The organism is Swaminathania salitolerans, assembly GCF_007988945.1.
Taxonomy (GTDB): domain Bacteria; phylum Pseudomonadota; class Alphaproteobacteria; order Acetobacterales; family Acetobacteraceae; genus Swaminathania; species Swaminathania salitolerans.
In genome coordinates, this window is sequence record NZ_BJVC01000002.1 from 517,324 (window position 1) to 632,666 (window position 115,343).

99 protein-coding genes, 4 tRNA genes and 3 pseudogenes (2 of these 106 only partly in view) are annotated in these 115,343 nt (G+C 63.2%); 36 read left to right on the plus strand and 70 right to left on the minus strand.

The genetic code is table 11. From position 1 onward, the window contains the following. A protein-coding gene (lipB, locus tag SSA02_RS06325) for a lipoyl(octanoyl) transferase LipB (protein WP_147093199.1) crosses the window boundary here: on the plus strand, positions 1-322 show its final stretch. 419 nt of this gene lie to the left of the window's left edge; the window shows 322 of its 741 coding nt (coding positions 420-741); the start codon falls outside the window, past its left edge; the stop codon is at positions 320-322. Here the strand turns inward: lipB and SSA02_RS06330 are convergent. Beyond that, complete coding sequence (locus tag SSA02_RS06330; RefSeq protein ID WP_147093200.1) at positions 253-870, minus strand: LolA family protein; 618 nt, start codon at positions 868-870, stop codon at positions 253-255. The two genes, lipB and SSA02_RS06330, sit on opposite strands and share 70 nt — an antisense overlap. Further along, positions 867-1,154, minus strand: coding sequence for a BolA family protein (locus tag SSA02_RS06335; RefSeq protein WP_147093201.1), 288 nt, complete (start codon positions 1,152-1,154; stop codon positions 867-869). Before SSA02_RS06335 ends, SSA02_RS06330 begins: the two co-directional genes overlap by 4 nt. Positions 1,155-1,210: 56 nt before the next feature. On the opposite strand from SSA02_RS06335, the gene SSA02_RS06340 reads away from it, so the two are divergent. From SSA02_RS06340 to SSA02_RS06350, 3 genes are all read left to right on the plus strand, one after another. Continuing rightward, entirely contained in the window at positions 1,211-1,798 is a 588-nt protein-coding gene (locus tag SSA02_RS06340) for a J domain-containing protein (protein WP_147093202.1), read from the plus strand. Between the two features lie 98 nt (positions 1,799-1,896). Further along, a complete protein-coding gene (locus SSA02_RS06345; RefSeq protein WP_147093203.1) occupies positions 1,897-2,913 on the plus strand; it encodes an AAA family ATPase in 1,017 nt (338 codons plus the stop codon). Positions 2,914-2,927: 14 nt separating this feature from the next. Then, positions 2,928-4,826 (plus strand): cobaltochelatase CobT-related protein, encoded by a 1,899-nt coding sequence (locus SSA02_RS06350; protein WP_147093204.1) that lies wholly within the window; start codon positions 2,928-2,930, stop codon positions 4,824-4,826. A gap of 52 nt (positions 4,827-4,878) precedes the next feature. Here SSA02_RS06350 and SSA02_RS06355 read toward each other — a convergent pair whose 3' ends face one another. Beyond that, complete coding sequence (locus SSA02_RS06355) at positions 4,879-6,300, minus strand: pyridoxal phosphate-dependent decarboxylase family protein (RefSeq protein WP_147093205.1); 1,422 nt, start codon at positions 6,298-6,300, stop codon at positions 4,879-4,881. A gap of 90 nt (positions 6,301-6,390) precedes the next feature. Here SSA02_RS06355 and SSA02_RS06360 point away from each other — a divergent pair, with 90 nt between their 5' ends. Further along, complete coding sequence (locus SSA02_RS06360; protein WP_147093206.1) at positions 6,391-7,320, plus strand: hypothetical protein; 930 nt, start codon at positions 6,391-6,393, stop codon at positions 7,318-7,320. Between the two features lie 79 nt (positions 7,321-7,399). Here the strand turns inward: SSA02_RS06360 and mfd are convergent, their stop codons facing one another. Beyond that, positions 7,400-10,855: a transcription-repair coupling factor gene (mfd, locus tag SSA02_RS06365; RefSeq protein WP_147093207.1), complete on the minus strand. Its 3,456-nt coding sequence runs from the start codon at positions 10,853-10,855 to the stop codon at positions 7,400-7,402. Between the two features lie 212 nt (positions 10,856-11,067). Between mfd and recG the strand changes: the two genes are divergently transcribed. Both recG and SSA02_RS06375 read left to right on the plus strand, forming a co-directional pair. Then, the gene (recG, locus tag SSA02_RS06370; protein ID WP_147093399.1) at positions 11,068-13,206 is read left to right on the plus strand and encodes an ATP-dependent DNA helicase RecG; all 2,139 of its coding nucleotides are present in this window, start codon (positions 11,068-11,070) and stop codon (positions 13,204-13,206) included. Between the two features lie 142 nt (positions 13,207-13,348). Beyond that, positions 13,349-14,950 (plus strand): bifunctional diguanylate cyclase/phosphodiesterase, encoded by a 1,602-nt coding sequence (locus SSA02_RS06375; RefSeq protein ID WP_186807699.1) that lies wholly within the window; start codon positions 13,349-13,351, stop codon positions 14,948-14,950. A gap of 145 nt (positions 14,951-15,095) precedes the next feature. On the opposite strand, the gene SSA02_RS06380 is transcribed toward SSA02_RS06375, so the two are convergent. Then, positions 15,096-16,046: a lipid A deacylase LpxR family protein gene (locus tag SSA02_RS06380; RefSeq protein ID WP_246103697.1), complete on the minus strand. Its 951-nt coding sequence runs from the start codon at positions 16,044-16,046 to the stop codon at positions 15,096-15,098. 385 nt (positions 16,047-16,431) lie between these two features. On the opposite strand from SSA02_RS06380, the gene SSA02_RS12995 reads away from it, so the two are divergent. Next, positions 16,432-17,100: a cold-shock protein gene (locus SSA02_RS12995; RefSeq protein WP_281287514.1), complete on the plus strand. Its 669-nt coding sequence runs from the start codon at positions 16,432-16,434 to the stop codon at positions 17,098-17,100. Positions 17,101-17,153: 53 nt separating this feature from the next. On the opposite strand, the gene smpB is transcribed toward SSA02_RS12995, so the two are convergent. The 4 genes from smpB to SSA02_RS06405 all read right to left on the minus strand — a co-directional run bounded on the left by smpB (position 17,154) and on the right by SSA02_RS06405 (position 20,196). After that, complete coding sequence (gene smpB, locus SSA02_RS06390; protein ID WP_147093210.1) at positions 17,154-17,645, minus strand: SsrA-binding protein SmpB; 492 nt, start codon at positions 17,643-17,645, stop codon at positions 17,154-17,156. A 3-nt stretch (positions 17,646-17,648) separates the two neighbouring features. Beyond that, complete coding sequence (gene dapA / locus SSA02_RS06395; protein ID WP_246103669.1) at positions 17,649-18,563, minus strand: 4-hydroxy-tetrahydrodipicolinate synthase; 915 nt, start codon at positions 18,561-18,563, stop codon at positions 17,649-17,651. A 65-nt stretch (positions 18,564-18,628) separates the two neighbouring features. Next, the gene (locus SSA02_RS06400; protein WP_147093211.1) at positions 18,629-19,468 is read right to left on the minus strand and encodes a prephenate dehydratase; all 840 of its coding nucleotides are present in this window, start codon (positions 19,466-19,468) and stop codon (positions 18,629-18,631) included. Next, the gene (locus SSA02_RS06405; protein ID WP_147093212.1) at positions 19,465-20,196 is read right to left on the minus strand and encodes a 3-deoxy-manno-octulosonate cytidylyltransferase; all 732 of its coding nucleotides are present in this window, start codon (positions 20,194-20,196) and stop codon (positions 19,465-19,467) included. The genes SSA02_RS06400 and SSA02_RS06405 overlap by 4 nt, the downstream gene beginning before the upstream one ends. 147 nt (positions 20,197-20,343) lie before the next feature. On the opposite strand from SSA02_RS06405, the gene SSA02_RS06410 reads away from it, so the two are divergent. From SSA02_RS06410 to SSA02_RS06420, 3 genes are all read left to right on the plus strand, one after another. Next, positions 20,344-21,204 (plus strand): inositol monophosphatase family protein, encoded by an 861-nt coding sequence (locus SSA02_RS06410; RefSeq protein WP_147093213.1) that lies wholly within the window; start codon positions 20,344-20,346, stop codon positions 21,202-21,204. A gap of 40 nt (positions 21,205-21,244) precedes the next feature. Beyond that, a complete protein-coding gene (serA, locus tag SSA02_RS06415) occupies positions 21,245-22,495 on the plus strand; it encodes a phosphoglycerate dehydrogenase (RefSeq protein ID WP_147093214.1) in 1,251 nt (416 codons plus the stop codon). A gap of 78 nt (positions 22,496-22,573) precedes the next feature. Continuing rightward, the gene (locus SSA02_RS06420) at positions 22,574-24,070 is read left to right on the plus strand and encodes a YifB family Mg chelatase-like AAA ATPase (protein ID WP_147093215.1); all 1,497 of its coding nucleotides are present in this window, start codon (positions 22,574-22,576) and stop codon (positions 24,068-24,070) included. A 120-nt stretch (positions 24,071-24,190) separates the two neighbouring features. Here SSA02_RS06420 and metC read toward each other — a convergent pair whose 3' ends face one another. Continuing rightward, positions 24,191-25,414, minus strand: a complete 1,224-nt coding sequence (metC, locus tag SSA02_RS06425) for a cystathionine beta-lyase (protein ID WP_147093216.1) — start codon at positions 25,412-25,414, stop codon at positions 24,191-24,193. Positions 25,415-25,747: 333 nt separating this feature from the next. Here metC and SSA02_RS06430 point away from each other — a divergent pair, with 333 nt between their 5' ends. Next, on the plus strand, positions 25,748-26,803 hold the full coding sequence (locus SSA02_RS06430) for an AI-2E family transporter (RefSeq protein ID WP_147093217.1): 1,056 nt from the start codon (positions 25,748-25,750) through the stop codon (positions 26,801-26,803). Continuing rightward, complete coding sequence (locus tag SSA02_RS06435; protein WP_147093218.1) at positions 26,800-27,576, plus strand: endonuclease/exonuclease/phosphatase family protein; 777 nt, start codon at positions 26,800-26,802, stop codon at positions 27,574-27,576. The genes SSA02_RS06430 and SSA02_RS06435 overlap by 4 nt, the downstream gene beginning before the upstream one ends. On the opposite strand, the gene SSA02_RS06440 is transcribed toward SSA02_RS06435, so the two are convergent. After that, the gene (locus tag SSA02_RS06440; RefSeq protein ID WP_186807700.1) at positions 27,560-28,978 is read right to left on the minus strand and encodes a phospholipase D-like domain-containing protein; all 1,419 of its coding nucleotides are present in this window, start codon (positions 28,976-28,978) and stop codon (positions 27,560-27,562) included. The two genes, SSA02_RS06435 and SSA02_RS06440, sit on opposite strands and share 17 nt — an antisense overlap. A 192-nt stretch (positions 28,979-29,170) precedes the next feature. Between SSA02_RS06440 and SSA02_RS06445 the strand changes: the two genes are divergently transcribed. Further along, a complete protein-coding gene (locus SSA02_RS06445; protein ID WP_147093219.1) occupies positions 29,171-29,923 on the plus strand; it encodes an arginyltransferase in 753 nt (250 codons plus the stop codon). 83 nt (positions 29,924-30,006) lie between these two features. Here the strand turns inward: SSA02_RS06445 and parC are convergent, their stop codons facing one another. Next, the gene (gene parC, locus SSA02_RS06450) at positions 30,007-32,217 is read right to left on the minus strand and encodes a DNA topoisomerase IV subunit A (RefSeq protein ID WP_147093220.1); all 2,211 of its coding nucleotides are present in this window, start codon (positions 32,215-32,217) and stop codon (positions 30,007-30,009) included. A 302-nt stretch (positions 32,218-32,519) separates the two neighbouring features. Between parC and SSA02_RS06455 the strand changes: the two genes are divergently transcribed. Both SSA02_RS06455 and SSA02_RS12900 read left to right on the plus strand, forming a co-directional pair. Continuing rightward, complete coding sequence (locus SSA02_RS06455; RefSeq protein WP_147093221.1) at positions 32,520-33,230, plus strand: bacteriorhodopsin; 711 nt, start codon at positions 32,520-32,522, stop codon at positions 33,228-33,230. 124 nt (positions 33,231-33,354) lie between these two features. Beyond that, a pseudogene (locus SSA02_RS12900) lies at positions 33,355-34,086 on the plus strand (Brp/Blh family beta-carotene 15,15'-dioxygenase); the annotation flags it as partial. A 24-nt stretch (positions 34,087-34,110) separates the two neighbouring features. Here SSA02_RS12900 and recO read toward each other — a convergent pair. The 6 genes and pseudogenes from recO to SSA02_RS13045 form a co-directional block, all read right to left on the minus strand. Then, positions 34,111-34,866: a DNA repair protein RecO gene (gene recO / locus SSA02_RS06465; RefSeq protein ID WP_147093223.1), complete on the minus strand. Its 756-nt coding sequence runs from the start codon at positions 34,864-34,866 to the stop codon at positions 34,111-34,113. 21 nt (positions 34,867-34,887) lie between these two features. Next, positions 34,888-35,793, minus strand: a complete 906-nt coding sequence (tsf, locus tag SSA02_RS06470) for a translation elongation factor Ts (protein ID WP_147093224.1) — start codon at positions 35,791-35,793, stop codon at positions 34,888-34,890. Between the two features lie 104 nt (positions 35,794-35,897). Next, entirely contained in the window at positions 35,898-36,683 is a 786-nt protein-coding gene (rpsB, locus tag SSA02_RS06475; protein ID WP_147093225.1) for a 30S ribosomal protein S2, read from the minus strand. A gap of 342 nt (positions 36,684-37,025) precedes the next feature. Beyond that, positions 37,026-37,532: a DUF2938 family protein gene (locus SSA02_RS12905; protein ID WP_246103670.1), complete on the minus strand. Its 507-nt coding sequence runs from the start codon at positions 37,530-37,532 to the stop codon at positions 37,026-37,028. Further along, a complete protein-coding gene (locus SSA02_RS12910; RefSeq protein ID WP_306345083.1) occupies positions 37,529-37,969 on the minus strand; it encodes a YbfB/YjiJ family MFS transporter in 441 nt (146 codons plus the stop codon). Before SSA02_RS12910 ends, SSA02_RS12905 begins: the two co-directional genes overlap by 4 nt. Position 37,970: 1 nt before the next feature. Beyond that, positions 37,971-38,816 (minus strand): annotated as a pseudogene (locus SSA02_RS13045) (YbfB/YjiJ family MFS transporter); the annotation flags it as partial. Here SSA02_RS13045 and SSA02_RS13000 point away from each other — a divergent pair. Further along, a complete protein-coding gene (locus SSA02_RS13000) occupies positions 38,776-38,898 on the plus strand; it encodes a hypothetical protein (protein WP_264884064.1) in 123 nt (40 codons plus the stop codon). The pseudogene SSA02_RS13045 and the gene SSA02_RS13000 overlap by 41 nt on opposite strands. Positions 38,899-38,908: 10 nt before the next feature. Here the strand turns inward: SSA02_RS13000 and SSA02_RS06485 are convergent, their stop codons facing one another. Beyond that, positions 38,909-39,553: an ArsR/SmtB family transcription factor gene (locus tag SSA02_RS06485; RefSeq protein WP_186807702.1), complete on the minus strand. Its 645-nt coding sequence runs from the start codon at positions 39,551-39,553 to the stop codon at positions 38,909-38,911. 206 nt (positions 39,554-39,759) lie between these two features. Here SSA02_RS06485 and SSA02_RS06490 point away from each other — a divergent pair, with 206 nt between their 5' ends. Next, positions 39,760-40,875: a zinc-dependent alcohol dehydrogenase family protein gene (locus tag SSA02_RS06490; protein ID WP_246103672.1), complete on the plus strand. Its 1,116-nt coding sequence runs from the start codon at positions 39,760-39,762 to the stop codon at positions 40,873-40,875. Positions 40,876-41,036: 161 nt separating this feature from the next. Here the strand turns inward: SSA02_RS06490 and dnaE are convergent, their stop codons facing one another. The 15 genes from dnaE to SSA02_RS06565 all read right to left on the minus strand — a co-directional run bounded on the left by dnaE (position 41,037) and on the right by SSA02_RS06565 (position 60,063). After that, on the minus strand, positions 41,037-44,456 hold the full coding sequence (dnaE, locus tag SSA02_RS06495; protein ID WP_147093227.1) for a DNA polymerase III subunit alpha: 3,420 nt from the start codon (positions 44,454-44,456) through the stop codon (positions 41,037-41,039). A 174-nt stretch (positions 44,457-44,630) separates the two neighbouring features. Next, positions 44,631-45,314: an ABC transporter ATP-binding protein gene (locus tag SSA02_RS06500; RefSeq protein WP_147093228.1), complete on the minus strand. Its 684-nt coding sequence runs from the start codon at positions 45,312-45,314 to the stop codon at positions 44,631-44,633. After that, positions 45,307-46,554, minus strand: a complete 1,248-nt coding sequence (locus tag SSA02_RS06505; protein ID WP_147093229.1) for a lipoprotein-releasing ABC transporter permease subunit — start codon at positions 46,552-46,554, stop codon at positions 45,307-45,309. The genes SSA02_RS06500 and SSA02_RS06505 overlap by 8 nt, the downstream gene beginning before the upstream one ends. A gap of 2 nt (positions 46,555-46,556) precedes the next feature. Then, positions 46,557-47,897 carry a proline--tRNA ligase gene (gene proS, locus SSA02_RS06510; protein ID WP_147093230.1) on the minus strand — a complete coding sequence of 447 codons (1,341 nt, stop codon included), beginning with the start codon at positions 47,895-47,897 and terminating at the stop codon, positions 46,557-46,559. Between the two features lie 70 nt (positions 47,898-47,967). After that, positions 47,968-49,614 (minus strand): ribonuclease J, encoded by a 1,647-nt coding sequence (locus tag SSA02_RS06515; RefSeq protein WP_147093231.1) that lies wholly within the window; start codon positions 49,612-49,614, stop codon positions 47,968-47,970. A gap of 31 nt (positions 49,615-49,645) precedes the next feature. Continuing rightward, positions 49,646-50,437, minus strand: a complete 792-nt coding sequence (locus SSA02_RS06520; RefSeq protein ID WP_147093232.1) for a type III pantothenate kinase — start codon at positions 50,435-50,437, stop codon at positions 49,646-49,648. 10 nt (positions 50,438-50,447) lie between these two features. After that, positions 50,448-51,176 carry a biotin--[acetyl-CoA-carboxylase] ligase gene (locus SSA02_RS06525; protein ID WP_147093233.1) on the minus strand — a complete coding sequence of 243 codons (729 nt, stop codon included), beginning with the start codon at positions 51,174-51,176 and terminating at the stop codon, positions 50,448-50,450. Between the two features lie 88 nt (positions 51,177-51,264). Beyond that, positions 51,265-51,339, minus strand: a tRNA-Val gene (locus SSA02_RS06530). A gap of 45 nt (positions 51,340-51,384) precedes the next feature. Continuing rightward, positions 51,385-51,675: an HU family DNA-binding protein gene (locus SSA02_RS06535; RefSeq protein WP_371859188.1), complete on the minus strand. Its 291-nt coding sequence runs from the start codon at positions 51,673-51,675 to the stop codon at positions 51,385-51,387. Between the two features lie 388 nt (positions 51,676-52,063). Further along, positions 52,064-54,526 (minus strand): endopeptidase La, encoded by a 2,463-nt coding sequence (gene lon / locus SSA02_RS06540; protein WP_147093235.1) that lies wholly within the window; start codon positions 54,524-54,526, stop codon positions 52,064-52,066. A gap of 154 nt (positions 54,527-54,680) precedes the next feature. After that, positions 54,681-55,949 (minus strand): ATP-dependent Clp protease ATP-binding subunit ClpX, encoded by a 1,269-nt coding sequence (gene clpX, locus SSA02_RS06545; protein ID WP_147093236.1) that lies wholly within the window; start codon positions 55,947-55,949, stop codon positions 54,681-54,683. 208 nt (positions 55,950-56,157) lie between these two features. Beyond that, positions 56,158-56,796: an ATP-dependent Clp protease proteolytic subunit gene (locus SSA02_RS06550; RefSeq protein WP_147093237.1), complete on the minus strand. Its 639-nt coding sequence runs from the start codon at positions 56,794-56,796 to the stop codon at positions 56,158-56,160. Between the two features lie 145 nt (positions 56,797-56,941). Then, complete coding sequence (gene tig, locus SSA02_RS06555) at positions 56,942-58,273, minus strand: trigger factor (protein ID WP_147093238.1); 1,332 nt, start codon at positions 58,271-58,273, stop codon at positions 56,942-56,944. Positions 58,274-58,377: 104 nt separating this feature from the next. Then, positions 58,378-58,462 (minus strand) — tRNA-Leu (locus SSA02_RS06560). 26 nt (positions 58,463-58,488) lie between these two features. Continuing rightward, positions 58,489-60,063 carry an NAD(P)H-hydrate dehydratase gene (locus tag SSA02_RS06565; protein ID WP_371859195.1) on the minus strand — a complete coding sequence of 525 codons (1,575 nt, stop codon included), beginning with the start codon at positions 60,061-60,063 and terminating at the stop codon, positions 58,489-58,491. 108 nt (positions 60,064-60,171) lie between these two features. Between SSA02_RS06565 and SSA02_RS06570 the strand changes: the two genes are divergently transcribed. The 3 genes from SSA02_RS06570 (at position 60,172) to SSA02_RS06580 (ending at position 64,677) form a co-directional block, all read left to right on the plus strand. Beyond that, positions 60,172-60,624: a hypothetical protein gene (locus tag SSA02_RS06570; protein WP_147093240.1), complete on the plus strand. Its 453-nt coding sequence runs from the start codon at positions 60,172-60,174 to the stop codon at positions 60,622-60,624. A 975-nt stretch (positions 60,625-61,599) separates the two neighbouring features. After that, positions 61,600-63,384, plus strand: coding sequence for a DEAD/DEAH box helicase (locus tag SSA02_RS06575; protein WP_246103700.1), 1,785 nt, complete (start codon positions 61,600-61,602; stop codon positions 63,382-63,384). 6 nt (positions 63,385-63,390) lie between these two features. Then, positions 63,391-64,677, plus strand: coding sequence for a class I SAM-dependent RNA methyltransferase (locus tag SSA02_RS06580; protein ID WP_147093241.1), 1,287 nt, complete (start codon positions 63,391-63,393; stop codon positions 64,675-64,677). On the opposite strand, the gene SSA02_RS06585 is transcribed toward SSA02_RS06580, so the two are convergent. The 8 genes from SSA02_RS06585 to SSA02_RS06620 form a co-directional block, all read right to left on the minus strand. Continuing rightward, positions 64,668-65,045 (minus strand): HesB/IscA family protein, encoded by a 378-nt coding sequence (locus SSA02_RS06585; protein WP_147093406.1) that lies wholly within the window; start codon positions 65,043-65,045, stop codon positions 64,668-64,670. The two genes, SSA02_RS06580 and SSA02_RS06585, sit on opposite strands and share 10 nt — an antisense overlap. Before the next feature lie 46 nt (positions 65,046-65,091). After that, entirely contained in the window at positions 65,092-65,472 is a 381-nt protein-coding gene (locus tag SSA02_RS06590) for an SUF system Fe-S cluster assembly protein (protein ID WP_147093242.1), read from the minus strand. 14 nt (positions 65,473-65,486) lie between these two features. After that, positions 65,487-66,725, minus strand: coding sequence for a cysteine desulfurase (locus tag SSA02_RS06595; protein WP_147093243.1), 1,239 nt, complete (start codon positions 66,723-66,725; stop codon positions 65,487-65,489). After that, positions 66,722-67,936, minus strand: a complete 1,215-nt coding sequence (gene sufD, locus SSA02_RS06600) for a Fe-S cluster assembly protein SufD (protein ID WP_147093244.1) — start codon at positions 67,934-67,936, stop codon at positions 66,722-66,724. The genes SSA02_RS06595 and sufD overlap by 4 nt, the downstream gene beginning before the upstream one ends. After that, a complete protein-coding gene (sufC, locus tag SSA02_RS06605; protein ID WP_147093245.1) occupies positions 67,933-68,703 on the minus strand; it encodes a Fe-S cluster assembly ATPase SufC in 771 nt (256 codons plus the stop codon). The genes sufD and sufC overlap by 4 nt, the downstream gene beginning before the upstream one ends. Positions 68,704-68,716: 13 nt before the next feature. Continuing rightward, on the minus strand, positions 68,717-70,204 hold the full coding sequence (sufB, locus tag SSA02_RS06610; RefSeq protein ID WP_147093246.1) for a Fe-S cluster assembly protein SufB: 1,488 nt from the start codon (positions 70,202-70,204) through the stop codon (positions 68,717-68,719). A gap of 1 nt (position 70,205) precedes the next feature. Beyond that, the gene (locus SSA02_RS06615; protein WP_147093247.1) at positions 70,206-70,673 is read right to left on the minus strand and encodes an SUF system Fe-S cluster assembly regulator; all 468 of its coding nucleotides are present in this window, start codon (positions 70,671-70,673) and stop codon (positions 70,206-70,208) included. A gap of 129 nt (positions 70,674-70,802) precedes the next feature. Continuing rightward, positions 70,803-72,125: a DUF445 domain-containing protein gene (locus tag SSA02_RS06620; protein WP_246103673.1), complete on the minus strand. Its 1,323-nt coding sequence runs from the start codon at positions 72,123-72,125 to the stop codon at positions 70,803-70,805. Positions 72,126-72,431: 306 nt separating this feature from the next. Between SSA02_RS06620 and SSA02_RS06625 the strand changes: the two genes are divergently transcribed. From SSA02_RS06625 to SSA02_RS06635, 3 genes are all read left to right on the plus strand, one after another. Then, positions 72,432-75,170: a phosphoenolpyruvate carboxylase gene (locus SSA02_RS06625; RefSeq protein ID WP_147093408.1), complete on the plus strand. Its 2,739-nt coding sequence runs from the start codon at positions 72,432-72,434 to the stop codon at positions 75,168-75,170. A 79-nt stretch (positions 75,171-75,249) separates the two neighbouring features. Continuing rightward, a complete protein-coding gene (locus SSA02_RS06630; protein WP_147093248.1) occupies positions 75,250-75,591 on the plus strand; it encodes a hypothetical protein in 342 nt (113 codons plus the stop codon). A gap of 118 nt (positions 75,592-75,709) precedes the next feature. Beyond that, a complete protein-coding gene (locus SSA02_RS06635; RefSeq protein ID WP_147093249.1) occupies positions 75,710-75,967 on the plus strand; it encodes a GlsB/YeaQ/YmgE family stress response membrane protein in 258 nt (85 codons plus the stop codon). Between the two features lie 114 nt (positions 75,968-76,081). Here the strand turns inward: SSA02_RS06635 and SSA02_RS06640 are convergent, their stop codons facing one another. The 3 genes from SSA02_RS06640 to SSA02_RS06650 all read right to left on the minus strand — a co-directional run bounded on the left by SSA02_RS06640 (position 76,082) and on the right by SSA02_RS06650 (position 79,687). Beyond that, positions 76,082-77,023 (minus strand): ABC transporter substrate-binding protein, encoded by a 942-nt coding sequence (locus tag SSA02_RS06640; RefSeq protein ID WP_147093250.1) that lies wholly within the window; start codon positions 77,021-77,023, stop codon positions 76,082-76,084. A 72-nt stretch (positions 77,024-77,095) separates the two neighbouring features. Beyond that, positions 77,096-78,115, minus strand: coding sequence for an ABC transporter permease subunit (locus SSA02_RS06645; protein WP_147093251.1), 1,020 nt, complete (start codon positions 78,113-78,115; stop codon positions 77,096-77,098). A gap of 12 nt (positions 78,116-78,127) precedes the next feature. Continuing rightward, positions 78,128-79,687, minus strand: a complete 1,560-nt coding sequence (locus SSA02_RS06650) for a sugar ABC transporter ATP-binding protein (protein WP_147093252.1) — start codon at positions 79,685-79,687, stop codon at positions 78,128-78,130. 469 nt (positions 79,688-80,156) lie between these two features. Between SSA02_RS06650 and SSA02_RS06655 the strand changes: the two genes are divergently transcribed. After that, positions 80,157-80,798, plus strand: a complete 642-nt coding sequence (locus SSA02_RS06655) for a hypothetical protein (RefSeq protein WP_147093253.1) — start codon at positions 80,157-80,159, stop codon at positions 80,796-80,798. Between the two features lie 138 nt (positions 80,799-80,936). On the opposite strand, the gene fusA is transcribed toward SSA02_RS06655, so the two are convergent. From fusA to SSA02_RS06675, 4 genes are all read right to left on the minus strand, one after another. Beyond that, positions 80,937-83,042 carry an elongation factor G gene (gene fusA / locus SSA02_RS06660; protein ID WP_147093254.1) on the minus strand — a complete coding sequence of 702 codons (2,106 nt, stop codon included), beginning with the start codon at positions 83,040-83,042 and terminating at the stop codon, positions 80,937-80,939. Between the two features lie 234 nt (positions 83,043-83,276). Further along, on the minus strand, positions 83,277-83,579 hold the full coding sequence (gene rpmB, locus SSA02_RS06665) for a 50S ribosomal protein L28 (protein ID WP_147093255.1): 303 nt from the start codon (positions 83,577-83,579) through the stop codon (positions 83,277-83,279). Positions 83,580-83,699: 120 nt separating this feature from the next. Then, the gene (locus tag SSA02_RS06670) at positions 83,700-84,044 is read right to left on the minus strand and encodes a hypothetical protein (RefSeq protein WP_246103674.1); all 345 of its coding nucleotides are present in this window, start codon (positions 84,042-84,044) and stop codon (positions 83,700-83,702) included. Next, entirely contained in the window at positions 84,028-85,920 is a 1,893-nt protein-coding gene (locus SSA02_RS06675) for an ABCB family ABC transporter ATP-binding protein/permease (protein ID WP_186807703.1), read from the minus strand. The genes SSA02_RS06670 and SSA02_RS06675 overlap by 17 nt, the downstream gene beginning before the upstream one ends. An 89-nt stretch (positions 85,921-86,009) precedes the next feature. On the opposite strand from SSA02_RS06675, the gene SSA02_RS06680 reads away from it, so the two are divergent. From SSA02_RS06680 to SSA02_RS06690, 3 genes are all read left to right on the plus strand, one after another. Beyond that, positions 86,010-86,834: an NUDIX hydrolase gene (locus tag SSA02_RS06680; RefSeq protein WP_147093257.1), complete on the plus strand. Its 825-nt coding sequence runs from the start codon at positions 86,010-86,012 to the stop codon at positions 86,832-86,834. Beyond that, positions 86,831-87,367 (plus strand): DUF3574 domain-containing protein, encoded by a 537-nt coding sequence (locus SSA02_RS06685; RefSeq protein ID WP_147093258.1) that lies wholly within the window; start codon positions 86,831-86,833, stop codon positions 87,365-87,367. Before SSA02_RS06680 ends, SSA02_RS06685 begins: the two co-directional genes overlap by 4 nt. A gap of 389 nt (positions 87,368-87,756) precedes the next feature. Beyond that, positions 87,757-88,845 (plus strand): AI-2E family transporter, encoded by a 1,089-nt coding sequence (locus SSA02_RS06690; protein ID WP_147093410.1) that lies wholly within the window; start codon positions 87,757-87,759, stop codon positions 88,843-88,845. A gap of 14 nt (positions 88,846-88,859) precedes the next feature. Here the strand turns inward: SSA02_RS06690 and SSA02_RS06695 are convergent. From SSA02_RS06695 to SSA02_RS06725, 7 genes and pseudogenes are all read right to left on the minus strand, one after another. Then, positions 88,860-88,933 (minus strand) — tRNA-Pro (locus tag SSA02_RS06695). Positions 88,934-89,886: 953 nt separating this feature from the next. Continuing rightward, positions 89,887-90,115: pseudogene (locus SSA02_RS06700) on the minus strand (MerR family transcriptional regulator); the annotation flags it as partial. Positions 90,116-90,180: 65 nt separating this feature from the next. Next, positions 90,181-90,504, minus strand: a complete 324-nt coding sequence (locus SSA02_RS06705; RefSeq protein WP_147093259.1) for an integration host factor subunit alpha — start codon at positions 90,502-90,504, stop codon at positions 90,181-90,183. 169 nt (positions 90,505-90,673) lie between these two features. Continuing rightward, positions 90,674-91,630: a beta-ketoacyl-ACP synthase III gene (locus tag SSA02_RS06710; protein ID WP_147093260.1), complete on the minus strand. Its 957-nt coding sequence runs from the start codon at positions 91,628-91,630 to the stop codon at positions 90,674-90,676. Positions 91,631-91,699: 69 nt separating this feature from the next. Then, entirely contained in the window at positions 91,700-92,791 is a 1,092-nt protein-coding gene (plsX, locus tag SSA02_RS06715; protein ID WP_147093261.1) for a phosphate acyltransferase PlsX, read from the minus strand. A gap of 64 nt (positions 92,792-92,855) precedes the next feature. After that, positions 92,856-93,059 (minus strand): 50S ribosomal protein L32, encoded by a 204-nt coding sequence (rpmF, locus tag SSA02_RS06720; protein ID WP_147093262.1) that lies wholly within the window; start codon positions 93,057-93,059, stop codon positions 92,856-92,858. Positions 93,060-93,196: 137 nt separating this feature from the next. Next, a complete protein-coding gene (locus SSA02_RS06725) occupies positions 93,197-93,751 on the minus strand; it encodes a YceD family protein (protein ID WP_147093263.1) in 555 nt (184 codons plus the stop codon). A 285-nt stretch (positions 93,752-94,036) separates the two neighbouring features. Between SSA02_RS06725 and SSA02_RS06730 the strand changes: the two genes are divergently transcribed. Beyond that, positions 94,037-94,534, plus strand: a complete 498-nt coding sequence (locus SSA02_RS06730; RefSeq protein ID WP_246103702.1) for an outer membrane protein assembly factor BamE — start codon at positions 94,037-94,039, stop codon at positions 94,532-94,534. 102 nt (positions 94,535-94,636) lie between these two features. Here the strand turns inward: SSA02_RS06730 and SSA02_RS06735 are convergent, their stop codons facing one another. Genes SSA02_RS06735 through def form a run of 4 tightly spaced genes read right to left on the minus strand, consistent with a single transcriptional unit; the run spans position 94,637 to position 97,691 of the window. Further along, on the minus strand, positions 94,637-95,974 hold the full coding sequence (locus tag SSA02_RS06735; RefSeq protein WP_246103676.1) for an ATP-binding protein: 1,338 nt from the start codon (positions 95,972-95,974) through the stop codon (positions 94,637-94,639). Between the two features lie 15 nt (positions 95,975-95,989). Beyond that, positions 95,990-96,679, minus strand: a complete 690-nt coding sequence (locus SSA02_RS06740) for a response regulator (protein WP_147093264.1) — start codon at positions 96,677-96,679, stop codon at positions 95,990-95,992. Next, a complete protein-coding gene (locus tag SSA02_RS06745) occupies positions 96,676-97,158 on the minus strand; it encodes a MarR family winged helix-turn-helix transcriptional regulator (RefSeq protein WP_147093265.1) in 483 nt (160 codons plus the stop codon). The genes SSA02_RS06740 and SSA02_RS06745 overlap by 4 nt, the downstream gene beginning before the upstream one ends. A 2-nt stretch (positions 97,159-97,160) precedes the next feature. Then, a complete protein-coding gene (gene def / locus SSA02_RS06750) occupies positions 97,161-97,691 on the minus strand; it encodes a peptide deformylase (protein WP_147093266.1) in 531 nt (176 codons plus the stop codon). Between the two features lie 221 nt (positions 97,692-97,912). Between def and rpsU the strand changes: the two genes are divergently transcribed. Further along, positions 97,913-98,116, plus strand: a complete 204-nt coding sequence (gene rpsU, locus SSA02_RS06755) for a 30S ribosomal protein S21 (RefSeq protein WP_007283570.1) — start codon at positions 97,913-97,915, stop codon at positions 98,114-98,116. A gap of 237 nt (positions 98,117-98,353) precedes the next feature. Here the strand turns inward: rpsU and SSA02_RS06760 are convergent, their stop codons facing one another. The 4 genes from SSA02_RS06760 to SSA02_RS06775 all read right to left on the minus strand — a co-directional run bounded on the left by SSA02_RS06760 (position 98,354) and on the right by SSA02_RS06775 (position 103,658). Then, entirely contained in the window at positions 98,354-100,513 is a 2,160-nt protein-coding gene (locus tag SSA02_RS06760) for a prolyl oligopeptidase family serine peptidase (protein WP_246103677.1), read from the minus strand. Positions 100,514-100,595: 82 nt separating this feature from the next. Continuing rightward, positions 100,596-102,170 (minus strand): ArnT family glycosyltransferase, encoded by a 1,575-nt coding sequence (locus SSA02_RS06765; protein ID WP_186807704.1) that lies wholly within the window; start codon positions 102,168-102,170, stop codon positions 100,596-100,598. Between the two features lies 1 nt (position 102,171). Next, positions 102,172-103,263: a glycosyltransferase family 2 protein gene (locus tag SSA02_RS06770; RefSeq protein WP_147093268.1), complete on the minus strand. Its 1,092-nt coding sequence runs from the start codon at positions 103,261-103,263 to the stop codon at positions 102,172-102,174. Next, on the minus strand, positions 103,260-103,658 hold the full coding sequence (locus SSA02_RS06775) for an Lrp/AsnC family transcriptional regulator (protein ID WP_246103703.1): 399 nt from the start codon (positions 103,656-103,658) through the stop codon (positions 103,260-103,262). Before SSA02_RS06775 ends, SSA02_RS06770 begins: the two co-directional genes overlap by 4 nt. A gap of 293 nt (positions 103,659-103,951) precedes the next feature. On the opposite strand from SSA02_RS06775, the gene trxB reads away from it, so the two are divergent. Both trxB and SSA02_RS06785 read left to right on the plus strand, forming a co-directional pair. Then, positions 103,952-104,920 (plus strand): thioredoxin-disulfide reductase, encoded by a 969-nt coding sequence (gene trxB / locus SSA02_RS06780; protein WP_186807705.1) that lies wholly within the window; start codon positions 103,952-103,954, stop codon positions 104,918-104,920. Positions 104,921-105,299: 379 nt separating this feature from the next. Then, positions 105,300-106,190 carry a LysR family transcriptional regulator gene (locus tag SSA02_RS06785; RefSeq protein WP_147093270.1) on the plus strand — a complete coding sequence of 297 codons (891 nt, stop codon included), beginning with the start codon at positions 105,300-105,302 and terminating at the stop codon, positions 106,188-106,190. Between the two features lie 95 nt (positions 106,191-106,285). On the opposite strand, the gene SSA02_RS06790 is transcribed toward SSA02_RS06785, so the two are convergent. From SSA02_RS06790 to SSA02_RS06800, 3 genes are all read right to left on the minus strand, one after another. Next, positions 106,286-106,618 (minus strand): integration host factor subunit beta, encoded by a 333-nt coding sequence (locus SSA02_RS06790; RefSeq protein WP_147093271.1) that lies wholly within the window; start codon positions 106,616-106,618, stop codon positions 106,286-106,288. Positions 106,619-106,686: 68 nt separating this feature from the next. Then, entirely contained in the window at positions 106,687-107,661 is a 975-nt protein-coding gene (gene sppA, locus SSA02_RS06795; RefSeq protein ID WP_147093272.1) for a signal peptide peptidase SppA, read from the minus strand. A gap of 88 nt (positions 107,662-107,749) precedes the next feature. Beyond that, a complete protein-coding gene (locus SSA02_RS06800) occupies positions 107,750-108,241 on the minus strand; it encodes a MucR family transcriptional regulator (protein ID WP_147093273.1) in 492 nt (163 codons plus the stop codon). Positions 108,242-109,032: 791 nt separating this feature from the next. Between SSA02_RS06800 and SSA02_RS06805 the strand changes: the two genes are divergently transcribed. Together SSA02_RS06805 and guaD are read left to right on the plus strand one after the other, a co-directional pair. After that, complete coding sequence (locus SSA02_RS06805; RefSeq protein WP_147093274.1) at positions 109,033-111,204, plus strand: FUSC family protein; 2,172 nt, start codon at positions 109,033-109,035, stop codon at positions 111,202-111,204. Next, positions 111,201-112,538 (plus strand): guanine deaminase, encoded by a 1,338-nt coding sequence (gene guaD / locus SSA02_RS06810; protein ID WP_147093275.1) that lies wholly within the window; start codon positions 111,201-111,203, stop codon positions 112,536-112,538. Before SSA02_RS06805 ends, guaD begins: the two co-directional genes overlap by 4 nt. On the opposite strand, the gene SSA02_RS06815 is transcribed toward guaD, so the two are convergent. From SSA02_RS06815 to SSA02_RS06825, 3 genes are all read right to left on the minus strand, one after another. Further along, the gene (locus SSA02_RS06815) at positions 112,502-113,635 is read right to left on the minus strand and encodes an alpha/beta hydrolase (protein WP_147093276.1); all 1,134 of its coding nucleotides are present in this window, start codon (positions 113,633-113,635) and stop codon (positions 112,502-112,504) included. The two genes, guaD and SSA02_RS06815, sit on opposite strands and share 37 nt — an antisense overlap. A 77-nt stretch (positions 113,636-113,712) precedes the next feature. Further along, positions 113,713-114,057 carry a zinc ribbon domain-containing protein YjdM gene (locus SSA02_RS06820; RefSeq protein ID WP_371859190.1) on the minus strand — a complete coding sequence of 115 codons (345 nt, stop codon included), beginning with the start codon at positions 114,055-114,057 and terminating at the stop codon, positions 113,713-113,715. A 269-nt stretch (positions 114,058-114,326) separates the two neighbouring features. Then, positions 114,327-114,416: transfer RNA gene (locus SSA02_RS06825), tRNA-Ser, on the minus strand. 328 nt (positions 114,417-114,744) lie between these two features. On the opposite strand from SSA02_RS06825, the gene rplU reads away from it, so the two are divergent. Continuing rightward, on the plus strand, positions 114,745-115,059 hold the full coding sequence (rplU, locus tag SSA02_RS06830; protein ID WP_147093277.1) for a 50S ribosomal protein L21: 315 nt from the start codon (positions 114,745-114,747) through the stop codon (positions 115,057-115,059). A gap of 28 nt (positions 115,060-115,087) precedes the next feature. Continuing rightward, a protein-coding gene (gene rpmA / locus SSA02_RS06835; protein ID WP_023977546.1) for a 50S ribosomal protein L27 crosses the window boundary here: on the plus strand, positions 115,088-115,343 show its 5' portion. 11 nt of this gene lie beyond the right edge of the window; 256 of the gene's 267 nt are visible here — the first part of the coding sequence; it begins with the start codon at positions 115,088-115,090; the stop codon falls past the right edge of the window.

The following is a 115,343-nucleotide window of genomic DNA, read 5'->3' on the forward strand; positions in this document are numbered from 1 at the left end:
AGAGGGGCGGATCGGCGTATGGGTCGACGATCCGCTGACAGGATGCGAGGCGAAGATCGCGGCGCTCGGCATCCGGGTCAGTCGCTGGGTCTCATGGCACGGTATCTCGATCAATCTCGCGCCCGATTTGGGGGATTTCGACGGGATCGTCCCGTGCGGCATCCGGGAATACGGCGTCACGAGCATTGCGCGTTTTCATCCCGGCATGACGATGGCTGATCTGGACGACGCTCTCCTCGCGAGCTGGCCGGATCATTTCGGAGAGACGCCAGTTCCCTCCCCGGAGAGGCTGCTTGCTGCGGGTGCATCGCGCATATCGTGAAGCGTGATGACCACGCGATGGCGCCGGGCATCCACGCCATCCAGTGCGGCGAGCTGCAACCCGCCCCCCCGATCCGAGAATCGCAGGCTGAGAAGTCCCTGCGACGGATTATTGGCTTCGGCAAGCGAGACCTGCAGCCCGCCATTCCATGTGCTGACATCGCTCACCCGGATGCTTCCGGCAAAGCGCACCGGCACATGGAGCAGCAATCCGAGCGGATTGCGCGCAAGACTCAGCTGCGTCACCGCTCCGTTGGAAAGATCCTCCATCCGGAGATGACCGCCTCTGGCACGCAATCTCATGGGATGGGGACGGATATAGTCGAGCGCGATCTGACCGGGCCGATAGACGAATCGTCCGCTGCCCTCACCGAAGGCCGTACCGCTTTGCTCGAACGTACCGACGACCGCGACGGGACGATTGAGATAGGCCTCTACACGCCTCGCGTTGCGCTTCTGGTCAGGTGTAAGACCGGTCAGGCCGCTCGTCGCACAGCCGGACAACAGTAACGCCGTCGCGATACCGCTCGCATATCGCTGCGCCCTCATTTCTCGCCCGGCGCGGTCAGGGTAAGAGAGAGCGAATGCATGCCACTCTCGAATTCCTTCGCCAGAAGGGCGTTCACCATACGGTGGCGCGCGACAGGCGACAGACCGGAAAACTGTGTGCTGACGATCGTGAGGGTGAAATGGGTCTCGTCGCCTTCGATGCCTTGTCTGCCTGCGTGACGGGCGTGACGCTTGCTGTCGTCCCGCAGCTGGAGCAGCTCGGGCTTCAGTGCTTCTTCCAGACAGGCCGTCATGCGATGCGCCCGTTCCTTGAGTTCCGTCATGATATCTTCCCCATATGCTTGCATCCCGGCGTCTTCCAACGCACATAAGCCCGATCATGCGCCGCAAATCCACCCGACACCGGGCCTTCGATCCCGATCCCGACGCACCGGAAAGGTATTGCGACTGGCCCGATTGCACCAATCAGGCCGGGTATCGTGCTCCCAAAGACAGAACGCAGTTGCGACAGTATTTCTGGTTCTGTCTAGAGCATGTGCGCGAGTATAATGCGCGCTGGGATTTCTATAAGGGCATGACCCCCGGGCAGATCGAGGCCCAGCTTCGTGCGGATGTCTCATGGCAGCGTCCGTCATGGAAACTCGGCACGCGGGGCGGGCAGGATTTCAACGAGGAAGAGATTCTCGATCCGCTCGATCTTCTCAACGCCACACGCGCCCGCAGGGCCCAGGCCGCGCGCCATCGCAGCAAGCGGGAGGCCGAAGCCGCGCCGCCCGGGCTACGCGACCATCTCAGGACCCTCTCTCTCGACTGGCCCCTGACGCTCGATCTTCTCAAGGCGCGATATCGCGAGCTGGCCCGGAAACACCACCCGGACACGAATGCGGGGGATCGAGAGGCCGAGGACCGGTTCAAGACGGTCAATGTCGCCTATGCGACGATTCGCGCCCATCTCTCCAGCCTCTGATATCCGCCTCCTCCCGTTTTTGCCTCTGGCCATCGACGCGATCATGCCCATATTCTGCGGGAGAGAATGACAATGCTGTGTGAAAGACGGATTGAACCATGAGCGACCTCGCTTCTATCGACGCTCCGGAAACGGTCGTGACGGCCGAGCAGAGTGCGGTGCCGACCCATGTGCTCGGTGCGCCGGACCGGCTCGTCTCCGCCCGCGACGTCTTCGGGATCGATTGCGACATGGAGGTTCCGGCCTTCTCCATAAAGACCGAACATGTTCCTGACATCGATCCCAGCTACCAGTTCGATCGCGATACGACCCGCGCCATTCTGGCCGGTTTCGCCTGGAACCGGCGCGTCATGGTGCAGGGTTTCCACGGGACCGGCAAATCGTCCCATATCGAACAGATCGCGGCGCGGCTGAACTGGCCGACCGTGCGTATCAATCTCGACAGCCATATCTCGCGCATCGATCTGATCGGCAAGGATGCGATCGTGCTGCGCGACGGCAAGCAGGTTACGGAATTCCGCGAAGGGCTCCTCCCGTGGTGCCTGCAGCATCCCTGCGCCCTGATATTCGACGAATACGATGCCGGGCGGCCGGACGTCATGTTCGTGATCCAGCGTGTGCTCGAGGCGGAGGGCCATCTCACGCTTCTCGACCAGAACCGGGTCATCCGCCCTCATGGCGGTTTCCGGCTCTTTGCGACGGCGAATACCGTCGGCCTCGGCGATACGACCGGCCTGTATCACGGCACCCAGCAGATCAACCAGGGCCAGATGGACCGGTGGAACATCGTCGCCTCGCTCAACTACCTGCCTCTGGAACAGGAAGTCGGCATCGTCCGGGCCAAACTCGGCCTCGATGACTCCGCCGAGGTAACGAACCGCCTCGAAAGCATGGTGGCCCTCGCCAATCTGACCCGATCCGGTTTCATGGCGGGCGATATTTCCACCGTCATGTCGCCGCGTGCGGTCATCACCTGGGCGGAAAACGAGCGGATCTTCGGCGATCTCGCCTTTGCCTTCCGTCTCACCTTCCTCAACAAATGCGACGAGGCGGAACGCGGTATCGTCGCCGAATATTATCAGCGCTGCTTCAACCAGTCTCCGCTGGATTCCTGAACGGGAGGGTCTCCATGGCCACGCGCCCGAAAACCGCCAATCCGGGGGCGTCAACCCGCGAACGCGCCGATACGCCCCGCCTGCCGGAGGACCTCTCGGACGGTTTCCGTCGCGCAACGAGCGCCGCCCTGCGCGCGATGGCCGATGCGCCGGAAACGGAAATCAGTTTTTCGTCCTCCTCCTCCTCGCACGGCGGAAACGGCGTTCAGCTCCCGCATCTTTCACGTGCGCTTACCGATCAGGATATTCTTCGCGTCCGGGGCGCAGCAGATGCCGCAGCCCTGCGTCTGAAGCATCACGACCCGGCGCTCGTCAGATCTCTGCCCCCGGGAGGGGCGACCGGGGGTTCCGCCACGGGACCCATCGATACCAGGGCGCTGAGCGAATCCCTCGAACAGGTGCGCTGCGAGGTCTATGGCGCGCGTCACATGGCTGGCGTGCGGGCCAATCTGCGTCACAAGCTGGCGCAGGATTGCGTCGATTCCGGATTTGCACGCATGACCGGACGCGACGACATGCCAGCTGCGTCCGCCCTGCCCCTGCTCGTGCGCGAGGCACTCTCCGGAGAGCGGGCACCGTCACAGGCCGGGCCGGCGTTCGAAGCCTGGCGCACATCCCTCTCTCCGGAAGCCCGGGCCGCTCTGGCCGATCTGGCCGTCGCCCAGAGCGATCAGAATCGCTTTGCGGAAGCCTGCAACCGTGTCTTTCGCGCCTTCGATCTGACCGAGGATCCGCAAGAGGACGACCAGACGACCCCGGACGATCCGGACGAGAATGACGATACGCAGGCAGAATCGGAACAATCGGACTCCGAATCGGCCCCTCAGGACCAGGACGATCCCGAGACGCACGGCTTCCAGCCGGAACCGACCGAGCAGACCGACAGTCAGGACACGAGCGAGAGCGATCTTCAGGATGAAGGCGCCGAGCAGCCGGCTGGCACGCTCGAGGATGAGGAGAGCCGGACACCGGAAAGTGGCGCTTCCGGTCCCGCCTACCGGATCTTCACGACGGCCTTCGACGAAGAGGCCGATGCCACGGAGCTGTGCGATCCCGAGGAGCTGGCGCGCCTTCGCCAGCAACTCGATCAGCAGCTCAGCAATCTGCAGGGCGTGGTCTCACGGCTCGCCCATCGCCTGCAGCGCAAGCTCATGGCGCAGCAGCAGCGCAGCTGGGCCTTCGATCAGGAAGAGGGTATTCTCGATGCGGCGCGTCTCGCGCGCGTCGTGGCAAACCCGACCCTCACCCTGTCCTACAAGACGGAGCGCCAGGCTGAATTCCGCGACACCGTGGTCACGCTCCTGATCGACAATTCCGGTTCGATGCGCGGTCGTCCGATTTCGGTCGCGGCCATGTGCGGAGACATTCTCGCCCGGACACTGGAGCGATGCGGCGTCAAGACCGAGGTTCTGGGCTTTACGACCCGGGCATGGAAAGGCGGCATGAGCAGGGAGCGCTGGGTTGCTGCCGGTCGTCCGCCCGATCCCGGACGCCTGAACGATCTGCGTCATATCGTCTATAAAAACGCAGATACGCCTCTCAGGCGCGCCAGAAACAATCTCGGTCTCATGCTGCGCGAGGGATTGCTGAAGGAAAACATCGATGGAGAAGCGTTGCTCTGGGCGTGGAAAAGACTGTCGCGCCGCCCGGAAAAACGACGCATCCTGATGGTGATTTCCGATGGGGCACCTGTCGATGACAGCACGTTCTCGACCAATCCGGCGTCGTTTCTGGAAGATCACCTCCGCTCGGTGATCAACCGCATAGAGGCCTCCACCGATACGGAGCTGCTTGCCATCGGGATCGGGCATGACGTCACGCGCTATTATCGCAACAGCGTCACGCTCAACAACGCGGAGGAACTGGGCGGGACGATGATTCAGAAGCTGTCGGATCTCTTCGTCACGCAATGACCGGATCACGGAACGGGCCAGGCGATCGGCCAGACCCGTTCCCCCCTACCGGCTAGGCCGTGCCGAGCGCGCGCAGGGTCATCCCGTCGATCGCCTCGAGCATGAGGTCGATCGTCCGGCGGGTCGTGCGATGGTTGACGATGGCTGCGCGTATCGCGAGCACCCCGTCGATACGGGTCGTGGAGGGCGCCGCGATACCGCTCTCATGGAGATCCTTCACCAGAGAATCGAGCGCGGCTTCATCAAGCGCGAGAGGCCTGAAACACACGATATTCAGCGTCACCGGCGCCATCAGCGCATAATCCGGCATCGCCTCGACCCGATCCGCGAGGTAACGCGCGACCGCGCAGCAGGAGGCCACCATCTCCCCCATACGCCCGGTTCCGTAATGGGCCAGGGTCATCCAGACCTTGAGCGCCCGGAAACCGCGAGAGAGATCGGGCCCGAAATCGCAGGGCCAGGGGGCATTTCCGGCCAGACCGCGATCGGCACGGGTCAGATAATGCAGCGTCTGGGCAAAGGCTGCCGCATGAAGAGCAGGATCGCGGACGAGCACGCAGCCCGCGTCATAGGGCACCTGCCCCCATTTGTGAAAGTCGAGCGCAAGACTGTCCGCCCGCCCGATTCCGGTCAGGAGCGGCGCCTGCTGCGCAGACAGACAGGCGAAGGCGCCGAACGCGCCATCGACATGAAACCAGCATCGTTCCTCCCGGGCGAGATCGGCGAGGAGGTCGAGCGGATCGATGGCTCCGCAATCGACGCTCCCGGCCGTACCCACGATCAGAAAAGGGTGATACCCCGCCGCGCGATCCTCATGGATGCGACGCTTCAGCGACGCGACATCCATCCGGTGCGCGGCATCGACGGGAATGAGCCGCAGCGAATCGCTTCCGAGCCCGGCAAGATCGAAGGCCCGGCTGACGCAGCCATGAGCGGTCTGCGCCGCATAGCCGACCAGCCGGCTCTTGCCGACTCCCGCATGGCGAATGGCGGATGTTCCGGCCGCACGGCTTGCCGTGATCACACCGATGAAATTTGCGAGCGACGATCCGGTGACGAGACACCCGGATGCGCTGCGCGGCAGACCGACCATTTCGGCGGCCCAGGCAATGACCTGTCTCTCGACCTCGATCGCCGCGTGATCGCGCCCGCCGCAATTGTCGTTCAGACTGGCCGCGAGCAATTCGGCCAGCATGCCGATCGGCGTTCCCGCCCCCTGCACCCACCCCATGAATCCCGGATGGGTATTGCCGTTGGCATAGGGCCGGATATGGGTGAGAAACTGTTCATAGAGCGCTCCGGCATCCTGCCCGTTCCGGGGCAGTTCCTGCCGGAAATGATCGCGCGATTCCTGCGGCATCGGCTGCCAGACCGGCCCCTCCCCCATGGTCATGGCGCGATCGAATGCATCGTCGAGCATCCGGTGACCGAGCGCTCGCAAATCATCCCAGATCTCGGGATCAAGTCCGGCCATTGTTCTTCCCTCTCTCTCGACGATCGATAACCCGATCCGTCTCTCTTACCGCGTGGCGTCCGGACCTCCCAGACCGCGCGCAAAATCCGGTTGCCTCGCCCGGGCGCACGCTTCATCCTCGCGGCCATGAAACGCAATGCCGCTCCGTTCCTCGCCATCCTCCTCCTCGGGGTCTCGTCTCTCCCGGCTCGCGGGGAAACCGTACCGGCCGCCTGCCTCGCCTCGGAATCGGCGCAACGCACCCTGAACAGGGCTGCCTTCGCCGCGACCGGCTACAAGGCCACACTCGTCGGCACGGCCACGCATCTTCAGGTGGGAACCGTGTCGGTCAGGGACAGAAACGGCACTCTGACCCTTCCGTCCCTGCGGGACGCCAACACCCTGGTCTCTCTCGGCCTGCTCTCGATGGTCCATGGATCGACCCCGGCCCCGTGCCGTGCGGTCGAGACCGGCCCGTCCATGAAAGCCCTGCGCGATGCCCTTCACAAAGGCGCCGTGGCGGAACTGACCTGGTCGTCGATCGGGATAGATGACGGATCGGCGCGCTACAAAGCCGATCGGCTGGTCGTAACCCTGCGCGCTGGCCCCACCCCCGGCACGGTTGCGATTGCGGCCGATACGTCCGGCCTCACGGCGCCGGGCGGTTCCGCTCTGCCCGGTCGTGTGAGCACGCGGCTCATCGTGCCCGAACGGAGCCTTTCCACCCCTACGCCCGGGCCCGGGGAAATCACGATCTCCCGCCTCGACGCCTTCTGGACGAAAGGCAGCCTGAGCGGCAAGGGAGCCGTCACGCCCGGGCACGATATCGCGACCACGCGGGGCACGCTGAATGTCACGATCACCGATCTGAGCGATCTTCTCGCCACGATCAAACCCTATGTCCCTGCGGGAACGACGACCGCTCTTTCCGTCGCCCAGTTCATGGGGCACCGGGACGGCAATCGCGTCGCCTGGGATTTCGCGCTCGAAAACGGGCAGCTCAAGGTCAATTCCTTCCCGATCCCGCTATCGATCAACTGAGCGCGGGAAGACGGCGCACAAGCGACACGCATGATCGCGTTTCGTGATGTGCGCCGGGACGGGAGGCGCGACGAACGCCTCAGGCTTCGGCCTTGTCGGCGAGTTTCCTGAGCGCCGTCATGACCTTGCGGGCCATCGAGATACGCTGGGCATTCGTCATCTCGCGCTGGACGGCGAGTTTGTGATCGGGGCGCAGCTTGATCCCCTGATCCTTGTGTCGCTCGACCCATTTCAGCAACCCCATGGGATTGCGGAACTTCCGGTTGCGGAACTGGATGACCATCCCCTTGGGGCCAGCCTCGAGCCTGTCCACCCCGGCCGCGCTGCACAGGCGCTTGATCACCACCACGTCGAGCAGGTTTTCCACTTCCTGAGGCAGCGTGCCGAAGCGGTCGACGAGTTCGGCACGCATGGCCTCCAGCTCGGCTTCGTTCTCGAGCCCTGCAATGCGTCTGTACAAGCCCAGACGCACCGGAAGATCGCGGACATAGGTTTCGGGAATCAGAACGGGGAGACCGAGGATGATGTTCGGGGTCCAGTCCTTGTCCTCCTGTCGCTTCTGATCCTTCTGCAGACGCATCGTGGTCACGGCGTCCTCGAGCATCTGCTGATAGAGCTCGATTCCGACTTCCTTTATATGGCCCGATTGTTCGTCGCCCAGCAGATTTCCCGCCCCGCGCAGATCGAGATCGTGGGACGCCAGCGTGAAGCCCGCTCCCAGCGTATCGAGCGTCTGCATGATCTCGAGCCGTTTCTCGGAAGCCGGAGAGAGACGATGACTCTGCGGCCAGGTGAGATAGGCATAGCCGCGCTGCTTGCCGCGGCCCACCCGGCCACGCAGCTGATAGAGCTGCCCGAGGCCGAACATGTCGGCCCGATGGATGATCAGCGTATTGACCGCCGGCATGTCGAGGCCGCTCTCGACGATATTGGTGGAGAGGAGAATGTCGTACCGGCCGTCGGAAAACTCGGTCATGACCCGCTCGAGTTCCGACGGGGTGAGACGGCCATGTGCCTGCACCGTGCGGGCATCGGGCACGATGTCGCGCAACCGCTCCGCCATGCGATCCATATCCTCGATACGCGGGACCACACAGAAGACCTGCCCGCCCCGAAAGCGCTCGCGCTGGATCGCCTCGCGGATCATCACGCTGTCGAACGGCGTGATGAAGGTGCGCACCGCGAGCCGGTCCGTAGGGGGAGTCGCAATCAGGCTCATTTCCCGCACGCCGGTCAGGGAGAGCTGCAAGGTACGCGGCAGAGGCGTTGCAGACAGCGTAAGGACATGCACATCCTCGCGCAGCGTCTTGAGACGCTCCTTGTGCCCCACGCCGAAATGCTGCTCCTCATCGATGATGAGCAGTCCCAGATTGGCGAAGCCGACCGATTTGGCGATCAGCGCATGGGTCCCGACGACGACGTCGATCGTCCCCTCTTCCAGCCCGCGTCGCGTCTCGGCCGCCTCCTTGGCCGTCACAAGGCGTGAAAGCTGCGCGATCCGGACCGGAAACCCTTCGAACCGCGTGGAGAAGCTGCGGAAATGCTGTCGCGCGAGGAGAGTCGTCGGCACCACCACAGCGACCTGAACGCCGGAAAGCGCGGCCACGAAAGCGGCGCGCAACGCTACCTCCGTCTTGCCGAAGCCGACATCGCCGCAGACGAGGCGATCCATGGGCCGTCCGCAGGTGAGATCCTCGAGCACATCGGCAATGGCGCGTGACTGATCGTCGGTCTCGACGAAGGGAAAACGGGCGCAGAATTCGTCCCACATCCCTTCAGCGGGCATCAGCGCAGGGGCTTCCTTCATCGCGCGGCTTGCCGCCGTGCGGATGAGCTCACCCGCCATGTCGCGGATCCGCTCCTTCATCCTGGCCTTGCGCACCTGCCAGGCCTGACCGCCGAGCTTGTCGAGCGCAACACCCCCCTGCTCGGAGCCGAAACGGCTCAGAAGCTCGATATTCTCCACAGGCAGGAAGAGCTTCTGCGCGCCGTCATAGAGCAGACGCAGACAATCATGCGGTGCCACGCCGTCGCTGACGGTTTCGAGCCCCTCGTAACGCCCGATTCCGTAATCGGCATGCACGACCAGATCGCCTTCGGCGATTTCGGAGGCCTCCGTGATGAACTGCTCGGCCCGGCGTCTGCGCCGCGGCGGACGGGCGATCCGTTCGCCCAGGAGATCCTGCTCCGAGACGAACGCCAGACGCTCGGCCACAAATCCCCGCTCCAGCCCGAGCAGGATCAGCCCGACCACCCCGGGCGCGAGCCCCGCCGCCGAAGCCCAGCTGTCATGCAGCTCGACCTCGAAGCGATGCTCTCGAAGAAGCGCTGCGATTCGCTCGCGCGATCCTTTCGTCCAGGCCGTGACGTAACAGCGCCGCCCCGACCTGGCCCAGGCGGAAAGCTGCTCGGCAAACGCGGTGAAGGCCCCTTCCCGCGTGCCGTCCTTGCCCCTGACGAAAAGCGGGCCGGGCCGCCCGCCTGCGTCGATCCCCTGCGCCAGATCCGCCTTGGCAAAGGGATTGAGCATGACGCAGGGAACGCGCGTCAGCATCGCGTCCCACCCCGTCCGGTTGAGGTAGAGAAGATGAGACGGCAGGGCACGATAGATGGCCTCGCCCTCGCGCGCGGGGGCCTTTCTCGCCTCGTAGTGATCGCCGATCATCTCGAGACGCGCCTTGAGAATGTCCGGAACCTGATGATCCATGCTCACGGAGGCGTCGGGCACATAATCGACGAGCGTCTCCATCTCCTCATGGAAGAGCGGGATATAATGCTCGAGCCCGGGAAAGCGGCGCCCGTCCGATACGTTCTGATAGAGAACGTCCGAGGCCGAGGACGGACCGAAGAGATCGCGCCACGCCGAGCGGAAGCGACTGATCGCCTCGGGAGAAAGCGCGTATTCCGACACCGGACGCAGTTCGAAAGCGGGAAGCGCTTCGGTGGAGCGCTGGCTCGCGACATCGAAGCGGCGGATATTATCCACATCGTCCCCGAAGAGATCGAGACGAACGGGCTCGTTCTCGCCAGCGGGAAAGAGATCGAAAATGCCGCCGCGTGTTGCGAACTCCCCGGCCTCCATGACCGTATCGGTGCGGGTATAGCCGCTCGCGACCAGCAACTCGATCAGCATCGCCTGATCGAGGGATTCTCCCTTGCGGATGGACAGCGACTGGTTTTGGAAGGCGGACCGGGGCGGCACGCGCTGGACGAGTGCATGGACGGTGGTCAGGACGATATACCGGCCCCGCTTTCCGCTCTCGAGCAAACGGGTCAGGGTCGCCGCGCGCTCGGCGGTGATGGCCGGATTGGGGGAAACGCGGTCGTAAGGCAGACAGTCCCAGGCAGGAAAGCGCAGGATCGTCACCTCGGGCTCGACATAGGACAGCATGTCGGCAAGGGCAGCCACCGCGGCATCGTCACGCGCGACATGGATGAGCGCGCCTTCGTGCTCTCCCAGACGGCGGCGAAGAAGAAACGCGGTATAAGCTTCCGGCACACCCCAGATGATGGGCCAATTCACGGTATCGGTCATTCAGAAATCCGGAGCACGCGCGCCATGTCGCAGTCAGACTGCCAGGCAATGGTTTCGTTTTGTTCCATGACGGTTTCGTCCTATAGCGTGAGGCTTTCCCGCTGTCAGCCCATCAATCCCTCAAGGATGAGCCTCAAGCCCTCGTGAAACACCCCACCCTCCCCGATTCCATACAGGCGCTCCCCCCGGAAACGGAACCGGAAACGATCGCCATGCGGAGCCTGACGCCCGTGACGGCGCCGATCGCGAGCCTTCCCGGAATCGGCCCCCGTTATGCCGGTCTGCTCAGAAAAGTGGCGAACGGCCCGCGTATCATCGATCTGCTTTTCGTCCTTCCTTCGGCCCATATCGATCGCAGCGCGGTGCTGAGCCTGAGAGAGGCACGGGCGCGCCTGGACCCGGGCGCCATTCTGACGACCCGCGTCCGTGTCTCCGCCATCCTTCATCCGACCCGGCCGAGACACCCCTTTCGCATCCGCGCATCCGACGACACGGATGACGTCGAGCTGCTCTTCTTCCATCAGGCGTTCCTCCGGGGCATCGCCGTCGGGGACGTTCTGGCGGTATCGGGCAAATTCGAGCGCTACGGTTCGACGCTCACCATGCCGCATCCGGATTATCTCGTCTCCTGGGCACGTCGGGGGACGATACCGAAGATCGATCCCGTATGGCCGCTCACTGCCGGGCTGTTCCCGTCCGTCATGCGACGCGCAATGCACAAGGCACTCGACCGGCTCTCCTCCCCACCGGAATGGATCGCCCCTTCCCTGCTCCGGCGCAGGTCATGGCCCTCTTTCGGCGACGCTCTCGAATGCCTGCACAGACCGGCATCCCGAGAGGGAGAGGGCGAGGGCGAGAAAAAGGAAGAGACAAGCCGGGAGACCTGGTCCCGCCGGATCTACAAGGCGCGCGAACGTCTCGCTTTCGACGAATGTCTGGCAGACCAGATATCGCTCGCGCGCGGTCGGCGTCATGCCCGCTCGCGCCCCGGGCGCAGTCTCTCGGGTGACGGCACCCTCAGGGAAGAAGCTCTCGCGCGTTTCGGACATCGGCTCACCGGCGCCCAGAAACGGGCGATCGCAGAAATCGACGCCGATCTTGCCGCTCCCACCCCCATGATGCGCCTGCTCCAGGGCGATGTCGGCGCAGGCAAGACCCTCGTCGCCCTGCTGGCCATGCTGCGCGCGGTGGAAAGCGGCGCCCAGGCGGCGATGATGGCGCCGACCGAGATCCTCGCAAGCCAGCATTTCGCGACCGTGGCGCGTCTGGCACCCGTGCCTTGCGTCTATCTCTCCGGCAGCGTGAAGGGCAAGGCACGCAAACAGGCACTGGCCGCAATCGCCGGGGGGGAGGCGAAGCTGGTGATCGGCACCCATGCCCTCTTCCAGGAAAAGGTCGCCTTTCACGATCTCGCCCTGGCGGTCATCGACGAGCAGCATCGCTTCGGTGTGCGGCAGCGCGCGATGCTGGGAGCCAAAGGCGAGCGGACCGACATTCTGGTCATGACCGCAACCCCCATTCCCCGCACGTTGCTCCTGACCCAGTGGGGGGACCTTTCGGTGAGCCGGCTCGACGAAAAGCCACCCGGTCGCAAACCCGTCCGGACTTCCCTGCATCCGCTTTCCGGTCTCGACACTGTTCTCGATGGCATCCGGCGCGTGATCCGCTCCGGCGCACAGGTTTTCTGGGTCTGTCCGCTGATCGAGGAGAGCGAAACGCTCGATATCGCAGCCGCGGAAGCGCGCCGGGCCGCGCTTGCAGAGCGTTTCCCCTGTGCGATCGGCCTTGCCCATGGTCGTCAGGATATCGCCGAGCGTGAGCGACAGATCGATGGCTTCAGATCCGGGGCGACACAACTTCTCGTTGCAACGACGGTCATCGAAGTAGGTGTGGATATTCCCAATGCGTCGGTCATGGTCATCGAACATGCGGAACGCTTCGGGCTGGCGCAGCTCCACCAGCTGCGCGGGCGGGTCGGGCGCGGCGCAGCTGCCTCCTATTGTCTCCTGCTCTATGACGACACGATCGGCATGGCCGGAAAGGAACGACTGACCCTGCTTCGTGAAACGGAAGACGGTTTCGTCATAGCCGATCGCGATTTCCGCCTGCGTGGCGGAGGCGATCTGACCGGTAACCGCCAGTCCGGTCATCCCGGGCTGAGGCTCGGAGAAGGGATCGATCTCATGCCGCTCGTGGACGAAGCCCATCGGGAAGCGGAACGCACGGGCAGTGAAAAGAGCGCGAGTGAAGCCGATTCAGCGCCCGATTCCCGCATAAAACGCATCGCCGACGAATCGCTTCTGATACTGTTCGATCGCAACGATATGACGCGTTTGACTCATGCAGGATAGAAAAGTCATTCTTTTCAATCACTCCAATTATTTAATCCTTTGAAATAAACCATGTTATGGGTTAATAACCCGTAATTTGTAATGCTTGCTCATTCAAAGATTGTCTTTCATAAGCGGGAGCTCCCCCTTTATGAGAGGCGTCATGTCAGCGAGTACCGTGCTTCAGCCACAGACAGCGATCGTCGAGATTGCACGCAGGTTACTGAATGCAACCGCGATCTGCATTTGTGGTTTCGACGCCGAGGACGAACTCGTCGAGCTCGCAAACCAGAATATGGGCATCGCGGATATCACCGTCGACTGCATCAAATCCGTCATAGCCGGATCGGACGATCTCTATCTCGATCGGACGCCGACCGGATACGATCTCGGTCTCGCTCTGGATCGCGACCTGACCCTTCTGGCCCGCATTCCGCTTTCGGTAAGCGAAAGCACCATCCGGGAGCTGGCACCGAGTCTTCTCGTATGCGCCCGGAGCCTTCTCGGCAAACAGGGGTATCAGACACGCCGCCCCGACCTTCCCGATCGCGGGCAATGCGGCGCCCATATCCAGCATCTCATCGGGACGGCACCGACCGAAACCCGCAAATCGACCTTCTCCGTGATCGAGATCGATCTCGACCATCTGAACGCGCTGAATCTGCGTCACGGCTGGGAAACCTCGAACCTGGTGATCGACGCCGCGATCAGGCGTGTCCAGGCCATGATCCCGCCCCGCGGATTCCTGGCCTATGCCGGGGGAGGAAACCTCCTCGTGGTGTCTCCTCCCGCCACGTCGCTCGTCACCACGCGCAGTCTCATCGCTGCGATACGGACGGCCCTGACGCGACCGACGCCCATTCACGGACATGTCGTTCATCCGGCCTTCTCCATCGGATGGGCGTTCTATCCCGAGGATGGCGACGATTCGGCAGCGCTTCTCCAGGCCGCGGATGCTGCCATGGCCGATGTCCGGCGCCATGGCGGCGCGCATGAGCGACGCGCGACCACAACCAGCATTGCCGCCCTGATCGGCACTTCGGGTCTGGAGCGCGATCTCGCCAAGGCTCCGGAGCGTCAGGAATTCAGCCTCAACTGGATGCCCATCATCGCACCGGGAACGCAAACGGTCGTGGCACTCGAGGCGCTTCTGCGCTGGGAACGTCCGGAAAGCGGACAGGTCCCCCCCGAAATCTTCATCCGCTGTGCCGAAGAAGCGGGGCTGATCGAGACGATCGATCTCTGGAGCCTGCGCGCCGCCTGCACCGCCGCATCGGGCTGGAGCCATCCGCTCAGGGTCTGCGTCAATATCTCGCCGACCTGGCTGGCCAAACGCAATCTCGCGGTCACGGTGGAAGCCCTGCTCGGGGAAACGGGACTCGCACCGGAGCGTCTGCAGATCGAGCTTTCGGAAAAACGCTCTTTCGGCCCGCGCGACCTCGCCTATCAGGAATTGTCGCGTCTGCGCGCCCTCGGGGTGCATGTCGCGCTGGACGATTTCGGCGCGGGCTATTCCTCTCTCGAGCGTCTCGCGAATTTCCCGGTCGATCAGATCAAGTTCGACCGCTCTTTCATGATGCGGCTCAATGACGACCGACGGGTCAACGAGGTCATGGGACAGACGATCCAGATGGCCCGCCGTCTCGGCATTTCCTGCTGTGCAAAGGGTGTCGAGACCGAGCGGCAGATGGCCTTTCTCGATTCCCATGGCTGTGAGGAAGTACAGGGCTATCTGCTCGGCATACCGACGCCCGATTATCTCTAGGCCAGCGCGCGCCCCTATCCGGCGACCCGCTGGAAGCGGGACAGCCTGGCACCGGGCTTACCCGATGCCTGGTCAGCCCCTGACGCTTCCGCTTTCCGGGGCGGGGAGCGCCCGTTCACGCCATGACGCATGAACGGGATTGTGTTCAGAACTTCACCGAGAGTTTCAGCGAGCCGTAATTGAACAGACCGGCCTTGGCCGTGTTGAACTGGGCTGTCTGCCAGTTCTGGCTGTAGGAGAGACGGACACCGTGCCACATCACCGCAACGCCGGCATGGATGGAGCCGACATCCCAGGTCTTGCTGACATGGGGTGAGTTGTTGCGGAAGGCGTTGCCCTGAAGCGTCGCATCATAGGCAACCGCCTGCCCCTCCACACCGCCATAGACATACCAGGCGACAGGCCGGGTCGCCGCGAACGCGTCCGTGCCATCGAGCCCCGGCCCGATCGTCGCATTGCCGAAATCGCTGTCGAGCCCCTGGCCGATCCTGAACGTCCCGGCGACATCGGCATAGGTCCGGTAATCGCCCGCCGCCCCGGAGACGGCAGGCAACACGTCGGCGCTGATCCCGTAGAGATGAGCGACCGGCAGACGCCAGATCCGCCCGGCCTGGATCTGGAAGATCGGCTGGTTCTGGAGCTGCGTTCTCCAGCCGCGATTCTTCGTGTCACCGATCGCGCCGTGGAAGCCGTTCTGGAGCTGCTCGCCCAGACCCGCCGGTCCCATCACGCCGAACTGGATTCCCGCGACGCTGCGCGACAGATCGGTATCGTTGATGAAATTGACGGTCCCCAGCAACAGACTCGAATAGGGACGATCGCCCGAAGGCGGACGATCCATCTGGGTCGCTCTCGGTGTGAAGATCAGTTGCTGCACGCCGAGACTCACCCTCTGCATCCCCTCGCCCAGAAGAAAGCGGTTCAGATCGGCGAAGGGTTTGGGAAGGTTATCGGTACCGGACGTCCAGTTGAACCGCAGGCCCGAGGTATAATACTGGTCGGAGGTGCCTTTGAGAGTCGAGACGGCGTCGTTCTCGCCCTGAAGGGTCCAGGTCCCGTAAGGGTCCTGCTTCGGCGTCGCATGCGCCACACCCAGACCAGCGAGCGCCGCACCGACAACCGGAAGCGAACATCTTTTGAAATGTCTGGCGCCCTGCCAGCGCGACTTAGTACGGCGCAAATCCGACCCCTTCCCTAATATTTGGCGGTTACCTTACCTCATTCTCCCCTACAGAAAACAGAGCAGGACAGGAACGCCAAGACTATCGCCTCATAAAATCGCGATAAGCCTGCGATCGTGGTAATCGAGCCACGTTTTCCAGTGGCATAGTCCGAAAAAAGCGTGTTAGGGTCCCTGCGAAACCTCTCGTGGACACCGCCCGTACCGTTCCAGCCGGCAGGCCCGTGCACATCGTTTCGACCTACTCCACTGGTGAGACCGATATAAGACGGCTCACCGCACAGATCTCGGGATTAGACCGTTGAGAAGCAACCGTACCGACCGCAGCCCACGTTCCCCGCGCCGCGGCGGATTCGATGACGATTTCATGACCCCCTCCTTCGGCGATCGTGGTGGGATGCAAAATCGTCGTCCCCATTCGGGCGGCCCACAGGTTCTGGCATCAGGCCCGGAAGTGGGAGCCAGCGTAAAATGGTTCAACAGCGAGAAGGGCTTCGGCTTCGTCGAGCTGTCGGACGGATCGGGCGACGTGTTCCTGCACGCCAACGCCCTTTCCAGCGCCGGTCACACGAGCGTCAACCCCGGCACCACGCTGAATGTCCGCATCGGACAGGGCCCCAAGGGCCGGCAGGTTGCTGAAGTGCTGAACGTCGACACGAGCACGGCGGAAGCCCCCCGTCCGCGCGCCGCCTTCGGTGCCAGCCCGCGTCCCGGTTTCGGCGGTGCCCGTCCGGCCCGTCCCGCTCCGGATCTCTCGCAGGCCCAGGATCTGCGCGGCATCGTGAAGTGGTACAATGCCACCAAGGGCTTCGGATTCATCACGCCGGAAAACGGTGGCAAGGACATCTTCATCCATGCCTCCGCTCTCGAGCGCTCGGGTCTGACCGGCCTCGCTGAAGGCCAGGCCGTCGATGTCAAGGTCGTTCAGGGCCAGAAGGGTCCGGAAGCCGCCGATATCAACATCGCCTGATCGCCCTGCGATCGCGGTTACGAAAAACCCGGCCTCGGCCGGGTTTTTTTGTTTCAGTAATCTCTTCCCTTGCTGCGCATCAGTCGCGCCTTGTCTCTCTGCCAGTCATGCTCGGCAATCGCATGACGCTTGTCTTCCTTCTTGCGTCCCTGACCGAGTCCGAGAGTCAGCTTGGCGACACCGCGTGCGTTGAAATGGATGTCGAGAGGAACGAGAGAGGCACCGGCACGGGACACCGCCCCGAGCAGATGTGCGATCTGCTTCTTGTGAAGCAGAAGCTTGCGCGGCGCCCGCGTATCGAAGCGCGACAACACACCGCCCTGATATTCCGGCACATAGGAATTGAAGAGCCAGATTTCCCCGTCCCGTTCTCCGGCATAGGCCTCGTTGATCGCGGCCCTACCCATGCGGAGGCTTTTGACTTCCGGCCCCTTCAGCACGATGCCCGCCTCGACGGTTTCGAGAATGCTGTAATTGAACCGGCCTTTTCTGTTCTGCGCTGCGATACCGTGCGAGATCAGACCGGATTTCTTCTTTTCTGCCACTGTCTATCCTGTCAGGCCGGTTTTCTTCAGAGCCTCGTCGATAAGAGCGCATGAGGCGGGAGAGGGTTCGCAGAGCGGCAGGCGCAGGGTCGCGTTGCAAAGCCCCAGACGGGACGCAGCATATTTGACCGGGCCGGGATTGCTCTCGCAGAAAAGCGCATCGTGCAGCGGCGTCAGACGCTGCTGGATGTCCATGGCGGTTGCGACATCGCCTCTCTGCCAGGCCTCGTGCATGTCGGCGCACAGACGCGGCGCCACGTTTGCGGTCACACTGATGCAGCCGGTTCCGCCCGCCGCGAGAAAGGACACGGCCGTCCCGTCATCGCCGGTCAGCAGCGTGAACGGGCCGTCATGAAGCTGGCGGAACTGGAGCGGTCTCACGAGATTCGCCGTCGCATCCTTCGTCCCGACGATGTTCGGATGCCCGGCGAGCCGCGCCAGCGTCTCGGGAAGCACCTCGACGACGGACCGCCCGGGAACGTTATAGACATAAAGCGGCAGGTCGGTCGCATCGGCCACCATCATGAAGTGCTGATACAGCCCTTCCTGGGTCGGCTTGTTGTAATAGGGCGCGACGACAAGAAGCGCGTCGGCGCCGACCGCCTTCGCATGGCGGGCCATGCCGATCGCCTCATGCGTCGAGTTCGACCCCGCTCCGGCCATCACGGGAACGCGTCCCCCCGAAACCTTCACCGTATGGGCGACGACCAGCGCGTGTTCGTCATGGGTCAGGGTCGGGCTTTCGCCCGTCGTTCCAGCGGGGATGAGACCCGCGGTCCCCTGATCGATCTGCCAGTCGATGAACCGGCCGAGCGCGGCGAGATCGACGGTGCCATCCTCACGAAAAGGGGTCACCAGAGCCGTCAGAGAGCCCCTGAATTCCTTGTTCCGTGCCATGACACTCCACCTGCCGCTCATGAAAAATCTAGGTGCTAAATAGAACTCTCGGTGCCGCTGTCAAATGGATAAGCCCGGCAGGCACCTTACTCCGGATAGCGTGATGGGCTGCCGGGATACACGCCGAGAACCGAGAGATTCCCGCAACATGGCTCGAGAACCTCCATGGCCCGTCTTAGCCCGGGCTGATCGGGATGACCCTCGACATCCAGAAGAAAACCCGTGGCCGTGAGCGTTCCCGGGCTCATATAGCTTTCCAGCCGGGTCATGTTCACCCCTGCCTCGGCAAATCCGCCGAGCGCCCGATAAAGCGCCCCCGGCTGATTCAGAACACGAAAGACGAGAGTCGTGATGACCCGCGCGGAGTCGGACGAAGGCCAGACCGCCTCGCGCGCGACGATATAGAACCGCGTGGTGTTATGCGCCGCATCCTCGACATTCCTGCGCAGTACCGCCAGCCCGTTGAGCGATGCGGCCAGCGCCGAGGCGATCGCAGCATCCTCACGCGACTGCCATTGGAGCACCAGCTCCGCGGCGCCGGCCGTGTCGAAAGCCGAACAGGGCTCGACGCCGAGTTCGCGGATCAGGTTGCGTACCTGCCCCAGAGCCACGGGATGCGTGTGGATGCGTCTTATGTCCTCGATACGCGTCCCCGGCACTCCGACGAGGCAATGCTCGACGCGCTGGAAATGCTCACCGACGATCGGCAATCCGGCCTCGGGCAGCAAGGCGTGGATCTCGGGCACACGTCCGGCAAGGGAGTTCTCGCACGCCAGCATTCCCAGATCTGCGCGACCGTCGCGCACGGCATCGATGGCGGCCTGGAAACTCGGGCAAGGCAGCGTGGTCCATCCGGGACGCGCGATCCGGCAGGCCAGGTCGGAATAGGCCCCGGGCCGCCCCTGGAAGGCGATGATTCCGCTCATGCCGCAAGCGCCTCGCGGACCCGTACGAGATCCTCGGGGGTATCCACACCGAGCGGCGCCACGTCGATGGCGGCGCAGCCGATCGACATTCCGGCCTCGAGCGCGCGAAGCTGCTCCAGCGATTCCCGTCTTTCGAGCGCGGTCTGCGGCAGGGAGACAAAGCGCTCCAGAGCGGCGCGACGCCAGGCATAGACACCGACATGATGCCAGAGCGGTCCCGCACCCCAGGGAATGGCCCGACGCGAGAAATACAGAGCGCGTGCGATGCTCCCGGGCGCTTCGAACGCGCAGGCGGCCTTCACGACGGAGTCGCGATGCGCCTCTTCCTGCGTCTCGACCGGCGCGACCAGGGTTCCCACGTCATAACCGCCCTCGGAAACCGGACGCAGCGCGGAAACGAGACTCGCAGGCGCGATCAGGGGCAGGTCGCCCTGCAGATTGATCACCACATCATGATGCCCCTGCGGGTCGTGCGCGCACAGGGCGGCATGGACCCGGTCGGACCCGCTGGGCAGGTCAGGATCGGTGAGAACGCAGGGAATGTCGTGGGAGAGAAGGACGTCGCATATCGCCGCGTCGGCCGCGGCGACGAGAACCGGGCCGAGGCCGGAGGCACGGGCGCGCAATGCCACCTGAACCACCATCGGCAGGCCTCCGATATCGGCGAGAGGTTTCTCCGGCAGGCGAGTGGAGGCGAGGCGCGAGGGGATGACGATGATCGGGGTCATGGGATAAGAGCTGGATGTCCGCTTGTCTTGTCTTGGCCAGACGGCGTTTCAGACATGCCGCACCCCCCGGGGCGCGTCAATCTGTCGCGTGACCTGCCCCTTCCAGACCGGAGACCGGATCCCGCCAACCGCCCACGGACCCTTCTCATGTCGTCTCTCCCCGTTCCGGAAGCCTGCCTTCAGACCGCCCTGCTCTGTGCCGATGCCGCGCGTGCGGCGATCCGTCCCCTTTTCCGCACCGCTCTCGCCATCGATGACAAGAGCGACGAAAGCCCTGTCACCCAGGCCGACAGGGCGGCCGAGACGGCTCTGCGCAGTCTCATCGCCGGACGCCACGGCGACCATGCCATTCTCGGAGAGGAATACGGACTGAGCGGCGCCAGCTGCGACGGTACCGGAACGGATATAGCCGCGAGCGAATATGTCTGGGTGGTGGACCCGATCGACGGCACGCGTGCCTTCATCACGGGGCGGCCGAGCTTCACGACACTCATCGCCCTGTTCCATCGCGGGCGCCCCGTGCTCGGCATCATCGACCAGCCTTTCACGCAGGAACGCTGGATCGGCGTCAAGGGCAGGACGACTCGCTTCGAGAGCCCCGCCATGCCCGGGCGGGTGGGCACCCGGTCCTGCCCCGCGCTCGACAGGGCGGAGCTCTCCTGCACTTCGCCCGAGATGCTCGTCCCTCCCTGGGGGCAATCCTTCCGTCAGCTCCAGACAGATGTCAGACGCACGAGCTGGGGCGGAGACGCCTATGCCTATGGTTTGCTCGCACTCGGGCAGATCGACCTGATTGCCGAATGCACCATGAAGCCGTGGGACTGGGCGGCGCTCGTCCCGGTCGTCGAAGGCGCGGGAGGGATCGTCACGGACTGGCAGGGCAAGGCCCTGACCCTCGAAAGCGACGGCACCGTGCTCGCCTGCGGCGATCCCGGCCTTCATGCCCGGGCGGTGGAGAGACTGGCCCGTCGGAACCGGGATCTTCCCCCTGACCGGACAATAGGGTAGCACCCCATTTCGGAATTGCGCTGCTGACAGGAGCCAGATTATGGAAACGACGTTTTCCCTCCCTAAAGATCGAATTCGCATCCTTCTTCTCGAGGGCATTCATGAAAGCGCCGCCCAGCATCTGGCCGCTCAGGGCTATCATGAGGTCACGCGGGTCAAGACCGCGCTCGAGGGCGACGCTCTGAAAGAGGCGCTCAAGGGTGTCCATATGGTCGGGATCCGCTCCCGCACCCAGCTCACTGCGCCGGTCATCGAGGCGGCCGACCGGCTCATGGCCATCGGCTGTTTCTGTATCGGCACGAACCAGGTGGATCTGAACGCGGCGCGTATGGCTGGCATTCCCGTTTTCAACGCTCCTTTCAGCAATACGCGCTCCGTGGCCGAACTGGTCATGGGGGAAATCGTGATGCTGCTGCGTCGCATCCCGTCCCGCTCCGAGCAATGCCATCAGGGTGGCTGGGACAAATCGGCAGTCAATTCCTGGGAAGTGCGGGGCAAGACCCTCGGAATCGTGGGATACGGCTCCATCGGCTCGCAGCTCTCCGTTCTCGCGGAAGCCTTCGGCCTGCGGGTGATCTATTACGATACGGTCGACAAGCTGCCCCACGGCAACGCAACCCCCGTGGACAGCCTTCATACCCTGCTCGCGCAATCCGATATCGTGAGCCTGCATGTGCCGCAGACGGAGCAGACGAAGGACATGATCGGCGAGGCGGAAATCCGCGCCATGAAGCCGAACGCGATCCTGCTCAACAATGCGCGCGGCACCGTGGTCGATCTCGACGCCCTGGCCCGCGCATTGAAGGACGGCCATCTGATGGGCGCGGGTGTGGATGTCTTCCCCAAGGAGCCGAAAGGCGCCGGAGAGAGCTTCGTATCTCCGCTGCAGGGCCTGCCCAACGTCATCCTCACCCCGCATATCGGCGGTTCGACGATGGAAGCGCAGGAGCGGATCGGGGTCGAGGTGGCGAAGCGTTTCGTGGAATATTCCGATGTGGGCTCCACGCTCGGAGCGGTCAATTTCCCCCCGGTCCAGCTTCCCGACCGCCCTCGGGGAACCCGCTTCATGCATGTGCATGAAAATCGTCCCGGCATAATGAGACAGATCAACGAGATCTTCTCGAAGGAGGATTGCAACATCGTCTCGCAATATCTCCAGACCGATGGCGAAGTCGGCTATGTCGTCGTCGAAACCGATGCGAGCCCCGATTCCGAGCTGGATACGCGCCTGCTCAACGCGCTGCGCGGCCTGACCGGCACGCTGCGGGCACGACTCATCTACAGAAGATAAGGTAAAAGAGTCGTATTATTGACTCGGCACCAATAATGAGAGGCAATAGAGACCCTGTTCCTCTCTGCAGTTGGTGCCGTGTCCGAAACCTCCGCCTCATCGATTGCCCGGATCCAGACCTTCGCCTTTGCCGGGATCGACGCGATTCCTGTCACGGTCGAGATCCAGATCTCCCAGGGGCTGCCGGCCTTCATCATCGTCGGTCTTCCCGACAAGGCGGTCGGTGAAGCCCGCGAGCGGGTGCGTGCCGCGCTCTCCGCCCTCGGCCTCGCTTTGCCGCCCAAGCGTCTCCTGATCAATCTCGTCCCGGCCGATCTTCCCAAGGAAGGGTCGCATTACGATCTCCCGATCGCCCTCGCCCTGATGACGGCCATGGGCATCCTCTCGCACGAGGCCATCGGCTCCTATGCGGGAATAGGCGAGCTTTCGCTGGATGGGCGCCTCCAGGCGACAGGGGGTGTCCTCTCCGCCGCTCTCGAGGCGGCGCGTATCGGCAGCGGTCTGATCTGCCCCAGGGCGCAGGCGCAGGAAGCGCGCTGGGCGAGCGACATACTCGACATTCTCGCGCCCGAGAGCCTGCACGCGCTTCTTGCCCATTTCAACGGCGACCACGTTCTGGAGCCGCCGGAACTGATGCCCGTTCCGCCCCCTCCCCAGCTTGCGGATCTCGCTGCGGTGCGAGGCCTCGCGATGGGACGACGGGCGCTCGAAATCGCGGCGGCGGGTCAGCACTCCCTCCTGCTGAGCGGGCCGCCCGGCGCTGGCAAATCGATGCTCGCGCAATGTCTCCCCTCCCTGCTCCCGCCTCTCACCCATACCCAGATACTCGAATGCAGCCGGATCCACAGTCTGGGCGGGCAGGCCACGGGCAGCACGCTCGTGACCCATCCCCCGTTCCGTGCGCCCCATCATTCCACGAGTCCCCCCGCTCTTGTGGGAGGCGGAGCGAAAGCCCGTCCGGGCGAGGTCAGCCTGGCCCATAACGGCGTCCTGTTCCTCGACGAGCTGCCCGAATTCAGCAGGGTCTGCCTCGAATCCCTGCGCCAGCCTGTGGAGACGGGAACGATCACGGTGGCGCGCGCGCGCCAGAGCGTGCTCTATCCGTCCCGCTTCCAGCTCGTCGCCGCGATGAATCCCTGTCGGTGCGGCTATCTGGGCGATCCGGCTAGGGCCTGCCGCAAGGCTCCGCAATGCGGTGAGGATTATCTGGCGCGTCTCTCCGGCCCCATGCTCGACCGGATCGACCTGTCGCTGTTCGTCACCCCGGTCTCGCCGGTCGAGATGGTCGCAACGCCGGAGGGCGAGGCGAGCGCGCCGGTCAGGGCGCGGGTGCTCGCCGCACGCACCCGACAGATGGAGAGACAGGGGCGCACGAATGCCACGGTCGATGCCACAACCATTGCCCTGACCGGGGCGGCGCGCGATGTGGTGACCGAAGCGGGGGACCGGCTGCGGCTCTCGGCCCGTGGCCTCACCCGCGTGATGCGGGTATCGCGAACCATCGCGGATCTCGCAGGCGCGTCCGAGGTCGACACCGCTCATATCCGTGAGGCGCTGGGCTTCAGGATGAGGTAATCTCCCCCCGGCCGGCCTCCGCCGGTCTTGTTCGGCAGAGACGTACGGCAGAGACATCCGGCAGGAATATTCGCAGAGCGCGCGGTCGGGAGAGAGAAAACCTCCTGCCGGGCGTCGCTTTTACCCGGCACTCGAGGCGCGCAGCACCTCGAGCCCCCCTTCGAGATCGGCAATGAGGTCGTCCGGGTTTTCAAGGCCTATATGCAGACGGAAACTCGGCCCCTCCGGCATTCCGCCCGGAATGCTGCGCCGCACGCCGCCCGTCGTCGGAAGCACGAGGCTTTCATACCCGCCCCATGAGGCGCCGATCCCGAACATCGCGAGCGCATCGATCATGTCCTGCATCGCGGCGACGGAGATATCGCTGCGCAACTCGACGCCGAAAAGCGAACTCGCCCCCTCGAAATCCCGGAGCCAGAACGCGTGACCGGGGCATTCGTCGAAAGCCGGATGCAGAACCCGCGCGACCTCCGGACGCCCCCGCAGCCAGTGCGCGACGACAAGCGCCGATTCCGCCTGACGCTCGAGCCGGACGGCCATGCTGCGCAAGCCGCGCAGGGTCAGCCAGCACTCATCGGCTCCGGCGAGCTGACCGATCTGGATCGCCGAATCGCGCAGCGTCCGCCACAGGGTCTCGTCATCCACCGTCACCGCACCGGCAATCACGTCCGAATGCCCGGCGGGGTATTTGGTCAGTGCCTGGATGGAGATATCGACTCCATGAAGAAAGGGGCGAAAAATGCCGATGCCCCAGGTATTGTCGAGCATCAGGATCGCGCCATGCGCATGGGCGACGCGGGAGAGCATCGGAACATCCTGCACCTCGAATGTGTGGCTTCCCGGGCTCTCGGCAAAGACCACGCGCGTCCGCTCGCGCATCAGACCCTCCAGCGTTCCGGCATCGGCCAGGGGCGGGTAATAGGTCGTCTCGATCCCGAGACGCGCGAGCATGGTATCGGCAAAGCGCCGCGTGGGACCGTATACCGAATCGGGCAGAAGAAGATGATCGCCCGTATTCAGGAACGCCAGCAGAGGCAGGGTACAGGCGGCCAGACCGGAAGAGACGACCTGACTGTGGGACCCTCCTTCGATCTGGGCGATGACACGCTCGAGCTCGTGCTGGACCGGTGTCCCCATCGCCCCGTAGATCAGCTCGTGTTCGTGGCTGCGCTGACCCTGCGCCTTCATGGCCGCGAGGGACGGAAACAGGACCGTCGAACCGCGGGAGACGGGCGCGTTGACGAACCCTCCCTCGGTCGGGACGATTTCGGGACGCCCCCCCTGCACGAGAAGCGAGGACAGACGCCTCCAGCCCGAGGTTACCTGCGATATGGCGTTTTCCACTGCGTCTGAGCTCCTGCCTCGTGTTTTCCGGACGCGATCCGGCCCGGGATGAAATCGGATGAAAGGTGGGGAAGGTTTCTCCCGGAGGCCGCCTGTTACGGGCCGTCTTCTCCGGTCGGGATGAATCCTGCGGAATGTCTCCCGGGCAAACAATCGCCCGGAGAACCGCAAGCGGGGGAAATCTCTCCTCGCACCGGGAAGACCACTCTCCCGAACGGGGGAGGATTTGGGGCGTTCATGAACTGGCCTTGCAAGAACGGGTCGGGAGCCGCACGATAGCAGGCATCCGGACCGTCTGGTCAACTGGCGCCAGGGGAGGCTACGGGAGATTTCGTGACGACCGAACGTATCATGCTGGGGTTGCTTCTCGTCGGTGTGGCCTATGGCTGCGGCGTCGTGCTCTGGCCCTTTCTTTCGGCCATTCTGTGGGGGGCGATCCTGACCTTCACGACATGGCCGCTGTTCAAGCGGTTGCGTCGGCATATGCGGCCCTCCATCGCCGCCGTCATCATGATGCTCGGCAGTGCCGTGGCCATCGTCATGCCGCTCGCTCTCCTGACCTCCACGGGCATTGCCGATCTGCCGCTCATCATCGGGGGTATCAACAGCGAGATCGAAGCCCTCGGGCGATCTCACCCGCCACCGTCCTGGCTGACCTCCTTGCCTGCCTTCGGCCCGCAGCTTTCCAGTGCCTATCTGCACTGGAGCCACGACGTACGCGGTCTGGGCGAGGCCCTGCATCCCTATGCGGGACAGATCGCGCATTTTGCCCTCAAGGCCCTGATGCAGATGGCAAGCGGCATCGCCGAACTGGTCATGGCGCTTTTCATCGCCCTGTTCTTCTGGATCAGCGGGGATTCCCTCGGGCGGGTGATCATGGCGGTGCTGACCCGGATCACGGGCGGCTACGCCGAGCGTCTCATCACCATCATCGGTGGCGTCATCCGGGGGACCGTTTACGGCATTCTGGGCACCGCGATCGTTCAGGGCGTGCTGACCGCCATCGGATTCTGGATCTCCGGCGTTCCGGCGCCGGTCCTGCTCGGCGGTGTCGCTGCCTTCGTCGCGGTCTTTCCCATCGGGGCGCCGCTGGTATGGGCGCCGGCCGCGATCTGGCTCGCGCTCCATCATCATCTCGGCTGGGGATTGTTCCTCGCCGGATACGGGATCGTGTTCATCTCCGGCGCCGATCACATCATTCGCCCCGCCTTCATTGCGCGCGGCGCCCAGCTTCCCTATCTCCTTACCGTACTCGGCGTTCTCGGGGGCGTGGTCACGCTCGGAGGTCTCGGGATCTTCCTGGGCCCGGTCCTGCTCGGCGTCGGCTATACCCTGACCACGGAATTCGCACGTGGGGCGTATCAGACCGAAAAGAAAATGCTGCCATGAGCCTTCCCTCTGCGGATATTCCCTCTTCCTCCCCCATGCCGGACGCGCCGGTTCCGGGACTGGGCCAGAGCTTCCGGATCCTCAGCTGGAACCTCCTGCGTGTGGTCGGTGCCCCGCTCGACGAGGTGGTCGAGCTGGCCCGCGCCGTACGACCCGATATCTTCCTGATGCAGGAGGCGGTTGGCGCCTTCGATCGTCTCCCTGAGATTCTGGGCGGGCATTACGCCCGCATCCCCCTGCCCGACCGGATCCATGGCACCGCCTGCTGGAGCCGGTTTCCCTTTGCGCGCGCGCCCGTATCCTGCACGCTCCCCTCGGGCCTCATGGTTCGTCGTACGGCGCAGCTGATCGATTTCGGCTCTTTTTCCATCGCGAATGTCCATCTGTCACACGGACAGATCCTCAATCGCAGACAACTTCGCCGGATCGCCCCGATGCTTCGGCCTCATGCGCTCGTCATGGGGGATTTCAACCTCGTCGGCCCGACGATGCTGCCTGGTTTTCGCGATGTCGGCCCGCGTCAGGCGACGCATCGCATGGCGGACATGCTCCCGATCCGTATCGATCGCTGTCTCGTTCGGGGCATGACCCCGCTTGACCGGGCGGTCATGCCGAGCAGGAGCTCGGATCATCATCCCATCAGCGTCACGCTACGGCTCGAAGCGCCGGACAGACATCGCCCCATGTTCCAGAGACTGCGCGACAGGACCCTCAGGAGCGGGTTCCCCCGGAACAGGATGCCCGACGGAGAGAGGATCAGAGATAGGGCATGAACAGGCGCACCGATGCATTGCGCAAGGCACGCCAGGGACGCACGCTGTCGAGATCGTGATGGGTCAGACGGCCCGAACGATGGCGGTCCATGAACGCAGCCAGACGCGAGGCCGTTTCTTCCCCGTAGATCTCGAGATTGATCTCGAAATTCAGCCTCAGGCTGCGGGCATCGATATTGCTGCTTCCGACGAACGACCAGGCATCGTCCACGACAAGCAGCTTCGCATGATTGAAGGGCGGGCTCGCGAGCCAGATCCGGCATCCGGCCGCCAGAAACGGCGCCAGACCCGCGTCGCGCGCCCAGTCGATGAGCCTGTGATTGCTGCTGCCGGGCAGGATGATGTCGATCGAAACCCCTCTGAGGGCAGCCAGACAGAGTTCCGAGACCATCCGCTCGTTGGGCAGGAAATAGGGGGTCATGAGTCTCACGGATCGCCTTGCCAGGGCGATGCTCTGAAGCATCGTGAATTCGATCTTTTCCAGATCGTTATCCGGCCCCGAGGTCACGACGCGGGCCGGGACCTCGCCGCATCGGGACAATGACGGAAAGAAGACCTCCCCATCGAGTTCCTCTCCTGTCGTAAAGGACCAGTCACGCGCGAAAGCCTCGGTCAGCTGATGGACGACGGGCCCCTCGAGCCGGAAATGCGTATCCGCAACCGGATGCTTGATCCGCAGACGCTGGAGATTTTCCTCCCCGATATTCAATCCGCCCATGAAGCCGCATCGCCCGTCGATGACGAGTATCTTGCGATGATTGCGCAGATTGATGAACGGCATCTTCCATGGCAGGAGAGAATGCATGAACCGGCGACACGGAATATCGTGCCGACGCAGCGCTTTCACGATTCCGCTGCGGAAATAGCCGCCCCCTATGCCATCGACGAGCACGCGCACGATGACGCCCCGATCCCTCGCCGCGGACAGGGCCTCGACGAAGGCAAGGCCGATCCTGTCGGCGCGGAAGATATAGGAGCAGAGCAGGATCGAGCTGCGCGCCGTGGCGATCTCCTCGAGCATGCTCGGATAGATGTTATCGCCATCATGAAGGCAGGTCACGACATTGCCCCCGAGCAGCGGGCGCTCGGTCAGGGTGCCGACCATCCGTGCCAGCGGCGCGAACTGCCCCTCGACCTGATGCCGCGCTTGCAGCGCGTGTCCGCGCCCGTTCCATCGGTGGTCGCTGACGAGACGGCGCGCCAGACGTCGAACGCGATTGACGCCGAACATGACATAGACGAGCGCACCGAAGATCGGCATCAGCCAGGCCACACCGATCCACCCTGCGCTCGCCGCCGTATTCTGTTTCGTTCTCAGAACATGAAGCGTGACGGCGAGAGCGAGAGACCCTCTCAGTGCGGCTAGACCGTAATCGGCATAAGTCAGATCGAAAGACATCATCCGGGACGTTAACGTATTCGAAGCCCTTCCGGGCAAAAAACAAACTGCGGCATCTTGTATGCGCGGAAACGATCGTAAAATATGAGAAGCTGGCGATTTGGGCGCGGTGCGATTTCAGCATCATGCGGTCTCGAGGCAGTCTCGGGGCGGTCTCGGGGCAATTTCCGGGCGTGAGGGAGAGAAAGGGTGGTCATGTCGTCACATCGTCCGCAGCTTTTCTACACGACCGATCCCTCGCCCTGCCCGTATCTGCCGGGGCGACTCGAGCGCAAGGTCATGACGGAGCTGCTCGGCAGCGAGGCCGACATGCTGCATGACCGGCTCTCGCGTGCCGGGTTCAGGCGCAGCCACGGCATCGTCTATGCGCCCGTCTGCAGCCACTGCCAGTCCTGCATACCGATCCGGATTCCGGTTGCGGCTTTCCTGCCCGATCGGACCATGCGACGGATCCGGCGCAGCCATGGCGATCTGCGGGTTGCGGAACGTCCCAATATTGCGACCGGGGAACAATATGCCCTGTTCCGGCTCTATCAGGAGAGCCGCCATGGCGATGGCGACATGGCGCTGATGGGACTCGACGATTATCAGACCATGATCGAAACGAGCCCGGTCGAGACGAGCCTGTTCGAATTCCGCAACGAAGAGGGCCGTCTGGTCTGCGTTTCGCTCGTCGATCATCTCTCCGACGGATTATCGGCGGTCTATACGTTCTATTCCCTGTCCGAGCCGAAACGCTCCTACGGAACGGCCTCGATCCTCTGGCTGATCGAGGAGACGAACCGGCGCGGCAGGAACTTCCTCTATCTCGGCTACTGGGTACCGGGCAGTCGCAAGATGGCTTACAAATCCCGCTTCGCTCCGGCCGAGATCCTGCGCAACGGCCTGTGGAAGCGTTTGTCCGAAACGCCCGATCCGGAACGTGCCCCCGACACGCCCCTCATCTGACACCGCGCCGCCCGCCTCCTCCCGCCGGTCCTACGCGGTCAGCTACAGGCGGGCAGCTACAGGCGGCTATCGGCAGATGCCCCTCAGGCTTTCGTGGCAGCCTTGCGCGTCATCCATTGCGGTGCCGCCTTGCCCTGGTCTCCGCGCTTGCCCGTGATCACAGCAAGATCGTTCTGCGCGCGCGGTTTCTGGCCCGTATGCCAGACAAGCCCTTCTTCGGCAGAAAAACACCGCAGATCGAGCAGTCTCGCTCCGACAGGCAGTTTCTGGATCGCAACCCCGAGCCCCCGGGTCATTTCCGGAAGCTGATCGAGCGCGAAGCACAGCGCCTTGCGGTTGCTCCCCAGTGCAAGAACCCGGTCGCCTTCGACCGCCACGCAGAAGGCCGCGCGATCGCCTTCGCGAAGATTGAGCACCTGCTTTCCGGTGCGTTTTTCCGCCGCCATATCCGCATTGCGGACAATCATGCCACGCCCGGCCTCGGTTGCGAGGAGATGACGGCCGTCCTCGTCCAGAACGAGGAACGAGACGATATCCTCGTCCTGCGGAAGATCGGCAAGGATGCGGATCGGCTGACCGAAGCCCCGTCCCCGCGGGAGATCGGCGGCCTTGAGGGTGAAGACCCTGCCACCGCTGGCCATGAGACAGAGCCTGTCGGTGCTCTGGCACTCGAGAGACGTTCCGGCAGCGTCCCCTTCCTTGAAGCGATGCGTCTCCGGATCGAGATTATGTCCCTTGATGGCACGCACCCAGCCTTCCCTCGAGAGAAGCACCGTCAGGGGTTCGCGCTCGATCTGGATGGCCGAGGAGAGATCGACCGGAGAAGGGGGTACCGAGATCTCGGTACGACGCGCGCCGAGCACGCCCTCGCCGAAAGTCTTCGCCGTGGCGTCCAGTTCCTTGCCGATCCGGGTCCAGCGTTTTCTCTCGCTCGCGAGCAGACCCTCCAGACCCGATTTTTCCTTCAGCAACGCGTCGCGTTCCTTGCGGATCTCGATTTCCTCCAGCCTGCGAAGCGAACGCAGGCGCATGTTCAGAACATATTCCGCCTGCAGGTCCGACAGGGAGAAGGCCTGCATGAGCGCGGCCTTCGGTTCGTCGCTCTCCCGGATGATCCGGATGACCTCGTCGAGATTGAGATAGACCGCGAGAAACCCCTCGAGAATCTCGAGCCGCCGCTCGACCGCGCCGAGCCGGTGGCGGGAACGACGGACGAGAACGACCTCGCGGTGATCGAGCCAGGCGCGAATGACCTCGCGCAGCCCCATGACGCGTGGCACGCACTGGGCATCGAGCACGTTCATGTTCAGGCTGAACCGGCTTTCCAGCGCGGTCACCCGGAACAGCGTCTCCATCAGGATCCCGGGCTCGACCGTCTTGTTCTTCGGCTCGATGACGAGCCGGATATCCGTCGTGCTTTCGTCGCGTATATCCGCGAGAAGAGGGAGCTTCTTCTGCTCCATCAGCTCGGCGATCTGCTCGATCAGACGGGATTTCTGAACCTGATAGGGTATCTCGGTGACGATGACGGTCCAGGTGCCGAAACGCCCCTGCTCGACCGTCCAGCGCGCCCGGGTACGGAAACTGCCCCGGCCCGTCTCATAGGCGGCAATGATGGACTGCCGGTCCTCGATCAGAACGCCACCCGTGGGAAAATCCGGCCCGGGAAGGAAGGTGAGAAGCGTCTCGACCGATGCCTCCGGCTCGTCGATCAGATGACGGGCGGCACGGCAGATCTCGGCAGCATTATGCGGCGGGATGCTGGTGGCCATTCCGACGGCGATGCCCGCAGCCCCGTTGGCCAGAAGATTCGGAAAGGCACCGGGCAGCACGACCGGTTCGGAATCCTCGTTATCGTAGGTCGGCCGGAAATCGACCGCGTCATCCTCGATCCCCTCCAGCAACGCTCTGGCGACCGCCGTCAGACGGGATTCGGTATAGCGCATGGCCGCGGCATTATCGCCGTCGATCGACCCGAAATTACCCTGCCCTTCCACCAGAGGATACCGGACCGCGAAATCCTGGGCGAGGCGCACCAGAGCCTCATAGACGGCGGCATCGCCATGCGGATGGAACTTGCCGATCACGTCACCGACCACGCGCGCGCATTTCTTGAATCCGGCACCCGGATCGAGCTTGAGCTGGCGCATCGCATAGAGAATGCGGCGATGCACGGGCTTCATGCCGTCGCGCACATCGGGAAGGGAGCGCGCCATGATCGTGGACATGGCATAGGCAATGTAACGCTCGCTCAATGCATCCGCGAGCCGGGTATCCTCGATATGTCCTGCCATGTCGTGACTCTTCCGATCCCCTTTCGTCTGGGGGCAGATAAAGCGCCCTGCCGGGGCGTGTCCAGTGCGAATACCCCGTTTTTGTTCTTGTCGGAACCGGCCCGGACGATACGCCTCCCATCTCGCACAGGATGGACGCTCAGGCAGAGACAGCCCCAGGCGCCGGCGGGATGATCGCATCGCGAGCGAATGTCGAGGGATGCAAACCGGGTCATAAAATAACGATTATATTACGGCAGATTTACAACTTTTTATGTCAGCTCCCGTTCAGCAGACTCACCTCTACCGAAAAGTGAGCGAAAATGACCGAATCTGTCCTCTGGATCACTGCGCTGATCATGTTTGCCGGTGGTACGGCGCTTCTGTTCATGGGCAAGAGACGCAACGAGACGGAAGGCGTGATGAGTCTGGCGCACGGCATCGTGCCCATCATCGCCGGATGTCTTTATGTCGCCATGGCGACGGGCCAGGGCGCCGTGCTTCTCCCGACCGATGCGACCCTTGCCGGCGCGGCCAACACGACCCGCATCTTCTGGTTCGGACGCTATATCGACTGGGTCTTCACAACGCCCCTGCTGCTGGTCTCGCTCGGCTGCCTCGGCATGTTGCAGGGTCGCAAGAGAGCCGATCTCCTGCTCGGTGCCGTGACGGCGGATGTCCTGATGATCGTGACCGCCTTCGCCTTCAGCGCGTCCGAAAACGTCGTCAGCCGCTGGATCTGGTTCATTCTCTCCTGTGTTGCGTTTCTCGGCGTCTATTACGTTATCTGGGTCTCCCAGATGGAAGCGAACAGAAAGGAGAGCGCCGAAGTCCAGAGCGCCTACAAGCGCAGCGCGACGATCCTTTCCGTCCTGTGGATGGTCTATCCGGTCATTCTCGCCATCTCCCCTGACGGCCTCGGTCTCGTGGCCGATTCCGTAAGCGTGCTGGTGATCGCGATCACCGATGTTCTCGCCAAGGTAGCATTCGGCTTCCTCAGCCTGTCGGATGACAGGAAGCTGGAACGCGCGTGACATGACCCGGTCCGGGACACGGCTCCCCGGCTGGATGGGGTCGGTATCCGGCGCGGAGGCGACCTATTGGGCGGTCGCCTCGGCTTGTGCGTTTTTCAGCATCGCGACGAACGATATCGTCGCGATGCTTGCGACGATCCTCCTGTTCGGCCTGCCTCACGGCGCGCTCGACGGGGAAATGGCGCGAACGCTCATGTTCGGGCGCTATGGGCGGGTCTGGTTTGCGGTCTTCGCCCTGCCCTATCTCGCTCTGGTCGCCGCCGTACTTCTTCTCTTTCATGCCTGGCCGCGGGCGACCCTCTCCGGCTTTCTCGCGATATCCCTCTATCATTTCGGCCGGGAAGCCTGCGGATCGTCTTCACGCCTTGCGCGTGTGTTCCTGTTCGGCGCGGCACCTCTCCTGTTTCCGGCGCTTCTCAGACCGACCGAGACAGCCTCATTGCTGAGCGCCATGATCGCCCCCGTCACACTCGATGCGCCCCCGCTCTGGCTCATATCGCTCGCGCCGTTCTGGCTGGCCTGCTTCGCTCTCGCCTCGTTTTGGGGGAACGATCGCCTCGGAAGACGCGATTTCACCGAGCTTGCGGTCATTTTCCTTGTCTTTCTCGCCTTTCCGCCCCTGCCCGGTTTCATGCTCTACTTCGTCTTCATCCACGCATCGCGTCACATGCACGCGCTTGTGCTGGATCGATGCTGGCCCCGCCTTGGCAGCTTCGGAGCAATCCTCCTCCATGCGCTGCCGCTTACGATCGGCGCCCTTCTGATCGGTGCGGCCATCTGGCCGGAATTTGCAGGAGAGAGGGAGACGCGGCTGATCGCCGTCACGTTTCAGCTGCTGGCGGCGCTTACGCTGCCGCATGTCCTGTTCGATGCGCTGCTTTCATTCCGGCGGATGGATGAGCCCGGCGATGCGCGATCGCAGGCGCGCCCGGGCATCGGGAACCGGACGATGCCGCACGCCGAACAGATCCCGGGAGAGGAAATGTCCGGTCAGATCGAGACCATGGAGCCAGTCTTCGGGCGTCGCCTCTGACAAAAGACTCTCGTCATCTCTCGCCAGAAAGGCCGGAAGAGGCAGAAGCCTGTCTTTCCAGTCGCCTGCCCCGGAGAGACTCACCGCGCGCCCGGTGCGCGGCGAAACGAAGCGGAGATCGCCGGTTTCGCCCGTCACCGCGCAGGAAGAGAGACTGAGCCCATAGCCGAGTGCCGAGAGAAGCGCTGCCTCCCAGCGGATATATTCGCCAACCGGCGGGGGATCGACCAGAACGCAGAACGAGGTCAGATCCCTGATCGTTCTGAGAAAGAAATCGGGATGGGCTTCCCGGTCCGGCAGGGCCGCATCGGCAAGCTCGGTCGCGGCATGCACAAGGGCCAGCTGGAGCGGCCTGTCCAGCACACGCACGGCCGTTTCCTGAACCGGTTCGCCGCTGAGATGGCCGAGCTGATCGGGGAGTCTGGCAGCATGACGGGCCAGAACGATATTGCCGGGTTGCCAGAGTGCGGACTGGCGTCGCGACGAACCGCCACGCACCAGCCCTGCAATCCTGCCGTACTCTTCAGTGAAGAGATGGGCGATCGCCCCTCCCTCGCCATAGCGGCGCGCGGAGAGGACGATCGCGGCGCATTCGAAATTCATGCGCCTGACTTTGTCTGGCGATCAGGCGCCCGCAGCAGCGGCAACCTCGGCAGCAAAGTCGCTGGTTTCCTTCTCGATGCCTTCACCGAGCTGGAAGCGGTCGAAAGCGATGAGCTTCGCACCGGCCTTCTCGACGACCTTCGCAACGCGCGTCTCGCCATCATGCACCCAGACCTGCTCCAGAAGAACGACTTCTTCGTAGAACTTGCGGATACGGCCTTCGATCATCTTTTCGATGATGGCTTCCGGCTTGCCGGATTCGCGGGCCTGCTCGACCAGAACCTGACGCTCGCGCTCGAGCGCTTCCGGATCGACGCTGGCGATCTCGAGCGCTACCGGACGGGTGGCTGCGACATGCATGCCGATCTGGCGACCCAGGGTCAGGAGCGCGTCGGACTCGGAAGGTGCCTCGACCGCTGCGAGCACGCCGATCTTGCCGATGCCCGGACGCAGCGCGCCATGGACATAGCTGGCGACCACGCCCGACGGAACCGTCAGCACCTTGGCGCGACGCAGCGACATGTTCTCGCCGATCGTCGCGATGAGATGGGTCATCTCTTCGGCAACCGTACGACCGCTCGGCAGTTTCGCCTGGGACAGGATCTCGAGATTGTCGCCGGCCTCGAGGGCTGCATGGGCAACGGCTTCGACGAAATTCTGGAACGCCTCGTTACGACCGACGAAATCGGTCTCGGCATTCACTTCCACCATGGCAGCGCGGTTCTTGCCCGAAGCAACGGCCACGAGACCTTCGGCGGTGGTGCGGCCGGATTTCTTGGCAGCCTGGGACAGGCCCTTGGCACGCAGCCAGTCGATCGCCGCATCCATGTCGCCCGCAGATTCCGTGAGGGCCTTTTTGCAGTCCATCATGCCGGCGCCCGTCTTCTCGCGCAGGTCACGAACGAGGGCAGCTGTGATTTCCGCCATGTTCCAAACTCCTTCAGGAACGAAACGGCGCGCCGCGGCCTTTCAGCCGGGCACGCCAGAAAATTTCGAATGCAGGGGAGACCTCACGATCTCCCACCCGCATTTCAGGCTTCAGCCGGAGCTTCCGCCGCGGTCTCTTCCACGACGACGGTCTCGACCGGCAGTTCCTCAGCCGAACCGAAATCGGCGCCAGAAGCCGCCATTTCCGCCGAGATGCCATCCAGAACCGCCTGAGCGACCAGGTCGCAATAGGTGGTGATCGCACGGATCGCGTCGTCATTGCCCGGGATCGGGTAGGTCACGCCAGCCGGGTTCGAGTTGCTGTCGAGCACCGCAACGACCGGAATACCGAGCTTGTTGGCTTCCTCGACCGCCAGCTTCTCCTTGTTCGTGTCGATCACGAACAGGATGTCCGGAAGGCCGCCCATTTCCTTGATGCCGCCGAGCGAACGCTCGAGCTTCTCACGGTCGCGGGTGATGTCGAGGATTTCCTTCTTCGTCAGACCATGCGTGTCGCCGGAGAGCATCTCATCGATCTGGCGCAGACGCTTGATCGAACCCGTGATGGTCTTCCAGTTGGTCAGCATGCCGCCGAGCCAACGATGGTTGACATAGTACTGACCGCAACGGGTCGCGGCTTCGGCCACATGCTCGGCAGCAGCGCGCTTGGTGCCGACGAACAGCACGCGGCCGCCACCGGCCACCGTGTTGCGAACGGCCTGAAGGGCGCGATCGAGCATCGGGACGGTCTGCTGCAGGTCGATGATGTGAACCTGGTTGCGGACACCGAACAGATACGGTGCCATCGCCGGGTTCCAGCGACGCGTGTGGTGACCGAAGTGAACGCCGGCTTCGAGCAGCTGACGCATGGTGAATTCAGGCATCGCCATGATGCAAATTCCTGTTCTTCTGGTTGTGCCTCCGTATGACATTGCGCGCTTTCGCGGGCACCAGAGGGTCTGACGTCATACGTGCGAATTGCCTCCTTCCCTTCCGGGATCGCCTTCAGGGGAAGCAGACCGGCGCGGTATCGCCTTTTTTGGCTCAAAAGGCAAGAAGGAAGCGCAAACGGGACGCTGGCGGCATCGATTGCCACCCTCCCCGCGGGCGTATTCGGGACCCGGGCCCCGGGGCGAGCGAGCTCCCGATAACATTGCGTCGTATGCCCCCTCCGACAGCCGGGTTTTCGGGGGCATGAATCTTCGGGACACCCAGGCAACGACAGAGTCCGGTCACGCACGACACGAAAGGGAGAGGAAAGCGAGCAGCCGCGCCAGCCCGTATTGGGAACAGGCGAAGATACCATGCGCGAGAAGGATCAGGCATATCGACGTCATGGGGGACGCTGTGCGCAGCGCAAGAATGCCGCCTCCCATAGCAGGCATGAGAATGACCAGCCCGAGCACGGTGCTCAGCCCTACGCCGATTATGAGAAAGGGCGGAAATGTCGGCGTCCTGAATACGACATGGCCCCATAGAAGCGCGATGATCAGCGCGTAGGCGATACCGACAGCATAATGGAACCCCCAGCCGCAAACTGCCTCGAGAAGGGAATATGCGGCTTTATCGCTGCGATCCAGAACGAATTGCCCCTCTGCGAGACCCATGAGCCGGCGGCCGACGGCAGGCCATGAGGTTGCCGGGCGCGCGGTGACAGCCTCGACGAGACGAGCCCATAAATCGAGCGCCACTGTCGAGCCGATCCCGACGAACAGTGAAAAGGCCAGAACCGGACTCATGAAACTCTCCCTTCTTCCCGCCTGTGTCGGAGCGCTGCCCGCATCTCGCTGCTCCCCAGTACCGCCTCGACAGGCCAGAGGATGCGAATGAGGACATAGAGCCCTGCGCCAACCAGCAGGGCTCCGCCTGCGATCACGAGAGACAGGACCAGACCGCGGGTCTCGGACGCCATGACATGGACGAGGGTCGAGACAAGAAAAGGACCGCAGATCTGTCCGATGCTGAACAGCGCCGTGAGCAGTCCCATATAGCGCGCCGCGTGGAGCGGGCGCAGGCGGGCCACCTCGCGCATGGCATGGAAATTGATGACGTTGAAAGGCAATCCGGCCAGAGCGCTGCTTATGAGAAAACCGGTCACGGATGGGACAATCAGACCGCCGCATACGCCAGCCCCTTCCATCAGATAGCATACGGCAAGTGCGATACGTGGGTCGATCGTCTCTCACCCGCGCGACCATGACCGATCCGATGACGGCAGCTGCACCGAAACCCGGCCAGAACATGTCGATCCAGCCCGAATCCGCGGGCGGAAGAGTCCGCCCGGCGATAATCGGCAGGAATGTTGCCGTGACGATGTAACCGAACCCGGACAGGCCATACGCAAAAGCGAAAAGCGCCATCTCGCCCGGGCTGTCCCGTCGCGGAGCCGCAAGATCGGGCAGACCGGCCAGATCGTCAACGCGCTGGCGCACCTCTCCATCCCGGCCCACTGCCTCATGACCCTGAAACTGCTGCGAACGGTACTGCGTCCCATGCTGCCCGAGCGGATCCGGACCGGGCTCCTCGAAGCGCCCCCAGACCAGAGCCGTCATCAGAGCGGCTGTCACGCCGAAAACGACCCAACCCTGCTGTGCATCGAGCCCGAGACGGGTCAGGCCCGAAACCGCCAGACCCGAGAGTGCGATCCCGAGTCCCACTCCGGTAAACATGATGCTTCCCTCGCGGGCCCGGCCCATCGGCTCCAGCCGCGCGAGACACCAGCGCGTCGTATGGATCAGAACGACCGCACTGACGATACCGCCGATAAAACGCAGAGCGATCCAGACGATCATGTCGTCCATTGCCATCGCAAGGGTCAGCAGACTGGTCGATACGAGGCCCCAACGGATGATCGGCGCACTGGACCAATGGCGGGGAAGCCCCATGCAGAGCATCGCGCCGAGCAGATATCCGATATAATTGGCACTGGCGAGCGTACTTCCGCCATGAAGACTCAAGCTGCCATCGCGTATCATGATCGGCATGAGTGGCGTAAAAGCGAAGCGTCCGACACCCATCGACATGGCGAGCGAGACGATGCTCGCCGTCAGCACGGAACGCCCGTCCCGCGTCTGGTCCGATCGTATCTGGTCAGAGCGTTTCTGATCTGGCCCCGTCATGACGAAGCCGGAGACGCAAAATGACCGGGAGAGCCGCCGGAATCAGGCGCCAGCCTCCTCGCCCGGAAACCGTAATGCTGCAGGATGAGGACAGCCTGCCGCGAGAGGACGCAATGCGGTCCGCGGCAATAGGCGACGATCTCCCGATTGCCCGGTATGAGAGCGAGGCGCCGACGGAGATCCGCAAGCGGCAGATTCAAGGCCCCTTCGATGTGGCCGATTTCGAATTCCGCCGCCGCACGCACGTCGATCAAGGTCACTTCGCCTTTTCGGAGCCGCGAAAGCAGTTCCTCGCGCGCAATGGGTTCGAGCTTTTCAGGCGCCTGCAGATAATCCGTCTTCAGATCGTCCATCGCGGCATCGAGCTCACCCTGAGCCGCCGCCAGAGCACCAATCAGATTGCCATAGATCGCCCTGTTTCTCAGGGTGTAGATCACGTTCTTTCCCTCGCGAGCGGCATCGACAAGAAAGGCTCTTCTCAGAATCTGCAAGTGCCGCGACGCATTGGCCATGGAAAGCCCGGCATTCGCAGCCAGAGCCTCGACGCTGCAACCGCCGCTCTCCAGCACGTTCAGCAGTTTCAGTCTGTGGGGATGGGACATCGCTGCGGCGCATTGCGCCATGCTCGTGAAATCGATCATGGGCTGTTTTCTACATCCCGGTTTCCGATGAATCAATTGAATGATTGAATGATCGGAAACCGGGGCGAATGCCGCGCGAGGATCCTTGGCTGGACATACCGGGATGCCTCACGGAATGCCCTGTCCCACCGCCCGGGATTTGACGGCTGCCGTGGAAAACGAAGCATCCAGCCAGCCGGCATCCTTCTGACCGGATGATGAACCCGATGAAACGGATCCTCCGTCGGAGCGGTCGCGTTTACGTTCTTGAACCCGGCGGGTCACGTCACTATTTCGACTTTCATCGAAACATCAGGGAGCGAGAGCGTCTCATGGTCAAGGCAATGGTCATCACCCCACCCGGCGGCTTCGGGAATATCCATCTCCGCGAAATCGATGGAAGGGCGCCAGGTCCGGACGAGATACGGATACGGCTTCATGCGTCTTCGCTCAATTATCACGATTATGCCGTCGTGAGCGGGATGTGGGCGCCCACCACGCCGCGGATCCCCATGGCGGATGGCGCCGGGGAAGTCGTGGAAACGGGAAGCGCTGTCACCGAATTCAAGCCGGGCGACCGCGTAGTCAGCACGTTTTTCCCGACATGGCTTTCAGGTCGTCCCGAGGTGATCGGTTTTTCGTCGGTGCCCGGCGACGGTATCGACGGCTATGCGCGCGAGGAAGTGACAGCATCGGCAAACGCCTTCACGCATGCGCCGAAGAACTGGAGCCACGCCGAGGCCGCAACGCTGACCACAGCCGGTCTGACCGCCTGGCGTTCGCTCTTTGTCGATGATCGGGTCTCGCCTTCCAGCACCGTTCTGGTCCAGGGGACCGGCGGCGTGTCCGTCTTTGCCCTGCAATTCGCCAAGATGGCCGGGGCGACCGTGATCGCGACCTCCTCCAGTGACGAAAAACTCGAGCGCCTCGCCCGGCTCGGGGCCGATCATCTGATCAACTACCGAGGCAATCCGGAATGGGGCCGCACGGCCTGGGAGCTGACCGGAGGGCGCGGTGTCGATCATATCGTCGAGGTTGGCGGCCCGGCTTCTCTGGCACAATCCATGGAGGCGGTCCGGGTCGGGGGCCATATCGGCACGATCGGAATCCTGAGCGGCGTATCCGCCTCGCTCGAACTCGTGCCGATGCTGCTCAAACAGTTCCGCCTGCAGGGCGTGCTCGTCGGAAGCCGCGAAAACCAGATCGACATGATCCGCGCCCTCGACGCCCATGGCGAGATGCGCCCGGTAATCGACCGGTCCTTCGCCCTCGACGAGATCGTACCGGCATTCCGCTATCAGGAAAGCAACCGCCATTTCGGCAAGATCTGTCTTTCTTTCTGAGCGAGACAGACGGTGGCAGGGGCTTTGCGGCCCGCCACCTTACCGGGTCGGGAACGGCCCGGTATTTCCGGGACGCGCGATACGACGCGCCCCCCCAGGCCAGAAAACGGGAAACGGGAAACGTAGGGCGATCCGTCCGGATATCCGGATCGCGCAACGCTTCAGATATGATCGATGCGCGAAACGCCTCTGATGGTGCGCAACTGCTCGCCAAGGCGCGGCGTCACCGGGAAATAGCCGCTGAGCGTCACCTCGATCGCCTTGGTTTCATCCACCGCTGGCACGAGCACGATCTTGCCCCGTCCTTTGCCCTGGCTGCTGATAAGGTCGCGCACCCGGGTCACGGCTGAGGCCTCGCTTATCCAGATCCGCATCTCCCCGCTTTCCTGTGCGGCGGCCTTTTCCAGATCGGTCACATCGCTCGCGGTGATTCGCAACGCGTCCCCCTCGAGCTTCAGATCCGCCGTCACCATGACTGCCTGCCCGGCCACGAGGAGATCCCGGCAACGGGACAACACCTCAGAAAACAGCGTGACTTCGCAGCCGCCTGTCGAATCCGAAAGGCGCACCCATGCCATCTTGCTGCCGCTCTTCGTCGGGCGCTCCTTCCTGTCGACCACACAGCCTGCGATGCGCACCCGGTACGAGCCGTTTTCGGCAGCCGTCATGAGGTTCTGGGACGTCAGAACATTGGCGCGCTTGAGCACGGCACGATAGGCATCCAGAGGATGCGCCGACATATGGAAGCCGATGGCCTCCGCCTCGGCCGCGAGGCGTTCGAACTCGGGCCAGTACTCGGCTTCCGCAAGGCGGAGTTCCTCTGGCTCGGCCGAGGCACCGAACAATCCGATCTGGCCCGAGGCGGCTTCCTGCGCCTCGGATTGCGCGCGGCGCATGATGATATCCGCGCTGGCGAAAACGACATGCCTTGGAATATCGAGGGAATCGAAAGCCCCTGCCTTGGCAAGATTCTCGATCTGGATCTTGTTGAGCTGCCGCGCATCGCATCGCGCCGCGAGATCGGCAAGACTCGTGAACGGCCTGTCGCCGCGCGCATCGACAATCGCCTGCATCGCGCTGAATCCGACCCTTTTTACCGCGGCCAGCGCATAGCGTATGGCCCAGCTGCCATCGGCCTGTCGCTCGAGCGTGAAATCGGCCTCGGAGCGATTGATATCCACCGGCAGCACCGCGATCTTCATCCGGCGCGCCTCCTGACAGAGCGAGGCGAGCTTGTCCGTTTTTTCGCGCGCGAGCGACATGCAGCCGGCAAGGAAGGCAACCGGATAATTCGCCTTCATCCAGGCCGTCTGATACGACACGAGCGCATAGGCGGCAGCGTGGGATTTATTGAATCCGTAATCGGCAAAACGCGCCATGAGGTCGAATACCTCGGCGGCTTTCTCGGGGGTGATCCCGCGTCCGGTCGCACCCTTGACGAAGATCTCGCGCTGCGTGTCCATCTCGGCGCGGATCTTCTTGCCCATGGCGCGACGCAGCAGATCGGCGCCACCGAGGCTGTACCCGGCCATTTTCTGCGCGATCTGCATGACCTGCTCCTGATAGACCATGATGCCATAGGTCTCGGACAGGATATCGCGGATCTCCTCATGGGGCGGCTCCCAGGAGGCGCCGTGTTTGCGCGCGCAGTAATCGGGGATATTGGCCATCGGCCCCGGACGATAGAGAGCCACCGCAGCGATCAGATCCTCGAGTCTGGTCGGACGCATCTGCTTGAGCACGTCGCGCATGCCCGCGCCTTCGAACTGGAACACCCCGCCCGCATCGCCGCGCGCGAGCATTTCGTATGTGGCGGCATCGTCCAGAGGCAAGGCGGCGAGATCGACCTCGACACCCTGCTGGGCGATGAAATTGATCCCGCGCTTGAGAATGGTGAGCGTCGTGAGCCCGAGGAAGTCGAATTTGACGAGCCCCGCCTGCTCGACGAACTTCATGTTGTATTGCGTGACCAGCATGTCGCTCTTCGGATCGCGATAGAGCGGAACGAGCTCGACCAGATCGCGATCGCCGATCACCACACCCGCAGCATGGGTGGAGGCGTGCCGGAAAAGCCCTTCGAGCTGGAGCGCGATTTCCATCAGGCGACGCAGCGCCTCGTCATTATCGCGCATCTCCTGCAGGCGCGGCTCGCCGTCGATGGCCTGTTTGAGGGTGACGGGCTTGGCCGGGTTGTTCGGAATCAGTTCCGCCACCCGGTTGACCATACCGAAAGGCAGGCCGAGCACACGGCCCACATCGCGCACGGCGGCGCGGGCCTGCAGCTTGCCGAAGGTGATGATCTGCGCCACGCGCTCGCCGCCATATTCGGTCCGCACATAACGGATGACCTCGTCGCGCCGGTCCTGACAGAAATCGATATCGAAATCGGGCATCGAGACGCGTTCCGGATTGAGAAAACGCTCGAACAGAAGATTGAAGGGCAATGGATCGATATCGGTGATGGTCAGCGCCCAGGCGACGAGAGAGCCTGCCCCCGAGCCGCGTCCCGGCCCGACGGGAATATCGTGTTCCTTCGCCCACTGGATGAAATCGGCCACGATCAGGAAGTAACCGGGAAACCCCATGCGCACGATGATGCCGAGCTCCATCTCGAGGCGCTCTTCATAGCGTTTGCGGGTGTCGGCATCGGCATCCATGCGATCGAGGCGTCGCACGAGCCCCTCTTTCGACATCGAACGGAGGGTTTCCTCCTCGGTCGCGCCCTCATTGACCTTCGGGCAGACCGGCAGGAGAGGCGGCCGGGTAGAGACCTTCACCGCGCAATGCCGCGCGATCGCGAGCGTGTTGTCGCAGGCCTCCGGCAGATCGGCAAAAAGCGCCCGCATGGCGTCCGGGGATTTGAACCAGTGTTCGGGGGTGACGCGCCATCGCTCCTGTTCGGCCATGGTACGTCCCTGCGCGATGCAGAGAAGCGCGTCATGCGCCTCATGCATCGCCGGGCGCGCGAAAAAGCACTCATTCGTGGCGACGAGCGGTATGCCGAGACGGTCCGCCGCTGCAATCATCCCGGGTTCGACCGCGCGTTCCTCCGCAAGTCCATGACGGTGCAGCTCGACGGCAAGGTAATCGCCAAATCCGTCCTGCAATCTCCGGAGCAGCGCCAGAGCCTGATCCTCCTGCCCCTCTGCAAGGCGCCGGAAAAGCGGGCCGCGCGTCCCGCCGGTGAGCAGGAAAAGCCCGTCGGCATGGGAGCAGAGCGTTTCGAGCGCGATGGTCGGGTCCGACGGATCGCCCTTGAGAAAGCCTTCGGAAGAGAGAAACTGCAGATTGGCGAGGCCGGTCTCGTTGCGGGCCAGGGCCACCAGAGGTTCGGCCGGAAGACCGGGCTTGTCGCCATGTGGCGGGAGGGAGAGCTGGCAGCCGATGATCGGCTGGACGCCCTTGCCCGAGCAATATTGCGAGAACTCGAGCGCACCGAACAGATTGCCCGTATCGGTCAAGGCGACCGCGGGCATGGCGCAATCGGCTGCGAGCGCCACGAGATCCGGAATACGGATCGCCCCCTGACTCAGCGAATAGGCAGAATGGTTGCGGAGATGGACGAAGGAGGCATGAGACATGCAGACAGATGTATCAGAGCCGCTCCTGCCCGACATCCCTTTCTTCTCGATACCGCACGAGACAACCGTGTCGAAAGGAAAGCGGAGCCATCATCGGAACCGCGCTCGGGCCGAGTCCGGTCGGGCATCGGCTCCTGCCCCCGGCTGCGCGCGGATCGGGAAGCAGGCTCCGGATCAACGCGCGACGATACGCCCCTCGCTCAGCGTGACCACCCGATCCATCCGCGCGGCGAGAGCCTCGTTATGCGTGGCGATCAGAGCGCCCACCCCCTCGCCCCGCACGGCCAGAAGCAGCTCCTCGAAAACCGCGTCGGAGGTGTGGATATCGAGATTGCCGGTCGGCTCGTCGGCCAGCAGGAGCCTGGGCCGATTGGCCAGAGCCCGGGCGATCGCAACGCGCTGCTTCTCTCCTCCGGACAGCTTGCCCGGCAGATTGCCCAGACGATGCCCGAGACCGAAACGGTGCAGCAGGCCCGTCGCGCGCGCCCTGGCATCCGCTTGTGAGACGCCCGCGACATATTGAGGCAACAGCACGTTTTCCAGCGCCGTGAATTCGGCGAGGAGGTGATGGAACTGATAGACGAAACCGATTTCGTCCCGCCTCAGCGCCGTTCGGGCTGTGTCGGAAAGCGTTCCCGTGTCGTTTCCGGCCACGCGCACCTGCCCCTTCTGGGGAGATTCGAGCAGCCCGGCGATATGCAGGAGGGTCGATTTCCCGGTCCCGCTCGGCGCCACGAGCGCCACGATCTCGCCGGGATGAAGGTCGAGAGAGGCGCCGCGCAGGATCTCGAGCGTTTCCTCGCCGGAGCGATAGGCGCGGGTCACGTCGACCAGGGACAGAACCGGTGTTTCACTCATGACGCAGCGCCTCGATCGGATCGGTCCTGGCCGCTCTCCAGGACGGGTAAAGTGTCGCGACGAAAGACAGAGCGAGCGCCATGACCATCACCTCGATGACCTGCGACCAGACGAGACGGGCCGGCAGATGCTCGAGATAGTAGAATTCCGGATTGAACAGGCTGGTATGGGTCAGATGCTCGACCCCATGCTGGATGCGCTCGATATTGAGGCAGAACACCACGCCGATGACGAAGCCGATCACCGTGCCGGAGACACCGACCGATGCGCCGCACATGAGGAATATCCTCATGATCGCGCCCCGGCTCGCACCGAGGGTACGCAGCACGGCAATGTCGCGCGTCTTGTCCTTGACCATCATGATCATGGACGAGATCACGTTGAACGCGGCCACCAGGATGATCAGGGTGAGGATCAGGAACATGACGTTCTGCTGCACCGTCAGAGCCCCCAGAAACGCGTTATTGCTCTGCGTCCAGTCCATCACGCGCAATCTCGGATCGTCGAGGCGCTCGGCGATGGCGCGGGTGACATCGCGCACCTGAAGGGGATCCCGTGTCGCGACCTGGATCAGAGAGACCGCATCCGGCATCATGAGAAAACGCTGGGCGGCTCCGAGCGGCATCAGGATCACGCTCGTATCGTAATCGTTCACGCCTGCATCGAACACCAGTGCGACGTGATAGGCCCGGATCCGGGGCATCGTTCCGAATGGGGTCGCGCGGCCATTGGGCGAAAGCAGCGTGACCTTGCTGCCGATCCCGAGCCCTGCGCGCGCTGCCAGCGTGGCACCGACGGCAATCGCATCGTCACCCCGGAAATCCTCGAGACGACCATCGGTAATGTTGTCGCTCAGGGCGTGCAGATCGCGCAGATCGCCCGGCAGGATGCCGCGCACCACGCCGCCGGTGGAATAGTTTCCGGCATCGATCAGAACCGTGCCTTCGGCCATGGGCGTCACGCGGGTGACATTCTTCACCCCGCGAATGGCGACGACATCATCCTGATAATTCGGAATGCTGTGGCCAGCACTGAAGATATTGAGATCGCCGTTCAGACCGAGCACGCGCCCCATCAGATCGGCCCTGAACCCGTTCATCACGGCCATGACGATGATCAGCGTCGCGACGCCGAGCGCGATACCGATCAGGGAAAATATCGCGATGATGGAAACGAAACGTTCCCCGCGACGGGCGCGCAGATAGCGCCCCGCCACCGCGCGCTCGAAGCGGTTGAACATGATCAGGCGGCGTCCTTGCCGGCGCCATCGGTGCCGAGCACCTTTGCAAGCGCGTCCTCTGCCGTAAGCTCGAACCGCTCGCCCGTGGCCCGGCGCTTGAGTTCGACCTTGCCTTCCTTCGCGCCGCGCGGACCGACGATCATCTGCCAGGGATGCCCCATCAGATCCGCATCGTTGAACTTCACACCGGCACGCTCGCTGCGATCGTCGTACAGGAATGCGTCCGGAGCAGCCCCGTAAAGCCGCTCGCACAGCGCATCCACGGCTTCGTCGCCGGGCTTGAGGCTCAGAATGGCGGCGCGATAGGGCGCAACCGAATCCGGCCAGATGATCCCGGCCTCGTCATGGCTTGCCTCGATCACGGCCCCGACCAGACGCGATACGCCAATGCCGTAGGAACCCATTTCGGGGAAGAACTGGGCGCCATCGGGCCCGCTCACCGAGATCCCCATGGATTCGGTATATTTGGTGCCGAAATAGAAGATATGACCCACCTCGATTCCGCGGCCTTCGCGGCGACGATCGGCAGGCACGTCTTCCCACGACGTCTCGTCATGCATCTCATCGGTCGCGGCATAGAACCGGGTGACGCCGTTGAAGAACACCTCCAGGCTGGCATGATCGGCGATATCGACATTCTCATGCAGCCAGTCCTGCTCCTCGAGCGCCGCATCGAAAAAGACGCCGCTCTCGCCCGTGGGCGCCAGAACGAGAAATTCGTGGCTCAGATCGCCACCGATCGGCCCGGTATCGGCCTTCATCGGCACAGCGCGCACACCCAGACGCTGGAAGGTACGCAGATAGGCGAGCATCATCCGGCGATAGGTGGCAACCGCATCCTCGTAGGACGCATCGAAGGAATACGCGTCCTTCATGAAGAACTCGCGACCGCGCATCACACCGAAACGCGGGCGCAGCTCGTCGCGGAACTTCCACTGGACGTGATACAGTGCCTGGGGCAACTCACGGTAGGACTTGATCACCTGACCGAAAAGATCGGTGATCATCTCCTCATTCGTCGGCCCGTAGAGCAGCTCGCGATCCTGTCGGTCGCGGATACGCAGCATCTCCGGACCATAGGCGTCGTAGCGCCCCGAACGCTTCCACAGCTCCGAGGACTGGACAGTCGGCATCAGCACTTCCTGCGCGCCGATGGCATTCTGCTCTTCCCGCACGATCTGCTCGATATTGCGCAGCACACGCAGGCCCACAGGCAGCCAGGCATAGATACCGGCCGAGGTCTGACGCACGAGGCCGGCGCGCAGCATCAGGCGATGCGACGCGATCTGGGCCTCGGCAGGCACTTCTTTGAGGGTGGGCAGGAAACCGCGGGACAGACGCATCGTGGGTGACCGTTCTAGAGAGAGACATCACGCGCCTGGCTCGGCGCGTCATCAGGCAGAAGCTGCGGGATCAGACCCGCAGCAGATGGACATCGACCAGGGGGCGCTTCTGCAGCTTGCGCCCGAGGGCGCGGCGCAGGGCCGTCTTGGCGGCATCGCGGAAAGCATCGTCATCCTGACGCAGATCGTCGGGAATCTCGTCGATGGCATCGGCGAATTCCTCCGAAATGCGGGTGCTCTCGGGGTCTTCCGCTTCCAGCAGGCCGGGGGCGCTGATCTTGGGCATGCCGATCACATAGCCCTCGTCATCGACCGCGAAACTCGCGATGACCATGCCGTTGAACAGCATCTTGCGCCGGGCGGCCAGAACGCCGCCGGTCATGGGGAGCAGGCGTCCGCCATCCAGAGCCAGACGTCCGGTGGGCGCCGTATCGACCACCTCGGCCCGATCCGGCCCCAGACGGAGCAGATCGCCATCCTCGAGCAGGATCGCCTCGGCCCCGGTTTCCCGCGCGAGCGCCGCATGGGCCGTCAGATGGCGCCATTCGCCATGGGTCGGCACGCTCAGCCTGGGGCGAACGAGGCTGTAGAGATGACGCAGATCGTCCGACGTCGCATGGCCCGACACATGAACCAGATGGTCCTTGTCGGTCAGCACGGTGGCGCCACGACGGGTCAGATTGTCCTGAACCGCCATTACCGCCTGCTCGTTTCCGGGGATCATGCGGGAGGAATAGATGACCGTATCCCCCTCGCCCAGAGTGATGTTCGGATGAATATCGGCAGCGATGCGCGAGAGTGCGGAACGCGGCTCGCCCTGGCTGCCCGTGATGATCATCAGCAGCCGATCGTCGGGGACAGAGCTCGCCTCGCGCTCATCGAGGAAAGGCGGGATATCCTGCAGATAGCCGCATTCGCGCGCCGCAATCTCGAGATTGCGCAGCGAACGACCGACGACCATGACCTGACGGCCTGCGGCCTTCGCTGCCCGCGCGATCGACTCCACGCGTGCGACATTGCTGGCGAAACAGGTGATCGCGACACGTCCCTTGAGCGTGCGGATGAGCCCGGCCATGGAATCGCGCACCTGTCCCTCGGTGCCGGAAATGCCCTCACGAAAGACGTTCGTGCTGTCGCATACCATGGCGAGGACGCCCTCGTCCCCGACCGCCTTGAACGCGTCGAGATCGGTCAGCGGGCCGACGACCGGGTCGCGGTCGAGCTTCAGATCGCCTGTATGGACGATCGTACCGTAGGCGGTACGAATGACCAGGGACTGGGCTTCGGGCACGGAGTGGGTCACGTTGATGAAGGCGAGATCGAACGGACCGACCTCGAAACGTCCGCCCATGGGAACCGTGTGGATGGTCACCTGCGAGAGCAGATGCGCCTCGCCGAGCTTGCGACGCAGGACGGAGGCCGCAAACGGCGTCGCATAGATCGGGCAGCGCAGCTGGGGCCAGAGATGGGCGACCGCGCCCAGATGATCCTCATGGGCATGGGTGATCACAAGGCCGCAAAGCGCCTTGTTGCGTTCCGCGATGAAGAGCGGATCGGGCATGAGGATCTCGGCCTCGGGGGTATCGTTCCCCGAGAAGCCGATCCCGCAATCGACGGCAAGCCATTTCCCGTCGAGGCAATAGAGGTTGAAATTCATACCGATCTCGCCGGTTCCGCCCAGAGGCAGGAATGCGAGACCTTTTTCGGTCACTGTCATGAAAAAATCCCAGTCGAGAAAAAATGCACCTTCATCCTGGTGCCGGAATAAGTTCGCCCGGGTCGTTGCGTGCAGCGAGCAACCGCAGACCGTCGAGCGTGAGCGTTGGAGCGACGTGCTGGAACAGATCCGTTCCTTCGGAAAAAAGCGGGGCCAGACCGCCCGTGGCGATCACCTTGATCGGGGTCGCCATCTCAAGCGCGATGCGCGAGACGATTCCCTCGACCAGACCGACATACCCCCAGAAAAGACCGGACCGCATGGCAACGGAGGTGTTGCGACCGATTGCCGAAGACGGGCGCCCAACGCTGATGCGCGGCAGGCGCGCCGCCGCCTGATGCAGGGCCTCAAGCGAGAGATTGACCCCCGGAGCGATCGCCCCGCCGCAAAATGCACCCTCTTCATCGACGACATCGAAGGTCGTCGCCGTACCGAAATCGACCACGACGAGCGGACCGCCGAAAAAATGCTGTGCGGCAAGACCGTTGAGACGCCGGTCCACGCCCACTTCGGAAGGTGTATCAACCTTGAGGGGATATCCCCATTCGAGGGCCGTGTTCGCGATCAGCGGTTCGACATCGAGCCACTCGCGGCACAGGCGACGGAGATGATAGAGCGCGGCGGGCACGACGGTGCCGATAATGGCCCGGGTGACGCAGCGGGGCGAAAGACCGGAACGATCGATGAGGGCCAGAAGCCAGGCTGCGTATTCGTCCGAAGTGCGCTGATCGTTGGTCGAGATACGCCAGGCGCCGCGCCATTCGCGCCCGTCATGGACAGCAAAGACGATATTCGTATTACCGGCATCGACGACGAGGAGCACAGACCTTCCTTTATCCTAGCAGTAGAATATCCCCCGAGAGGAATGCCTGAAGGTCGCCCTGGTCGGTCTGGAGAAGTAGCCGACCGCTTGCGTCGAGACCCGCAAAGAAACCCTCTATATAGTTATCCCCCCTTTGCACCGCAAGTCGTGTCCCGAGCGGGTGGGCGCGCTCGAGCCAGGCCGCGCGCAAGGGCTCGAATCCCTCGCGCTCCCAGAGCGACAGGCGGGCTGAGAAAGCGGCAAGAATGCGCTCGGCCGCCTCACGAGGGGCGATCGATCTGCCGAGCGCCTCCAGGCAGATGGTCCGGCGCCCCGGAATTTCCGGAGCGGTGCGCAGATTCGCGCCGATACCGACAACGATCCAGCCCGATCGCCCTGCCCCGCCCCGCTCGATGAGAACGCCGCAGAGCTTCGCACCCTCGCAAACCAGATCGTTGGGCCATTTGAGCTGAAGAACGGCGTCGGGCACGACGGGGGCGAGGGCATCGTGGATCGCAACCGCAACGAGAAAGGGCAGGACCGCGATCAGGGAATCGCTGTCACGGTCGCGACAGATGAAGGAGAAGGAAAGATTGCCTTCGGGCGCCTGCCAGAGCCGGCCGCGCGTTCCGCGACCGGATGTCTGACGATAGGCCAGAACGGCCGTTCCGTCGGCTGCCCCCTTCTCGGCTTCGGATTTACAGAGATCCGATGTCGAGCCCAGGGTTTCGTGGCATGTCAGCGACCAGATGAAAGCCATACGGGTTGCGATCTTGGAGATTGCCGCCGGACCGGCCGGCATGCCTCGTGTCGCTTGCCGTTGCGACGGACAGGAGGCTTCGGGGGAATGGTGGGCGATGACGGGATTGAACCGCCGACCCTCTCGGTGTAAACGAGACGCTCTACCGCTGAGCTAATCGCCCGCAGGACCGGGGTAGAAACCCCGCTGCGTTGCGGCAGTGAATACGTTAACTCACTGCGTCCTTCAAGCCCTTGCCGGGGCGGAAACGTACAGAAACCGATGCGGGGATGTCGATTTCCTCGCCGGTGCGCGGATTGCGTCCCTTGGCCGCCTTGCGCGTGGCCGTGACGAAGGTGCCGAAACCGACAAGGCGTACTTCCTGCTTGCGGGCCAGCGCCTCTTCGATGCTCGAGAAAAGCGCCTCCACGACATCTCCGGCTTTCGCCTTGGGAAGGTCAGCCTTTTCGGCCACCGCTGCGATGAGCTCCTGCTTGTTCAGGGGCTTTTCCATCCTCAATACCTCACAGATCTTGTCACGATGTCGTCCTGCACCGACCGGTCAGTATTCACGGGCCAGCGTTCACAGAACTGGCACTATGAAGCCGTTTGATCGCACGTCAACATCCCATACCCATGCCCGGGCCCGGCTGCAGTGAAGTTTCGAAAAGACTGCGTCTTTCCTGCACGGCCCCGCGCGGACCGCCCTTACCGAACCTCCGTTCCGGCGACCGACGGATCGATCCTTGCGAGCCACCTTCGAAGGCCTCGCCGGAACACCGCACCGGGACGCCCTCCTCCCAAAAAAAAACGCTCTCGGGAAACACCTTAGGAGAGCGCCCGACAGGACATGAAAAAGGCCGCCCCCGAAGGGCGGCCTCCTGTCATGATCCGTTCCGGATGCGCACTCAGTGCGGCAGCTGGTTCGTCAGATTGTCGCCATGCCGGGTCGCGGGAACATCGTCCTCCTCGTCCCATTCGATCGCCTCCGGCGGTCGAACGAGCGCAGAGGCAAGCACCTGATCGACATGAGCCACCGGGATGATCTTGAGCGCATCCTTCACATTGGCGGGGATCTCGGCCAGATCCTTCTCATTGTCCTTGGGAATGAACACGGTCGTTATCCCGGCGCGCATGGCAGCGAGGAGCTTCTCTTTCAGCCCGCCGATTTCAAGAACGCGTCCGCGCAGCGTGATCTCGCCGGTCATCGCAACATCGCGCCGGATGGGAATTCCGGTCATGACGCTCACGATGGAGGTCGCCATCGCGACACCGGCGGACGGTCCGTCCTTGGGGGTTGCGCCCTCGGGAACATGCACATGGATATCGCGCTTCTCGAAGACCGTCGGCTTGATCCCGAAACTCTGCGCACGGGAGCGAACATAGGAAACGGCTGCCGAGACGCTTTCCTGCATGACCTCGCCGAGCTTGCCGGTCGCCTTCACCTGCCCCTTGCCCGGCAGGAGAACGCTCTCGATCGTCAGGATTTCGCCGCCGACCTCGGTCCAGGCAAGTCCGGACACCATACCGACCAGATCTTCCGCCTCGGTCTCTCCATGCCTGAACCGGCGCACACCCGAATACTCACCGAGATTCTCGGGGGTGATCGCGATGGTCTCGATCGAGGAGGTCACGAGCTTCTTCACGACCCGACGCGCAATCTTGGCGATCTCCCGCTCCAGATTACGGACACCGGCTTCACGGGTGTAATGCTGGATCAGGCTGCGCAGGGCGTCATCGCTGATCGAGAACTCGTGCGGCTTCAGATTATGCGCCTCGGCCTGTTTGCCCACCAGGTGACGACGGGCGATCTCGACCTTCTCGTCCTCCGTGTAACCCGACAGGCGAATGATCTCCATCCGGTCCATCAGGGGCTGGGGCATGTTCAAGCTGTTGGCCGTCGTGACGAACATCACATCCGACAGATCGTAATCCACCTCGAGATAATGATCGTTGAACGTGCTGTTCTGCTCCGGGTCCAGAACCTCGAGCAGCGCCGAGGACGGGTCGCCCCGCCAGTCGGAACCGAGCTTGTCGATCTCGTCGAGCAGGAAGAGCGGATTGGACGTCTTGGCCTTCTTCATCCCCTGCACGATCTTGCCGGGCATCGAACCGATATAGGTACGACGATGACCCCGGATTTCCGATTCGTCATGCACGCCGCCGAGGGACATGCGCACATATTGACGCCCGGTGGCCTTCGCGATCGAACGCGCAAGCGACGTCTTGCCGACGCCGGGCGGCCCGACGAGGCAGAGGATCGGCCCCTTGAGCTTCTGGGAGCGGGTCTGGACCGCGAGATATTCGAGAATGCGCTCCTTGACCTTCTCGAGGCCGTAATGCTCGGATTCGAGCACCTGCTCCGCCGAAGCGAAGTCGCGCGACACCTTGGAGCGCTTCTTCCAGGGAATGCTGAGGATCCAGTCGAGATAGTTCCTCACGACCGTGGATTCCGCCGACATCGGGCTCATGCCGCGCAATTTGCGCAGCTCGCCCAGCGCCTTTTCCCGGGCTTCCTTGCTGAGACGGGTCTTGGCGATACGCTCCTCGAGCTCGGCCGTCTCGTCGCGGCCGTCTTCCCCTTCGCCGAGTTCCTTCTGGATCGCCTTGAGCTGCTCGTTCAGATAGTACTCGCGCTGGGTCTTCTCCATCTGCCGCTTGACGCGGTTGCGGATCTTCTTCTCGACCTGCAGAACGCCGATCTCCTGCTCCATATGAGCGAAGACCTGCTCGAGACGCTTGCTGACGGATGCGCCCTCGAGAATTTCCTGCTTCTCGGCGATCTTGAGATTGAGATGGCTCGCAATGGTATCGGCCAGCTTCGAGAGGTCCTCGATCTGGTTGAGCGACACCATGACCTCGGGCGCGATCTTCTTGTTGAGCTTGATATACTGCTCGAACTGGGAGATGGCGGTGCGTCCGAGTGCCTCGGCTTCGCTTCCTGCCTCTTCGGCCTCAGGAACCTCCTCGATCTCGGCCTCGAAATGGCCATCGACGTCGCGGAATTCCTTGATCCGCGCACGGCGCATGCCCTCGACGAGAACCTTGACGGTTCCATCGGGCAGTTTGAGCAGCTGGAGGATCGTGGAGACCGTTCCGAAACGGTAGATATCCTCGGCTGGCGGATCGTCCTGGGACGCGTTTTTCTGTGCAACGAGCAGGATCTGCTTGTTGTCACGCGTCACGGCCTCGAGCGCGCGTACGGATTTCTCACGCCCCACGAAAAGCGGAACGATCATATGCGGGAAGACGACGATGTCGCGCAGGGGCAGGACGGCAACCGTCTCGCTCTTGTGCCCGGTCTCCGGGACATCCTGCCTGGACGCGGGGCTCTGCTTGCTCGCCGCAGTCTTCCTCTTTTTCTCTGTCATGAACTTCTGATCTCCTTGAGGACGATCCTGGCGTGGTCACCCAATCGTGGCGTAAACCTCGCCGCGTCTTTTCTGCCGTGAGAGGCAGAACAAGCCTGATATGTGGTGGAGGAGCGGGCACGGCAAGCCGTTGCCCGCATCGGGAACCCGACGATCAGGCCGATTGCTCCGCAGGCTCGCTCGTCTTGCCCTTGCCGTAGACATAGACGGGGGCCGCACGGTTTTCCGCGACATCCTTGTTGATGACGACCTCTTCCACCCCGTCGAGACCGGGAAGATCGAACATCGTACCGAGCAGGATGTTTTCCATGATCGAGCGCAGACCGCGCGCGCCGGTCTTGCGGGCGATCGCGCGCTGGGCAATCTGAACCAGCGCATCGTCGGTGAAGGTCAGATCGACCCCCTCCATCTGGAAAAGACGCTGGTACTGTTTGACGAGCGCGTTTTTCGGCCTGGAGAGAATGGCGACCAGCGCGTCCTCATCCAGATCCTCGAGCGTCGCAACGACCGGAAGACGTCCGATGAACTCGGGAATCAGACCGAATTTGAGCAGGTCTTCCGGCTCCACGTCATGGAGAACCGCACCGAGACGCCGGTCATCCGGATTCTGGACCTCGGCACCGAACCCGATACCCGACCCCTTGCCGCGCGCCGAGATGATCTTGTCGAGGCCAGCAAACGCACCGCCGCAGATGAACAGCATATTCGTGGTATCCACCTGCAGGAACTCCTGCTGCGGATGCTTGCGCCCGCCCTGTGGCGGCACGGAGGCGACCGTGCCTTCCATGAGCTTGAGCAGCGCCTGCTGGACGCCCTCGCCGCTGACATCGCGCGTGATGGACGGATTGTCCGACTTGCGCGAGATCTTGTCGATCTCGTCGATATAGACGATGCCCCGCTGCGCGCGCTCGACATTGTAATCGGCGGCCTGGAGCAGCTTGAGAATGATGTTCTCGACATCCTCGCCGACATAACCGGCTTCGGTCAGGGTCGTGGCGTCGGCCATGGTGAACGGCACGTCGAGAATACGCGCAAGGGTCTGGGCGAGCAGGGTCTTGCCCGACCCTGTCGGCCCGATGAGCATGATATTGGACTTTGCAATCTCGATATCGTTGCTCTTCTGGGCATGGGCCAGACGCTTGTAATGATTGTGCACCGCGACCGAGAGCGCACGCTTTGCGATGAACTGCCCGATTACGTAATCGTCCAGGACCTTGCAGATTTCCTTGGGGGTCGGAACCCCGTCGCGGGACTTCACGAGATGCGTCTTGTGCTCTTCACGGATGATATCCATGCAAAGCTCGACGCATTCGTCGCAGATGAAGACGGTCGGACCGGCAATCAGCTTGCGCACCTCGTGCTGCGACTTGCCGCAGAACGAGCAATACAGAGTGTTTTTCGAATCGCCGGATTTGTTGTTCATCGCTGCTCCTCCTCCCCGATCGCACTGGCTTCGCGGCCGGAAAACGACAGGGGGAATTCAAAACTTAGGCCAGGCGATGAGAGCCCGGCAAGCCCCTCCGGTAAGGGGCAGGGACCGAATATATGGGGGTCGCATCGCCGGATGACCACCCCCGAACCGTCGCCGATAGCCCGTTTCCGGGTCGGCAGGATCGCAACAGGACTGGAGATCAATCGGCCTCGCCGGTGTTCTTCGGACGCGCCTGCACGACCTCGTCGATCAGACCGAACGCCTTGGCCTCTTCTGCCGAGAGATAGGAATCGCGCTCGAGCTTCTGCTCGATTTCCTCGAGCGAACGACCGGTATGATGGCGGTAGATCTCGTTCAGACGCTGGCGGATGTTCAGGATCTCGCGCGCCTGGATCTCGATATCGGACGCCTGCCCCTGTGCGCCGCCGGAGGGCTGATGCACCATCACCCTGGCATTCGGAAGGCAGAACCGGCGCCCTTTTTCGCCCGCTGCCAGAAGCAGGGATCCCATCGAGGCCGCCTGACCGATACAGACCGTGCTGACGGGACAGCGGATGTACTGCATCGTATCGTACATCGCGAGACCGGCAGAAACGACGCCGCCCGGGCTGTTGATATAGAACGAGATTTCCTTGCTGGGATTGACGCTTTCCAGATAGAGCAGCTGGGCCGAAATGACGGCAGCGACCTGATCGTAGACAGGCCCGGTCAGGAAGATGATCCGCTCCTGGAGCAGACGGGAATAGATATCGAAAGCCCGTTCGCCGCGTGACGTCTGCTCGACGACCATCGGCACAAGCGCGTTGTTGAAGATCTCGACAGGATCGCGATCCCTCATGGCCATTTCCGTTCCTAAACTGGCACCGGCCCTCAAGACGGGCCGGTTCATCACTCACTACAATTTGGTATGGCCACCATGAACGCCTAGAGCCCGTCCGTCAAAAAACGAACGGACTCCGGGAGTCGCGGCGCGAATCAGACGATCAGAGATCGGCCGGCGGAATCTCTGCCAGCTCTTCCGGCGTGACTTCCTTGTCGGTCACCTTCGCCAGTTCGATCAGATAATCGACGACCTTGTTTTCCAGGATCGGACCGCGCAGGCCGTCGGCAGCCTGCGGGTTCTTGCCGAAGAACTCGAATACGGCCTGCTCCTGACCCGGATAGCGCATGGCTTCCTGACGCACTGCCTGCATCAGCTCCTCACGGCTGACCGTGATTTCCTTCGCACGGCCGATTTCCGCCAGAAGAAGTCCGAGCTTGACCCGGCGCTCGGCGATCTTGCGATAGTCGGCGCGCAGGGTCTCTTCGTCCTTGCCTGCATCTTCCTCGTCCATCTCGCCCGAAGCGCGGTCCTGCTCGACGCGCTGCCAGATCTGACCGAACTCGGCATCGACCATGCTCTCGGGCGCCTCGAAATCGGTCTTGTCCGACAGGGCGTCCAGAAGCTCGCGCTTGATGCGCAGACGCGAAAGCTGGGCGTATTCACCCTCGGCCTGCTTGACGATGATCTCACGAACCTGAGCGATGGTCTCGAAGCCGATCTTCTTGGCGAGCTCGTCGTCGAGGGAGGGATCGACCGGGGTCTTCAGCGCGTTCGCCTTGATATCGAACGTCGCTTCCTTTCCGGCGAGCTCCTTGGCCTGGTATTCGGCCGGGAACGTGACCGTGATCACCTTCTCTTCGCCAGCCTTCATGCCCTCGAGCTGCTCGGCAAAACCGGGGATGAAGCCGTCGCCGCCGATCTCGACATTGACGTCCTGTGCGGTGCCGCCATCGAAAGGCGTTCCGTCGAGCTTGCCGACGAAATCGCAATTCACGACATCGCCCGAACGTGCGGGACGGTCCTCTTCGATCGTCTCGAAGCTGCGCTGACGCTTCGCCAGCTCGGCAAGGGCCTTGTCGATCGTCTCGTCGCTCGGCTTTGCCGTCAGGCGGGTCAGTTCCAGTCCGGACAGATCGGGCATCGCGATCTCGGGCAGAACCTCGACATCGATCCTGAACTCGAGATCGCCTTCACCCTCGGCGCCGGAAACCAGCTCGATCTTGGGCTGGGTCGCAGGGCGGAGATTGTTCTCTTCTAGCACCTTGGTGGTGGAGTCGTTGACGACCTGCTCGAGAATCTCACCCGTGAGCGCGGCGCCGTAGCGCTGCTTTACCAGGGATGCGGGCACCTTGCCGGGGCGGAACCCGGGAAGATTGATGGTCCGGCCGAGCTCGGCGAGACGAGCGGCGCGGCGCGCCTCCAGATCGCCAGCCGGCACAGTGATGGTAAAGCCGCGCTTGAGACCTTCGGATTGCGTTTGCGTAACCTGCATCTGTCAGGCGATCCTCTATTGACCGGGTTGCCATCGGGACCCTGCGCCCGGCTTCTTCGCAGCCGGTCGGAGGCAGGACATCCCGACATGGGATTAGAAATGATTGGTACGGGCGGAGGGACTTGAACCCCCACGACTTGCGCCACCAGAACCTAAATCTGGCGTGTCTACCAATTCCACCACGCCCGCACGCACGGCACAGCAGAGCTGCGCCATCAAGCGGGCCGCTTTACAGCAAGATCCTGCGTTTCACAAGCCAGCCCGCCCGCACCCGGTTCCACGGTCGCGGCATCGCGACGGATCGCTTCCGCACGCGCTGCGCCGAGACAGCGATCGAGATCCTCGGCAATCGGCCAGTCCCCGGCATTTCGCCCCGCCTCGCCATGAATCCAGACCCCGGCGCAGGCGGCCTCCCAGCGGGGCATACCCGCAGCGAGCATCGTGCCGATCACCCCGGCAAGCGTGTCGCCGGACCCCGCCGTCGCAAGCGCAGGACTCGCATGGTCGTTCAGCGCAACCCTGCCATCGGGCGCAGCGACGATCGAGACACTGCCCTTGAGCACCACGACAGCGTCGAGCTCTCTGGCTGCCCGACGCGCTGCACAGACACGATCGGCACCGGGCGCGCCGAACAGGCGGGTGAATTCCCCGATATGAGGGGTCACGACCGCAACGCCAGCGAGACGCCCGGGATTCCCTGCCGCCCATCCCAGGGCACCGGCATCGGCCAGAACAATGCGACCGGCATCCAGCAGGAGCGGCAGACTGGCCTCCACCTCCGCGCCCGTCAGACCGGGACCGCACAGCCAGACCTTGCGCCGCACATCCTCGAGCAGGGTCGCGAGCGGCGCGTCGTCGATGACGAGGCCGGGCGCGCCGAGCCGATAGGCGCACGCATTTTCTCCGGCACTGATCCGGACGAGACCGGCACCGCTCGCACGCGCGCCCGCCGCGGCAAGGCGCGTGGCGCCGGGCATGACCGCACCCGCGCACAGACTGACGACGCCACGCGTATATTTGTGATCCTCCGGCGACATGGCAGGAACGTGCCAGAGCCCGGGGGCATTGAGAAAGATATCGGGCCGGGCCGCCTCCAGACATGAAAGAGGCATGCCGATATCGGCACAGACGACCGTGCCGCATTTCCTGCGCCCCGCTGGCAGCACATGCCCGGGTTTCGGACGTACGAACGTCACCGTCAGAGTATAATCGGGCAGGGCATAATCGGGCAGGGCATCACCGGACGGGCCATCGCGGGACGGGCCATCGCCGGATAGCGCATCGTGGGACCCATCGCACAGAACCTCCCCCGTCGTTCCGTCGATGAAACTCGGCATGTCCACGGCAACCAGCATCCGGGATGCCGAGAGGACCTCCATGACATCGGATGAGGGGGCCCGGCTCAGCCCCGCGCCGAAAACGGCATCGACGACCAGATCGGCACGACGCGCGGATTCGGCCGTGAAAGGGACATGCGGACCGCGAAACCGGGATGCGGCGGCGGCCGCCTCGCTTTGCGGTCGGGGCGGGGCGAGCGCCGCAACCGAAACCGGCCAGCCAGCCCGCTCGAGATGCCGGGCCGCGCAATACCCGTCTCCGCCATTATTCCCCGGGCCGCAGAGAACGAGGACACGACATGGCCGGAACTGTTTGCGGATTTCCCGGGCGACCGCCCAGCCCGCCCGTTCCATCAGGGTCCCGATGCCGACCGTCGCGCGGGCCTCGTCATCCATAACGCTGCACTGGGCCGGTGTCGGCAGGGAAAAATCCCGGATCGCGCTCATGGCCATTTCACTCCCCTGTTGATGAATCCATGCATACTGGTAGGGCATACGGATTGGGAACGTGCGAGACACGCCTCGTTTTCCCTCTTCTCGACCCCTGTTTTCGGAGACGATATGTCGAACCCCTTTCTCTGGAGCCTGATTCTCGCGCTTCACCTGCTCAGCATGGCCTACTGGGTCGGCGGGGGAGTCTATGCAGCGCTCGCAAGCCGGAGTGCCGCAGCCCTGCTCGAACCCGCTCCGCGCCAGACCGTCCAGTTGCAGTTGCTCGGACGCTATTTCCGCACGCTGTTGCATGTCGTTCCGACGGCTCTGGTTTCTGGCTGGCTCCTCGTGATCCACATGGGCGGATTCGGCGCCATGAGCCTGCCCGTCAACATCATGCAGGGGCTCGGGCTCATCATGACGCTGTTTTTTCTCAGCATCTATTTCGGCCCCTTCCAGTCGCTCCGCCGCGCCATCCGTCCCCAGCCCGCCCTGTTCGCAACGGTGCGCCGTCGCGTGCTGATCATGGTGGCACTCGGCGTCGTCACGGTCGTTTGCGGCGCCATGAGCGGAAACGTCTGACCCCGGTAACGACCGGTCGCCGCAGAGGCCGGAAATTCTTGCCTTTTGGCGTATTTCCAGATAACGCACAGGCGATCGGTCACAATCCGGACCGGATTTTTCTGAAAACATGCGGCGCAGCTGCGTCACATCATTTCGAGACCTCAACAGTTATCAGAGAGCAGTTTGACCGCAAAATCGAACGCAGGTTCCGCCAAGACCTCCCTCACGCGCAAGAAACGTTCCAACTCCAAGACGGAGCAGGCTGCTGCGGACTCAGAAGCGGGCACGACCGCGACTGAGGCGGCGGGGCCCGCAGACGCGGCGCCTCTCGAAACCCCTCCCGTGAAAACGACCCGCGCCCGCACGCCGCGGGCCGGGCGGCCATCCACGGCGCGCGATGCTGCAGCAGATGCGCCTGCGGCGACGAAGGCGACGGCAAAGGCCGCTGCCAAGCCCGCCCGTGCACGGCGCAAGGCCAGTGTCACGGCCGAATCCGCGCCTGACGAGACCGTCGGGGTCGAGTTCGAACAGGTCGCCACGGATTCCGTCGGGGAAACCCCGACTGCAAAGCGCAAACCCGGTCGCCCCCGCAAAACCGCGAAGGACGCAGGCGGCGCAGCCGATCCGGCGACGGATTCCACTCCGGTGACGGGCCCGGTTGCGGCAGACGCATCCCTGCCCGGGGAAACCGGCGCGACGACATCTGCGGACGCCGCAGAAAAGACCGCTCGCAAACCAGCCAGCGAGTCTGCCCGTCGGTCCGCGCGTCAGTCCGCTCCGGCAAAGACCGGAACGCGCGCGTCAGCCGCCACGAGGAAGTCGGGCAAGGCTGCGCCGGATATCGCCTCCGATGCCGCTGAGTCCGGCATGAAGCGCGAGACCGGCGACGAGTTGGCACCCTCCGGGCCCGGGAAAACGACACCGAAACCGGACACAGCCCCCGCTCGCAAGCGCACTGCCAGAAAAGCCGCCGAGCCGTCCGATGCGACAGACATGCCCGCACAGGACGAAACGACCGCAGCCATTCCGGCAAAGCCGGCGAAACGCCGCGGACGCAAGTCCCAGGCCGACTCTCCGCTTCCCGCCAGGGATGAAACCGCAACAGCGGACGCGCCAGCGATGCCGGACACCGTGCCGACGCCGGTTCCGGTGACGGGGTCCGAAAACCCATCGCAGGAGCGCGCTGCCGAAGACAACGCATCCGAAGCGAAACCCGTATTCGCCGATCTGGGTCTCTCCGAGCCGATCATGCGCGCGATTGCGGAGATGGGATACGAGCATCCCACCCCGATCCAGGCGCGCGCCATCCCGGTGGTGCTCGAAAGACGGGACGTGCTGGGTGTTGCCCAGACCGGAACGGGCAAGACGGCATCCTTCACCCTGCCGATGCTCGAGCGCCTCGCGGGCTCGAGAGCGCGCGCACGGATGCCGCGCTCGCTCATTCTCGAGCCGACGCGCGAACTGGCATTGCAGGTTGCGGAAAATCTGGCGCTTTATGGCAAGCATCTGCGTCTGAACCACGCGCTGCTCATCGGCGGCGAGAGCATGGCGGATCAGCGAGCCGTTCTCAATCAGGGCGTCGATATCCTGATCGCGACCCCTGGTCGTCTGATGGATCTCTTCGACCGGGGCGGGCTGCTGCTCAACCAGACGGGAATCCTCGTCATCGACGAGGCCGATCGCATGCTCGATATGGGCTTCATACCCGATATCCAGCGTATCGTGTCCCTGTTGCCCTCGCAGCGTCAGACCCTGCTGTTCTCGGCGACCATGGCGCCGGAAATCCGGACCCTGGCCGATCAGTTCCTCCATCATCCGGAGGAAATCACGGTCTCGCGTCCGTCTTCGGTTGCGACCACCATCGAAGAGGCGCTTCTCGTGGTCGACGAGCACGACAAGCGTCGCGTGCTGCGAAAGCTCCTGAGGCGCGAGAGCGTCCAGAACGCCATCGTCTTCTGCAATCGCAAGCGCGACGTCGATGTCCTGTACAAATCCCTGCACAAGCATGGATTCGCGGTGGGTCACCTTCATGGCGATCTGGCCCAGTCCCTGCGGTTCAAGACGCTCGAACGGTTCAAGGCCGGTGAGATCCAGATCCTCGTCTGTTCGGATGTCGCGGCGCGCGGGATCGACATCGGGGGGCTCTCGCATGTCTTCAATTTCGATCTGCCCTTCAATGCGGAGGATTATATCCACCGTATCGGTCGGACGGGACGTGCGGGAAAGACCGGCCATGCCTTCAGCCTCGCCTCGCCCCGTCAGCAGCTCCTCGCTGAGGGGATCGAGAAGCTGAAACACGCGCCCATTCCCCTGGCGGAGATCGAGGGAATCGAAACCCTCCCCTGGGCCGATCCGGAGGACAGGAACGCGTCCGCGGATCGTCGTCCCAAGGCGCGGGAGCGCGACAGGGATCAGGATCGCGATCGGGATCGGCGGAAGGATCGCGGCGGTCGTGGCAATCGCCGTTCCGACCGGAGCCGGGAGGCCGACCGGAGCAGAGAGACGGACCGGGACCACGAGGCCGAGCGGGCGATCGAACGTCCCGAAGATGCCCCCGCGCCCACGCGCGAGGAGCGGGCACCCCGCCACGCCTCGCGTGCCGCAAAGCCCGAGCCTCATTCGATCAGCCCGGCGGCCCCTTTCGATCATGACACGCCGAGAACGGGTTTCGGTCACGACACGCCAGCCTTCATGCTGCTCCCACGCAGGAACAGGAAGGCCGAACATGCGGAGCAGGACGAGCATACAGGCCCGATCCAGCATCGCGGCACCGTCTGATCTTCCATGCCCTCATGTCAGGAAGCCACCGTTCTCGGATACGGGACGGATGGCGACGGGCTTGTCTCACTCGGTGACAAGCCCGCTTTCATCCCCTTCGCGGTTCCGGGAGATCGTCTCGAGCTTCTGGTCGGCGACGATCGTCATGTCGAACTCCGCGCCCTTCTTGCCCCGTCTCCCGACCGGGTAGAGTCGCCTTGTGCGCTTTTCGGGGCCTGCGGCGGTTGTGCCATGCAGTCTTCCGCACGCCCCGCATTGCTCGACTGGAAGCGTGGACGGGTCGTATCGGCGCTGGAAAAGGCCGGATTCGCCGCCCTTCCGTCAGCCGATACGTTTCAGGTCGCGCCGGAGACGCGCCGACGGATCGATCTGGCGTTCCGCCGCCTTCCGGGCCGGATCGAACTCGGACTGCACCGACGCCACGGAGACGTGGTGGACATGACCGAGTGTCATGTGATCGAACCCGCTCTCTTCGGACTGCTTGCGCCCCTGCGGGAGGTACTCGCAACCCTTGGCGTCGTGACGGGTACCGGCGATCTGCAGATCAATCTGTACGATTCGGGACCGGATCTTCTCCTTTCGACCGATGCAGCTCTGGCACCGACGGATCGGGTCAAGCTCGCGGCTTTCGGTCGGTCCCATGCGATACCGCGCATGTCCTGGCGCTCGAAGCGACGTCCTCTGGATGGCTGGGAAGTCATCGCGCAGCAGCAGCCGGTCTTTCATGTTTTCGGCGATGTCCGCCTTACCCCCCCGCCGGGCGGCTTTCTTCAGGCAACGCGACAGAGTGAAAAGGCGATTGCCGATGCCGTACTCGGTGCGCTTCCGTCCCTGAACCGGCGCGATCCTGTCTTCGAACTCTATGCGGGACTGGGCACGCTCACCGTGCCGATCTCGACGAAAGCAAGGGTTCTCGCTTTCGAGGGGCACCATGATGCGATCGCCGCCTTGCGCTCCGGAGCGAAGGGGCAAAGGATCGAGGCCATTCACCGTGACCTTACCCGCCAGCCGCTCATCGCGAAGGAACTCGAAAAGGCCCGCGTGATCGTTCTCGATCCGCCGCATGGCGGCGCCATGACACAGATGCCTCATATCGCCCGCTCAGGCGTCGAGGACATCATCTATGTAAGCTGCAATCCGCAGGCATTGCAGAAGGACGCGTCCCTGCTGCGTCAGGCAGGATACGAGATCCTCTCTCTGACGGTCGTCGACCAGTTCCTCTGGTCTACCGAAGTCGAATCGGTCGTCGCCTTCACCAGAAGCCGGAAAAGACTTTCACGTCGTCAGACGTGAAAGCTCTCCCCGCATCCACAACGACCCTTCTCATTCGGATTGCTGAAGGTAAATCCGGATTCGAGATCCTTCACTTCGTAATCCATGACCGAGCCGATCAGGAAAAGCGTGGCCTTCCGGTCGATCAGCAGCTCGAGCCCGTGATCGACGACGCGCTCGTCTCCCGCCGATGGGGCAGTGACGAAGCTCATGTCATAAGCCATGCCAGAGCAGCCCTTGGTGTTGACGCCGATACGCAGGGTCTGCCCCTTGTTGGCGCCTTCGTAGAGCTGGCGCAGCCGGGTCGCTGCACGATCCGTCATCTGCATCAGGGGCGGGAGCGCCCGGGGCGCCGCCTTCTCCTGCAAAGGGGCGCTATCCGCCGCCATGGGGTTTTCCTTCCCGATTTCTGTCTGGCTCATGGGGACCTCCCGTTCAGAACATGTTGAGGGCGAGACGCGCATCGTCACTCATGCGGCTCATATCCCAGGGCGGATCCCAGACGATCTCGACCGTGGCCGCGCTCACACCGGGGAGCGCGGCGACAGCCGCCCTCACCTGCTCGGGCAGCTCCTGTGCGCTCGGACAGTTCGGAGCCGTGAGAGTCATCTCGATATCGACCCGGCCATCGTCATGCAGGTCGATCGCATAGATCAGGCCGAGCTCGTATATGTTGACCGGGATTTCCGGGTCGTACACGGTCGCGATCGCCGAGATCACACTGTCCTCATCGACGTGACCGGGTGCGACCCGGGGGGCGTCCGCCTCGGACGATGCGCCGAGCGGCCGGGTCAGGATATGACCTTCTTCAGACATGTTCGATCTCCCTGTCAGACCAGCATCCGACGCGCCCTTCGGACGCCTGCCACGAGTGCATCGATATCGCCCGTCGTCGTATAGACGCCAAAGCTCGCCCGTGCCGTTGCCGTAAGCCCCAGCCGCCGCAGGAGCGGCTCGGCACAATGCTGCCCGGCCCGGATGGCGATACCCTGCCGATCGAGCAGCACTGCCAGATCATGTGGGTGCGCACCCTCGACCAGAAAAGAGAGCACGCCTCCCTGTTCGCGCGGCGCACCGATCAGGGATACGCCATCCTCCCCACCCAGATGATGCCGTGCATAGGAGACGAGTTCCGCCTCGTGCTCGGCAATGGCGGTCGCGCCGAGCGACTCCATGAACGCGAGCGCGGCACCGAGTCCGACGACTTCGACGATGGGCGGCGTACCGGCTTCGAATTTATGGGGAATATCCGCCCAGCTGGCATGCTCGAAGCTGACGCTGCGGATCATCTCCCCTCCCCCCAGGAAAGGCGGCATCGCCTCCAGGAGCGAGGCCCGTGCCCAGAGCAGGCCAATTCCCGTGGGGCCATAGAGCTTGTGACCGGTGCAGACGAAGAAGTCCGCATCCAGATCCTGCACGTCGATCCGGCGATGCACGGCCGATTGCGATCCGTCGAACAGGATCTTCGCCCCGTAACGATGCGCAAGCCGGGCAAGATCCTTTGCCGGTGTGAGCGTTCCCAGAACGTTGGACATATGGGTGATCGCGACCAGACCGACGCGACCATCTGCCAGAAGCGCCTCATAGGCCTCGGGGTCGATATCCCCATTTCCGTCTATGGGCGCGATGCGCAGCTCGAGCCCTGCACGGTCGCGCAGCATCTGCCAGGGCACGAGATTGGAATGATGCTCCAGCTCCGAGATCAGGATCGCCTGACCGGGCCGGAGCAGCGCCCCGTAGGAATGGGCAACGAGATTGATCGCCTCGGTACTGTTGCGCGTGAAGACGATCTCGCGGCGATCCGGCGCATTCAGAAACGCCGCGCAGCGTGTCCGGACGGATTCATAGGCCTCTGTGGTCCGCTCGCTCATCCAGTGGAGCCCGCGATGGATATTCGCATATTGCGAACGCATCGTGTGGCTCATGGCATCGATCACGCAATCGGGCTTCTGGGCCGAGGCGGCCGAATCGAGGAAGACGAGATCCCGCCCGTAGACCTGCTCGCGCAGGATGGGGAACTGCGACCGGATCGCTTCGAAGCAGGCGCGCGCGTCGTGTGACGACGTCATTCCGGGTCCCTCTTCTGCCACCAGGTTTCGACGCGCCTGTCCAGCAGGGCACTTGCCGTCTCGTCCTGAACCAGAGAAAGCGCATCGAGCAGGAACGCGCGCACGAGCATGGCACGCGCCTCGTCATGAGGGATGCCGCGCGCCCTGAGATAGAAAAGCTGCTCGTCATCCAGCGCACCGACCGTCGCGCCGTGGCTGCATTTCACGTCGTCCGCATAGATCTCGAGCTCGGGTTTGCTGTCGATCTGCGCCCGCTCCGAAAGAAGAAGCGCCTGGTTCATCTGATACCCGTCGGTCTTCTGGGCGATACGATCGACGTGGATCTTTCCCTGAAAGACGCCATGCCCGCCCTCCATGATCACGTTCTTGACCGTCTGGCGGGAGATGCAATCGGGCGCGGCATGTCTGATGACCGATGTCAGATCGGCGTGACGGTTTCCTGCGAGAAGCTGCGCCGCATTCACATGCACGGCAGCGTTGCTGCCGCCGAGATGAGCGAGAACCTCATGACGCGACAGGCGCGCGCCAAGCGTCAGGGTAAAGCTGTCGTACAGCCCGCGGGACGATACATCGGCATTCACGAAGGCCAGATTGACCGCGTCCTGACTGTCCTGCTGAACGCGCAGATGCGTAAGCCGGGCGCCCTCGGCCACCCGAACGCCCAGCACAGGATTGGCGAGATACGGCCCCTCGCCCGACTGGATGTCGAGCAGGGTCAGACGCGCATCCGCCTCGAGCGTGACCTGATGGGCGAGATGGGTCGAAACGGGTGCGTCGCCGGTCACGAGCGCCACCAGAGCGATCTGGCCGGCGTCTGCCCCGGCAGAGACATGAAGACCGAGCCCGGGCTGGGCCAACGCCGTGTTGAGAACGCTGATCGGTCGATCTGCCACGAGCGGCGCATCGGCCGCAACGAGGCGCACGCCCTCCGGCAGACTCGTCAGCTCCGGTACCAGCGCCCCGTTCACGAACACGACGCGATGGCTTGCGTCTGCCTCTGGCGCAAGCCGGGCCAGAAGCGCGCGCGCCTCGTCCGGCGCGACCGGCGCGGGCGCTGCGAAACCGGTCGTTTCGAGCGCGCGCAGCGGTGTATAACGCCACGCCTCGAGACGACGGCCCGGAAGGCCCTGTTGTTCGAGAAGCGTGCGGGCCTGCCCCTCATGGGCGCGCGCCATGAAGGATCCGAGTGCGGAGATCTCCGCCCCGCTCATGCCACCGCCTCGAGATATTGCTGATAGCCCTGGGCCTCCAGCGCGAGCGCCACTTCGGCACCCCCGCTATGGATGATCTGCCCCTTGGCCATCACATGCACCCGGTCCGGCTGGATATAATCCAGAAGACGCTGGTGATGGGTGATGATGAGCGCCGAGAAATCCGGACCGCGCAGGCTGTTGACGCCCTCTGCAACGATACGCAGTGCGTCGATATCGAGGCCGCTATCGGTTTCGTCGAGGATCGCGAATCTGGGACGCAGCATCCGCATCTGAAGCACCTCGTTGCGCTTCTTCTCGCCTCCGGAGAACCCGACATTGACATTGCGCTTGAGCATCTCGTCGGACATGTGCAGGTGCTTCGTCTCGGCCCGCACGGCCTTCAGGAAACCGACCGCGTCCAGCTCCGGCTCCTCGCGCGCGCGCCGCACCGCATTGACGGCCGTGCGGAGGAAATTCGCGTTATTGACCCCGGGCAGTTCGACCGGCGCCTGAAAGGCGAGAAACACGCCGAGAGCGGCGCGCTCCTCAGGCTCGAGCGCCAGAAGATCCGCGCCATCGAACGTGGCGCTTCCACCCGTCACCTCGTAATCGTCGCGGCCTGCGAGCACATAGGACAGGGTGGATTTGCCCGATCCGTTAGGCCCCATGATGGCATGGATCTCGCCTTTGGGAATATCCAGATCCAGTCCGCGCAGGATCTCTTTCGGGGTTCCGTTATCGTCGATCTGCGCACAGAGACCGGAAATTTTCAGAAAATCGTTCATGATGCGGCCTTTGTTACCCGACGCTACCTTCAAGACTGAGCTGCAGAAGCTTCTGCGCCTCTACTGCGAACTCCATGGGAAGTTCCTTGAGAACATCCTTGCAGAATCCGTTGACGATGAGACCCACGGCATCCTCCTCCGAAAGCCCGCGTGACCGGCAATAGAAAAGCTGGTCTTCCGAGATCTTGGAGGTGGTCGCCTCATGCTCCACGCGCGCCGTCATGTTCCTGTTCTCGATATAGGGAACGGTATGAGCGCCGCACTGATCGCCGATCAGGAGACTGTCGCATTGCGTGAAGTTTCGCGCGCCGCTTGCCTTGGGCGTCATGCGAACCAGCCCGCGATAGGTGCTGTCCGAACGGCCCGCAGAGATGGTCTTCGCGATGATCGTCGAGCGGGTATTCGGCGCGAGATGGATCATCTTCGTCCCGGTATCGGCCTGCTGGCGGTTGTTGGTGACCGCGACCGAATAGAACTCGCCGACCGATCCCTCGCCTGCGAGAATGCAGGACGGGTATTTCCAGGTGATGGCCGATCCCGTCTCGACCTGCGTCCAGGAAATCTTCGCGTTGCGACCGCGGCAGGCACCGCGCTTGGTCACGAAATTGTAGATGCCGCCCTGACCGTTCTCGTCGCCCGGATACCAGTTCTGGACCGTGGAGTACTTGATCCGCGCATCGTTCATGGCGACCAGCTCGACCACGGCTGCATGGAGCTGGTTCTCGTCGCGCATGGGGGCCGTGCATCCCTCGAGATACGAAACGGTTGCCCGGTCCTCGCAGATGATGAGCGTGCGCTCGAACTGCCCCGTATTGCGGGCATTGATGCGGAAATAGGTTGACAGCTCCATGGGACAGCTAACGCCCTCGGGCACATAGACGAAAGAGCCGTCCGTGAAGACGGCTGAGTTCAGGGCCGCGAAGAAATTGTCGCTGACCGGCACGACCGAGCCGAGATGACGCTTCACCAGCTCCGGATGCTCGCGAATGGCATCGGAAATCGGGCAGAAGATCACCCCCGCCTCTTCGAGCGTCTTGCGGAACGTCGTCACGACAGAGACGCTGTCGAACACCGCATCGACCGCAACAGGCAACCGGTCGCCGGTCTCGGCTCCCTCGACTCCGGCAAGCAAGGCCTGCTCATGAAGCGGAATGCCCAGTTTCTCATAGGTCCGCAGCAATTCCGGGTCGACTTCCTCGAGCGATTTCGGGCCGGGCTTCTTTTTCGGCTCTGCGAAATAGAACGCGTCCTGATAGTCGATCGCCGGATAATGCGGCTTCTGCCAGCTCGGCTCCTCCATCGCCTGCCAGGCGCGGAAAGCCTGCAGCCGCCAGTCGAGCATCCAGTCCGGCTCCTGCTTGCGCGCCGAGATGAAGCGGATCGTCTCCTCGCTCAGCCCCTTGGGCGCGAACTCCATCTCGATATCAGTTTCGAACCCCCATTTATAGGTCGATTGACCCAGGGTTTCGACGGCTTCGCGTGTTTCCGTTACGGCTGGCATGTCAGCCCTCCCTTTCCGGATGCTGTTCGGCGGGCGCGGCGCGCTCCGCCAGCGCCATATGCCCGGGCGGGCAGGCGCGGCTCATATCGGCGAGATTGATCGATTGCAGGGTGGAGCGGATTGCCTGATTGACCATGTCCCACTGCCCCGAAGACAGACTGCAAAGCGACTTCGCCTCGCAGACGCGGCCTTCCACGCAGGCTGTCAGGGCGATCGGTCCGTCCACCGAGGTGATGACGGCGGCGATCGAGATATCCGAAAGCGACCGGGCCAGCCTGTATCCGCCGCGTGCGCCGCGATGGGATGCGACGAGACCATCCGCAGCCAGCCCCTTGAGAAGCTTGGCGACGGTCGGCTCGGGCACGCCCGTCGCGCCTGCAAGTGCCGCTGCCGTCATCAGCGTGTCGTGATGGCCGAGCTGCACGAGGAGAACGGTTGCGTAATCGGCAAGTTTGGATAACCTGAGCATTCTGCTCCCTCGATCAGTCCCACATGGACATAAATTAAAGACTAAAATCGTGCTATTTGATTAGCAGATGCGCGTCCGAGGGGCCTGCGTCAACCCTTTTGCCGGGTCCGGAGACGAGAAAAACCGAACTCAGCCCAGAGGACCGAAGGTCAGACGCATGACCAGATCGAGCAGGGCGCCCACGACGAACCCGACAAGCGTCCCGTTGATGCGGATATATTGCAGGTCGCGACCGACGCGCTGTTCCAGACGCGCGGAGAGTTCGTTGGGGTCCCAGCGCTCCATGACCGAGGCGATATAGGCCGCGAGCTTGTCGCGCAGAGACGGCAGAAGACGCAGCAAGGTCGTCCGGAGCGTCTGTTCCAGACGCGCGCGCATCGCGGGGTCGTGGTCGAGCTGATCGGCGAGACTGCCCAGCGCCGTCTCGATGACGCTGCGGCTCCAGCCCTCCTCACAGGCGAGATCGCTTTCCGCCAGCCCGCGAAAACGCTGCCATATCTCCGACCACCATACCCGCAGACTGTCATGCCCGAGATAGCCCGAAACGGCATCGCCGAACCGGCTGCGCCGATCGGGATCCTGTTCGAGGCGATCGATCTCCTGCCTGATCCAGGTGGTGAATCCTTCGCGCAATTCGGAATCCTGGGGATCGACACGGTCCAGCTCCAGATAGAGCGCCGTGATGACGCGGCTCGCGACCGAAGGGCCGATGGCCCAGCCGAGAACCCGCCCCCCCTGCTCGCGCACCCGGTCCTCGATGAAGGCGCGCAATACCGGCTCGCGCTTCTGTACTCCCTGCTTGAAACGCTCGAGCAGGGCCGACAGGACCTCCTGATGCGCCTCGTTATCGACCAGGGCCCGCAAGGCCCGCGTAACGACCTTCACGGTTGCCTCGCCACGGACCAGAACCGGAATCGCCCGGCCGATGGCGGCCGAGGCCCGGCCATCCTCGAAACGATCGAGCATGGCCGGAATACTGCGCTGAAGGGCCGAGGCGGTCGCGGCGACCGTTCTCGGCTGACGCAGCAGATCGGCCAGATGCCGGGGAATACCGGCCGCGGCCAGCGCGCGTGTCGCATCCTCTTCCGTAAAGAACTGACTCGAGACGAAACGCCCAAGCGCACGGGCCAGCCGGGGCTGCTGACGGGGCAGGACAGCCGTGTGCGGAATGGGCAGACCGAGCGGATGACGGAAAAGCGCGGTCACGGCGAACCAGTCGGCAATGCCTCCGACCACGCCCGCCCGCGCGCCAGAGCGGAGAATCTCGAGCAGGAAGCGATCCTGCACGAGCCCGGACGCCGGAAGCCCGGCCGACACCACGAGCAGCCCGCCCATGCCGAGGAGCAATCCGCCGGCGAAGCGACGGGCGGAACGCAGGCCCGCGCGCATCTGCGCCTCGGCGGTCGGATCCTCTCCCGCCCTGCCTGCGCCTGCCATGCCTGTGCCCGCCATACCTGCGCGCCGTGCTGAACCTCTGGATGTGTCGGTAGAAGCATTGTGCATGGACAAGCGACTAGCATCTGCGACAAAAAAAGTCCCGGGCTCCTCTATCTTCCATTGCCTTCGTCTTTTTTGCGTGGAACACCGGGCGCAGTCCGTGAACCGATCTCAAGCGAGAGTGCCTTGTCCAATACCGCGCCGCATCACGTCTCTTCCGGAACGCAATCCCAGAGCCATCCCGAACTTCGGACCGCCGATGGTGCCGGAACGACCGTGAAAACCGGGGCGGGCGAAACCGTCTCGCGTCTGACGCATGAAATGCAGGCACTTCTGGATCGCGCCGCACAGGAACGTCACGCAGCCGATCCCATAGAGGCGCTGTCGAGCCAGATCGAGGATGAGCTGATCGACGGCAGCCTCTCGATCGGGCGCCTCGAAGATGTGGTCCGGGTCCTGCGCGACGCCAATCTGCACGATCGTGCGGCACGTCTGCGAAACTATGTCGGGCTGGGCCATGACATGACCCCCGAGGCGCGGCTGGAAGAGACGGCCCGGAGAATCGTCGAGAGCTGCGACACGCCGGAGGCGCTCGCGGAGCGACTGGGGCGCCCCGGCTTTGCGGCTGTCTTCACGGCCCATCCGACATTCGCCCTGGACGATACGGTCTATCGTCACATCGTGGAAATGGCGACCGATCCGTCCCATCCCCTTCCCGCGCTCGAGACCCATCGTCGCGCCGCCCCCCCGACCCTTGCGGACGAGCAGGCGCTCGCCCTCACGGCCATTCTGCGCGGACGCGACGCGCTCGACCTGTTCAATGCGGCCGTCCTGCGTCATGCGTGCCAACGCTGGCCCGATACGGCCCCGGTCGTGCGTTCGCTCATCCTCGCGACATGGGTCGGCTTCGATACGGACGGACGCAGCGACATCCACTGGTGGGACACGCTGCGCATCCGCCTCGCGCTCAAGCGCACGCAGCTCGAGCGTCTTCGCACGCAGCTCGAATCGCTCCTCCCGTGCTGCTCCCGCCTCGTCTCGCGAATCGATGTCGCGCTCGGCGCCGTTCGCGAGCAGGAGCGCGCCTGTCCGACCGGGGCCCGTCACGATGCTGCGTCGATCGCGGCTTTCGCGGGGGCGCTGGTCAGTCGCCGCGAGGCCGCGCTCGTCTCCGGCGCGACGCTCGATCCCCTGTTCGACGAAGCTCTGGCGGAGATCGACGCCGAGGGACGGATCCCGCTCCTTACCGCCCGATCCGGCTTTCTCGCTCACGGCCTCGGTGCCGCGCATATCCACACGCGCCTGAACGCAACCCAGATCTATAACGTGGTCCGTCATCGCCTGGACATCCAGGACGACCCGACGATCCCCTCCAGGCGTCGCCTCGTGCTCGCGCAGATCAACGAGGCGCTCGATGCGCTCAAGGCGCCCCTGCCCGTCGATTTCGGCGCGCTCATGGTGGAGCAGTCCTCCGCCGGTCGCCTGATGATGACGATGGCGCAGATCCTCAAGCATATCGATGCCGACACGCCTATCCGCTTCCTGATCGCCGAAACGGAGAGCGGATATACGCTGCTGGCCACGCTCTGGCTTGCGAGAATGCTCGGCATCCGCGACGAGCAGATCCAGATTTCTCCCCTTTTCGAGACACAGAGCGCACTCGAGCGCGGAGAGGTCATCCTCGAGGAGGCCTTCCGTTCGCCGCACTGGCGCGACTATCTCCGACGCAACGGCCGGCTCTGCCTGCAATTCGGCTATTCCGACTCGGGCCGCTATATCGGGCAGCTCGCTGCCACCAATCTCGTCGAGCGTCTGCGCCTGCGCACCCTGCAGCTCATGCAGAAGCACGATCTCCAGGATCTGGAACTCGTGCTGTTCGACACGCATGGCGAGAGCATCGGCCGCGGCGCGCATCCGTTCAGCCTCTCGGACCGGCTGAGCTATTTCTCGCCGGACCATACGCGCGGCCTTTTCGCCCGGGCCGGCATCCATCTGCGTGAGGAAGCCGCCTTCCAGGGGGGAGACGGCTATACATTGTTCGGAACGGCCCCTCTCGCCACGGCGACCATCGCCAGCCTGGCCGATCATCTGGTGCGTCCGCTCTCGACGACCCGCGACCCCATCTATGACGAGCCGGATTTCTCCGCCGATTTCTTTTCCACCATCGCCCTCGACATGAGCAGTCTGGTGGAAGACCCGGGCTATGCCGGTCTTCTCGGCGCGTTCGGCCCTGCCCTTATCGACAAATCCGGGTCGCGCCCCTCAGCCCGGCAGGGAGACGGGATCAGCGTCACGCGCATCACCCATCCCAGCCAGCTCAGGGCCATTCCGAACAATGCCATTCTCGAGCAGCTCGGCTGGTGGACGAACGTCCTGCAGGGTGTCGGCACGGCCGCGGCTCGTCATCCGGAGACGTTCGAGAAGCTGGCGCGAAGCAGCCGCCGGTTCGGCCTCGCTCTGGATTTTGCCCGTCAGGCAGCCGCGCATTCCGATATCGGTGCCCTGCGCGGCATCGTCCGCCTGCTCGATCCGGGCACATGGCTCGATCGCGCGGCGGCAGCACGGAACGAGGAATTGCGGACGCAGCATCTCAAACTCGCCCAGGGCCTGGAGGGACTGGAATTCTGGCGGAGTCTCCCTGCGATGTTCCGTCGTATCCAAGCCGATCATATCGCGCTGGAGTCGAGCTGGAGCCATACGCTCAAGATGAGCGCGCAGGAGCGGACCCTCCATGCGATCCGCCATGCGCTGATCGGGCAGATATGGCTTCTGGCGACGCGGATCCCCTATTTCAGCCCCCGGAACGACATCAATCGCGAGACCCTGATGCGCCTCGTCCTGCAACTCGAGATTCCGGCAGTTCTGCGCCGCCTTGCGGAGATCTTCCCGCAATCGGCGGGGATCGTGACCGATCTCGATTTCCACGAACCGAGCGGGCCGCGTGACGATCAGGGTTTCACGCGCGAGCATGAAGAGATCTTCAAGCCGATGGCCCGCCTGTTCGCACTCCTGCGCGAGATCAGCGTAGCCATCATGCATGCGAACGGCTCGTTCGGCTGAACGCCCGACCCGGGCCGATCGCAGCGAGGGGCGCGCGCCTGCGGGAAGAAACCTGTAACAGGGAAAAGGATATCAATCGATGAGGCTCTGCGTTCCACCGATCCTCGCCCTGATGCTCGTCCCGCGGATCGCCCTCGGTCAGACAACCGGGAGCATCCTTCCCGAATCGGGGGCCAAATCGCCGTTCAGCCCCCTTGCAGTGCCGACGTCGCTGAAACCCCAGCAGAAATCGCTCGAGCAGTTTCTGGACGCAGGCTATCGGATTCTCGCCACGACGCTCTCGGGCCCGGACCAGATCTTCGTGATGAACCATCGTGACCGAACCGTTCTGTGCGCCCTGACCCCGCCGGATCTCCGGAACGGGCGTAACGTGCCGACATCGCGATGCTGGGCCCTCAACAAGGCCGATCAGGCGGACTGACACGCGAAGAAACCGGGCCGGGATCGAACTGTCGGGCGCCTCATGCGTGAAACATCGAGGCACGGAGTCCGCCTCCCACCACCCTCAACCTGCCCGTGCGGCAATCAGGAATACCATCATGCATCTGATCTGGACTTTGATCGTCGGTTTTTTCGTGGGGCTTATCGCGAAATTCCTGATGCCGGGACGTGATCCCGGTGGTTTCATCATCACGATCTTTCTGGGCATTGCCGGCGCCTTGCTCGCGGGCTGGCTGGGCCAGAAGCTTCACTTCTATCACGAAGGCCAGTCGGCCGGATTCATCGCCTCGGTCATCGGAGCGATGATCCTGCTCTTCATCTACCGTCTGTTCGCCCGCAATCGCGAAGAAGGCTGAACAGGATCGCTCCTGCCAGATCGAGGCAGGAGAAGAGAGCGGAGACGGCAAGGGAGAAATCCGATGCGTCTCCTTCTCCCGGGCAAGATCGGAGTGCGCCCGGTCAGTGCTCGGTCAGTGCTCGGTCCAGCCCTTGTACTGTCCGACATTATCGCGGGTGATCAGTGAGGGGGGCATAAGTTTCACGGCCCCCTTCGCCTGTTTCCCATCCATGATCGCCTGCCCCATGAGCAGACCGTCCTTGCCCATCTGGTAGGGGTCCTGACTCGCCGATGCGATGATCGAGGATTTCGGGTCTTTCAGCGAGGCCACGATATCGGGGGCGCCGTCCACCGAGGTGATCAGGATTCCCTTGCGATGCGCCTGACGGATCGCAAGATCGCCACCGATCGCCTCAGGGTCGTTGATTGCGAACACGCCTTTCAGATTCGGGAAACGCACCAGGAATCCCTGCATGACCTTGAACCCGAGATCGCGCTCCGCGCCTCCGTTCTGATCGTCACTGACGATCCTGATTCCGGGATATCCGGCAAGAACTTCCTTGCACCCCTTCACACGGTCGATGATGGACGAGACCTGAGGCCCGTTCTCGATGGCGACATCGCCCTTACCGTCCAGACGCTTGGCCAGATAATCGCACGCCATCCGCCCGGCGGCGGTATTATCGGTCTGCACGGTGCCATCAACCCCTGCCGCACCGACATCGACGGCAATCACCGTAGCCCCCGCCTTCTGCACGCGTTTGACGGCAGGTAGCACCGCCTGCGGGTCCACACCGTTGAGCAGGATGAGATTGACTCCCGAAGAGACGAAACTGTCCATCTGCGAGAATTGCTTGTTCAGGTCGTAATCCGCCGAGAGCGCGTTGATCCGCACGTCGGGCGCCTGCGCCTTGAGCTGGTCCGAAGCGCCTTTGACGAGCGCCACGAAATAGGGATTGCCGAGCGAGCCGACCGAGACCCCTACCTGTGCGATCGGTGCCGCCCAGACGGGAGCGCTCGCAAGGAACGTCGTGATGCCGAGGGTCCCGAGAAGCGTTTTGAAGCGTGATGACATGACCAGATTTCCGATCGGGAATGACGGGGAGAAGAAGAAAATAGTGGATGGGAGAGCGGGCCGGGCCCGGACTCAGGTCCGGGCGGTCGGCGCACGGAAGCGGTCCAGAGCCACGGCGACGATGATCACCAGTCCCTTGACGATGAATTGCCAGATATCCGACACGCCAACGAGAATGAGACCGTTGCTGAGCACCGCGATCAGCAGCGCGCCGACCAGCGTCCCCCAGATCGAGCCGATCCCGCCGACAAAGGACGTTCCGCCGAGGATGACAGCAGCGATCGCATCGAGTTCGTAGGACTGACCGAGCTGCAGACCGTTGGCGGCGTAGAGCCGGGCAGAGGACATCACGGCACCGAGCCCGGCCAGAACGCCGGACGCGGCATAGACGAACATCAGAACGGCGCCGACCCGGATACCCGACAGACGCGCAGCCGCAGGGTTGCCGCCGATCGCATAGATATGCACGCCGAGCACGGTCCGTCGCAGGATGAACCAGCTTGCGACCACGACCGCCAGCGCGATGACCGCAAGCCACGGGATGGTGAAGGTCGATGTCACCGCAATGCCGTCATTGCCGATCCAGGCGAAGGAAAGATCGGCGTTGAAGATGGTGCGGTCATTCCCCATCAGCCGCGCCAGACCGCGCACTGCGGTCAGGGTTCCGAGCGTGACGATGAAAGGCGGGATCCTGACCCCCGCGATCAGGGCGCCGTTGAAAAGCCCTATGAGGAGACCCGCGCCGAGACAGGCCGGAATGGCGAGCCAGGCCAGACCGGGCATGAGAGAGACGATCAGACCGCACATCGCGGCAAAAGCGAGTATCGAGCCTACCGAGAGATCGATCCCCCCGGTGAGAATGACGAAGGTCATACCCGATGCGAGAACCGTGTTGATCGAGGCCTGCTGGGCGATGATCGAGAGGTTCGCCCCGGTCAGAAACCGGTGGCCACCGAGAAAATGAAAGCCCAGAGCGAGAAGGATCAGGGCCGGAAGCATGCCGGCCGCCTGAAACAGGCTGCGGGCCGAGCTCCGTGCATCGTGTCTGGCGACAGGAGGGACAGAAGCTGTCGAGGTCAGGCTATTGCTCATTATCGTGATATCCTAGGCCGCGAGAGGGGAAGGCGCGGCGGCAAGGCCGACGGCAAGCGACATGATCGCCTCCTGCGTGATCGCGCTACCGGTCAATTCCCCGGTCAGCTGCCCCTCACGCATGACGATGACACGATCGCTGACGCCGATGATCTCGGCCATTTCGCTGGAAATGACCAGTATTCCCAGTCCCTTGGCAGCGAGGTCGTTGATGATGCGATATATTTCGGTCTTGGCGCCGATATCGACGCCCCGGGTCGGCTCGTCGAGTATCAGAACGCGCGGTCCGGTTTCGAGCAGGCGTCCGAGCAGGACTTTCTGCTGATTGCCTCCCGAGAGCCCGCCAACGGTTGTCAGAAGGGTCTGCGCCTTGATCCGGAGCGCCGCGAACGAGCCTGTCGCGCGTTGTTTTCCTCTTGCGCGATCCAGAACGCCGAGCCGCGCATCGGTCTCCACCACGCCCAGATTGATGTTGCCGCTGCACGACATGTCGAGAAACAGCCCGAGCGCCTTGCGGTCTTCCGTCAGATAGGCGATGCCCTCGGCGAGGGCGTCGCGCGGACTGCGTATATCCAGAACGCGCTCACCCAGCCTGACGGTCCCGCCCGTCCGGGGATCGGCTCCGAAAATCAGCCGTGCGAGTTCGGTACGACCGGCGCCGACGAGACCCGCAATGCCGAGCACCTCTCCCGGCTGGAGCACGAAACTCGCGGGCTGGACCCGTCGGCCATCCGTAAGCCCCTCCACCTGGAGCACGGGCGGCAGATCGGCCCGGACGTGACTGCCGTCCTTCTCGTAGAAGCTCGACAGATCGCGTCCGACCATCATGCTCACGATGCGCGCCGAGGAAAGCTCATCCTTTTCGAGCGTCCCGACATGCGCACCGTCACGCAGAACGGAGACACGGTCTGCCAGCTCGTCGATCTCGTCCATACGATGACTGATATAGATAAGCGCGAGTCCCCGGGCGCGCAGCTTGCGGATCAGCAGGAAGAGCCTTTCCGTCTCGCGGGCCGAAAGCGCCGTTGTCGGCTCGTCCAGAACGAGGATACGTGCATCGCGATGCAGGGCACGCGCGATCTCGACAAGCTGCTGCTCCGCCACGGACATTGCGGAAAGCCGGTCATCAGGACCGAAGGGCGCACCGAGCTCCAGCAGGAGCGCACGGCACGCCTCGCTCATGGCGGCACGATCGATCATGCCGTTGCGGCGCAACTCGGATCCCAGATGAATATTCTCGGCGACCGTCAGATTCGGGGCAAGAGCGAGCTCCTGATAGATGATCCCGATACCGAGGGCGCGCGCCGACGCCGGATTGGTGATTTTCTCGATCTGACCGGCGATACGGACTTCTCCTCCGGGATCGGCCGTATAGGCCCCGGACAGGATCTTCATCAGGGTCGATTTTCCCGCCCCGTTTTCTCCCATCAGTGCCAGAATCTCTCCGCCATGCGCCTCGAGAGAGACATCCTTGAGAACCCGCACGCCGGAAAAGGTTTTAGAAATACCCCGAAGCTGCAGAAGCGGCGGTCCGTCCTGCCTGTCGCAAAGTGGGTTTTGGGCCAAAGACATGGGATCGGTCTCCCGGTTTATGGTGCGGGCGGCGGGACCTGGCGCGCTGGTCCCCTCCGCCCTCCGGGAGGAAAGCAGATGTTTTGTTAAAAATATATAATGTTTTGGCAATATGACGTTTAATGACGGAGACGTGATCCTCGCCCCGGAAGAGCGACAGAGCGTGCCGGTTTCGGAAAGGCAGCATCCCGTCTTGCGGGTCCGGTCGCGCGGCTGCATGAAAATCCTGGCTAGGCGCCTGACAAGGGCAATCGAAAGCACAGGCAAAGCTCCGGTAAGTGGATTGAACGGAGGATGGGGCAATTCCGGATTTGGACCGCCGCGATCCGGGATCATGCGCGCGTCTGAAGGAGACCGTATATCCGGGGTCGCTATCCCGGGATCCCGATCAGGGAGGGATTGACGATACAGAAGCGCTTATGCGTATCTTTACGATGTAAACATCAGTCTCTTTCAAGGAAGTTTCCGCATGAGCGCATCTGCTGAGTCCAACGCTTCCCACGACACCCGTTCCTCGTGGCGTGCCCTCATCGGGGAATTCGGAGGACTGGCGGTGATCTGGGGAGGCGAGATGGCGGGGCTTGAGGCGTATGCCCTGCCAGCAAGTATCGTTCTGGCGGGCGGAGATGCGCTGAACCGCTACCGCAAGGGCGCGGGGTTTCCACCCTTCTGGATAGCGGCAAACGGAGGAGCGATCGGCTTCGGGCTGGCGAGTTTGCTGCTCCGGGAGAGGATGGGAGCGGCGCCTTTCGGCGCGCTCTGCGCATCGTCCCTTGCAGGGCTCTTTCTATGGGGCAGTTTCTGGCGTGTGCCTCTGGTGCAGCATCTCGCCGAGCAACGGCAAGGCAGGCGGCTTCATCGATCCGCCGCAGACATAACGAGCGACGTTCCGCATCTGGACGGGTTTTTCAGGGTCTATACCCGGATCTGGGCCGGGTTCTTCGCAGCACGTGCTGCGCTTCTTGTCGATATGGCGCGGATACCGGCGCATGATCCGGTGGGAGGAGTGGTCCTCAGGATCAGCCTGGTCGCCATGATCGCTGCCAGTTTCGCAGGCCCCTCTCTCTTTCGTCTCTATCGTTTCTGCCTCCGTCGGAAAGGAACCGCCTGAGGCTCACCCCCCGATTTCGCACCGGCGGGGAAGCCAAAGCAGGGAAACCGAAGCAGGGAAACCGAGGCAGGGAAACCGAACGAAAAAAGCCGCCCTTGCGGGCGGCTTTTCCGTGTCCAGAGACCGATCCGGGACGGATCAGGCGCTCTTGGCCATGATCTCGTCGGCCACGTTGCGCGGCACCGGATCGTAGTGATGGAACTGCATCGTGAACGACGCGCGGCCCTTGGTGGCCGAACGCAGATGCGAGATGTAGCCGAACATTTCCTTCAGCGGCACCTGAGCGCGGATCATGACGGTCGAACCGGCCGTCTCCTGGCTCTGGATGATGCCGCGACGACGGTTCAGGTCGCCCACCACGTCACCGACATGGTCGTTCGGAGTCGTAATCTCGACATCCATGATCGGCTCGAGGATTACCGGGCCGGCATTCTTCATGCCTTCACGGAAGCAGGCCTTGGCAGCGATTTCGAAGGCGAGAGCCGACGAGTCGACGTCATGGTACTTGCCGTCGAGCAGGGTGAACTTGAAGTCCACCGTCGGGAAGCCAGCCAGCACGCCCGTCGAGGACTGCATACGGATGCCCTTTTCGACAGCCGGGATGTATTCCTTCGGCACCGCACCGCCGACGACCTTGTTCTCGAACGAGATGCCGTCGTTCCGGTCGACCGGGGCGAACTCGATCTTGACTTCGGCGTACTGACCCGAACCACCGGACTGCTTCTTGTGGGTGTAGGTCTCCACATGCGGACGGGAAATCGTCTCGCGATAGGCAACCTGAGGCGCACCGACATTGGCATCGACGCCATATTCGCGACGCAGACGGTCCACGATGATGTCGAGATGCAGCTCGCCCATGCCCGAAAGGATGGTCTGACCGGTTTCCTGGTCGGTCTTCAGCTGCAGCGAGGGATCTTCCGCCGCCAGCTTCTGAAGCGCCAGCGTCATCTTCTCGACCGCATCCTTGGTCTTCGGCTCGACGGAGATGTCGATCACCGGCACCGGGAACTGCATGCGCTCCAGAACGACAGGGTCCGCACCATCGGCCAGGGTATCGCCCGTGACGGTGTCTTTCAGACCGACGAAGGCGGCAATGTCACCGGCACCGACGGACTTCACTTCCTGACGCTTGTCGGCATGCATCTGGAACATGCGGCCAACGCGTTCCTTGTGGCCCTTCGTCGTGTTCATGATGGTGTCGCCCGAGTTCAGGACGCCACGATACACGCGCACGAAGGTCAGCGTGCCGTATTTGTCGGAGATGATCTTGAAGGCGAGACCCGCAAACTTGCCATCCGGATCGACCGGAACGATCGGCAGGAAGTTCTCGTCCACTTCCTCGTCTTCCGGCGGAGCGATACGGATGCCTTCGACCTCGTCCGGCGCCGGCAGATAGTCGATGACCGCATCGAGCAGCGGCTGAACGCCCTTGTTCTTGAAGGCAGTGCCGCAGAGCACGGGGCGGAACTCGCCGGAGATGGCACCCTTCTTGATGCATTTCTTCAGGGTCGCGACATCCACGTCACCCTTCTCGAAATACTCTTCCATGGCCTTCTCGTCGACGCTGAGCGCGGTGTCGAGAAGGTTCTGGCGGGCTTCCTCGGCCTTTTCCTTCAGATCGGCAGGGATCTCCTCGAAGTGGAACTTCGCACCGAGCTCGCCACCTTCCCAGACAATGGCGCGCATCTCGACCAGATCGACCACGCCCACGAAGTTCTCTTCAATTCCGATCGGGAGCTGAAGCGGAATCGCGACGATGTCGAGCTTTTCCTTCAGCGTATCGAAAGCGCGATAGAAATCGGCGCCCGTGCGATCGAGCTTGTTGATGAAGATGATACGCGGAACGTTGTAGCGATCGGCCAGGCGCCAGTTGGTTTCCGACTGCGGCTGAACACCGGCAACGCCTTCGATGATGAAGATGGCGCCGTCGAGCACGCGGAGCGAGCGGTTCACTTCGATGTTGAAGTCGATATGGCCCGGCGTGTCGATGATGTTGATGCGATGGTCGGCCCACTCGCAGGTCACGGCTGCCGAGGTGATCGTGATGCCGCGCTCACGCTCCTGGGCCATGTAATCGGTGGTGGTGTTGCCGTCATGCACTTCGCCGATACGGTGCGACATGCCGGTGTAATAGAGCATACGCTCGGTCGTCGTGGTCTTGCCGGCATCGATATGCGCGGTAATACCGATATTGCGGATCTTCGAGAGAGCCGATTTGGCTTCTGCGACGCTGCTTTCGGACACGGGATACCTCCAGAATGCGATGAAGGTGCTTCAGGCCGCCCCGAAACACCTTTGCCGTGGCCGTCACAGATCGATTCATCTTCCAGAGGGAAGTCGGGAGGACGTCGAAGCCGGATCGACCAAGTCGGGCCTTGTGATCGGGGCTGGAATGAAACAACCAGCATCCCTTTTCAAGGCCAATTTTCGTTAATTCCCGTCTCGACCGCACGAGGCGGGAGACGGGGGGCCTCGGTCTCAGGCGGACTGGGCGGCCTTGCTTTCCTGCGCGCGCAGGATACGGCGCTTGATGACCTGCGCCTCGATGGGGAGCTTGCGGTTCGGCGTACCGATCAGGAAGGCATCCAGACCGCCGTTATGCTCGACCGTACGGATACCCTGGGTGGAGAGGCGCAGACGAACGCCCGTTCCCAGAATGTCGGACAGAAGCGTGATTTCCTGCAGGTTGGGCAGGAAGCGACGACGGGTCTTGTTGTTGGCGTGGCTGACGTTGTTGCCCGTCAGCACACCCTTGCCCGTGATTTGGCAGCGGCGTGACATGGACTTGATCCTCGGTAGTAATATGTTCGCCGAGACCACTCCCGGCATACGACGACGCGTTAAGGCGCGGCTTATGACGGACCCCCCCGCTTCCGTCAAGCCGAAAGCGTCGCCCGGACGTCATTCGCCGTCCGAAAGCGCCTCGTCGCAGACCAGTTCGCCAGCCCGGATTCCCTCTATGGCCGTATGAAGCATACGAATCATGGTCTCCCGGTCCGTCGTTCTGGCGAGAACACCCAGAGATCCGCCGAGCAGGGCCGAGGCGATCAGCTCGACCGGCAGACCCTGCTCGACGAGATAGCCGATTGCCTTGTCGATCACGGCACCGCACTGACGCAGCTCCTCGGGGATCTGCACATCGTCCGGCGTATCGGAAATCGCCTCTGCGGCCTGTGCGCGCACTTCCTCCTCCAGGGCCTGGTCCGGATGAAACGACTCTGCGACGGTTTCAGCGGATCTGGTCATGCGTGCTCTCCTTTGCGTCTGGTTGCGGCGCCTCCTCACGTAGGGCCGCGCCGGCCGGAAAACCAGTGTCATGTGTCGATTGATTGCTCCACATCGCGTGATACACCCCCTTCTGTCGCATCAGCGCATCATGCGTACCGCGCTCCCTGATCCGTCCGCCTTCGATCACGAGAATGCAGCTGGCATGACGGATCGTGGACAGACGATGCGCGATGGCAATGGTCGTCTGACGGGCCGCCACCGTGGCAAGCGCCCGGATGAGGCGTCGCTCCGTGCGTGTATCCAGCGCACTGGTGGCCTCGTCCAGCAACAGCAGACGCGGCTTGCGCAGGACGATCCGGGCGATCGCGATACGCTGCCGTTCGCCGCCCGAGAGCTTCAGCCCGCGCTCGCCGACACGCGTGTCGTATCCCTCGGGAAGAGCCTCGACGAAATCGTGGAGCTGCGCAGCCCTGGCCGCCTCGACGATATCCTCTTCGGTCGCATCGAGGCGGCCATAGGCGATATTATAGCCGATCGTATCGTTGAAGAGCTGCGTCTCCTGAGGCACGACGCCGACCGTGTCGTGCAGGATCTGCGGGGGGATACCGGTGATGTCCTGCCCATCCAGGAATATCCGTCCGCCGGATGGGGGATAGGCCCCCAGTATCAGACGCGCGATCGTGGATTTTCCCGCCCCGGTCGGTCCCACGAGCGCAATCATCTGTCCCGGTTCGGCGTGCAGCGAGATCCCGGCAAGGATCTCGCGCGCATCGTAGCCGAAACGGACGTTCTCGAAGACGAGACTGGCGGGTGCCGCCGCCTGCGTCGCAGGCACAGCCATCCCCCGCGCCGTCTCCGGTTCCGCCCGTGACGCTTCCCCGGTTTCCTTGCGGACCGGCTCGTCCATCAGGGTCAGGAGATGCTCGAGATCGACGCAGGCATTGCGCCATCCGGCATAGACGAGATTGAGGGACACGATCGACATGTAGAGCGTGCGCAGATAGGTGCCGATCATGACGAACGCGGCGACATCGACACGGCCCGCCGCGAGATCGCGCGCCGCCATCAGAAAGAGAATCACCGTAGCCAGAGCGATCATCGCGTTCTGGCTCACGGAGGACAGACCCGCCACAGTCGTCATCTTCAGGCTTGCGCGCTCCTGCTCCCTGCGCGCCCGCGCGTACCGCGCAAACTCATGGGCCTCATTCGCGAAATGACGCACCGTCTCGAAATTGAGCAGGCTGTCGAGCAGGAAATGCTGCGCCTGACCGTTGGCCTCGTTGCGCCGTCTCCGGGCGCCGACCCTGCGGCGTACGAACCATTGCGCGACGAGCATATAGGCCCCGAGGGCGGCAAGGATCACGCAGGCATAGCGCGGCCCGAACAGTTGCGACATCACGACGGTCACGAACACGGTATCGAGCAGAGCCGGGCCGATATTAAAGATCGCCAGACGCAGCAACGTATCCGCCGCCTCCGACCCGCGTTCGATCGAGCGGGTCAGTGCCCCGGTCTGCCGGTCGCGATGAAACCGGAGCGGCAGTGCGAGCAGATGACGGAAGGCCGACTGGGCCGTGAGCGCCTGAACTCTCTGGCCGACGGGCTGATAGGCGCGCTCCTGAAGCGCCGAGAACAGGCTCCTCAGGAGAATGAGCCCTCCATAGGAGAGGATCAGCCCGAGTGGCACGACCAGCCGCAGATCGGTGTCGGAAAAATGACCCACGAGCTTGCCGAAAAGATAGGGCGTCGCAAGAAGACACAGCCTCTCGGCAACCAGAGCCGCCAACGTCACCGCGATGCCGATCCGGAAAAACCCTATGTCATGCGACAGAACGAGACGCCAGGCCCGGAACAGGCTCGAGATCGCAAGTGGAAACCTTGGGGAGAGACGCATTGCGGTACCCTGTCCATTGCAGGGCCGTTTTGCAATCGCACGCACAGACACGATATCCTCGTATCGTGAAGAGGAGAGCAGGATCATCCATGCCAGACGACGCGACAGACCGTTTCCTTGCGCATATCGCGCGCTGCCGTACGGCACATCTTCCGGGCGGCAGAAAACCGATCCGGCTGGGAGACGCCCCCTTCGGCTGGGTCGATCCTCGCCTGTTCGATGCGCTTGCCCCGCTCGCGACCAAAGATGGGAACGGCCTTTGCCTGCCGCCCGATACCGGGCTCGAGCAGCTGGGCGCGCATCTCGCGGCTCTGGGTTTGTACCGATCCCATGGCGAGTTGTTCGATGTGCGGGATGACGAAGACCGCGTGATCGGCCAGATCGATCGCGGCGCCCTTCCCCTTCTCGGCTGTCGCGCGGCGGGCGTTCATCTCAACGGGCTCGTCCGGCGCGACGACGCGCTTTTCCTCTGGGTGGCGCATCGTGCGGCCGACAAGCGTCTCGACCCCGGCAAACTCGATCATCTGGCCGCGGGCGGGCTCTGCGCGGGTCTGACTGCGGCCGAGGCGCTGGTCAAGGAAGCCGGGGAAGAAGCCGGAATCCAGCCGGAACTGCTTCGGGACGCCACAGAGGTCGCGACGATCCGGTACGCCATGGATCGACCCGAGGGCCTGCGACGCGATACGCTCTATTGCTACGATCTGGTCCTGCCTGAGGATTTCATTCCGCAACCCGTCGATGGAGAGGTGGCATTTTTCGAGCTGATGCCCCTCGAGACCGTATTTCGCATCGTCCGCGATACCCGGGACGTGAAATTCAACGTCAATCTGGTTCTGATCGATCTCTTCCTGCGCGAGGGCATGTTCGCTCCCGACGCCGCCTGCCTTCTCCGTGAGGCGCTCGACACGGAATGAGGCAGAGCCCGATGGATGTCTTCCGGTATCCCGCCCTTGCGCTCAAGCCCTCCAGTGCGCTTGCCAACCCGTGGCGCAGAAGCGTGCGCCTCTTCCTTCTCCCGGGCATCGCATGGCTCCCGGCAGCGTTGCTCCCGGGCTGCACCGCACCCGGGGATTCAGCCACGCACACGACCGCCCTGAACGGACAATGTGCGCTGTATGGGGGCAAACCGGCAGTGGCGCTGACCCTGGCCTTCGGTCTCTCACGTCCGAACGGCGCCCCTGTCACGGAGACGGAATGGCATGAGTTTCTCGATCGGGTCGTCGTCCCGGTATTCCCGGACGGACTGACCGTGCTCGACGCGGAAGGACGCTGGCGGGATCCGGACTCCGGTCCGGTCATACGGGAGGCGTCACGTCTCGTCTGGATCGTAGCACCGCGCTCCCCGGATCTGGCAAGGCATGTGCAGGAGATCCGCCGGATCTACGAGGCGCGATTCAACCAGAAGGCGGTTGCCGCGTTCGTGCATCCGGGGTGCGTTTCGTTCTGATCCGCAGCGTCGCCGCTTTTGCCGGGCCCGGAGATGACGGCCTTTTTCCCCAAGCGCGTTCCCGGGACGGAACGCGTCCCCGGGGAGGCTTCAGGAGTGCCCCGGCAATGCCACGGCAATGCCACGGCACTACCCCGAGAGAAGGCGGCCTGTTGACGAACGACCGTAACCTGAAAGAAATGAATACTTATTCCGGTTTCTGATAGTCTTTCGGGCTAGAAGCCTTTTTACCGGAAACCGATCCCGGACAGCGCAGCAGAACAGGGACGCCGTCCCTTTCGAGGACCAGTATGAACAAGCACGACCCCGCCTCAACGATCGATCCGGACCGGGGCGATCCGATGTGCGGACACTCATGTTCCGAAGATGACGCCCGCGGTGAGAGCGGTATGGTCGGTTCGCCGATCCGACGCGCCCAGAGACGCTCACGCGGCCTGCTGGGGCTGTTCTTCGTCATTCTCGCCCTCTACACGCTGAAGAACTTCCTTCCGGCGCTGCTCTGGGGGTGCGTCTTCGCAATCGCCTCCTGGCCGCTCTACAGGCGCACGGAGCGCCGTTTCGGGCGCACGGAATGGCTGCCCATGATCTTCACCGCGGTCATCGCCCTGATCTTCCTGGTGCCGCTCAGCCTCGTCGGCGTGAAGGCGGCGGAAGAGGCACAAAGCGCGCTCCACTGGATCGACACCGTGCGTCACACAGGCATACCCATGCCCGCCTGGCTCAACGAACTGCCGTTCGAGCGCGTTCAGGTTGCGCGCTGGTGGCAGAACAACCTCGTCAATCCCGAGCATCTGAACCGGCTCTTCCATTCGGTCGATGCGGGTCACGGCATGGCATTCACCCGCCAGATCACGTCGCAGGTTGCCCGGCGTGCGACCCTGTTCCTGTTCTCGATCCTGACGCTGTTCTTCCTGCTGCGCGACGGTGCCGACATCATCCACCGGGTGCTCGTCGTGTCGAACCGGACTTTCGGCCAGCGTGGGGAAACCCTCGCCCGGCAGATCATCTCATCGGTGCATGGAACGGTCGCGGGGCTGGTTCTGGTCGGTCTGGGAGAGGGATTCGTGATGGGGATCGCCTATGTCCTGACCGATACGCCACAGCCTCTGCTTTTCGCCCTTCTGACCGGCGTCGCCGCGATGATCCCGTTCCTGGGGCTGCCCACGGTCATACTGGCCGCCCTCCTCATCCTCATGCAGGGCAAGATGATCGCCGCGATCATCGTAATCGCGCTCGGCTCCATCGTCATCTTCGTGGCAGATCACTTCATCCGCCCCGCTCTTATCGGCGGCAGCACGCAGATGCCGTTCCTCTGGGTGCTTCTGGGTATTCTGGGAGGGGTGGAGACCTGGGGTCTTCTGGGACTTTTCCTGGGGCCTGCCATCATGGCGGCGATGCATCTGCTCTGGCGCATATGGAGCGCCGACCGGATCGATTCATCCGATGAAGAGGCTGTGCATAACCGGGAAAAAAGATGAACCGCAGGACGATATCGGGCAGGCGGGATTCGAACCCACGACCCCCAGTCCCCCAGACTGATGCGCTACCAGGCTGCGCTACTGCCCGTCTGTCCTGCGGTAAGCGCCGTTTAGCAGGGGTCAGACCGGACCGCAAGCGCCCCCGGCAAGGTTTTTTGCGCTGACGCCCTTTTCAGGAGGCAGGCAGAAGGGCCCGGAGATTGTCGAGCTCACCGAGAATATCCTCGAGAGCCAGCCGCAACTCCTGACGCTCCCGCAGAAGCTGCGCCCGATGCTCCTGCAATGCGAGAATTTCCGCGCCGAGCGCCTCTTCCACGCGCGATGCCTCTTCGGAGCCCGGAGCCTCGCGTTCCGTTTCCCCGGCACGGTCCTCGCCAACAAAGGCATCCTCGCTTCCGGCTTGGAGCTCTGCGCCCGTCTCCGACAGGGTCCCGCGCACATCCAGGAATATCCGGTCCGATGCGACATCCGCCGGATCTTCCGCATCGCGATTCCTCGCCTCTCCGGACGAATGCAGACCGGACACGGTGTCGCCGGCGGGTGCTGGCGTTTGCGCCTCCGGCAACTCGTCTTCGAAGCTTACCGGGAGCGATGACTCATCCTCGTGAGTCGCTTCGGATCCTGCTTCGGGCGTCGCTGGCGCAGGCTTCGGCTCCGCGCCGGACAGGTCATCAGCTCCCGACGGCGTATAGGCCGGGGTCGAACCGGTAGCAGCCGACTCGCGCCCGTCTTCATGTCCGTGCGGAGAAGAGACACCTGTGAAGGGCGAATCGTCTGCATGTGCGATTTCCGCCGTCTGCTGCCCAGGAGACTCCAGCCCGGGAGACTTCAACCCGGAAGACTCTGGGCCGGAAGACTCCAGTCCTGAAAACTCCGGGCTCCCGGAAGGCTCCGGGATCTCGAGGGGAATCCGCCTTTCCGACCTGTCTCCGACCTCATCTCCCTGTGTGTCCGACATGATTTCCGTATCGTGGATGTCGGGCTGCGCGCGCGATGCGTCTTCGGGTCGGCCGGGATCTGCCAAACGCTCTTCCGCGCCTTCCCTGAGGAGACGCTGCACGCCCTTTATGGTGTAGCCCTGCACATAGAGCAGGTCTGTGATCCGCCGCAGGACCGCAATATCCTCCGGGCTGTAATACCGGCGTCCCCCTCCCCGCTTGAGCGGCTTCACCTCGGAAAAGCGGGTCTCCCAGAAACGCAGGACATGTTGGGGGACGTGGAGTTCATCGGCAACCTCGCTGATGGTCCTGTAGGCGTTCGGCCCCTTTTCGAGTCGATCGAGGGCGGCCCTGTCTTCCGACATGCGCGCAAGATCGGTTCCGGGGGAGATACTGGTCATGACTCGTCGCTTTCTGTGGCAAGCCCCTCGGTGGACTCGCCGTTGACTTCCGCCCTCAGGATCTGGCTCGGTCGAAAGACCAGCACGGAGCGTGGCAGGATAGGGACCTCGATGCCGGTCTTCGGATTGCGTCCGACCCTGCGGCCCTTCTGACGGACGGAAAAGGTCCCGAAGCCGCTCAGCTTGACCGTCTCGCCCTGCTCGAGTCGCGAGACGATCATTTCCAGCACCGATTCGAGCAGATCGGCAGATTCATGCCGGGAGAGCCCGACCTGGCTATAGATATGTTCGACGAGCTGGGCGCGAGTCACCGTGGTCATGACGACACCGTATCATGACGGCAAGGGAGGTCAATCGGATCCACGCCTCCCCTGCCCGTTCGGGCGATGAGCGCGCGAGACTTCAGCCGCGGCGATCATCGCCCCGGCGCGTCAGGGAAGAAGGCGGGTTGACTCAGGGTCGGGCAATCCCTGGCCTCATCCCGACAGATCACATGCGGAAAAGTGCGGATCCCCAGGTCAGACCGCCGCCGAGAGCTTCGAGCAGAACGAGCTCGCCTCTCTTGATCCGGCCGTCACGGACGGCCTCGTTGAGAGCGAGGGGAATCGAGGCCGCGGAGGTATTGGCATGACGATCCACGGTCACGACCACGCGCTCGAGCGGCAGGGCCAGCTTTCTGGCCATGCCTTCGATGATCCGCAGATTGGCCTGATGGGGCACGAGCCATGCGATGTCCTGCCCGCTGAGCCCGTGACGCTCGAGCGCCTCGTCGACCACCGAAGAGAGCTTTGCTACCGCATGACGGAAGACCTCCCGCCCCTGCATATGCAGTACGGGACGCGTCGCGTCCTCGCCACCGACGAACAGGAGATCGCCATGGCGACCGTCGCTGTGCAGATGAGTGGAGAGAATCCCGGCCTCCGCCTCATCCTCGCATCGCTCGAGAACGACGGCACCCGCACCGTCCCCGAACAGGACGCAGGTCGCCCGGTCTTCCCAGTCGAGAATGCGGGAATAGACCTCCGAGCCGATCACGAGCGCCTTTCTGGCCTGACCGCTCCGAATGAATGCCTCAGCCGTGGAGAGCGCATAGACGAAGCCGGAGCAGGCAGCGCTCAGATCGAAGGCGAATCCTCCTGTGATGCCCAGCTCGGCCTGAACACGCGCCGCGACCGCAGGAAAGCTCTGATCGGGCGTCGCCGTCGCAACGATGACCGCGTCGATCCCGGTAGCAGGAACACCGGCATAATCGAGTGCCTGCCGGGCGGCGGCGCTGGCCATGCTGACGGCGGTCTCGCCCTCGCCAGCAATATGGCGCTGGGCTATGCCGGTGCGGGTGCGGATCCACTCATCCGACGTATCGATCCGCTCGGCCAGCTCGGCATTGGTGACGACGTTTTTGGGCAGGTACCCGCCAAATCCGCTCAGACGCGCACGCACGGACATAGAACTTCCTCATGAATTGACGCCCTCAGGGCCCTGAGACCGCTGTCTGCACGGACCTCGCCCCGCCTCTCAGGCGGCGGAGGAGGAAGCCGCAACTTCGCCTTCCGGGGCCGAGGCCATCAGCATTTCGACCTGTGCGAGACGGTCACGGATCTTTTCGTTGATCTGATGCGTCACGGCGTCCATCGCAACATCGACGGCAGCGGCGAATCCTTCGGCATCCGCACCACCGTGGGACTTTACAACGATTCCGTTGAGACCGACGAACACGGCGCCGTTATAGCGGCGCGGGTCGATCCACTCCTTCATGCGCTCGAGCCCCGGGCGCACGAGAAGATAACCGATACGGGTCAGGAGACTGGTCCTGAACACGCGCTGAAGCAGGAGAGAAACGAGCTTGAGCGCGCCTTCTCCCGTCTTCAGGGCGATATTGCCCGAAAACCCGTCCGTCACGACGACATCCGTCGTCCCGGCGGTAATGTCGTGCCCCTCGACGAATCCGTGAAACTGCGAAGCAAGGGCCGAATTCCTGAGGATCTCGGCGGCCACACGGAGGCGCTCATCGCCCTTGAGTTCCTCTGCGCCCACATTCAGCAGGCCGATGCTCGGTGCCGGAAGACCCAGAACCGCCTTGGCGAAGGCCTCGCCCATGACGGCGAATTCGACGAGATTGCGTGCGTCGCAGGCGATGTTCGCGCCCAGATCGAGCATCACGACATCGCCGCGCGCAGACGGATTGACCGCAGCCATCGCCGGACGGGTAATGCCCGGCAACGTCTTGAGAACGATCTTGGCCAGAGCCAGCATCGCCCCGCTATTGCCCGCGGAAACGACGCCCCCGGCCTCACCCGAGGCGACGGCATCGATGGCCATGCGCAGGGACGAATCCCGCAGACGCAGGGCCGCAGTCGGCTTCATTTCCATCGAGATGGAGGAGGGTGCATGGCGGATCTCGCAGATCCGTCTCGCCTTGGGAAACCGGGGAAGCAGGGTTCCCAGAACGGCCTCGTCTCCGACCAGGAGAATTCTGGCAGAGGGATGTCGATCGGCAGCGCGATCCAAACCGGCCAGAACGATGTCGGGAGCATGATCCCCGCCCATCGCATCGATAGCCAAACTATAAGGCGCAGCCTCGTAGGCCGGCGCACTAGAGTCAGTCATGCTCCGCCCCGCGTGTCATTCAAACAAGATGAGCCGGCACCCCGGGCACCGGCTCGATCAAGCCTCAAACGCGAACGGTCGTCTTGAGCGTCTTTCCGGCGGCCACGACTTCGCGCCCGTCATAATGACCGCAATGCGCACAGACGTGATGGGGACGCTTCAGCTCGCCACAATTGCTGCACTCCGCATGAGCCTGAACGCTCAGCGCATGATGGCTGCGACGCATGCCCATGCGGGACGGCGTGGTCTTTCTCTTGGGGACGGCCATGGCTGGAGCCTCTTTCTTCTGAGATCGCACCCGAGCCCGGTCGCCACTCGACCGTTACAGGAAGCGATACTGTTCACTATGATCAGGCGGGCGGCTCTAGCAGACCCCGGGCGAGGTCGCAAGCATCCTGTGCGTTTCTACTCGATATCTGACCTTTTTTTCAGGGCAGAGAGATCGGCCAGCGCACTGAACGGATTGGGCCGCTCGCCCGCCTCCTCCTGCATCTCGCGCGGCGCCTCGTCAACAGCGTTCTCGAGACCGGCGCCCGGCTTTCTGGGATAGGCAGGCAAGGCCAGTGCGAGCTGCTCGGCTGCCACCTCGCCCAGATCCAGATCCCGGCCTTCATAGGGAATCTCATCCACGGCATCGATATCCGAAGCGGTCTCTTCCGAAAAACGATGGGCGGGTACGAGGCGGACCACGAAGGATTCGTTTACGACATCCTCGAAGGGTTCTCCCGTGATGACGCATTCGAGCACGACATGGGCCGTCAGCACGCCCTCGAGTACGAAACGGTCCCCGCTCTCGGGCGTCACGCGAAAACGACACCCGAAGGCATGGATGTCGGGAATACCGAAGCGACGGGCCAGCGCTGTGCATTCGCTCCGGCTCGCCTCGAGCGTCTCGACGATCCCCTCATGTCCGATCCGGTTGATCCTGATCGTACGTACGAATTCCGGCTTGTCCGTCATGACTGCTTTCCTGACACGATATTGGGAAGAAAACCGCGCCTCGCCCCCGAAGCGCCGGGACGGATTTCCTTTTACGAATTGCCTTAACGTCGCACTCCGCAATATAGAAGAGTCGGTTTGCCTCATGTTGTCTTCCGCACGATCGCGCAAGAAGGGAACAGGATGCGCGATCCGAGCCTTACCGATCACTGCAGGACGACACATTCCGCCATGACGAGCGCCTTCGAAAAGACCTCCCCGCGGCAGAAAACGCATGCGGGTCGCGTGCGCGCCCTGCTTTGCATCATGCCCCTGAGCCTCGCCGGGTGCTCGGTTTTCGGCCCGATCCCGCAGAATCGCGGATCCCTGATCGAAAAGGACGATTACGCCCAGCTTCAGCCGGGCACGAGCACGCGCAACGACGTGACCGACATTCTCGGCTCTCCGACCGCGCATGCGACGTTCGACGACAACACCTGGGTCTATGTCTCGCTCGTGACCGTGCCGCAGCCTCTCGGTTTCCCGCGAATCACCAAGCAGAACGTGCTCGTGCTCGCTTTCGACAATACGGGCGTGCTGCGGCGTATGGATACGCTGCACCGCAAGAACGGCTATGATGTCGGCATGGTCGGCGAGACGACCCCGACGCCGGGCACGAAGGTCAACGTGCTGCAACAGCTGCTCGGCAATGTCGGCCGCTACAACCCGATGAGCAATATGGGCAACACCTTCGGCGGCACCCAGGGTCCGCTCGGCGCCGGCGTCGGCACGGGCCACGGTGGAACGGGCAACTCCATCCCCTGATGCCTCGCCGCTGCATCCTGTAGCGGCACCTGCCTTGTCGCGGTTGCGCCTTCCCGGGGGTCGCGCCTCCCAGCGGCCGCCCGCCATGCCTGACCGCCTGCGTCAGCGCGGCAGTTTGAGCACGACACGCAACCCGCCCAGAGGGCTGTTGCGCAGAATCACACTTCCCCCATGTGCCGCCATGATGTCGCGCGCAATGGTCAGGCCGAGCCCGGTGCCCGGGCCGGTGGTGCTGAACGCCCGGAAGACATCCTTCCGCCGGGACTGGGCGATTCCCGGCCCGTCATCGTCGATCGTGATTTCTGCCATACGCGCGGTGCCGCTCAGCGTGAACGCCATGCGTCCGCCGTGTCTGCGCGCATTTTCCGCCAGATTGATCAGGACGCGACGCATCGCGTCCGGACGCACCGGGACGACAAGCGAGTCGTCGGCGTGAATTGCGAGAACCACACCGCCGGCACGGGTCGTTGCCGTTGCGACATCCTCCAGCAGCGCGACGAGATCGGTGGGCACGGGATCTTCCTCCCCCTCACCGCGCGCGAAGGAGAGATAACTGCCGATCAGCCTCTCCATCTCGCCGATATCGGTGATCATGTCCTCGATATCGGGACGCAGCTCCTGCGCGTCGACGCTCCCTTCCACGGGCAGCATCGCAAGGGTCAGACGCAACCGCGTCAGAGGGGTGCGCAGATCGTGCGAGACCCCGGCCAGTACGGCCGTTCGCTGCGCCACGAAACGGTTGACGCGGGCCTGCATGCGATTGAAGGCCAGAGCGGCCTTGCGGATCTCCAGCGCTCCTTGCGGACGGATCGGCCCGTCATCCCGGCCCAGCCCGAAATTCTCTGCCGCGCGGGCAAGACGCCGTATCGCGCGGACCTGCTTTCCGACGAAGAGACTTGCGATCAGGAAGAGGATCAGGGCGCTGCCGACCTCCCAGGCCACGAAAAGCCAGACAGGCCCGACATCGAGGCGCTTGCGGGGAACGATGACATCGAGCACGCCGTCGCGCAGAGGGATCTCGAGCCGGACGCTCTGCCGCGTCGCATTCCAGTCGATATGGCAGGGCGCGCCGAAAATCCGGCGCACCGAATCCGTCAGATCCTCGTCCATCGGTCCCAGAACGAACGGAGCGGGCGTCGCGGGAAGGTGCGCACCGCGCCGGAACGCAATCTCGAGCTGCAACCGCGCGCGGGCGCGCTGGACGATCCAGCCGGTATCCTGCGGCATATGCTCGATCGAATCGAGCGCGATGGCCAGATCCGATACCACACTGTCGGCAAGACGACGGGATACGACATTGAGATAATTGCCGTAAAACAGCTGGAGCGCGACGATCTGCGTCACGAGAAGCGGCATGGAGACGATCAGGAGCGATCGCCCCTGAAACGAGCGCGGCAGAACCCGCCGGATGAGGCGCTCGAAAAAACGGGCCGAATACACCGGATCCCCCCCCCTTCAGAGCCCGGGTTTCAGAACATAGCCCTTGCCGCGAACCGTCTGCAGGAAACGTGGCTCCTTCTGATCGGGCTCGATGCGACGCCTCAGCCGCGTGACCTGTACATCCACCGCGCGCTCACCGATCTCCTCCATGCCCAGAGCTTCGGCGATCGCCTCGCGGGAAAGCACCTCTCCCGGGGTCTGGGTCATGACACCCAGAAGCGCGGCTTCCCCGCTGGTAAGATGAACGGTGCCTTCCGGCCCGCTCAGCAGACCGCGTCCGGTATCGAATTCCAGCCTGCCCAGACGCAGGATACGCGGCTTGCCCGGCGGAGGGGGCGCCTGACGTCGCAGATGCGCCTGCAGTCGGAGCAGCAGCTCCCGGGGTTCGAAAGGCTTGGCCAGATAATCGTCGGCTCCGGATTCCAGACCGATGATCCTGTCCGCCGGTTCGCCACGGGCCGTCAGGAGAACGATGGGCCAGCTCTGACCCTGCTCGCGCAGCCATCGCGTCAGGCTCAGACCGTCCTCGCCCGGCATCGTGATATCGGCGACCATCGCATCGGGATGCGTGATACCGAGAATCCTGCGCGCCTCTTCCGCATTGCCTGCGGTCGTGATCCGGAATCCGTTCTCCGAGAGAAATCTCTGCAGGAGACGAAGCAGACGGGCGTCGTCATCGACGACCAGAACATGCGGCGCAGTCACGATGATGTCTCCTCTCCCTGCAGGGTCGCGAGCACGCGACGGAACCCCTCCACGGCCTGCCCCCCTGCCGCACGATAGGCGGATGTCATGCGATCGCGCAGGGAGGCGAAGAGCTCTTCTTCTATCGCGCCGCCCTGCACCGTCAGATGCAGGCGTTTGAGGCGTCTGTCATGGCGATCGGCCCGCTGCTCGAGCAATCCGCGCGCCATGAGGTCCTGCAACACCCGGTTGAGACTCTGCTTGGTGATGTTGAGGCGCCGCAGAAGGTCGCTCATGGTAAGACCCTGATGGGTGGAAACGAGGAACAGGACACGATGATGCGCCGCGCCGAGCCCGTATTCCCTCTGCAGGGGCTCGCAGGTCGCTCCCAGCTCCCGCCAGGCGAGCAGCATGGCTTCGTAGGTCTGCCGGATCTGCTCTTCGCGAAGATAGAGATGGGCCTGACCCGGCGCATCGCGCGGAACCCGCAATCCCGACATGCTCAGCCCTCGCCCGCTCGCAATACCGGAAATTCGCTCGCATAGCCGAATGTCGTGAAATCGGTCATGCGCATCGGATAGAGAATGCCATCCAGATGATCCTGCTCGTGCTGGAGCACATTGGCATGAAAGCCGCGCGCGATGCCGCTGACCGGCGCACCCTCAAGATCGAATCCGCGAAACGCGATTTCCGCATGACGCGGCACGCTGCCGCGCAGTTCGGGCAACGAAAGACAGCCTTCCTGACACATCATCATGGCGTCTCCGACGGGAGCCAGCTCGGGATTGATCAGAACGCCGGGTGGAATCGGGGCTTCCCCCGGGGCACAGCGCGGCTCCGGCACCTGATAGACGAACAGACGCAAGGATTTGTGAACCTGGGGTGCGGCGAGCCCTGCCCCCCTGGCATCGAGCATGGTCTCGATCATGTCCGAAACCAGCTGCCTTATGGCGGAAGAATGAATATCCTCAACCGGTTGCGCCTTCTGAAGCAGAACCGGATGACCCATACGCGCGATCTTCAACAGCGCCATATTGCGTGCTCGTCCTTACTGGGCAGGAAAGTTCCCGACAATTCGTTCATGGTGACACGAATAATTTTCGGGCGATACTGATCAAACCGTTTGTGTCCGTTCGAAAGATCGTGCTAAGGCGGCGGCCTCTTTGGAACGCATTGCCATCGGTACCGCGTTCTGGACATCGCATTCACAAGCAAGATCATGAATTTCATGATCGGACAGGAGATGGCAGACCCGTGCAGGTTCTGGTTCGTGACAACAATGTTGATCAAGCGCTCAAGGCGCTCAAGAAAAAGATGCAGCGCGAAGGCGTTTTCCGCGAGATGAAGCTGCGTCGCCACTTCGAAAAGCCGTCGGAGCGCCGCGCGCGCGAGGCTGCCGAAGCGGTGCGTCGTGCACGCAAGATGGAGCGCAAGCGTCTGGAGCGTGAAGGGTTCTGATCCCTCGCCCGGACCGGAGCAGAAAAAACCGCCGTTCATCCGGCGGTTTTTTTATGTCCGATCGCCGCATGACTCCGGGATCGCCCTGCGCATGAAGTCCCGCCCTGCGCAATGTTACGACCCTGCCCGGGCCTCTGGTCCGGCCGATGCCCGGACAACGCTGCAAGCCGCACCCTGTGACGGACGGTTGGCCCGCCACAGGGTCGGCATCGCCGGCGCGCGGTGCGCCTTGTGCTTTCAGTGTCTGAAAGACGGATCCTGATCCATCAGGCTCCTGGACAGATAGACGGCCTCGAGCGCCCGTTCATAGGCGATTTCCCTGGCATTGACGGTCCCTGCATGACCGCCTTCCGTATCCTCATAATAGAAGAACGGTTTCCCGAGCGCCTCGAGTCTCGCTGCGAACAATCGGGCATGCACAGGCCCGACACGGTCGTCCCTCGTCGAGGTGAAGATGAACGGTACGGGATAGGACACGCCTTCCTTCAGGTTTTGCAGGGGGGAGATCCTGCGCAGGAACGCGCGTTCGGCAGGGATCGCCATGTGACCGTATTCCGCAGCCCATGACGCGCCTGCCGCCATGGTTTCGAAGTTTTCCATGTCGAGAAGCGGCACGCCGATGATGACGGCCCTCCACAATTCGGGATGCTGCGTGAATTCCACGCCCATCAGAAGGCCGCCATTCGAGCGTCCGCGAATACCGAGATGATCCCTGTCGGCGATATGACGCGCTGCGAGATCGCGCGCGATAGCCGCGAAATCGTCATAGGCGTGCTGACGCCCCGACTTCATGCCCGCCTCGTGCCAGGCTGGCCCGAACTCGCCGCCCCCGCGGATATTTCCAACCACATAGACGCCGCCCCGCTCGAGCCATGTCTTGCCGATATCGGCGTAATAGGTCGGGAGATAGGAGAGATCGAACCCGCCATAGGCCGTGAAAAGCGTCGGGTTCCGGTCGTTCTTCTTCCAGTCCCGGCGATGGGTCACGAAATAGGGGATCCTGACGCCATCGCTGGATGTTGCCCAGAACTGCTCTGTCGTCAGCCCCCTGGCATCGAACAGTGCCGGGGTCGTCTTGACCTTCCGGGACTTGCCCGTGTCGGTATCGAAACTCCAGAGCTCAGGCGGAATGATATAGCCCTCGACCTTGAGATAGGCATAGCTGACAGAGGCTGACGACGATTGCAGGGTCGCCGAGCTCATGCGTGGCAGGACATAGTATTTCTCCTGCCAGCCGCTCTCCTTCACAGAGGGTGTATAGAGCCGCACGGAAGGATGAACATCGCGATAAACCACCGCGATGATACCCTTGGACGTGACGCCGATATCGGTCGTCGTTTCGCCGGCCTCGGGCTTGAAAACCAGTGCTGGTGCCGCGCCGGAAGCCGCAGGGTCGACAGCGACAATGCTGCCACGGGAAAAATGCCCGCCAACGTTCCAGTCCTGATCGAGGCGCACGATCAGCTTGCCTGCATAGAAGCCGAGATAACCGATCTTCTCAGGCAGGGCGATCTGTCGCAGCGTCCCGGCGGCAGGGTCATAGACACGATATTCGCTGCGAAAGAAGTCGAGATTGCGCTGTATCAGAACGAGCTGGCGACCGGTCTCGTCACGCAGCATCTCGGGCGCGACGATCATATCGCCTTTCTGCCCCCGATAGATCTCCTTGGCATCCTCGAGCCGGGTGCCGCGGCGAACCAGACGCACGCTGAGCGGATAGCCCGATTGCGTCATGCTCCCTGCCCCCCAGTCGCGCGCGACCAGAAGCGTGTCGCGATCGACCCAGACGACGCGCTGCTTCGAGCGCGGCAGGATGAATCCGTCATCCACGAAGGTTTTGCTGGCCGGGTCGAACTCCCTGTAGGTCACGGCGTCCTCTCCGGATACCGAAAGCCCCACGAGACAGCGGGACGCCTCCGGAGGCAGGCATTCGGCCTGCTGGAAGACCCAGTCCTTCTTTTCCTTGCGCGCGAGGGCATCGATGTCGAGCATCACCTGCCAAGCGGGATGTGGCGTCGCAAAGGAATTCCGGTCGGTGACCCGCCAGAGTCCCTTGGGATGCGGCGCGTCCTGCCACAGATTCCAGATACGACCGCCCATCTGGTCGGGCAGAGGCAGCCGCCCCGGCGACTGCTCCACCGCGAGCACATCGCGATAGAGCCTTTCGTAGCGGGGATCTGCAGTGAGCAGGTCGGCGCTGCGCTTGTTCTCCTGGCGCACCCAGGCGAGGGCACGGGCGCCATCGACCTGTTCGAGCGCTTCGCGGGGCGGCGCTGCCCCCGCCCGGGAGGAAGGAGTATCTTGCGACGATGGTGAGGAAGACGGCCCGGAAGAGGCCAGGCTGGCAGTGGGCAGAGCGCAGAAAAGCGCTGTCATGACCGGCAGGATACGCCGCACGTTATTCTCCTTGAACGCGATGACAGACATGCGGAAGAAAGGAGCGGAGCCACGCCTGCTCCACCCTGTCGCACCCGCAGTCCTATGGCAGACGATACAAGCCCAGCCGATGCGTGGGTTTCAAGGGCATAACTGCCAGTGGAACGAGGCGATAGCAGACAACCGGCATACCGCGCAGTCTGCGACACACATGACCGGGCAGAGCGGGCTTCAGCCAGAGCGCTGGCAGATCGGCCCGCTCGCCTTCCCGGAGAACGAGCAGCATCGATCGCCCGCCGGTACCGGCACCGGATGGGAGATCGGAGGACATACCGGACGGGATATCGGGCATACGCTCCGGCGCCCTGCCGGAGACCGCGCGCCGCGAAGGGAGAACAGACAGGTCGGAGCGATCCTCCGGAGCCTTTCCCCCGGTGGCGCCATCCAGATAGCGCCATCGGCTGTCATAGCTCAGAACCGGCTGGTCCTTGGCATGATAGCGCAGGATCGAAGCCAGGGCGTAGTCGCCTGCAACCAGAGCGGGCCTGTCCGGCGCCGCCTGCCGGATCTCGCCGATCAGCCCGTCCCAGCCCGCGCTCTGACGTGCGATCACATCGAAATGCGCAGACAGGGGAAGCAGTGCGAAAATACCCTGGAGGGTCACGAGCGATGTCATGAAAAGCCCGAGACAACAGGCCGTCCCGATACGATAGCCGGTAGCGGCAGCGCCGAGCGCCATGACCGGATAGATCACGACCGGCCAGTTCGCCTGAACGCGGGCGCCCAGAGCGTGCTGGACGAAGACGAGCGCAGGAACGAGGCTCATCCAGGCAAGGAGAGACGCGGCCTGGCTGCTGCGCCGGTGTCGCACGCACCATACGACCCCGAGGCAGAACAGCGCGAATATCAGCGGGGTGGCAAGGCCGATCTGCCCGCCGACCAGCTCGAGAAGGAAATTGAGGGCCCGGAGCGGATTCCAGTCTCCGGCCCGGCCGCCCTGCTTGAGAAAACTCGCCCAGTGATGGGTCGCATTCCACCAGAGCACCGGAGAGATCATCGCTGCGCCCAGCACGGCCCCGCTCAGAACGAATGGCCAGGAACGCCTCTGCACCCGGGAGGTAAGAAACCACAGACCGCACCCCGCCGCGGGCAGGACGGCCGTATATTTGCTGTCGAAAGCGAGTGCGAAGCCTGCCCCGATCCCGAGCCACCAGACCGGGTTTCCCGTAGCCAGAAGCCGCCCGCATGCGGCGAGAACGAGCGCCAGAAAGAAGACGAGCGGCGTGTCGGGCGTGGCCGTTGCCGCCCCGAGGCCGAGCATGAGAGTCGCATTGAGAAGCAGGGCTGCGCGATATCCGGCCTCTTGCGTGCCGAAAAGATCCCGCCCGGCCTGGATGAGAAACGCCGATCCCGCGAGTGCCGAAACCGGGCCGAGAACCCGGATACCGAAGCCTCCATCGCCGAAAAGCGTCGTGCCGAGCCGTATCCATAACGCGATCATGGGCGGATGATCGAGATAACCGGACTGGAGGTGCAGCGCCCAGAGACGATAATAGGCTTCATCGGGCGTGACGCCTACGCGGGCCGCCAGCCCGAGACGCAACCCGGTCAGAACGAAAAGGAGCGCCCAGGCCCCGATGCGGGCCTGCCGGGTCTCGAAACGCCAGAACCGCATCATGTCAGCGCCAGACGAGAGTCGAGGCGATCGCATAATTCCAGACCACGCCGATCAGGGCACCGGCGGCGCTGGATCGGCTCCAGTGTCCGTGCGTATCGTAGAGAAGCTGCGCCACCCCGACATTGCCGAACGCGCCGATTGCCGATCCGAGGACGAAGACCAACAGCCCCGGCAGCCAGCGTCGTCCGCGCAGGGGCCGATCGAGATAGGTGATCCGGTTATTGAGCTGGAAATTGGCGAGAATCGCGCAGGCCGTCCCGAGAATCTGGCTGGTCCGGAAATCGGCACCCGCAAGGCGCGCCATCTCGGCGACCAGCAGATTGACCGCGATACCGACAGCACCGATCGACGCGAAAAGAACGAATCGCGTGGGCAGCCATCCCTTGCAGCCCCGCTCTATCAGCATCCCCAGAAACTGGACCATGACGAGCGGGCTCAGTTTGCTCTCGCCGGCAAGGCGCGGACGAAACACGAACGGAACCTCGATCATACGTACCCGACCGGGAACCGAGAGGACGATCTCGAGCAGGATCTTGAATCCTGTTCCCGTGAGACGGGGAATTGCGGCCTCGAATACGGACCGGCGCAAGGCGAAAAAACCGCTCATCGGATCGGAAAGCGGCACGGGGAGAATGGATTGCGCCAGTCTGATTCCGGCCCGGGAGAGCGCGTGTCGCCATCGATTGGCGAGCCCCGCGCTGTCACCGCCATCGATGTGACGGCTCGCCACCGCGATATCCGCGTCTCCGGCCAGAAGCGGTGTCACAAGATCGCGCAGGATGGCTTCGTCATGCTGCAGATCGCCATCCATTACGGCGAGAACGGGCGCGGTCGAGGAAAGCGCTCCTTCGATGACGGCAGAAGAAAGCCCCCTGCGCCCGACCCGCCTGATCAGCCTGATCCGCGGATCGTCTTGCGCTTCGCGGACCACTTCGGATGACGTGCCGTCCGGAGAATCGTCATCGACGAAAACGAGCTCCCAGCTGATTCCGTCCAGAGCCTTTCTCACGCCCCGGACGAGGGCGGAAACATTTTCGGCCTCGTTGTAACAGGGTACGATCAGGGTCACGTCCGCCGGGAGCGGGTGGCTCATACCGGAACCCCGGCACGGTCGATGCTGGTCCGTATGGTCTGGAGAGTCTGGACGCGGACGACATGGTCCAGATCGGTCAGATTCTTCGTGAGGTAATTCTGGTGCGCCGCGTCGCGCGCCACGAGACGGACCAGAAAATCCCCGCCCCCCCGGATCATGTGGCATTCCCGCACCTCGGCCCAGCCTGCAACCTCGGCCTCGAAGGCTTCGAGCACGCTTCCCTTCTGGCTCTCCAGACCGATCAGCGCGAAGAAGACGAGGGACCAGCCGAGTTTCCCGGCATCGACATCCGCATGATATCCTTCGATGACACCGATCTCCTCGAGGCGACGCACACGGCGAAGACAGGGCGGCGCCGAGATTCCGGTCCGGCGCGCCAGCTCCACATTGGTCATGCGTCCGTCGGCCTGCAGCTCGGCAACGATCTGGCGATCGATCGAATCGAGATCGACGATACCCACGGATGAGGGCGTGGCGGCGAGTATGTCTTTCGACGACGCGGAGGCAGCGGGGTGGTCGTCCTGATCGCTATGGGTCATTATCACCGTAAGGGTCGGTCGCAACGGATCTGTTGGCATGTAGATTGCCATACCTATATCTGCATCCCGACCCAAGAGCCATGTCTCATCACACTGGTTCGATGGATTTACCCCAGCCCCTCACCCGCCCACCACCAAGGACACGCTACGTGAGCCAGAGCTTCAAGACCGATCTGCTCGTCATCGGCGCCGGACCAGCCGGTTATACCGCTGCGATCTACGCCGCCCGCGCCAGCCTCAAGCCCATTCTCGTGGCCGGGCTGCAGCCCGGCGGCCAGCTGACCATCACAACCGATGTGGAAAACTACCCCGGCTTCGCCGAGCCCGTGCAGGGGCCGTGGCTCGTCGAACAGATGCGCCTGCAGGCCGAGCATGTCGGCACCGAGATCCACTACGATCTCATCACCTCCTGCGATTTTTCCCGGAAGACCGAGGACGGGTATTTCCGGCTCGAAGCCGATTCCGGAGCCATCTATCTCGCGCGTACCGTCGTGATTGCGACCGGCGCCCAGGCCAGATGGCTCGGCCTGCCTTCCGAGGCACGCCTCCAGAGCGGCGGCGTGTCCGCCTGTGCCACCTGCGACGGCTTCTTCTATCGCGGAAAACGCGTGGCCGTCGTCGGCGGCGGCAACACGGCCGTCGAGGAAGCGCTCTATCTCACCCATCACGCGGACCACGTCACCCTGATCCACAGACGCGACACCCTGCGGGCGGAGCGTATTCTTCAGGAAAGACTTTTCGCCAATCCGAAGATCAGCGTGATGTGGAACACCGCTGTGGAGGAAGTACTCGGTTCGGGCAAGCCGGAGACCGTATGCGGGCTCAGCCTGCGCAATACCGTCGATGGAAGCCTCGACACGCTGGCCGTCGATGGCGTGTTCATCGCCATCGGACATACGCCCAATACCGGCCCGTTCCGCGGCCAGATCGCCTGCGACGAGGAAGGCTATATCCTGACCACCCCCGGGAGCACGCGCTGCTCGGTCGAGGGTGTCTATGCCGCAGGCGACGTGCAGGACAAGAAGTTCAGACAGGCCATCACGGCTGCGGGCACCGGATGCATGGCCGCACTCGAAGCGGAGCATTTCCTCGCCGGCCTGCCCGCTTCCGTTCCCTAAGCCTGTTCATTCCCTGAGACTGTTCGTTTCCTAAGCCTGCTCGTTTCCTGTGCCCCTGTCTTCACGACCTTCCGGTAAGCGCCCCGGGCAGAAGGGCGTGCGGACCGATACCCGGGCATCGGCTCCCGATGCGCCAGACGCCGCGTCTTCCGGCCCTTCCCTCTGCTGCTTGTCGGGGCCGGTTGTCGGGGCCGGATGTCGGGGCGGCACTCCGGGAAATGGACGTGCAGAGGAAGGGAATAAAAATGACTTGGCAGCGGTGACGAATGCTGCCAAGTCAATGCTTTGACACGTCATGACCTCAGCGATCGTGGACAATTACCTTCTTCGTTCAATAAACGCCTCGCACCCGGTCGAGGATGAATTCTAGGGAAGACGCATGGACTGGGACAAATTACGCATCTTCCATGCCGTTGCCGAAGCCGGCTCGTTCACCCATGCGGGAGACCGCCTCAATCTCAGCCAGTCCGCGGTATCGCGACAGATCTCCGCGCTCGAGGATTCTCTCAATGTGCCGCTTTTCCATCGGCATGCGCGCGGGCTGATCCTCACGGAGCAGGGCGAGACGCTCAACCGGACGGTGCGCGAGGTCTTCTCGAAACTTTCCCTCACCCAGGCCTATCTCAGCGAAAGCAAGATCAAGGCCAAGGGAGAGCTCAAGATCACGACAACCTCGGGTTTCGGTCTCGGCTGGCTCGCGCCGCGTCTGGAGCGGTTCATGACCCTTCACCCGGATATCGAGGTGGGGCTGATCATGGAGGATACGGATCTGGATCTCGGGATGCGCGAGGCGGATGTTGCAATCCGCATGCATCCTCCGCGTCAGGCGGATCTGATCCAGCGCCATCTCGCCAATTTCACCATGCCCATCTATGCAAGCCGATCCTATCTCGATCAGCACGGCACACCCGAGAGCATCGCCGATCTCGCCCAGCACAGCCTTATCGGTTTCGCAGGGGCTTCTCCCCCCCTGCCGGATGCATTCTGGCTGATCGAACTCGTTCGGCGACAGAGCCATGGATCCGTCCGTAACCGGCTTTCTATCAACAGCTATCCCGCCATCGCGATCGCGATTGCCAATGGCGCCGGCATAGGGTCCCTGCCGACCTATCTCGCGGCTGCCCATCCGGATCTCGTGCGCGTTCTGCCGAACGAACCGGTCCCGACGATCGAGGCCTTCTTCGTCTATCCCGAGGAACTCAAGATGTCGAAGCGGATCACCGTTCTACGCGATTTCCTGCTTGGCGAAATCAACCCCGGGAAGCACTGACCCTTTCGCAACGGGGGGCGCGGGGCGAGCGCAACGAACCGCGTAGGGTCGGGATCGCCCATGGCCGGAACCGGGCGCGATCCGGATAGAGCCGGTCAGCCGCGCTTGCTTCTGGAAAGATGAGTCCCGGGGAGATGAGCCCCGGAAACCTGCGCGTTGACGCGTTCGCGCAGTTCTTTTCCCGCCTTGAAGAACGGAATGGTCTTCTCGCTCACCGCGACCGTCGAGCCGGTGCGCGGATTGCGCCCCTGACGGGCATCGCGCTTCTTGACCACGAAGGCGCCGAACCCCCGGATCTCGACCCGATCGCCGCGGGAGAGCGCCGTGGAGATCTCGGTCAGGATCGTCTGTACGATCAGTTCGACATCGCGGGCATTCAGATGAGGATGAGCAGCAGATAACGCGGAGATCAGTTCTGATTTCGTCATAGTGAAATGCTTCGGCCCTCTGGGAAGCCGGGCGGTCGATCGGCCCGGCCAGCATCGAATGATCGTGCTTACCGTGGCAAGATCGCGACCGCTCCGTCAAGCGCGTGATAACGCGCAAACTGACGCAGCGCCTCCGGCATGGCGAACCAGTCACCGCCGAAATGCCTGTGAATGAACTCCCACACCGTCTTCGGAGGTTTCTGCGTCGAGACCTCGCGGACCGGCATGGTCTTGCCATCCCTGATCTGCGCCCCCAGCCAGAGCCGCGCCTGCTTCTCATCGCCCAACTGATCGACGAGATGGAGCGGAAGGGCCTGCCGGCCCGTATAGGGACGCCCGTCGGCGAGCTTCCGGATTTCCTCCATGGGGCGATGACGCCCTTTGGCGACGATCGCGACGAACTGATCGAAAAGATCGTCCACCACACCCTGCAACATGGCGCGCCCCTCGGGTTTCAATGGCACGAATGGCTGCGACTGATCCTTCATGGGGCCGGAGGTGATCGTATCTGCGGTCACCCCGATGCGCTCGAGCAGCGTCGAGGCATCCGGCCGGATCATGATGACCCCGATCGAGCCCGTGATGGTGGAGGGATAGGCGAAGATACGCCGCGCAGGCGCTGCGATCATGTAGCCCGCAGACGCCGCAACGCCCTGCATGGAAACGGCGACAGGCTTGCGGGCTGCGAAGGATTCGATCGCATCGTGGATCGCAACGCCCCCCGTCACCCCTCCTCCGGGGCTATCGATGACGAGGAGCAGACCGTGGGTATGCGGATCTGACGCGAGGCGATCGATCGCCTCGACGGTGGCCTGCATCCGGTCGCTTATGATTCCCTTGATCTCGAGCCGCGCAATCGAATCGGTGGGGCCCTGCCGATGGCCCGGCAGGAACAGCATCCAGAATGCCGCAACACAGGCGACGAGCGCCAGCACGCGCCAGAACAGGAGACGGCGGCGCTGCAGGCGATAGGCCACGCGCGTATCGTCGGAGGCTGGCCCGGCCCCGTTTCCGGCCTCGGCTCGATTATCCGCCTGTTCCATCGCAGAGACATTCCTTTACAAGCAAAAAAGGCAACTCATCGCAGGATGAGTTGCCTTTTTGAGGACGTCTACTGGCGAAAGGCAGAAATCAGACCTTTTTCGCACGCCCGCGACGCGAGGGGCGATCTTCCGACTCCGCACCCTCTTCCGCAGAAGCGCGTGTCGCGGCATCGAGACCGGCATTGATCTTGCGTCCAAGACCGATCTCGCGCGCCAGATGCGAGCGACGCTCGGCATAATTGGGCGCCACGAGGGGGTAGTCGGCGGGCAGACCCCAGCGTTCGCGATACTGCTCGGGCGTCATGCCATAGGCGCTCTGGAGATGACGCTTGAGCATCTTCAGCTTCTTCCCGTCTTCCAGACAGACAATGTAGTCCGGGAAGACGGAGCGCTTGATCGGCACGGCCGGCTGCGGACGCTCCGGCTCCGGTTCGGCCTGACCGGCGCCCTGAAGCGCATTATAGACCTGCTTGATCATGCCCGGCAGCTCTTCACCCGACATCGGATTATTCGCCACATGCGACGAGACGATCTGTGCGGTCAGCTCAAGGAGGGCTACGTTGTTCTCGATCTCAGACATTTATTTTCTCTTTGTCGAAGTTTAACTCTTTTAACCGGGTCTTTTATATCAGCTCATCTGACGAGTAAATAGATTTAACGTTTTTCCATCATTTTTTATACTTTCCTGAGCTCTTCGTTAAAAACTCGCGAAACATAGAATGTTTCCATGGAAAGAAAAGAAAATCTTCAAAATCAGTTTCATTCTTTAACATTCTCTTGCGGTATGACCGTCAACTATCGTGAAACTATAATAGAACAAACAGGTAAATTTTTTCCTAATCACGGAGTTTCGAAAGAAAAACGCCCCGAACTGTATTGGTTCATACATTTCCCTCCCCTCGTCGTAACCGTCTCACACGCGCGACATGCCCACGCGCCCGCTCTAGTTCCGGGATTTGGAGAGGTTGTGCGGGTATTTCCAGTATCCCTGTCGATCCGGACGATATGACCGGCGTTTCTTTTCCCGATTCGCCCAGAGAACATCAGGAAGAGAGAGGCTTATTATATTTTTTTTTACAGAACCGACCCGGATCCGACGCAAGAGAGCGATTCTGTTCCAGCCCATGCAGGATCGCGAGACCGGGGCCTGCGCGCGCATCGTCCATGTTGCGCGTCATGAGAAGCCGCAGCGTAAACGCATCGTGTCGTATCGGAGACAGCACGGCGACAAGCGGGACGCGCCTGTTTCCTCTCCTCCCGCAACCGGGCATTACTCAAACTTAAGGCCGTGTTTCTGGTTTCAATCGGGTTTTCACCATATCCGGCTAAGCCTGCTCCCTGCTTCCCTGCAGAATCACAGATCGTGAGTTCATGCCCTCCGTGCGTATCCCGCTTCGCCTGACCCCGTCCCTTTCCACCGGATCGCGCAGCCGCGCGACGGCCGCACGCGGTCGCTGGTCCTGGCTCTATGCCCCGTCTGCCCAGGCCGTCGAATTCGCGCTTCGCAATACGATCGCGGCACTCCTCGCCCTCGGTATCGCCATGTGGATGGAGCTCGACAGCCCGATCTGGGCCACGATGACGGTGTGGGCAGTCGCACAGGGCACCCGCGGAGAAAGCCTCTCGAAGGCACGATGGCGTATCGTCGGCACCGTCATCGGGGCCACCGCAGCGATCGGACTTTTCACCCTTTTCCCCCAGCAGCCCCTGCTCTTCTTCCTGACCCTCGCGATCTGGATGGGGCTGTGCGCCGGACTCGCGACGTTCGTCAGCAATTTTCGCGCCTATGCGCTCGTCCTCTCCGGCTATACCTGCGCGATCATTGCCATGGGCGCCGTACACGACCCGGACAACGTCTTCATGATTGCGATCTCACGCTCGACCTATATCGGGCTGGGCGTGGTCTGCGAGGCGGGAATGGGCCTCATCTTCGCGACCGGTCAGGAACGACAGGCCCGAATCGCGGTCAGAACCAAATTGCAGACGGCCCTGTCCCTCGTCTCCGCATCGATTGCCGATATCCTCTCCGATGCCGCCTCGACCCAGCGCAAGGCCCGGGATCTCTTTGCGACCATCCTGCGTCTCAACAGCGAGATCGAATTCGCCGAGATCGAAATGGGGCCGCACGGACATGAGGGCGATCATGCACGCGCAGCCCTCGCGGCCGTTTCCATCCTGCTGTCGCGCGGATTCGGCATGGCGTCCCGCCTGGCCGCTCTCGCCCATAGCCATGGCAGTTTCCGCGAGACTTCGGACGAAACGCAGATCTTCCTGAGGGGGCTGGAGAGGCGCCTGAAGGCACAGGAGCCCGTCCAGTCGATTCTTGCGGATCTGCATGTGCTCATCGAGCGCTGCCGGGCCCATGCAGCGCCATTCATGGTGCCCGATCACGAGCACACGCCGATGGTCGGCCCCGTCGACGAGCGCGTGCTTCATGTGGCGTTGGGCGAGCTGCTGCACGATCTCGAGATTGCCGTCATCGAATACGATGCGAGCACCCATCTGATTCCCGGCGATCGCTTCCATTTCCGTCTTCAGACCCATCGCGACCCCCGCAACGCCATCAATAACGGACTGCGCGTCACCGCCTCGATCCTTTTCACAGCGCTGGTCTGGGAGATCACCGCCTGGCCGAACGGCGCCGGTTTCATCTCGATCACCGCCCTGATCTGCGGCCTTTTCGCCACCCAGGAGAATCCCGTTCTCGGCACGACGTCCTTTCTCAAGGGCACGGTCTGGTCCATCATCGCCGGGGGAATCCTGACCTTCATCTTCGTGCCGAAATTCGATACCTACGAGATGTTCATCATGGCATTCGGCCCGGCCATGTTCATCGGAGGCCTCGCGCGGATCAACCCGGCCACGGCGGGCGCGGCCGCCGCCTACGGGCTTCTCATGCCCGCAACCGTGAACGTCCAGAACCATCATCGCCTGAACGAGATCGCGTTCTTCAACGGAGCCAGTGCCACGCTGCTCGCAGCCTGCGCCGCCGTGCTCGTGTTCCACACCTTCCTGCCCTTCAATCCGCAATCGGAGCGTCATCGTCTCAGGATGCAGATGCTTGCCGAACTGCGCGCGCTCTGCCACCTGCGCAAGGCACCGGAAACGCGACGCTGGATCGGGCGGAACATCGACCGTTTCGCCCGCCTGATCCGCCATGCGGGTCCGTCTCCGCTGCCGATCGTCGAGAACTATCTGCAAGGCACGCTTGCCGTCATGACGATCGGCCTCAACGTCATCCGGCTGCGTACGCTCCTCGACCGCGACCATCTTCCGGACACGGCGCGTCGCCCGATCGCGCTGCTGCTCGACCGCATGGAATATACCCGCGACCGGCACGATCGCCCGGCGCGCGTCGCGGCGGCGGCAGTGCGCAGGCTCCGCGCGCTCGACCGTACCGAGCACGATCTGGTCACCCGGCTGGAGCTGATCCGGGGCATTTCCTATCTCGTCGTGATACGCGACGAGCTGACGGCCAATGCCGCCTTCCTCGACGAAATGCATGGCTATACCAGCCACCGCGCCTTGCAGGAGCTCCGATGAGCGCTTCCCAGCCCGATCTGGCCCTTCGCGGCACGCTCCTCCGGTTCCGGGGCGACCCCTTCGAAATGCCCCCCGACGAGGCGCTCGACATCGAAACGGACGGGATCGTCCTGATCCGGGACGGGCATATCGTCGAAACCGGCCCCTTCGCGCGGCTGAAGGACCGCCTGCCTCCGGGAACGGGACTCCACGATTACAGCAATTGCCTCATCGGCCCCGGCTTTATCGACGCGCATGTCCATTATCCGCAATTCGGCGTCATCGCCTCGTACGGCGAACAGTTGCTCTCCTGGCTCGAGCGCTATGTTTTTCCCGAAGAGCGGCGCTTCTCCGATCCCGGATACGCGACACAGATCGCCTCCGCCTTTCTGGATGCCCTTCTCGCGAACGGCACGACAACCGCTTGCGTCTATTGCACGGTGCATCCCGAATCGGTCGACGCCTTCTTCTCGGAATCGCAGCGCCGCAATACCCGGATGATTGCGGGCAAGGTTCTCATGGACCGCAATGCGCCGGACTTCCTGTGCGATACCGCCCAGAGCGGATACGACCAGTCACGCGCACTGATCGAACGCTGGCATGACAGGGGCAGACAGCTTTACGCTGTCACGCCTCGTTTCGCTCCGACAAGCACACGCGAACAGCTCGCGCTGGCGGGGGCCCTGCTCGACACATCCGGGACGCTGTTCATGCAGACGCATCTGCTCGAAACAACAGCGGAAGAGCGCTGGGTGCGCAGTCTCTTTCCCGAGCGGCGCTCCTATCTCGATGTCTATGACCATGCCGGGCTCGTCCGGCCGCGCAGTGTGTTCGGTCATGCCGTTCACATCCACGATGCCGATCTGCATCGCTGTCACGACGCGGGCTGCGCGATCGCACATTGTCCGACCTCGAACGCCTTTCTGGGAAGCGGGGCCTTCGATCTCTTCGAGGCGCTCCGCCCCGACAGACGGGTGCATGTCGCACTGGGTTCCGATATCGGCGGAGGAAACGCGCTCTCGATGCTGCGTGGCATGAACGATGCCTATTGCGCGGCCCAGAGCCACGACCGGCGCCTGCACCCCGTTCAGGCGTACTGGCTGGCAACGCTGGGGGCGGCACGCGCGCTCGGGCTCGAGGCTTCAATCGGCCATCTCACCCCCGGGATAGAAGCCGATCTGTGCATTCTGGACCCTTTCTGCACGCCCGTTCTGGCACAGAGATCGGCCCGGGCCGAATCGGTCGCGGATCTCCTTTTCGCCCTCTCCATGCTGGGGGACGATCGGGCCGTACGCGCAACCTATGTCATGGGCGTGCGTCAGCCCCGCCCCCGGGGCTGGGCCCGCGAGACGTGATCCCCTCGGCCCGGACCGCCGGAGGATCTCCCCGGACCGGATGAAGCCGCGTCACGCGCTTCACCGTAGGGCGGCTCCAGCAATCCGATCTGCCTCAACCAGAGCGCGTAGCGTGCGGTCCAGTCCTCGCTCGGGGTACCGGCCCTTCCCATGCCAAAACCATGCCCGCCTGCAGGGAGAGAAACATAGGTGACCGCTCCCCCTGCCCGAACGCAGCGCCTCGCCATGAGGGCCGCATTGGCCGGAGATGCAATGCGGTCGTCATCTGCCTGAACCAGAAAGACGGGCGGATACCCCTTCCCGACATGGGTCTGCACCGACCAGGCTCGTGCAAGAGACGGATCGGGTTTCCGTCCGACAAGCGCGCGCCGGGTTGCGGTACGATCGTAAGGCTTCTCGAGCGTGATGACCGGATAGATCAACGCCACGCCGGCGAGCGACGCATGAGGAACCGGGGAAACAGCCCCGGAGGGGGATCCCGCGAGGGTGTCGGAACCCCTCCAGCCGGTCGCCAGCATTCCCATGAGATGCGCGCCCGCCGAGAAACCGAGAAGACCGATCCGGGCAGGATCGATACCGTCCCCCTGCGCGCGCTGCAGAACGATCTCCAGGGCGCGACGCGCGTCATCCAGTGGCGCGCGCGGCCCCTCGAGCCACCCTTCGGGCGGCAGACGATAGACGAGCACATAGACCGTGATGCCGCGCGCCGTGAGCCAGCGCATGGCCGGATACGCCTCCCGCCCCATGGCGATGCGGTGATATCCGCCGCCCGCCGCCACGATCACGGCAGCACCGTTCGGATGCGGGGGGCGGAATATCTCGATCCGCGGTATCGCTATGCGGGAAAGCGCTCCGGAACGCCCTCGCTTCTCAGGCGCGGACGGACCGTCACCACCCCATCGCCATGGGGCGGGAGGCGTATCCGGCCAGAGCGCGACGCAAACCGGTCCGGCAGACGCATCGGGCCGGATACAGCTGACGAGCAGGAGCAGAAGAGCGAACCACGGGAGACGCACGAGAAAGCGTCGTTTCCGGAAGCTGCGGAAAGGAACGGGAGACACCGGATACCGGCACGAAGCGCGTTCTTTCACTCCCATGCCTCTCCTTCCATGCCATCCCCCACCGGCCGATCGCCCCCGGTGGGCGCCGCCTCATGAACCGCCCTTCCCGGCTTTCAGCTTTTGCGCACGAACACCGATTTGAGATTCATGGCTCCGATCCCGGCGATCTTGCAGGCAAGATTATGCCCGTCATGACCGTCCACCAGACGCACGTTCTTGATTCTGGTTCCGCCCTTGATGACCGAAGAGGCACCTTTGACCTTGAGATCCTTGATCACGGTCACGGTGTCGCCGTCGGCGAGAACCGTCCCATGCGCATCGCGAACCGTGCCATCCGCCTCATCGCCGTCCGATTCCGCGCTCAGGCTCCATTCGAGCCCGCATTCGGGACAGACCCAGAGCGCACCATCTTCATAGATATGTTCGCAGCCGCATTGCGGACACACATCGCTTTTCACGATTTTAACGATCCTGTTCTTCTGCCGGGAGGCGCCGCCCCTCCAGGGAGGCGAGGACTCGGAAGCCGCCTCCCGCTCGATGCCCCTGTTCTTAGGAGCCGGAGATCGTTTTGAAAAGCGACGAAGCCGGTGCACCCCACCGCCGGTCGAGGCGCGGACACAGGGACGGGGCGCAGATATGCGCGTAACGCCGTTCCCGGCGCTTTGCCCCGGGGAGCATGCATCTCACGGTCTCGGATAATCGAATTATCAGATTATCAAGGGGGGGATGGCGGAGAGGGTGGGATTCGAACCCACGGTACCCGTGAAGGTACAACGGTTTTCGAGACCGTCCCAATCGACCACTCTGGCACCTCTCCGCAGCAGGCTTACCTGGTCGTGGGCGGCTTATAGGAGGCAGAGCGGCGGGCGCGCAAGAGGGGAAGAGACGATTCTTTCGCTAATCTTTTCTTTCGCCGGTCTTTTCCCGGGGCCCGTATCCCTGGGCCCCCTGCTATTCCACCCGGGAGAGGTTTCGAGGGCCCGGACGCAATAATGATTGACGCGGGCGTTGCCGCTCCTGTAGTGACGCCCCCTCGCGGGGGAACGCTTCGGACGCCCGCCAATAACAAAAAGCGACTGGGCGATGCCGACCGGGGAAAACCCCGGCAAAATTGCCAAGAGATCGGACTGATAGAGAGTTTGAACATGTTCGCAGTCATCCGCACCGGCGGAAAGCAGTATCGCGTTACCCCGCAGGTTACGCTCAAGGTCGAGAAGCTCGAAGCCGAAGCCGGCACGACCATCACCTTCTCCGACGTTCTGGCCGTCGGTTCCGACGCCGGAATCAAGATCGGCGCGCCGCTGGTGGCTGGCGCCACCGTCACGGCGACCGTGATCGCCCAGGATCGTCTGGACACGGTCATCATCTTCAAGAAGCGCCGCCGGCAGAACAGCCGCCGCAAGAACGGCCATCGCCAGCCGGTCACCGTTCTGCGCATCGACGCGATCAACGCAGCGTAACTGACGCAAGAGAGAAGGAGAGACCTCCATGGCACAAAAAAAGGCAGGCGGTTCGAGCCGTAACGGACGCGACAGTGCAGGCCGCCGTCTCGGCGTCAAGAAGTTCGGCGGTGAAGCCGTTCTCGCTGGCAACATCATCGTCCGTCAGCGCGGCACGAAGATGATGGCTGGCCCGAATGTGGGCGTCGGTCGCGACCACACGCTTTTCGCTCTCGCCGACGGCGCCGTGAAGTTCACGCGCCGCGCCGAAGGCCGCGTCCACGTTTCCGTGACGCTGGCAGAAG

Coding starts and splice junctions, on each gene's coding strand:
- SSA02_RS06445 (WP_147093219.1), top strand. CDS start 29,171: ATGTCGTCACATCGTCCGCAGCTTTTCTACACGACCGATCCCTCGCCC.
- SSA02_RS06625 (WP_147093408.1), top strand. CDS start 72,432: ATGCAGGCACTTCTGGATCGCGCCGCACAGGAACGTCACGCAGCCGAT.
- SSA02_RS12905 (WP_246103670.1), bottom strand. CDS start 37,532: ATGAGTCCGGTTCTGGCCTTTTCACTGTTCGTCGGGATCGGCTCGACA.
- SSA02_RS06485 (WP_186807702.1), bottom strand. CDS start 39,553: ATGATCGATTTCACGAGCATGGCGCAATGCGCCGCAGCGATGTCCCAT.
- parC (WP_147093220.1), bottom strand. CDS start 32,217: ATGGCAGGACATATCGAGGATACCCGGCTCGCGGATGCATTGAGCGAG.
- SSA02_RS06675 (WP_186807703.1), bottom strand. CDS start 85,920: ATGCGTCTCTCCCCAAGGTTTCCACTTGCGATCTCGAGCCTGTTCCGG.
- dnaE (WP_147093227.1), bottom strand. CDS start 44,456: ATGTCTCATGCCTCCTTCGTCCATCTCCGCAACCATTCTGCCTATTCG.
- SSA02_RS06790 (WP_147093271.1), bottom strand. CDS start 106,618: ATGACGAAATCAGAACTGATCTCCGCGTTATCTGCTGCTCATCCTCAT.
- SSA02_RS06515 (WP_147093231.1), bottom strand. CDS start 49,614: ATGACAGTGACCGAAAAAGGTCTCGCATTCCTGCCTCTGGGCGGAACC.
- dapA (WP_246103669.1), bottom strand. CDS start 18,563: ATGAGCGGCAGGTGGAGTGTCATGGCACGGAACAAGGAATTCAGGGGC.
- SSA02_RS06670 (WP_246103674.1), bottom strand. CDS start 84,044: ATGACCAGATCCGCTGAAACCGTCGCAGAGTCGTTTCATCCGGACCAG.
- SSA02_RS06770 (WP_147093268.1), bottom strand. CDS start 103,263: ATGAGCCACCCGCTCCCGGCGGACGTGACCCTGATCGTACCCTGTTAC.
- SSA02_RS06655 (WP_147093253.1), top strand. CDS start 80,157: ATGAGCGCATCTGCTGAGTCCAACGCTTCCCACGACACCCGTTCCTCG.
- SSA02_RS06570 (WP_147093240.1), top strand. CDS start 60,172: ATGTCGAACCCCTTTCTCTGGAGCCTGATTCTCGCGCTTCACCTGCTC.
- SSA02_RS06745 (WP_147093265.1), bottom strand. CDS start 97,158: ATGTCGGGATTGCGGGTTCCGCGCGATGCGCCGGGTCAGGCCCATCTC.
- SSA02_RS06405 (WP_147093212.1), bottom strand. CDS start 20,196: ATGACCCCGATCATCGTCATCCCCTCGCGCCTCGCCTCCACTCGCCTG.
- serA (WP_147093214.1), top strand. CDS start 21,245: ATGGAAACGACGTTTTCCCTCCCTAAAGATCGAATTCGCATCCTTCTT.
- SSA02_RS06630 (WP_147093248.1), top strand. CDS start 75,250: ATGAGGCTCTGCGTTCCACCGATCCTCGCCCTGATGCTCGTCCCGCGG.
- SSA02_RS06635 (WP_147093249.1), top strand. CDS start 75,710: ATGCATCTGATCTGGACTTTGATCGTCGGTTTTTTCGTGGGGCTTATC.
- SSA02_RS06710 (WP_147093260.1), bottom strand. CDS start 91,630: ATGTCCGTGCGTGCGCGTCTGAGCGGATTTGGCGGGTACCTGCCCAAA.
- SSA02_RS06455 (WP_147093221.1), top strand. CDS start 32,520: ATGACCGAATCTGTCCTCTGGATCACTGCGCTGATCATGTTTGCCGGT.
- plsX (WP_147093261.1), bottom strand. CDS start 92,791: ATGACTGACTCTAGTGCGCCGGCCTACGAGGCTGCGCCTTATAGTTTG.
- recO (WP_147093223.1), bottom strand. CDS start 34,866: ATGAATTTCGAATGCGCCGCGATCGTCCTCTCCGCGCGCCGCTATGGC.
- SSA02_RS06645 (WP_147093251.1), bottom strand. CDS start 78,115: ATGAGCAATAGCCTGACCTCGACAGCTTCTGTCCCTCCTGTCGCCAGA.
- SSA02_RS06500 (WP_147093228.1), bottom strand. CDS start 45,314: ATGAGTGAAACACCGGTTCTGTCCCTGGTCGACGTGACCCGCGCCTAT.
- SSA02_RS06595 (WP_147093243.1), bottom strand. CDS start 66,725: ATGACGTCGTCACACGACGCGCGCGCCTGCTTCGAAGCGATCCGGTCG.
- clpX (WP_147093236.1), bottom strand. CDS start 55,949: ATGAACAACAAATCCGGCGATTCGAAAAACACTCTGTATTGCTCGTTC.
- SSA02_RS06580 (WP_147093241.1), top strand. CDS start 63,391: ATGCCCTCATGTCAGGAAGCCACCGTTCTCGGATACGGGACGGATGGC.
- rpmB (WP_147093255.1), bottom strand. CDS start 83,579: ATGTCACGCCGCTGCCAAATCACGGGCAAGGGTGTGCTGACGGGCAAC.
- SSA02_RS06615 (WP_147093247.1), bottom strand. CDS start 70,673: ATGCTCAGGTTATCCAAACTTGCCGATTACGCAACCGTTCTCCTCGTG.
- sufC (WP_147093245.1), bottom strand. CDS start 68,703: ATGAACGATTTTCTGAAAATTTCCGGTCTCTGTGCGCAGATCGACGAT.
- SSA02_RS06330 (WP_147093200.1), bottom strand. CDS start 870: ATGAGGGCGCAGCGATATGCGAGCGGTATCGCGACGGCGTTACTGTTG.
- SSA02_RS06800 (WP_147093273.1), bottom strand. CDS start 108,241: ATGTCTGAGATCGAGAACAACGTAGCCCTCCTTGAGCTGACCGCACAG.
- rpsB (WP_147093225.1), bottom strand. CDS start 36,683: ATGGCGATGCCTGAATTCACCATGCGTCAGCTGCTCGAAGCCGGCGTT.
- rplU (WP_147093277.1), top strand. CDS start 114,745: ATGTTCGCAGTCATCCGCACCGGCGGAAAGCAGTATCGCGTTACCCCG.
- SSA02_RS06690 (WP_147093410.1), top strand. CDS start 87,757: ATGGTCGGTTCGCCGATCCGACGCGCCCAGAGACGCTCACGCGGCCTG.
- SSA02_RS06565 (WP_371859195.1), bottom strand. CDS start 60,063: ATGGCCATGAGCGCGATCCGGGATTTTTCCCTGCCGACACCGGCCCAG.
- SSA02_RS06730 (WP_246103702.1), top strand. CDS start 94,037: ATGCCCCTGAGCCTCGCCGGGTGCTCGGTTTTCGGCCCGATCCCGCAG.
- SSA02_RS06400 (WP_147093211.1), bottom strand. CDS start 19,468: ATGAGCGGAATCATCGCCTTCCAGGGGCGGCCCGGGGCCTATTCCGAC.
- recG (WP_147093399.1), top strand. CDS start 11,068: ATGCGGAGCCTGACGCCCGTGACGGCGCCGATCGCGAGCCTTCCCGGA.
- SSA02_RS06410 (WP_147093213.1), top strand. CDS start 20,344: ATGTCGTCTCTCCCCGTTCCGGAAGCCTGCCTTCAGACCGCCCTGCTC.
- SSA02_RS06525 (WP_147093233.1), bottom strand. CDS start 51,176: ATGGCTTTCATCTGGTCGCTGACATGCCACGAAACCCTGGGCTCGACA.
- SSA02_RS06705 (WP_147093259.1), bottom strand. CDS start 90,504: ATGACCACGGTGACTCGCGCCCAGCTCGTCGAACATATCTATAGCCAG.
- SSA02_RS06490 (WP_246103672.1), top strand. CDS start 39,760: ATGAAACGGATCCTCCGTCGGAGCGGTCGCGTTTACGTTCTTGAACCC.
- SSA02_RS06725 (WP_147093263.1), bottom strand. CDS start 93,751: ATGACGGACAAGCCGGAATTCGTACGTACGATCAGGATCAACCGGATC.
- SSA02_RS06355 (WP_147093205.1), bottom strand. CDS start 6,300: ATGGCCGGACTTGATCCCGAGATCTGGGATGATTTGCGAGCGCTCGGT.
- SSA02_RS06585 (WP_147093406.1), bottom strand. CDS start 65,045: ATGGCGGCGGATAGCGCCCCTTTGCAGGAGAAGGCGGCGCCCCGGGCG.
- SSA02_RS13000 (WP_264884064.1), top strand. CDS start 38,776: ATGAGTGGCGTAAAAGCGAAGCGTCCGACACCCATCGACATGGCGAGC.
- proS (WP_147093230.1), bottom strand. CDS start 47,897: ATGCGTCTGTCCCGCGGTTTCCTGCCCACCCTCAAAGAAGTGCCTGCC.
- SSA02_RS06375 (WP_186807699.1), top strand. CDS start 13,349: ATGTCAGCGAGTACCGTGCTTCAGCCACAGACAGCGATCGTCGAGATT.
- SSA02_RS06650 (WP_147093252.1), bottom strand. CDS start 79,687: ATGTCTTTGGCCCAAAACCCACTTTGCGACAGGCAGGACGGACCGCCG.
- SSA02_RS06440 (WP_186807700.1), bottom strand. CDS start 28,978: ATGATGTCTTTCGATCTGACTTATGCCGATTACGGTCTAGCCGCACTG.
- SSA02_RS06680 (WP_147093257.1), top strand. CDS start 86,010: ATGCCAGACGACGCGACAGACCGTTTCCTTGCGCATATCGCGCGCTGC.
- SSA02_RS06575 (WP_246103700.1), top strand. CDS start 61,600: ATGCCCGCACAGGACGAAACGACCGCAGCCATTCCGGCAAAGCCGGCG.
- SSA02_RS06350 (WP_147093204.1), top strand. CDS start 2,928: ATGGCCACGCGCCCGAAAACCGCCAATCCGGGGGCGTCAACCCGCGAA.
- SSA02_RS06815 (WP_147093276.1), bottom strand. CDS start 113,635: ATGGGAGTGAAAGAACGCGCTTCGTGCCGGTATCCGGTGTCTCCCGTT.
- SSA02_RS06505 (WP_147093229.1), bottom strand. CDS start 46,554: ATGTTCAACCGCTTCGAGCGCGCGGTGGCGGGGCGCTATCTGCGCGCC.
- SSA02_RS06435 (WP_147093218.1), top strand. CDS start 26,800: ATGAGCCTTCCCTCTGCGGATATTCCCTCTTCCTCCCCCATGCCGGAC.
- SSA02_RS06590 (WP_147093242.1), bottom strand. CDS start 65,472: ATGTCTGAAGAAGGTCATATCCTGACCCGGCCGCTCGGCGCATCGTCC.
- SSA02_RS06620 (WP_246103673.1), bottom strand. CDS start 72,125: ATGGCGGGCACAGGCATGGCAGGCGCAGGCAGGGCGGGAGAGGATCCG.
- SSA02_RS06550 (WP_147093237.1), bottom strand. CDS start 56,796: ATGAGGGATCGCGATCCTGTCGAGATCTTCAACAACGCGCTTGTGCCG.
- lon (WP_147093235.1), bottom strand. CDS start 54,526: ATGACAGAGAAAAAGAGGAAGACTGCGGCGAGCAAGCAGAGCCCCGCG.
- SSA02_RS06805 (WP_147093274.1), top strand. CDS start 109,033: ATGCCCTCCGTGCGTATCCCGCTTCGCCTGACCCCGTCCCTTTCCACC.
- sppA (WP_147093272.1), bottom strand. CDS start 107,661: ATGGAACAGGCGGATAATCGAGCCGAGGCCGGAAACGGGGCCGGGCCA.
- def (WP_147093266.1), bottom strand. CDS start 97,691: ATGGCGCTGTTGAAGATCGCGCGTATGGGTCATCCGGTTCTGCTTCAG.
- SSA02_RS06765 (WP_186807704.1), bottom strand. CDS start 102,170: ATGATGCGGTTCTGGCGTTTCGAGACCCGGCAGGCCCGCATCGGGGCC.
- sufB (WP_147093246.1), bottom strand. CDS start 70,204: ATGCCAGCCGTAACGGAAACACGCGAAGCCGTCGAAACCCTGGGTCAA.
- SSA02_RS06785 (WP_147093270.1), top strand. CDS start 105,300: ATGGACTGGGACAAATTACGCATCTTCCATGCCGTTGCCGAAGCCGGC.
- guaD (WP_147093275.1), top strand. CDS start 111,201: ATGAGCGCTTCCCAGCCCGATCTGGCCCTTCGCGGCACGCTCCTCCGG.
- SSA02_RS06335 (WP_147093201.1), bottom strand. CDS start 1,154: ATGACGGAACTCAAGGAACGGGCGCATCGCATGACGGCCTGTCTGGAA.
- rpmF (WP_147093262.1), bottom strand. CDS start 93,059: ATGGCCGTCCCCAAGAGAAAGACCACGCCGTCCCGCATGGGCATGCGT.
- mfd (WP_147093207.1), bottom strand. CDS start 10,855: ATGACCGATACCGTGAATTGGCCCATCATCTGGGGTGTGCCGGAAGCT.
- tig (WP_147093238.1), bottom strand. CDS start 58,273: ATGCAGGTTACGCAAACGCAATCCGAAGGTCTCAAGCGCGGCTTTACC.
- sufD (WP_147093244.1), bottom strand. CDS start 67,936: ATGAGCGGGGCGGAGATCTCCGCACTCGGATCCTTCATGGCGCGCGCC.
- SSA02_RS06340 (WP_147093202.1), top strand. CDS start 1,211: ATGCGCCGCAAATCCACCCGACACCGGGCCTTCGATCCCGATCCCGAC.
- SSA02_RS06345 (WP_147093203.1), top strand. CDS start 1,897: ATGAGCGACCTCGCTTCTATCGACGCTCCGGAAACGGTCGTGACGGCC.
- SSA02_RS06685 (WP_147093258.1), top strand. CDS start 86,831: ATGAGGCAGAGCCCGATGGATGTCTTCCGGTATCCCGCCCTTGCGCTC.
- SSA02_RS06640 (WP_147093250.1), bottom strand. CDS start 77,023: ATGTCATCACGCTTCAAAACGCTTCTCGGGACCCTCGGCATCACGACG.
- tsf (WP_147093224.1), bottom strand. CDS start 35,793: ATGGCGGAAATCACAGCTGCCCTCGTTCGTGACCTGCGCGAGAAGACG.
- SSA02_RS06775 (WP_246103703.1), bottom strand. CDS start 103,658: ATGACCAATGTGGAGCTGGCGCGCCGGACCGGAATCTCGGCGCCGCCC.